This window comes from Gordonia sp. YY1, from assembly GCF_009872315.1.
Classification (GTDB): Bacteria; Actinomycetota; Actinomycetes; order Mycobacteriales; family Mycobacteriaceae; genus Gordonia; species Gordonia amicalis.
Genome location: NZ_WXYI01000004.1, coordinates 191,287 through 306,629, shown reverse-complemented (window position 1 = coordinate 306,629; position 115,343 = coordinate 191,287). Strand labels below are relative to the sequence as shown.

Genomic DNA, 115,343 nt, shown 5'->3' with positions numbered 1-115,343 from the left:
TCGCGCATCGTGGTGAGGTCGACGATGCAGGGAACGCCGGTGAAGTCCTGCATGATCACGCGGGCCGGCGTGAACTGGATCTCGACGCTGGGCTCGGCGTTCGGATCCCAGTTGGCCAGGGCCTCGATGTGCTCGGCGGTGATGTTCGCGCCGTCCTCGGTACGAAGGAGGTTCTCGGTCAGCACTTTGAGGGCGTAGGGGAGCTTCTCGGCGCCCTTGACGGCATTCAGGCGGTAGATCTCGTAGCTGTTGTCGCCGACGTCCAGCGTGCCGCGGGCGCCGAAGGAATTGATACTCACTTCTAAATCCACTCTCCTCGTGTGCCGACGGGCCGCGTCGGCGATGCTCGATGAATTGTTGAACCGGCGGGCTGCACCGGTGCCATCGGGTGTCCGCGAGACGACCCGCGACAACTTCGTCCAGCCTAACAGTACGAGCGTACTGTCCCAGCGGGGTGGCGACGACACGCCGTCGAGGCCGCACGCGTAGGCGAATACCCGGACGACTCCATTGTGTCGTACGGTGCAGGGCGAAGTCCGGTGAGCGTCCGCTTTGCTCGCCGCGGGGGTTACCGACAGACAGGGGTGAGGCCGTATGGGTCCCGAGCCGACGATGCTGATGCTGGCCGCTCCCGCGGAGAACAGCGAACTCACCGGGCTGGTCGGGGTCGACATGGCGGAGCTCTCGCGCGACATCGCCGACGACGGCGTCGCGGGTGCCACCCCCGAGCAGGTGCCCGCGATGCGCGAGGTCATCGAGTACGCCAAGAGCAAGGGGCACGACGTCAGCTTCGTGGTCATCGAGCAGACGCAGCCGCGGTTCACCCTGTACCGCGACATCGCCAATCAGCTGCAGGAGCAGGTCGGTGGCACCGTCATCGTGCTCGGTCCCAACTCCGTCGGCAGCTCGTCGCCGGACTTCAGCCGGGTGATCCAGGAACAGGCGACCCAGAACCTGGCGCTCACCGACCCGCCCGGGGCAGCCCGGCAGATGATCGACTCGATGACGGAACCGCACGTCGACTGGACCCTCGTCGGCCTGGTCCTCATCCTCGTCGTCGTCCTCGGTGCGGTGGGCGCGCGATTTCGTACCCGACGCGCCCGCGCAGCGGCGGCGGGCGGCCCCCTCGGTCCGGTGAACCCGACCGGTGCGCACACGTCGTCGGTCGACGACCCGGACGCGTCTCGCGACGGGGCGACTGCCGACTCCTCGACGTCTTCCTGACGCCCGGTCTTCACTTTCGTCTGCGTCACTGACGACCGCTCGTCGCGGTCCGGTGGCGCCGGTGGCGTCGTGCTCGCCCCCGAATCGGTTCGTCCACCGGTTTGTTGCGAATTCGAGACCTGAGCCGCACTGGTGAACTATCTGCAGTTCACAGCATTTTCCCAGGTAATCACGTCTTTGTAATTCATTTCGTTAGGTTTTCTCGTGTGGTTGATGTGACGTACGGTTCTGATGTCGCATGTGTGACCTGTGTTCCCTATAGGGGCATCTGCGACCCATGTGCAGTGTGTGGTCGGGGCACAGTGGCCGTTCGATCAACATCCGGGATCGGGCACGTCCCCGGAAGAACCGCGAGGAGTTCAGGTGAGGCGAGGAAGAACAGGTGCGTCCTGGCCGGCGCGCGTCACGGCGGCCATGGCTGCCGTTCTCATCTGTGCGGTCGGCGCCGGTCATGCGGTCGCCACCCCGAAGAAGGCGCCCGAGTCGCCGGTGTCCGGGCTGATCAACGAGATCGCGGCGGTCAACCAGGACATCGTCGACCTCGACCAGGCCCTGGCGATGCGGCAGGAGAACGTCAACCGCGCGATCGTCGACTTCCAGAACTCACTCGCCCAGCGGCGACTGGCCACGGTCGCCGCGCGCGGTGCGCGCACCGAACTCGACCGGGCCGGCCAGGCCGTCGTCGAGGCGCAGAAGGCCTTCGACGGGTTCGTCCGCCTCGCCTACCAGCAGGGCGCCGAGCAGGGTTCGATGTCCAACTACGTGGCCTCTCCGGACCCGCAGGCGGTCCTGGACCGGATGAAGCTGCTCGACCAGGTCGGCAAGAAGCAGCAGGAGACCATCCGTCGACTGCAGGTCGCCCGCAACCAGAAGGCCAATCGCCTCGCCGCGGTCGAGGCGACCCGCCGGCAGGCGTCGTTCGCCGCCAAGAGCGCCGAACAGCGCAAGCGCGACGCGCTGGCCGCGGTCGCCGAGGCCCGGACCGCCGTCACCGAGCAGCAGCAGCGCAAGGCGACCCTGGTCGCCAAGCGGGACCGCGTGCAGAAGAAGATCGACTCGATCCGCGGCTACGTCCCGAAGAAGAACGCCGCCGGGCCGTCCACCCGTGAACTGCTGTCCGACCTCTTTCCGTCGGCCCCGGCCGCCCTCCCGGATCTGCCGACCACCAACGTCTCCGACAACGAGCTGCTCGCGATCGCCGCGCGTGCCGCCGCGAAGATCGCGGTGGAGGTGGGATCGGCGGCTCTCGGCGTCGGCCTCGACATGGGTTCGCAGATGCTCTCGGGCATCATCGGGGAGCAGCGGCTCCCGCAGTCCGAACTCCTCAACGAGCTCGGCCTCGGTGGCGTGGACCTCACCGGCAGCAGCGGCAACGACAGCCTGAGCTCACGGCTGGGTTCGGGCAGCCTGGGCTCCCTGTTCGGCGGTTCCGGTGGCGGCGGCGGATCGGGCGGCATGGTGCGCCCGGGCCTGCGCGGCCCGCAGGCGGTGGAGATCGTCGTCAACCGTGCCCTGTCGCAGCTGGGTGTCACCTACGCCTGGGGCGGTGGCGACGCCAACGGTCCGACGCAGGGCATCCGCGACGGCGGTGTCGCCGACAGCTACGGCGACTACCGCAAGGTCGGTTTCGACTGCTCGGGCCTGATGATGTACGCCTTCGGCGGCGTGGGCATCGAACTGCCGCACTACACGGGCTACCAGTACACCTCGGGTCCGCACTTCCCGCTCTCGCAGATGCGTCGCGGCGACATGATCTTCTACGGTCCCAACGCGAGTCAGCACGTCGCGCTCTACCTGGGCGACAACAAGATGGTCGAGGCCCCGCAGTCCGGTGATGTGGTGAAGGTGTCGCCGCTGCGCACCAGCGGTGCGATGCCGAACGTGGTCCGCCTGCTCTGAATGCGTCTGACCGACGAGCCGTGGATCTTCTTGGCAGCTTTTCAGTTCGCACGGCTAGGCTGGCACAAACACGCGGGGGTGCCTTCGGTCCCGGCGTGTCCTCACCAGCGAGCAGCAGAGTTCAGATGAACAGGAGCACGGGTTGACCGAATCGCACTCCCTCGACAAGGCGGCCACGGGGGACCCGGCCGCGGCAGGCGCCGATTCGTCGGTGCTGAGCGACGCCGACGTCGCCCTGCTCGAGCGGGCCATCTACGAGGTCAAGCGCGTCATCGTCGGTCAGGACCAGCTCGTCGAGCGAATCCTCGTGGGTCTGCTCGCCCGCGGGCACATCCTCCTCGAAGGTGTTCCCGGCGTCGCCAAGACGCTCGCGGTCGAGACCTTCGCCAAGGTCGTCGGCGGGTCTTTCTCCCGGGTGCAGTTCACGCCCGACCTGGTGCCGACCGACCTCATCGGTACGCGGATCTACCGCCAGGGCCGCGAGGAGTTCGACACCGAGCTCGGTCCGGTGGTGGCGAACTTCCTCCTCGCCGACGAGATCAACCGTGCGCCCGCCAAGGTGCAGTCCGCGCTGCTCGAGGTCATGGCCGAACGGCACGTGTCGATCGGCGGAAAGACCTATCCGATGCCCGACCCGTTCCTCGTGATGGCGACGCAGAACCCCATCGAGAACGAGGGTGTCTACCCCCTGCCGGAGGCACAGCGCGACCGCTTCCTGTTCAAGGTGCTCGTCGACTACCCGTCGGTGGAGGAGGAGCGCGAGATCGTCTACCGGATGGGCAATGTCCCGCCGACGGCCTCGCAGGTCCTCGACCCCGCCGCGATGCTGCGGCTGCAGAAGACCGCCGCGAACGTCTTCGTCCACCACGCGCTCGTCGACTACGTCGTCCGCGTCATCAACGCGACGCGCCGCCCGGCGGAGCTCGGTCTGAGCGACGTCGCATCGTGGCTGTCCTACGGTGCCTCGCCCCGCGCGACCCTGGGTATCGTCGCCGCCGCTCGCGCGCTCGCGTTGGTCCGCGGCCGCGACTACGTCATCCCGCAGGACATCGTCGAGATCATGCCCGACGTCCTCCGTCACCGTCTGGTGTTGTCATACGACGCCCTGGCCGACGAGATCGACGCCGACCAGGTCATCACCCGGGTCTTGCAGACCGTGGGACTCCCGCAGGTCGGCGCGCAGCCGGTGGCGCAGAACTCGTACCAGTCGGGTCCGGGCCCGCAGGGCCACGCCGCCGGCGTGCCGCAGGGTGCCAACGGCTATGCCGCGCAACAGGTTCCGCAGGGTTCCGGTCCGGTGAACCCGAGTTCGCGGTATGGCGGCTAATCGGGACCTGCCGAGCCTCGGTGCCGGGTTGCTCGAGGAGCCCCAGCTCACCGCGGCTCTGAAGATGTTGGAGCTCACGGTTCGCCGCAAGCTCGACGGTGTGCTGCAGGGCGAGCACCTCGGACTCATCCCCGGACCGGGTTCGGAGCCGGGCGAGGCGCGCGCCTACCAGCCGGGGGACGACGTCCGTCGCATGGAGTGGTCGGTCACCGCGCGGACCACCCAACCGCACGTGCGCCAGATGATCGCCGACCGCGAGCTCGAGACCTGGCTCGTGGTCGACGCGTCGGCGAGCCTCGACTTCGGCACCGTCGGCTGCACCAAACGAGACCTCGCGGTGGCCGCGGCAGCCGCGATCGTGCACCTGACCACCGGCGGCGGTAACCGTCACGGCGCCCTCGTCGTGACCGGCGACGACCTCGTGCGGGTACCGGCGCGGGCCGGTCGCGCCCATGCACAGAACCTGCTCAAGGCGATTGCGACGACGCACCGGAGTGCTCCCGGTGTCCGCGGAGACCTCAAGGCCGGCATCGAGGCACTGCGGCGGCCGCAGCGCCGTCGGGGTCTCGCGGTCGTGATCAGCGACTTCCTCGGGCCGATCGACTGGGAACGATCGCTGCGCGCGATCGGCGCCCACCACGAGCTGCTCGCGGTCGAGGTCCTCGACCCGCGCGACCTCGAACTGCCGCCGATCGGCGAGGTCACCCTCGCCGACGCCGAATCGGGGGAGATCCACGACGTGACGGTCACCGAGGACCTCCGACGCGACTTCGCCGCGGCCGCGCGGGCGCATCAGCAGCGCGTGCACCGGACGCTGCGCAGCTGCGGTGGCGCCACGCTGACGCTGCGCACCGACCGCGAGTGGATCGCCGACACCGTGAAGTTCATCGCCCAGCGACGTCGCGGCCTCGCCGCCGGGGTGGGGTAGACCATGCTGTCCAGTCCCTGGTGGTTGTTGCTGCTGCTCGTCGTGGCGCTGCTCGGCGCAGCGTACGTGTACATGCTGCGTCGTCGTCGGAAGCGGGCGCTGACCTTCGCGAACCTCGATCTCCTGAAATCCGTCGCACCCGCCGACCGTAACCGGTTCCGCCATGTGCCGATCGCGTTGCTGATCATCTCGCTGATCTTGCTGACGGTCGCGCTGTCGGGTCCGCAGGCCGACCGCAAGGTCCCGCGCAACAAGGCGACGGTGATCCTCGTGATGGACGTGTCCCGGTCGATGAACGCGACCGACGTGGCGCCGTCGCGCATCAGGGCCGCCCAGCAGTCGGCGAAGAAGTTCGCCGACGAGTTGACCGAGGGCATCAACCTCGGGCTGATCTCCTTCGCCGGGACCGCGGCGAGTCTGGTGTCGCCGACCCCCGACCACAACGCGACAAAGGTCGCCGTCGACAAACTGAGACTCGACGACAAGACGGCGACCGGCGAGGGCATTTTCGCGGCACTGCAGCAGATCAGCACGCTCAACGCCGTCCTCGGCGGTGGTGAGGCGGCCCCGCCGGCGCGGATCGTGCTCCTGTCGGACGGCAAGGAGACCGTGCCCGACGATCCCGACGACCCCCGCGGCGCCTTCACGGCGGCCCGCAAGGCCAAGGAGGAGAAGATCCCGGTCTCCACCATCTCCTTCGGAACCCGGACGGGCACCGTCGAACTCGAGGGCGACCGGGTGCCGGTCCCCGTCGACGACGATTCGCTCCGCAAGATCGCGAACCTGTCCGGCGGCGACTTCTTCACCGCGGCGAGCCTCGACGAGCTCAACAAGGTGTACGAGAAGCTGCAGAACGAGATCGGCTACGAGACCCGGCGGGGGGACAATTCGAAGCCGTGGCTCATCGCAGGTACGTTGTTCGCGCTGGTCTCGGCGTTCGCAGCCCTGGCGATCAATCGCCGGCTGCCCTGACCTGAACCCACTGGTCCGACCCATTGGCGTGCCACGTCCGCCGACCACCGCGACGCCGCCCCCAACAGAACGGATAGGTTAGACACCCATGACGGCATCCAGCAGCGAAGCGCAGAATCCTTCCCGGTCGGTCCTGGTCACCGGCGGCAACCGCGGGATCGGCCTGGCCGTGGCCCAGCGCCTGGCCGCCGACGGCCACAAGGTCGCGGTCACCCACCGCGGGTCGGGTGCGCCCGAGGGGCTGTTCGGCGTGAAGTGCGATGTGACCGACTCGGAGTCCGTCGACGCGGCTTTCGCCGAGGTCGAGGCCCACCAGGGCCCGGTGGAGGTCCTCGTCGCCAATGCAGGGATCACCGACAACATGCTGCTCATGCGCCTGTCCGAGGAGTCCTTCGAGAAGGTCCTCGACGCCAACCTCACCGGCGCCTTCCGTTGTGCGAAGCGCGCCACCAAGGGCATGCAGCGCGCGAAGTGGGGCCGCATGATCTTCCTCGGCTCGGTGGTTGCCATGTCGGGTATCCCCGGCCAGGTCAACTACGCGGCGTCCAAGGCCGGCCTGATCGGTATGGCACGTTCGATCGCCCGCGAGATCGGGTCCCGCAACATCACCTCCAACGTCGTCGCACCGGGATTCATCGAGACCGACATGACCGCGGCGATGGAGGATCGCTACATCGAGATGGCCAAGCAGGCCATCCCGCTGGGCCGTACGGGCAAGCCCGAAGACGTCGCCGCCGCCATCAGCTTCCTGGCCTCCGACGAAGGCGGCTACATCTCCGGCGCGGTCATCCCGGTCGACGGCGGCATGGGCATGGGCCACTGACCCACCCGGGTCAGACCCGCCACCGGCCACACCACATCTCAATCAACGTCGATCTCAGGAGCACATCTTCGTGAGCGGAATCCTGGACGGGAAGACCGTCCTCATCACGGGCATCATCACCGATGCGTCGATCGCCTTCCACGCCGCCGCCATGGCGCAGGAACAGGGCGCGACGGTGATCATCACCGGCATCCCCGAGCGGCTACGGCTGATCGACCGGATCGCGAAGCGGCTGCCCAAGGAGGTGCCGCCGGCCATCGGCCTCGACGTGACCAACGAGGAGGACCTCGAGGCGCTCGCCGGCAAGATCCGCGAGATCGCCCCGCAGGGCGTCGACGGAGTCATGCACTCGATCGCGTTCGCGCCGCGCACCCTGATGGGTCCGGACGCCAAGCCGTTCCTCGAGGGGCCCGGCCCCGACGCCGCGAAGGCCTTCGAGATCTCGGCCTGGAGCTATGCGTCGCTGGCCCGCGCCGTGCTGCCCGTCATGAACGAGGGCGGCTCCATCGTCGGCATGGACTTCGATCCGCGCACCGCCATGCCGTTCTACAACTGGATGGGCGTCGCGAAGGCCGCCCTCGAGTCGGTGAACCGCTACGTGGCGCGAGAGGTGGGCAACGCCAAGAACGTTCGCTCCAACCTGGTCGCCGCCGGCCCCATCAAGACCCTCGCGGCCAAGGCCATCGCCGGCACCGCGACCGATGATGCCAAGCAGCTCAACATGCTCAACGAGTACTGGGACGGTGCCTCGCCGATCGGCTGGGACGTCGACGATCCGACCGTGGTCGCGAAGTCGGTCTGTGCGTTGCTGAGCGACTGGCTGCCGGGCACCACCGGCTCCATCGTCTATGTCGACGGCGGCGCCAGCCACAACACCTGGTTCCCGGAGGGCATGACCTCCGGGTCGTGAGCCCGGGGAGACACGCAGTGGAGACCGCTTTCGATTCCGTCCTGTTCCTGTCCTTCGGTGGCCCCGGGGGGCCCGAGGAGGTGATGCCCTTCCTGGAGAACGTGACCAGGGGCCGGGGGATACCACGGGAGCGACTGGAGTCGGTCGCCGAGCACTACCTGCATTTCGGCGGGGTGTCGCCGATCAACCGGCTCAACCTGGACATGATCGACGGCCTGCGCGCCGAACTGGCACGCCGCGGTCTCGACCTGCCGGTCTACTTCGGCAACCGCAACTGGCACCCGATGGCCGAGGACACCCTCGTCGAGATGTACCGGGCCGGGCATCGCCGGATCCTCGTCTTCCCGACGTCCGCATGGGGCGGCTACTCGGGATGCCGTCAGTATCACGAGGACATCGACCGCTCGCTGACGGCGCTCGCCGAACGCGAACCCGCGAGCACCACAGGCGAGGGCGCTGTGGTGCTGCGCAAGCTGCCGCAGTACTGGTCGCATCCCGCATTCACCGCAGCGGGTGCAGATGCCGTTCGTCGGGGGATCGAGGCGCTCGGTGAGTCCACCGACCCGGTGCGCCTGGTCTTCACCGCGCACTCCGTCCCGAACTCGGCCGACGCCGCCTCCGGGCCGGCCGCCGAGGGTGGCGGTCTGTACTCCCGCCAGGTGCTGGCGGCGTCGCGGGCCGTCGCCGACGCGCTCGGCATCGACGACTTCGACCAGGTCTGGCAGTCACGGTCGGGACCCCCGCAGATCCCGTGGCTCGAGCCGGACATCTGTGACCACCTGGAAGATCTTGCGGCACAGAGCGTCCGACGGGTCGTGGTCTATCCCGTCGGATTCATCTCCGATCACCTCGAGGTGATCTGGGACCTCGACAACGAGGCCGCCGAGACCGCGCAACGACTCGGCATGCAGTACGTCCGCGCCGACACCGTCGGTACGGACCCGCGGTTCGTCGAGATGATCGGCGAGCTCGTGGAGAACTATGCCACCGGCGGTGGCGACCTGGCCGCCATGGGCTGCGGCGACAACGGTCGGGTGTGCCGGGACCGGTGCTGTGTTCCGGCCCGACCGTCTCGGCCTCGGCCCGCAGACGCCTGACCGCTCGCGGGCGTCGAATCGACGTCGCGAGCACGTGCGCCGTTTTCTCGGAATAGTCGTGTGGGTCGTTCGACCAATTCTGGTCGACTACAGAAAACGCACCGGGACGATTTCTTGGTTCTATCCCAAATCGATCTCGGTAAACATTACTTGGTCGTCCGACCCATTGTTAGCCGGTTAAATCGAAATATAACAAAAGCGTAACGTAATAGCCGATGTGTGCCCTGCGTCACGATTCCAGTGGAAGCCTGCATATGCGCACGTCCAGTCCGGGGCGGCGACTGTAGGAGAGGAAACACCATGGCAGAAGGACCAATTCGTCTCGAGATCGATGTGCTGGGTCCGATTCTCGAATCGATCTTCGGTGGCTCGAGCGGCGGTAGCAGCGACGAGCCGACGACGCCGACCCTGCCGGTATAGAGCGATCTCACGGTGGGCCGTGTCGACGACGCGGCCCACCTACGCGCGCCTATTCCTTAGTTGCTCCCATGGGATTACCGAGTTGAACCAGACGCTTGTCCTGACCGGCGACGATCTCGAGCCGGCCATCGAATTGCTCGCCACATGCATCGGGGAGATCCCGCTGTACAGCTGGCTGCTCGGAGAGCGCATCACTGATACCGACCTGCGCAGATGGCTCGCGGAGATCCTCGTGCGGCCGATGCTCGACGCGGGCTGTGTCATCGGCTCCCGCCACGACGGGCAGCTCGTCGGGATGGTGATCTGGCAGCCTCACGACGTGGATCTCTCCCCGGACGGGACCCCGCCGCTGACGCCGGCCGATTTCACCCGGCTTGCGACCGTTCCCGGGGTGCGGGAGCGGATGGTCGAACTGCTCACCGGTCCTCAGTTGCCCCGTCCGGCAGCTGACGCGGTGGACCTCCGCATCGCGGCGGTCTCAGCCGCGGCCCGCGGAAGCCGGGCGATGACCGATATGATGCGCGAGGTCGAGAAGTTCTGTGTGACGACCTCCCGCCCGTACTATGCCTGGACCGGTTCGCCCCGACTGCGCGACTGGTACTCGCAGGCATGGGGAGCCTCCGTGTTCGCCGTCGAGGAGTGGAACGGAATCACCATGTACGGCCTTGTGTCCGAGCGTCCACCCCGGCCCCGACCGGAATCGGCGCGGTACCGCGAGATCTCGAGCCCTCAGCGCCGCAGCAGTTCGCCGATCGTGTGATTGACGGCCGCGGCTCGTGCGGTGCGCGTCAGCGTCTGTAACCCGCGCAGGGCGGAGTCACCCGAATCCCATTGGCCCGCACTGTCCCCGATCTCCACCCGGCGGGCGCCGGCCAGGTCGACGATCGCCTCGACCTGGGCGGCGGTGTCGATCAGGCGGGTCGAGCGGGCGTCGAGCGCATGCGGCGGCAGGGCGACGCGATGTCGGGCGGTGAGGATCGCGAGCTCCTTGCGGAGGTCGCCCGCGTCGAGCGATCGGCGTCCGCCGAGGCCGCCGATGATCATGGCCGCATCGCGGACTGCTTGCCGCAGATCGTATTCCAGGTCACCCGCAGACGGTCCGGACGACACCAGATGGTCGAGGTCCAGCCGATCCGCATACCGGAAGACCGTCCAGCGGCACGTCACGTACGGGGGATCGATGCCGAGGGTGGAGAACTCGGGGACGAGTGCGAGGGTGCCGGCCGTGTCCGAGTCGTCGACCAGGAGAACCTCGCCGGTGATCAGTGCCTTCGAGGTCGCGGGACCCGGTGGCAGTCCCTGCGGATCGCCGGTGGACGGCAGGCGCACGGCCAACCGTCGGGCTGACTTCAGCAAGCCCAGCAGGTCGAGTACGCCGCTGCCGTTGTGCATGTTGCTGCCGGATTCCGTTGCGGACGTGGACTGTTCGCTCTGCACCTCGTGCCGGTCGGCGGATTCGGCCAGTGCCTCGATCACGTCGTCGGGGGAGCAGCGTCCGGTCAGCCACGCAGCCGCCCAGGCGCCGAGGGCGCAGGTCGGCCACGCGACGATGTGAGGGAGGATGTCGCTGCGATTCATCAGGAGACAACGATACCGCCGTCCCCCTCCCGGTCGCCGGGCGTGGCAACCCGCTGCCGGTGTCCCGGGCGCATACGGTGTTGGACGCAGATGTCCAGGGACCGGAGAGGTGGAACGCGATGGATGACCGGTACGGACGCGATGTGCTGTCCCAGCCACGCCGGGCCAAGCCGCGTCCGGTGGAGGTCGCCGCCGACCGGGACCTCGTGGTCGAGGACGCCGCCACCGGATTCTGCGGTGCCGTCGTCGGTCTCGAGAAGAGTTACGCCGGCGACCTCGTCCGCCTCGAGGACCGGCACGGCCGGACCCGGGTGTTCCTCATGAACCCCGGCGCATTCCTCATCGACGGCCGTACCGTGACCCTCGTGCGCCCGCGCACGCGCGGCCCCCAGAAGCCCGCGACGACGGCGTCGGGTTCGCGCGCCGCACCCCGCACCCGCGCCCGCACCGCGCGGGCGAGCCGGATCTTCGTCGAAGGCGTGCACGACGCGACCCTGCTCGAACGAGTGTGGGGCGACGACCTGCGGGCCGAGGGCGTGGTGGTCGTCAGCCTCGACGGCCTCGACAACCTCGAAGAGGCGCTCGCCGAGTTCCAGCCCGCCCCGCACCGGCGCGCGGGGGTACTCGTCGACCATCTCGTCGCCGGTTCGAAGGAAGCCCATCTCACCGCCGAGGTCGGCGAGCACGTGCTGGTGTGCGGCCATCCCTTCATCGACGTGTGGGAGGCGGTGAAGCCCGCGTCGGTGAACATCACGGCCTGGCCGAAGATCCCGCGCGGCACCGACTGGAAGACCGGCGTGTGCGCCGAGCTGGGCTGGGGTGACCCCCGAGACGGATGGCGCCGGGTGCTCGGCGGAGTGAGTAGTTTCCGCGACCTCGAGGTGGATCTGCTGCGGTCCGTCGAGGAACTCATCGACTTCGTGACGGCCGCGGAAGAGGCCGGCTAGAGCATTCCGCATGCTCGCGCGTCCGAGGACCGGAGGGCCCCCGACAACTCTGGCAGACTGGACACATGAGCGCCCTGCTGTGGTTGGCGGCCGCGATCGTCCTGGTGGTCGCGGAGATGTTCGGTGGCGAACTGGTGCTGCTCATGCTGGCCGGTGGTGCTTTTGCCGCGGCCGGTGTCGATTTCGTCTGGGAACCGCCCCTGTGGGTCGAGGGTCTGGTCTTCGCCGTCGTGTCGGTGCTGCTGCTCGTCGCGGTCCGTCCGGTTGCCAAACGCCACATGCTCAACCGTCCCGCCGTGCTCATGAACACCGAGGCCCTCGAGGGGCGAGCGGCGATCGTCACCGAGAAGGTGGACCAGCACGACGGCCGGGTCAAGATCGGGGGCGACATCTGGTCCGCTCGGACGATGGATCCCGCAGAGGTCATCGAACCCGGAACCCATGTGACCGTCGTGCAGATCGACGGTGCGACCGCGGTGGTGTGGCGCCCCTGATCCCTCGACCCTGACCTGCTCGACGTTTCGCGAGGAAGGTGAATGATGGACGATTATCAGATCTTCGGCCTGGTCGTGGTCGTACTGCTGGTTCTGCTCGTGGTGGTGGTGCTGGTCAAATCGGTGGCCCTGATCCCGCAGGCGGAAGCCGCGGTGATCGAACGGCTCGGCCGCTACACCCGCACCGCGTCGGGACAGCTCACCCTGCTGTTGCCGTTCATCGACCGGATTCGGGCGCGCGTCGACATCCGTGAGCGGGTCGTGTCCTTTCCGCCGCAGCCGGTGATCACCGAGGACAACCTCACCCTGTCCATCGACACCGTCGTCTACTTCCAGGTGACCAACCCGCGTTCGGCGGTCTACGAGATCGACGATTACATCGCCGGCGTCGAGCAGCTCACCATCACCTTTACGTTGGAGTACGTCCGGGGCGGTCGCCTCGGACGTTCGTCCGCGGTTCGGGGCGTGGCTCGACAATCACCTGTTGTCGCTGGTGGCTTGGCGTGGAAGGTCACCCCGGACCGTGACGGGTCGTTTCGGCCGCTGATTGAGATGTGTTCGCGAACTTGTCGCTGTGTAAAGGTGTGCCGGCGAAACCACCCTGACGAGCCAACCGCACACGGAAGGACAGTATGGACGAAAAGATCTGGGTAGGAATTGATGTCGGTCGGCATGCGCATCACGCCGCCGCGGTCGATGAGGCGGGAACGGTGCTGTGGTCTCGGCGGCTTCCCAACGATCAACCGGCGATCGAAGCGCTCATGGACCGGGTCGCCGACATGAAATTCGTGGTGTGGGCGATCGACATGACCGCACCGGAATCGGCGCTGCTGAGGGGTGTGCTGGCTGCGCGGCGCCAGCAGATCCGCTACGTGCCCGGCCGGGTCGTGCACAGCATGACCGGTGCGTTCGCGGGTGAGGGCAAGACCGATGCCCGCGATGCGGTCGTGATCGCCCAGACAGCCCGCCTACGTGGCGATCTCGCCACCGTCTCGGCGCCCGACGACGTCGCGATCGAACTCGACCTGCTGACCGGACATCGCAACGACCTCGTCGCTGAACGTACGCGAGGCATCAACCGCCTGCGCGGCCTGCTGACCCGCATCTTCCCTGCACTAGAACGGTGTTTCGACTACTCGACACTGACCGGTCTAACGTTCCTCACCCGCTTCGCCACGCCATCTGCGATCGCTGCGGTCTCTGACGACGAGATCTACGACCACCTGCGCAGTCACGGCGTCCGCCGACCCACGATCCCGAAGATGATCGACAAAGCCCGTGCCGCGGCGGCCGCGCAGACCGTCACCCTGCCTGGCGAGGCGACCACAGCCCTACTGGTGCAACACGCGGCTACCTCGTTGGTCATGCTGACCCGTCAGATCGCCGACCTGGATAAGCAGATCACCGAGGTGTTCCGCCGCCACCGTCACGCACGGATTCTCGAATCCGTGCCAGGCATCGGCACCCGAAGCGGCGCTGAGCTCGTCGCGATCACCGGCGGCGACCTCACTTCGTTCGGCTCGCCCGCCAGACTCGCCGCCTACGCCGGTCTTGCTCCGGTACCGCACGACTCCGGTAACCGCCGGGGAGCCTTGCGTAGACCCCAGCGTTACCACAGAGGACTTCGCAAGGTGTTCTACATGGCCGCACTCAACAGCTCGCAACGCGACGGCCCGTCCCGCGAGTTCTACCAGCGCAAACGACGCGAGAAGCGTTCCCACGTCCACGCTCTCATCGCTCTCGCTAGACGTCTGGTTGACGTGGTCTGGGCACTGATCCGCGACGGTAGGGTGTGGTTGCCGCGGCCGACCGTCGAGCGGGTGTCAGTCGATGAGGTGGGCGCGATGGCTGGATGACTGGCGGGGCCGGTCAGATCTCGGCACGTGCGTGCGTACTAGCGGGACACTGGATGCGTGTCGGTTCGGGTACTCGGCCACCAGCTTGCTCTGCCGACAAGTGTGGCGATGGTCGGCACAACGATGGTGCGGACGATGAAGGTGTCGAGCAGCAGGCCGATGCCGATGATGAGTCCGACCTGGGTCATGATCGAGATGGATCCGGCCATGAGTCCGAACATGCTGGCAGCGAAGATGAGGCCGGCCGAGGTGATGACTGATCCGGTGTTGGTGACGGTTCTCAGGACGCCGATGCGGATGTTGTTTTGGGATTCTTCGCGTAGGCGAGAGATAAGAAGCATGTTGTAGTCGGCGCCGACCGCGACGAGGACTATGAAGGCCAGTAGTGGTACGGGCCAGGCGATATCGGTTTTGAGGATGTGTTGAAAGATCAGGACACCGATACCCAGTGCCGCGGTGTAGTTGAGTATGACGGTGCCCAGAAGGTATAGCGGCGCGATGAGTGCTCGGAGTAGGAGTATCAGGATCAGGCCGACGATGGTGAGGGTGGCCAACGCTAGGAGTCGGAAGTCTTCGGTGAGTAGACGTTGCAGATCGGCGTTGATGGCGGGGAACCCGGCTATCGCGATGTTGGAGTCCTGCAGGGTTGTGTTCGGTCTGGCGGCGAGTGCGACATCGGTGATTGTGTCGGCCAGTTGCATGGCCTCGGTGCTGTAGGGGTCGAAGCTGGTTTGTATTGCGTAGCGCACGGTATGGCCGTCGGGCGAGACGAACTGGCGAGCGACGTCGACGAAACGGCGGTCTGCGTTGGCCTGAGGTGGGAGGTAGAAGCCGGTTGCTGAGTTTGTTCCGGCGGTCTCGCGGGCGGAGGTTTGTAGTTGTGTGGCTAGCGCGGCCATCCCGGCGAGTTGTTGAAGGTTGCTGTCGATCAGCGCGGATACACCGGCGGCGAGTTGGCGTGATCCCGCCGCGAGTTGACTGATACCTGTTTGCAGTTGGGTGAGCTTGCCGGGAAGGTCTTGGCTGCTGATGCTTCCCAGCGTGGAGCCCAGTGAGTTGACGGTGGAAGTGAGTTGGTCGGTGACTGTTGAGATCGGTGTATCCAGCTGCGCGAGTTGTGTTGACAGCGTGGCGATCTGGTCGAGGGTCCCGTTGCTCAGTAGGGCGTCGAGATTGCGGGTCTGCGCGCGCAGAGCTGCGCACTGCGGGACTTGGGTGCACCAGGGCGCATTATCGAGGATGGGCAGGATCGAGGTCACTGTTGCCAGGGCTGCAGATGTTTGGCGGGTGAGCGCGGCCAGCTGTGGGGCATTCTGAGAAGCGCGATCGAGCGCTGGTGCAGATGCGGCGAGTTGGCGGAGTATCGGCTGGTACTGCTGAATTTGCTGCCCTGCTGTGCTTGCCTGATCGAGGATGCCGGCCAGGGGGGCCAAGTTGGTGCGTACCTGGGTGTCGAGCTGAGTAAGCCCGTCGGCGAGTTGGAATGCGCCGGTACGGAGCTGTTCGAGGTCACCTCGGCGGTTCTGGCCATCGTCGACCGCACCCGCCAGCCGGTCCCCGATCTGACCGTTCTGCCAGGACAGCTCGGCTTGCTCGAGCTTGTCCCCGGTGGGACGGGTAACACCGATGACTCGAGTCACTCCGGGGATCTGGGATACACGTGAGGCCATTTGCTCAAGATCGGCCAGCCCGCTGGCAGTACGGAGATCGATCGGTGCATCTACAACGAGGAACTCAGTGATAGTGACGTCTTGAGGGAAATGACGGTCGAGCAACGCGTAGCCTTCGTTGCTGTCGGTTGTCGCGGGCTGCCCCTCACGATCGTCGAAGGTGATCTGGATGCCCATCGCGAAGACGCTAAGCACGATTAGCCCGACCAGGGTTAGTGCCAGCAGAGGCACAGGACGCCGCACGACGAGCACGGCGACGCGATTCCAGTACTTTCGGGTCAGATCTCGTCTGGGTGCGCCCCAGCCGAATCGCGCCGCCCACAGCAACACCGGTGGTAGCAGGGTGACCGTGGCGAGGAATCCGATGAGGATGGCGATCGCGCATGCCGGACCCAAGGTGGAGAACACGCTCAGCTGACCAAACACCATCGCCAAAAAGGCCAGCGCCACCGTGGCAGCTGAAGCCAGGATGACCCGTCCGATAGTTGCTGTCGCGTCCACGAGCGCAACCTCAGTGGTAGCGTCCTGGCGTAGCCGTTCGTGATAGCGACTGATGAAAAAGACTGAGTAGTCGACCCCGGCTCCGAGCAGGATGACGGTCATGAACGCGACGGTGAACTGCGATACCGGCATACCGAGTTCGCCGAGTGCGGACAAGACCCCGCGGCCCACGCCGAGGCTGACACCGATCACCAACAACGGCACCAGCGCGGTGAACAGCGATCGGTAAACGATCAACAGAATGATCGCGATAAGCGCCACCGTCGCCACAGTGATCACGACTAAATCGCTTTCAGCACTGACGATCTGGTCACTGAAAGTGGCCGTCGGCCCGGTGACATGGACAGTGGTGTCCGTACCGTCAAACACGCGCTGCGCGGTTTGGCGCACGGTCTCCACAGCATGCGTGGCCGTTGGCCCTCCCAAAGTTCCGGTGACCCCGACAGGCAAGTACCAGGCTTGCCCGTCCTCACTCAAGGCCTGGCCGGCCGTCGTCGGATCGGAGAGCAAATCCCGCACTGACTGCACATCGTCGAAATTTTCGCGCAACTGCAGAACGAGCATGTCGTAGCGTTCCCGCGCCACGTCGGTGAACCCGTTCGGGTTCTCCATGGTCACGAAAACAGTGGTCTTGGCGCCCTTCTCACCGAACGCACCACCCATCTGATCGAGTGCTTGAAACGATGGAACCCCAGCAGGGATCGGATCAACAGACTGCTGCCGCACCACCGTCTCCAGCTGGGGAAACAGTATCGCCAAGACGATACCCACAGCCACCCACGCCCCGATGACGAGGAATCTGTGCGCCAAGGTGAACCGTGCCAACCGCCCCAATGTCGTGCTGTACTCGCTGCGTTCCGCCAACCGGCGCGCCGCCAAGCGCCCACCACTTGGACGTTGGACCACCATACGCAGCACCTCACCCTCGACCCAGCCCGTCTACGAAACCGACGGTATCGTTACGGTACTAGCAGTACCGTAGATGGGGAAGGAGGTCAGGAGGTTTGGTGTCGCCGGTGGGCCATGAGGAAATCGTCGACAAGCTGTTCGAGATCGCCAACGGTCATCGACCGAATGCCCGTGAGCTTGGCAAAGACAAGGGGGCCCGCCAGTTGAGTGACTGCCATGGTCAAATCGAGGTCGCCGAGCTCCGCCGTGGCCACGTCACTCGTCAAAACTCGATCGAATGGTTCTCGATACTGCTCGACGACTCGACGACGCAGTGGCGCGAGCGCGTTCTGATCCCCGTCGGATTGCCCGGATTGCCGGGGCTGCTCGGGAAGCATTGCCAACCATGCCAGCGTCGTCAACTGCAGCGGTGCCTGCTCAATAAGCTCAGCCTGCCGCTGCATCAGCTTCAGCAGGTCATCACGGATCGACGTCGTCGTCTCGGGGGTCTCGGCCTGAGGCAACAATCGCTCGAAGGCAGCCGCCACCAGATCTGTGGAGCTCTCGAAGTGACGATACAAGGTGGTGCGAGCAACACGAGACAGTCGAGTGACCGCCTCCACGGTAACGGCTTCGACCCCGCCACTGTTCAGCAAGGTCACCGCAGCATCCAACAAACGCTGACGCGACCGAACCCGCCTCGGGTCAACATCGTCGGAATCGATGGTTTCCACCTGGCCACTCCCTATATAGCCAAAATCACGAACCCCTGACTGCACAACAATACCGTCGGTAACAGAGCGAAACTGCCAGTGGCGGTACCGATTGAAGGCTCAGAAAGGTCACTTATGAGGGGCGACAAACCACTACCAGCACACGCACCATGGTGCATGGGATGCGGCGAAGACAACCCCAATGGCCTGCACCTCGAGGTACACCTGCACGGCGACCACGTCTACGCCGACCTGCAATTCGACGAGCGCCACTCAGGAGCCCCGGGACTCGCCCACGGCGGAGCCATCTCAGCGGCATGCGATGACATCATGGGTTTCACCCTGTGGATCGCCGAGACACCCGCAGTCACCCGAACCCTCACCGTGGAGTATCGACGCCCGGTCCCACTGCACACCCCCGTGCACATCACCGCCTCCCTCGTCGACGAAACCGACCGCGCGCTCTTCATCGAAGCCAACGGTACTGTCGGCGACACAACCTATTTCGCCGCAGAAGCGGTCTTCGTAAAGGTCGACTTGAGTCATTTTCTTCGTCACGGAGACTGGGGCGCCACAGCAGACCTCATCACCAGATTCTTTCAGGCCGACTAGCGACCGCCAGGCACGCCACCAAGCAGAAGAGTCGCCCCGCATCCACCAGCTGGCCCATCCTTGCGCACCCGCATTGAGATCCACGCTGCGCAACGTGGTCGGCGGCATGACCCTCGAGGAGACCCTCACCTCGCGCGATTCCATCAACGGGCAGCTGCGCGGAGTGCTCGACGAGGCAACCGGCCGGTGGGGTCTGCGCGTCGCCCGCGTCGAACTCAAGTCGATCATGCCGCCGCCGTCGATCCAGGAGTCGATGGAGAAGCAGATGAAGGCCGACCGCGAGAAGCGCGCGACGATCCTGGCCGCGGAAGGACAGCGGGAGTCGGCGATCAAGACGGCCGAGGGCAACAAGCAGTCGCAGATCCTCGCGGCCGAGGGCGCCAAGCAGGCTGCGATCCTCGCCGCCGAGGCGGACCGGCAGTCGCGCATCCTACGCGCGCAGGGTGATCGCGCGGCGTACTACCTGAACGCGCAGGGCGAGGCGAAGGCCATCGAGAAGACCTTCGCGGCGATCAAGGCCGCCAAGCCCACCCCGGAACTGCTTGCCTACCAATATCTCCAGCAGCTGCCGGAGATGGCGAAGGGCGAGGGCAGCAAGGTCTGGGTCGTGCCGTCCGACTTCGGTTCGGCACTGCAGGGTTTCGCGAAGTCCTTCGGCGTCCAGGGCGACGACGGTGTGTTCCGGTACGAGCCGACCGACTCGCCGCCCTCGCAGATCGACGAGTCGGAGACCGAGGACTGGTTCTCGCTGGCCTCCGACCCCAAGGTTGCGCAGGCCGTCGCCGAGGCCGAGGCGGTGGCCCGCAAACCCGTCGCCCCGGAGATCGGTACCGGGATGGGCCGGTCGTCACGGCACCCGTCGCTCGATGCCGCGATCGAGGAGACCGGTACCACCCCCGGCACTTCCGGCTAGGTCACGACAGCTGGGACCGGACGCGCGTATCAGGTCGTGATGAGGTGTTCGATGCCCGCGAGTCCGATCGCCCACAACACCGATGCGAAGGTGCCCATGATGAACTGCTCCGAGGCCTGCGGGGCAAGTAGTTCGGGATAGCGCGCGAGGCTCTTCACGGCGAGGATGATCGCGAGTCCCTCCGGCCATCCGACCATCAGCGTCGTGACGACCGCGAGTCGCTCGAGGTAGCCGATCACGCGTCCACCGCGGAGCGGGCCGACCTCCGTCGGGTCGGACGGTTCCGTCTCGGTGGTGTCGTCGGTGTCAGGGTCGTGCGGTGGCGTCGGACCCGCCCGGACGCCGCCGAGTTGCAGTACCGCGCGCACCACCGGACCGCCACCGGTGATGGCCGCGATCGCCGCGATCACCGGAGCCGCCGCGGCGGCGAATCCGGCGGCGGGTCCGGCCGTCGCCGCGACGATTGCGGTCGCGGCCGCGAGGCCCAGCAGGACGATCAGGCCGATGGTGTGGATGATCGCCGCCGAACGCGGCACGGCCAGTCCATCCCGGGCACGTCCGCGCATCCAGTGTTCGACACCGAGCCAGAGCACGGGCGCGACGACGGTCAGCACGAGGAGGACGAGTGCGGTGCCGGTCATCGCGCGAGCTCCGCGTCCGAGGCATGACGATCGGCCTCGGCGAGCGCGTCGGCGAGGAGGTCGAGCGCATCCGGTTCCAGATCCCAACCGGCGGCGCGGAGCCGTTGGCTCATGGCCTGCGGCGTGATGTCGAGGGCGCCCGCGGCGTCGGCCTGGGTGAGTCCCCGCCGCATGAGTGCCACCGCCTCGATCCCGGCGGCACTCCGGGTGGCGACGATGTCGCTGATCAGGCGTCCGGCGGTCTGTGCGTGACGGCACCATCGGGCGTCGGGTCCGCGCACGCACAGCGGTATCCGCTGTCGTTTGGCCGCCTCGACCGCGTCTCGGGCGTAGAGGAAGGCGGTTCCGCGGCCGGCGCGGGTGGAGGAGGGCAGCGGCTGTTCCACGCCGCCGGTGCCGATGCCGACACTCCAGTGGCCGTCGGCGGTCAGTTCCACGGCGAGATGTGCCAGGGTCATCGGATCGTCGAGAACACCCTGGATCTCGTCGCCGGCGGTGCGCTCGAAGGAGCGCACCGTGTCGACGTCGCCCAGGCGGGTGAGCACAGCGTCGACGCGATCGATGTCGGTGCGGCTTCCCCGCTGATCGACGGTCATGACGAACATCACACAAGCCTACGAGCTTGATCGAGCACGATCAAGTCCTAGGACTAGATGGATCAAGTGAGGGAGCTTGATGATCCCTTCTCAAGCCTGGGTGCTTGAGGGCTATCGGACGCGACCGGCAACCGGGCGTCGAGGATCAATCCCGCGATCCCGACCGCGAAGAGTGCGCCGCTGACCAGTAGCTGCAGCGGATCGGTCTCGCCGGTCAGCGAATCGCCGAGCATCACCACGGCCGCGGTGCCCGGAGCCATGCCGATGATGCTCGCCACCGTGAACGGCACCGGTCGTACCGAGGACAACGCCGAGCAGTAGTTCGCGACCGAGAACGGGCAGGCCGCGATCAGGCGGAGGGAACCGACGGCCAGCCAGCCGCGACGTTCCAGGCGGTACTCGACGGCCTTGACGACCGGCTTCTTGAGGAACGGCCGCACCCGGTCGCGTCCGAGTGCCCGCACGAGACCGAAGGCCGCGACCGCCGCGATCGACGACGCGATCATCGCCCCCACGAAGCCGACGACCGGACCGAAGAAGATCCCGGACATGACGGTGAAGGTCGAGCGGGGGATGGGGGCGATCGTGACGACCGCATATGCCGCGAAGAACAGCCACGGAAAAGCCGGCCCGAGGTCGTCGCCCCAGGCGCGGACGCTGCCGATAGAGGGCAGTGGGATGAAGTAGGACCCGAGCAGGACCAGTGCCACGAGAGCGGCGGCGGCGAGTGCGCGCCGCACGACCCGACGGTCGAAGACGACGCGCCGTCGGCTGCCCGCCGCGTCGGGGGTCACCTCGGTGACGGGGGCTGGCTCGGGCACCCGGACACTCTACTCTGGATCCCACGAGACCCCTCGACCCTGCGACCTGCACGCACCCCGCTGGGTGGCATAGCTCACGCCGACCTTGTTGATGGGCCGAGCGAGCGATCGGCTAAGGTCGTGTACGCGCTCGCACAGAGCACTCACGGAGGTGTGCTTCCCCACATGCCACAGCAAACTGACCAGCCCAAACCCGAGTCAGATCTCGACGGCGCCTACCAGGCGTGGTCGAAGGCCGCCGCGGCCGTTCTGGCGAAATCGCGTCGGGTCGACGTCGACGAGCTCCCGGATACTCCGGAAGCCCTGCTCTCGACCGACACCGCCGACGGGCTGACCATCCGGCCGCTGTACACACGTCGCGACGAGACGACCGAACCAGGCCTGCCGGGCCGGTTCCCGTTCGTCCGTGGCGCCGATCCCGCTCGTGACGTCACCACCGGGTGGCGCGTCACCGAGCGGTTCGGCGACGACGCGACCCAGGCCGAGGACGTCAACGAACTCGTTCTCGAGGCGATGGCCAACGGCACCAGTGGACTCTGGCTGTCCGTCGGCAAGCCCGGTGGCGGTCTCGGTGTCGCCGACCTCGCCACTGTCCTGCGCGGCGTCTACCTCGACCTCGTGCCGGTGACGCTCGACGCCGGTACCGAGGGCATCGCCGCCGCCCGGGAACTGTTGTCGCTCAAGGAGAAGGCGCAGGCCGCCCCGGTCGCCGCACCTCCCACCGCGGCGACCACGCACTCCTTCGGACTCTCGCCGCTGACCGCGGCGTTCTCCGGTCGTGCCACCGTTGACGCCGACGAGGCCACCGCGCTCGCCGCGTCGAACCTCCCCGCCGGGGTCCGGACCTTCCGCGTCGACGGCAGTGACTTCGCGACGGCCGGCGCCGACAACGGCCTCGAACTCGCCCTCGTGGCGGCCGCCGCGGTCGCGCATCTGCGTGACCTGACCGCCGCCGGTCTGTCCGCCGAGGCGGCACTGAACCAGATCACCTTCGGTGTCTCGGCCGACGACGACCAGTTCGCGACGATCGCCAAGTTCCGTGCGCTGCGCAAGATCTGGGCCCGGGTGGCCGAGGTCGTCGGTGCGCCCGACGCCGGTGGTGCACTGACCCACGGCGTGACGGACCTGTCGATGTACTCCCAGCGTGACCCGTGGGTCAACATGCTGCGCAGCACCATCGCCGCATTCGGCGCGGGTGTCGGCGGCGCCGACCAGCTGACCGTTCTGGCGTACGACGCGACGATCCCGGCCGCCAAGCGCACCTCGAGTGCGTCCTTCTCGCGCCGCATCGCCCGCAACACCCAGCTGTTGCTGCTCGAGGAGTCCAACATCGGACGTGTCCTCGACCCGGCCGGCGGTTCGTGGTTCGTCGAGTCGCTGACCGACGACCTCGCCGCCAACGCCTGGGCCGTCTTCACCGAGGTCGAGGCCGCCGGTGGCTACCGCGCAGCTCTCGACAGCGGCTGGATCGCCGAGAAGGTCGAGGCCTCGCTGGCCCGACGCGACGCCGAGGTCGCACACCGACGCATCTCGGTCACCGGCGTCAACGAGTTCCCGAACATCGACGAGCGGGCCCTCTCCGATGCCCAGGGCGTCTCGGTGTCGGGCGTGACCGACGTGGTCACCGGAACCCCGAAGCTGGCCCGTGTCGGCCGTGCCTTCGAGGCGCTGCGCGATCGCTCCGACGTGGTGCTCGCCGAGCAGGGTGCGCGCCCGTCGATCCTGCTCATTCCGCTGGGCAGCGTCGCCGAACACAACGGACGCACCACCTTCGTGGCCAACCTGCTGGGTGCCGGCGGCATCACCGTGGTCAACCCGGGCCCGCTGACCGCCGACAAGATCGGCGACGCGGTGGCCGGCTCGAAGGCCACGATCGCGGTCATCTGCGGTACCAAGGCGCGCTATGCCGAGGAAGGTCCGGCGGCGCTCGCGGCCGCACGTGCGGCCGGTCTCTCCAAGGTCCTGCTCGCCGGCCCGGACAAGGAATGGCCCGAATCCGATGATCGTCCCGACGGTTCGCTGCGTGTCGGTATCGACGCGGTGAGCACCCTCGGGGATCTCCTCGATCAGCTTCTCTCTACTTCGGGAGCGACGGCATGACCCAGACCGAACCCAACCTGTCACAGTCCGATTCGGCCCAGTCGATCCCGAGCTTCGCCGGGGTTGAGCTCACCGGGGGACCGGCCACGACAGTCGCCGGACCCGGTGCGCCGGTCACCGAGGAACTGGCCTCCGCACACGGCTACTCGGTCGACCAGGTCACCTGGAACACGCCCGAGCAGATCGACGTTGTGCCGGTGTACACCCGCACCGATCGCAACGAGATCCTCGACGACGCCGAGCATCCGTACCCGCTCGACTCGGTTCCCGGAGAGGCCCCGTTCATCCGTGGCCCGTACCCGACGATGTACGTGAACCAGCCGTGGACGATCCGGCAGTACGCGGGTTTCTCGACCGCCGCCGAGTCCAATGCCTTCTACCGCCGTAACCTCGCGGCCGGTCAGAAGGGTCTGTCGGTGGCCTTCGACCTCGCGACCCACCGGGGGTACGACTCCGACCACCCGCGCGTCGCCGGAGACGTCGGCATGGCCGGTGTGGCGATCGACTCGATCCTCGACATGCGTCAGCTCTTCGACGGCATCGACCTGGGCAACGTCTCGGTGTCGATGACGATGAACGGTGCGGTGCTGCCGATCCTGGCGCTCTACGTCGTGGCGGCCGAGGAGCAGGGTGTGCCGCCGGAGAAGCTGGCGGGGACCATCCAGAACGACATCCTCAAAGAGTTCATGGTCCGCAACACCTACATCTATCCGCCGAAGCCGTCGATGCGGATCATCTCGAACATCTTCGAGTACACCAGCCAGAAGATGCCGAAGTTCAACTCCATCTCGATCTCCGGCTACCACATCCAGGAAGCCGGTGCGACCGCTGACCTGGAGCTCGCCTACACGCTGGCCGACGGCGTCGAGTACATCCGTGCGGGCCTCGAGGCCGGTCTGGACATCGACAAGTTCGCGCCGCGTCTGTCCTTCTTCTGGGGCATCGGCATGAACTTCTTCATGGAGGTCGCCAAGCTGCGCGCGGCGCGTCTCCTGTGGAGCGAGCTCGTCGCCGAGTTCGATCCGAAGAACGCGAAATCGCTGTCGCTGCGGACACATTCGCAGACGTCGGGCTGGTCGTTGACCGCGCAGGACGTGTTCAACAACGTGGCACGCACCTGTGTGGAGGCGATGGCGGCGACGCAGGGGCACACCCAGTCGCTGCACACCAACGCGCTCGACGAGGCGATCGCCCTGCCGACCGACTTCTCGGCCCGCATCGCGCGTAACACCCAGCTGCTGCTGCAGCAGGAGTCCGGCACGACCCGTCCGATCGATCCGTGGGCCGGTTCGAACTATGTCGAGTCGCTCACCCACCAGCTGGCGCAGAAGGCGCGCAAGCACATTCGCGAGGTCGAAGAGGCCGGCGGCATGACACAGGCCATCAACGAGGGTCTGCCGAAGCTGCGCATCGAGGAGGCCGCGGCCCGCACGCAGGCCCGCATCGACTCGGGGCAGCAGCCGCTGATCGGTGTGAACAAGTACCAGGTGGCCGACGACGAGGAGATCGAGGTCCTCAAGGTCGAGAACTCCAAGGTGCGCGCCGAGCAGCTCGAGAAGCTCAGCGCCCTTCGCGCACAGCGGGATTCCGCCGCGGTCGAGGCGGCACTGGCCGACCTGACCCGCGCCGCGGCGTCGTCGGAGGGTGGCATGGAGAACAACCTGATGGCCCTGGCCATCGAGGCCGCGCGTCATCAGGCGACGGTCGGGGAGATCTCCGAGGCGCTGGAGAAGGTCTACGGTCGTCATCAGGCGGAGATCAAGACGATCAGCGGGGTGTATCGACATGAGGCAGGCGAGGTGAGCAACATCGACGCGGCGATCGAGGCGGTACGCCAGTTCGCCGAGGCCGAGGGCCGCCAGCCGCGCGTGCTGGTCGCCAAGATGGGCCAGGACGGTCACGACCGCGGCCAGAAGGTCATCGCGACCGCCTTCGCCGACCTCGGCTTCGACGTCGACGTGGGCCCGCTGTTCGCCACGCCGGAGGAGGTGGCCGCCCAGGCCGCCGACAACGACGTGCACGTGGTGGGTGTGTCGTCGCTGGCCGCCGGTCACCTCACCCTGGTTCCCGCCCTGCGGGAGGCGCTCAAGGAAGTCGGGCGCGAGGACATCATGATCGTCGTCGGCGGCGTCATCCCGCCGGGTGACTTCGCCGAGCTGTACGAAGCGGGCGCCGCCGCGATCTTCCCGCCCGGATCGGTCATCGCCGACTCGGCCGTGGAGCTCATCGGCAAGCTCGCCGACACCCTCGGCCTGGAACTGCCCGGGGTGGCCGCGAACTGATGGCGGACAGTCCTCGGCGTCGCGTCGACGTCGACGCGCTGGCCGATGCCGTGCTGGCCGATCGCCGCGCCGACCTGGCGCGTGCGATCACCCTGGTGGAGTCCAGGCGCCCCGATCATCGGGCGGCCGCGCAGGAGTTGCTGCTCAAGCTGACCCCGCACGCGGGCAACTCGTTCCGGGTCGGCATCACCGGTGTTCCGGGCGTGGGTAAGTCGACGACCATCGAGGCGCTCGGCATGCACCTGGTCGAGTTGGGGCACAAGGTGGCGGTTCTCGCCGTCGACCCCAGTTCGACGCGCACCCGCGGCTCCATCCTGGGCGACAAGACCCGCATGGGCAGGTTGTCGACGGAGAAGAACGCGTACATCCGTCCGTCACCGACCTCGGGCACGCTCGGGGGTGTGGCGAAGGCCACCCGTGAGTCGATCGTGCTCGTGGAGGCCGCGGGATTCGACGTCGTCCTCGTGGAGACCGTCGGCGTCGGGCAGTCCGAGGTCACCGTGGCCAACATGGTCGACACCTTCACCTTCCTGACGCTGGCCCGCACCGGGGATTCGTTGCAGGGCATCAAGAAGGGTGTCCTGGAACTCGCCGACGTGGTGGTGGTGAACAAGGCCGACGGCAAACACCTCAACGAGGCGAAGGGTGCGGCTCGCGAACTGCGGAACGCCCTGGGACTGATCTACCCGCACGACGCCCTCTGGACACCGCCGGTGCTGACGATGAGCGCGATCGAGAAGACCGGCATCGACGAGTTCTGGGCCACCGTCGTCAAACACAACCAGACCCTCAGGGAGGCAGGCGAATTCACTGCCCGCCGCAACCGGCAGCAGATCGACTGGATGTGGTCGATGGTCCACGACATCGTGCTCAGCCGGCTCGCGGAGTCGCCCGGCGTCCGCGACATCCGCGGCACCGTCGAGGAGGAGCTGCGCGAAGGTGTGCTCACGCCGGCGCTCGCCGCCCAGCGCATCGTCGACGCCTTCGACAATCGCTGAGCGGCGCGCCGACCCGGCTCAACCGATCAGCGGCGCGAGCGTCTCACCCAGCAGGGAAACCCGTCCCGGCACATGGCCGTTGGCGGCTGCATTGACCGTGAAACCGTCGACGCCGGCGGCGAGGATGTCGGCGTAGCGGGCACCGACCTCGTCCGGATCACCGATGATCGTCATCCCGCGACGCGCCTCGGCCGCCGGCGTGCGGCGCACATAGGCCTCGTAGTCGGCGACCGCCTCCTCATGGGTGGGTGCCATGCAGGTGTAGGTCTGCACGGTCACCGTGATCTCCGCCCGGTCGCGTCCGAGGCGCTCGCAGTGTTCGGCGAGGGCCTCGAGCTTGCGGGGTATGTGGGACGGCGGGCACAGCTCGGCGTACTGCGCGACCATTCGCAGCGTCTTGCGTTCACCGCCACCGCCGATCATCACCGGGATCGTCGACAGCGGTGCAGGGACGTTCAGGGCATCGGTGACGCGGTACCGCTTGCCGTCGAGGCTGGGGCGTTCCCCGGCGAGCATGCCGCGGATGATCTGCAGGGCCTCCTCGAGCTTCTCGAACCGGTCGCTGAAGGTACCGAACTCGAAGCCGAGTGAATCATGTTCGAGCTCATACCATCCCGCGCCGATCCCGAGCTGTGCGCGGCCGCCGGACACGACGTCGAGTGCGGTCACGGTCTTCGCCAGCAACGCGGGGTTGCGGTAGGTGTTTCCGGTGACCAGGGACGAGAGTCGCACCCGGGAGGTGTGCTGGGCGAGCGCGGACAGCAGCGTGTAGCACTCGATCATCGGATCGTCGGGTTCACCGAGCATGGGCAACTGATAGAAGTGGTCCATCACGAAGACGGTGTCGAAACCGGAGTCCTCGGCCTCCCGCGCCTGCGCGACGACGGTGGGGAAGAGCCGTTCGGCGGGAACGTCCGGGTAGGTGAAGTTGGCGATCTGATAACCGAGTCGAGTCACCGGTCAACCGTAGGTGCCGATGGGCCGTCGCGCTCGCTTCTCTGACACCTCAGACGGCGGTGGGGGTCTCAGATCCGGACCAGTGCGCGAGCGTAGGTCCCGATCGTCTCGATGAGATCGTCGAACACGGCGTCGAGGTCGGTGGCCGTGGCGATGCGGGCGTTGGGTCCCAGCGGCGACATCCAGCGTTCGTCGGCGACCGTCATCCCGCGCGTCAGGGTTCCGGTGAGCTCGACGCCCACGCGCGCCGGAATGGTGGCCACGAGGTCGGGGTTCAGCGCGACCATCGCCGCGAACGGGTCATGGAGATGGGCGATGTAGCCCTCGTCGTGGTCGTGATGGAACTCGAAGTAGAAGCGCAGGGCATCGGTGAGGTGCCGGATGATCTCGTTGTCGGCAACCGAACGCAGACCCCGTTCGTCGCCGGGGTCCGGGCATTCGAGCGGTGTGCTTCCCGACGCGGCGGCCAGGCGCACCACGTGGTCCGGGGTCATCACGACCTGCTCGGTGAGATCCAGCGCGCACACGATGGGCTCCGGTGCGCCTGCCGTACCGAACGCCGCGAAGACCTCCGCGGCGGCCTCCGGGTCGACGGCGACATTCCACTCCGAGGTCGGCGTCGTGTTGCCGTGGGTGTGGAACGCGCCGCCCATGATCACCAGCCGGCGCATGCGGGAGGGCAGTGCCGGATCTCGGCGGACCGCGGTCGCCAGCGAGGTCAGCGGCCCGGTCACCAGCCCGACGAGTTCGCCGTCGTGAGCTCGCGACGCCTCGATCCAGGCGTCCGCGGCGTCGACGTGGCTCGCCGTGATGGTCGGGGTGGGCAGTTCGGCATGGCCGACGCCCAGTGGACCGTGGGTGTCCTCGGTCGTCATCAGGTCGGCGACGAGGGGAGTGGCCGACCCGACGTGGACGGGAATCTCTGCACGGCCGCAGAGTTCGAGCCAGGACAGGTTGTTCGTCGTGACCACGTCCACGGGGACGTTGCCGGCCGTCGAGGCGATCCCGAGGAGGTCGACATCGGCGCGGGCCAGCAGATAGAGCAGTGCCACCGAATCATCGATACCGGTGTCGCAGTCGAAGAACAGGCGCTGGTTCACGTCACAATTGTGCCCGGTCTGCGGTGACCGCGCCCGCGCCGCCCCGGCGTTCCCTAGTATCCCTGCCGATGCCGGACGGACCGCCGTCGGCGCGACGGCCGCAGAGGAACGCGATGCACCCACAACGACTCTCATCGACAGTTCTCGGCCTGTGTGCCGCGCTCGTCCTGGCCGGCTGCGGCGGTGCCGACGATTCCCGTGATGGTACGGAAGTACCGGTTCCCGCCGAACCCGTCGTCACCCCGGTGGGTGGGGTCGGTGATGTTCGCGCCCACGCCGTTCGCCGGATCGGACGGTTCCGACCATCTCGTCTACGAGGTGTCGCTGACGAACTACCTGCGCACCCCGGTCACGATCACCGGGGTCGAGGTGTTCGACGCCGACACCGAAGGCAGCCCTGCACTGATCGGCCTCGACCAGGCCGGTGTCGCGGGACGGCTCAAGCCCACCGGGGCGCCTTCGGTCCAGCCGAGACCAGGTGCGCCCGACGGGTATTCCGAGGTGCTCGCACCGGGGCAGAACGGCGTGTTGTTCCTCCACCTGCGATTCGCGGGTGGCGCACCGAAGAAGCTGATCCACGAGATCTCGGTCCGCGCCGACGAGGCGCCACCCGAGATGCGCGAGACCACCGAGAGGATCGCGGCGGTCGACGTGAACGACGGCGTGGTACCGGTCCTGGGTCCGCCGCTCGCCGGTGAGCACTACATCGCCGCCGACGCCTGCTGCGACGCGGTCCGGCACACCCGGGCCCTGTTGCCACTCGATGGCACGCCCGTCCTCGCGCAGCGCTACGCCGTCGACTGGGAGCAGGCCGGACCCGACGGGAAGATCTTCGTCGGCGACGCCAGGGATCCGGCCGGCTACCGGATCTTCGGCGACGACGCGCTCGCCGTCGCCGACGGGACGGTCGTCGCCAGCCGCAACGACTTGCCGGAGCAGGTGCCGGGTGAGTACCCGGCGAATCTGCCGATCGCCGATGCCGACGGCAACAACCTCGTCCTCGACATCGGCGACGGCTTCTACGTGAACTACGCCCACATGCAACCCGGCTCGGTGCGATTCAAGCCGGGGGACCGTGTGCGTCGGGGTGAGGTCATCGGCAAGGTGGGCAACAGCGGCAACTCGGTCGCGCCGCACCTGCACGTCCACGTGATGAACGGTCCGTCGTTCCTGGTGTCGCAAGGCGTGCCGAGTGTGACCGATCTCTTCACCATCACCGGCCGGGTGGCCGACACCGCGGCCTTCGACGCCTCGGAGGGGACCGGCGTCCCCCTGGTCCTGGCACCCGATGTGGCCGTCGCCACACAGGAGGACCGGATGATCCTCGATCAGAACATCGTCACGTTCCGCGCAGGCTGACAACGGTTTTCGGGTCCGACGACGCCGGCCTGCGAACGATCACGACTGGACAACGATCTCATCGTCCGTACGGTCGGGGTCATGACCATTCAGAACCTGGCCTTCGAATGGACCGACACGAATCGTGAATGGCTGATCGAGAATCCGATCCGCATCGCGGCCTACATCCTGCTCGCGCTGGTCGTGCGCTACGCCATCCATCGCGTCATCGACCGGGCAACCCGGCCCCGCTCCCGGGACGGCGGGAGAACGCGGGGCGCGTCTCTCATCCGTGGTTTCCGGTCCAAGACGCCGACGACCGAACGCAGCGCCCAGATCGCCGCCCGGCGCGCCCAGCGGGCCGCGACCATCGGCTCGGTGCTGAAGTCCACCGTGTCGATCGTGCTGCTCGTCTGGGTGGTGCTGTCGGTGCTGAGCGTCCTCGGGGTGAACATCGCACCGTTCATCGCCTCGGCCGGCATCGTGGGTCTCGCGATCGGCTTCGGCGCCCAGAACCTGGTCCGCGACTTCGTCTCCGGGGTGTTCATGCTCCTCGAGGACCAGTACGGGGTCGGTGACATCGTCGACCTCGGCGAGGCGATCGGCGAGGTGGAGACCGTGGGTCTGCGCGTCACCACGCTCCGCGACATCGACGGCACCCTCTGGTATGTCCGCAACGGCGAGATCGCCCGCGTCGGCAACATGAGCCAGGAGTTCGCGGTGGCACGCGTCGACGTGCCGGTCGCGCCGGGCGCCGACATCGACAAGGCGCAGCGGGTGGCCGCCGAGGCGGCGCGGCTCGCCGTCGAACAGGACGACACCGACATCCTCGGCGCGATCGAGATGCTCGGCGTGCAGGAGGTCTCCTCCGAGAAGGTCGTCCTGCGCCTGACGGTCAAGACCATGCCGAACGGCCAGTGGGCGGTCCAGCGGCGGCTGCGTCGCGTCATCCTGCAGGCCTTCGTGGAGAACTCGATCGACCTGCCGTACTCGCGCGCCTGGGCGGGGTTCATGGAGCCCGTCGGGAGCTGACCCTGCCGCGTCCGCGCGGTAGCGCCTCCAACGAGAAGAACCCCGGCCGGAGCCGGGGTTCTTCTGTGATCTGTGGTGTCCGAGGGGGGACTTGAACCCCCACGTCCGTTAATAGGACACTAGCACCTCAAGCTAGCGCGTCTGCCATTCCGCCACTCGGACTTGCTCTGCTGCGTTGCTCCGGCGGTGATTTCTCCCCGCCGTCTCTCGGCAGCGGGATAACACTAACCGAGGTTGCCCGTGTATCCCAAATCCCGTAGGAGTGAGGGGTGTCTTTCCAGTCTGCGACCACTGAAGTAGTCGATCTCGTCAGCCGTTTGATCCGGTTCGACACCTCCAACACGGGGGAGCCGGAGACCACGAAAGGCGAGGAAGAGTGTGCCAAGTGGGTGGCGCAGCAACTCGAGGAAGTGGGATACACCACACAGTATGTCGAGTCGGGCCGTCCGGGACGCGGCAACGTCTTCGCGCGCCTCGCGGGACCGCCCGACTCCGACCGCGGCGCCCTCCTGATCCACGCTCATCTCGACGTGGTGCCGGCCGAGCCGGCCGACTGGAGTGTCCACCCGTTCTCCGGCACGGTGAAGGACGGCTACATCTGGGGACGCGGTGCGGTCGACATGAAGGACATGGCCGGGATGGCGCTCGCGCTGGCCCGCCAGTTCAAACGCGACGGCACCGTCCCGCCGCGGGAGATCGTGTTCGCCTTCCTCGCCGACGAGGAGGCCGGCGGGACGTGGGGCGCCCACTGGCTGGTCGAGAACCGGCCGGATCTCTTCGAGGGGATCACCGAGGCGGTGGGTGAGGTCGGCGGTTTCTCGCTGACCGTCGATCGACCCGACGGCACCCAGAAACGCCTGTATCTCGTCGAGACGGCCGAGAAGGGTCTGGGCTGGATGCGTCTCACCGCGGAGGCGCGGGCGGGTCACGGCTCGTTCCTGCACGCCGACAACGCGGTCACCGAGGTGGCCGAAGCCGTGGCGCGGATCGGCCGGCACACCTTCCCGCTCGTCATGACGGAGTCGGTGAGCCAGTTCCTCGCCGAGGTCAGCGCCGAGACCGGACTGGACTTCAGCCCCGACGCGCCCGACCTGGAGACATCGCTGTTCAAGCTCGGCAATCTCGCCCGCATCATCGGCGCCACGCTGCGCGACACCGCCAACCCGACGATGCTGAAAGCCGGCTACAAGGCCAACGTCATCCCGCAGAAGGCCGAAGCCGTCATCGACTGCCGCGTACTGCCGGGGCGTCAGGCGGCCTTCGAGAAGGAGATCGACGAACTCATCGGGCCGAACGTCACCCGGGAATGGATCACGCACCTCGATTCGTACGAGACGACGTTCGACGGCGACCTCGTCGACGCCATGAACAACGCCATTCTCGCTCACGACGAGCAGGGAAAGACGGTGCCCTACATGCTCTCCGGCGGCACCGACGCCAAGGCGTTCGCCAAGTTGGGCATCCGCTGCTTCGGGTTCGCGCCGCTGCAGCTGCCGCCCGAGCTCGACTTCGCGGCGTTGTTCCACGGCGTCGACGAGCGGGTGCCGGTCGACGCGGTTCTGTTCGGCACCAAGGTCTTCGAACACTTCCTGCTCCACAGCTGAGCCCTCACATAGAGTGGTGGGCAGATCGATCCGATGCGCGAAACGTCAGAAAGGTGAACACATGTCGTCCTTCGACCCGTACTCCCCGCTACCGAGTCTGCCGGGTTTCACGCTCACCTCGGAGAGCCTCACCGACGGCTCGCCGCTGGCCAGCGGTCAGGTCAGCGGAATCATGGGCGCGGGTGGAGATGACCTGTCACCGCAGCTGACCTGGTCCGGATTCCCCGCGGAGACGAAGTCTTTCGCGGTCACCGTCTACGACCCCGACGCACCGACCGCGTCGGGGTTCTGGCACTGGGCCGTCGCCGACATCCCCGCGTCCGTCACGAGCCTGCCCGAGGGGGCCGGTGACGACGAGGGATCGGGTCTGCCCGATGGCGCCGTGACGCTCACCAACGACGCCTCGCTGCGCCGCTACATCGGTGCCGCCCCGCCGCCCGGACACGGACCGCATCGCTACTTCGTCGCCGTGCACGCGGTCGACACCGAGTCGCTGAACCTGCCCGAGGGAGCCACCCCGGCCTACCTCGGCTTCAACCTCTTCTCGCACGCGATCGCCCGCGCAGTCCTGGTGGGCACCTACGAACAGCCCGGCGAGAACGTCTGAGACGCAACGACAACCAGGCGTCCTGATCGCTCGTCGAGCGGTCGGGACGCCTTCTTTGCGACGTCGTCGGCGTCGGAGCGTCCGGTCAGGGCTGCGCGGTCGCGGCGCTGCCCACCGCATCGGCGACCGACGCGAAACCGCCCGCCCGCACACGCTCGGCGAGACCGGCGTGCAATTCGTACAGCCACAGCGGTCCGCCGTAGATGAACCCGGTGTAGACCTGCAGCAGATCGGCGCCGGCACAGATGCGTTCCCACGCCTGATCGACGGTCTCGATGCCGCCGACACTCACGATCGCGATGTTCCCGCCTACGCGGTTGTAGAGCCGTTTCAGGACGGACAGCGACCGGTCGGCCACCGGTGCTCCAGACAGACCACCCGCGCCGATCTCGCGCACGTCGGCGTCCGGGGTGCGCAGACCCTCGCGGCCGATGGTGGTGTTGGTGGCGACGATGCCGGCGAGACCGAGCTCGACGGCGAGGTCGGCGACCGCGTCGATGTCGTCGTCGACGAGGTCGGGAGCGATCTTCACCAGGACCGGGACGTGGACCTCGGACTGGACCGCGGCGAGGATCGGCCGCAACGAGTCGACGGCCTGGAGATCGCGTAGCCCGGGAGTGTTGGGAGAACTCACGTTGACGACGACGAAGTCGGCGAGGGGGCCGAGCAGGCTCGCCGAGAGGCGGTAGTCGTCGATGGCCTCGTCGAGCGGGACCACCTTGGTCTTGCCGATGTTCGCGCCGATCGGCACCGACACCGGGCCGCGCCGGACCTCGGTGAGGTGTTCGGCGGCGACGTGCGCCCCCGGATTGTTGAAGCCCATCCGGTTGATGAGGGCCCGGTCGGCGGGTAGCCGGAACAGGCGCGGCTGCGGGTTGCCGGGCTGTCCCCGGCCGGTGATGGTGCCGATCTCGGCGAAGCCGAAACCGATCTGACCCCAGGTGTTGACGGCACCCGCGGTCTTGTCGAATCCGGCCGCCAGCCCGATGGGCGCCGGGAAGTCGACGCCGAACACACGGCTTCGCAGGACCGGGTCGTGGTGGGCGAGCAGCTTGGCCACCGGGACGGAGAGCAGCGAGAACCGGCCCACCGCACGCAGCAGCACGAAGACGATGTGATGAATGCGTTCCGGCGGCAGCAGGAACATCGCCTTGAGCAGCAGGGGATAGCACCACCGGTTGAGTGCGATCAGCACCCTGGTGGCGGTTCGTGCGGTCAGCATGCCTGGGCGCTCCGGGGATCGTGGTCGGTGGAACGGTCCTCGTCGAGTTCGCGGGCGCCGCGCGGCGGTCGCCGGCGCTTGAGCAGGACCTTGCGCGTGCCGTCGGAGTAGAGGCGGACCCGGGACAGCTCCCAGCCGCCGAACTCGGCCTGGAGTGCCAGTCGCATCGACGCGGTCACCCGGGTGACGTCCGGCGGCAACTTCAGCAGGATGCACTCGACGTCCTCGGACGTGACCTCCCAGCCGGTGGGGTAGCGCGACCCCAGGCGGGCGGAGGTCCGCGCGTGCCGGGTGTGGGGTCGTCGATCAGCAGTCACAGGTCACCGGCCCGGCTCGACCGCCGCGACACCGAGAGGAGTGCCGGGCGGGGGTACGACCTGGAGTCGGCCGTCGCGTGCCGACAGGACGTAGACGGTGCCGGCATCGTCGACGGTGAGGGCGTCGGGCTGGACGACAGACGCGAACCGCTGCTTCTCGGTCGGCTCGCCGTCGGCCAGGTCATACGCCACCACCTCGTTGTTCGCGGTTGTCGACACCCAGAGCAGGTTGCGGGTGTCGTCGTAGTCTACGGCGTACGGGCCATCGGCCACCGGATAGCGGAACCGCATGACCAGCGGTGAACCGTAGAAGCCGAGTATCTCGCCGTCGCGGGTATTGGCGACCAGGATGCGTCCGAAACGGTCGACCGTCGAGGTCGTGGCGCCGTTGCCGGCCCGCAACGCGGGCCCGGGTTCGCCGGATTCGGGGTCGATCGGGGTCACCGACGACTGCGCGCGGTCCAGGACGACGATCTGGCCGTCGAGGCCCTCGGCCGCGGCCGGAGCCGCGGTGAGTGAATCCACCCGGACGAACTCGCGCAGATCGTGCCTCATGCGGAGTTGCCCGTTCTCGAAGTCGCCGTCGTAGATCAGCACCCGGCCGTCGGCGGTGCCGACCACGATCTCGCCGGACGCGGCGCGCACGACCGCGGTCGGGGAGTCGGTGTCGAGTCCGGCGGTGCGCGCGGCGCCCTGGGCGTCGACGACGACCAGCGCACCCGGCCCCACCCCGAGATAGCCGCCGTCGGTGTCCGGGGCGAGCGCGGTCAGGCCGGGTACCTCGACCGATGTGGGTGGCGCGGTCATCCTCGCGGCGTCGAAGCGGAGCAGTTGCCTGCCGTCCGGCGAGACGACGGCGACCGTGCGGCCGGACGAGGCGAGCGCTCGGGAACCGGCGGGTACGGGGACGGTGAGTCCGGCAGGTTGGGAGGTCGCGGGCGCCTCGGCCGCGGTCGCCGGGGTGACGGTCGGGACGTCCGGGGTGCCGGAGTCGTCGGACCCGCACGCCGTGATCATCGCCACACCCACGGCGAGCGTCGCAGCTGCGGCGACCGGACGCCGCAACCGTGCGAGACCGCTCGGGGGCTGGTGACGGGGGCGCGGTCGTCGAGACGAGTACATGAACCCATCTTGCGTGACCCGTCGCGTCCGGGTCTCAGGCGGGTCGGCGCGTGTCGCCGAGCGCGGTCGGCGGGCGGGCCTCCGCGTAGCATCGGGCGCCGTGACCGACACCATGACCTGGACCCAGTCGATCGTCCTCGGGACGTTGCAGGGCCTCACCGAGTTCCTGCCGATCTCGTCGTCCGGGCACCTACGTATCGCCTCGGAACTCATGTTCGGCGAGGACGCCGGGGCGTCGTTCACCGCGGTCACCCAGCTCGGTACCGAGGCAGCCGTGCTGCTGTTCTTCGCCCGCGACATCTTCCGCATCATCGGGGCGTGGTTCCGCGGCCTGTTCCACGCGGAGGAGCGCAACCTCGACTACCGCATCGGCTGGTATGTGATCCTCGCGACCATCCCCATCGGGCTCATCGGTTACCTCGCCAAGGACCAGATCCGTACCACCGGCCGCAACCTGTGGCTCGTCGCGATCATGCTGATCGTCTTCGCGGGTGTGTTCTGGCTGGCCGAGCGATACGGGACGAAGCAGCGTCCGCTCGAGAAGCTGACGCTGCGCGACGGGCTGGTCATGGGCGGCGCACAGTGCCTCGCGCTGGTCCCCGGCGTCTCCCGGTCGGGTGCGACGGCGAGCGCCGGGCTGTTCCTCGGGCTCGAACGCGAGGCCGCGTTCCGGTTCTCGTTCCTGCTGGCCATCCCGGCGGTGACCGCGTCGGGCCTGTTCAGCCTGCCGGACGCGTTCAACCCGAGCGGTGAGGGCATGGAGGCGACCGGGCCGCAGCTGCTGGTGGCGACGATCGTCGCGTTCATCGTGGGATATGCGGCCATCGCCTGGCTGCTGAAGTTCGTCAGCGGGCACTCGATGAACTGGTTCGGCGCCTACCGCGTGATCCTGGGCGTCACGCTCATCGTCCTGCTGTCCACCGGCACGATCTCCGCGACCTGACGTCTGAGGCGTCCTCGCCGCGTCCTCGCCGCGTGCGGGCCGCATGCGCGCATGCCTATGGTTGTGGGATGACCGTGATCCTTCTCCGGCACGGCCGTTCGACGGCGAACACCTCGGGTGTGCTCGCGGGTCGTAGCCCCGGAGTCCACCTCGACGACCGGGGCCGCGAACAGGCCGACGCACTCGTGAGCCGTTTGGGCGAGCACCTCGGCGCGATCAGGGCTGTGGTCCGTTCACCGCTCGATCGCTGCGCGGAGACCGTCGCACCGCTGCTCGCCGCCCTCGGCACCAACGGGGAGCGTCCTCCGGAGGTCGTCGTCGACGACCTCGCCGAGGTCGACTACGGCGGCTGGACCGGACGCCCCATCTCCGAGCTGCTCTCCGAGCCGCTCTGGAAGGTCGTGCAGCAGCAGCCGTCGGCCGCGGTCTTCCCTGACGGGGAGGGCCTCGCCGACGTCCAGGCCCGTGCGGTACGTGCCATCCGCGAACTCGACCGCGTCTACGGCGGCTCCGACGGGGCCGGTGTCTGGATCGCCTGCTCGCACGGTGACGTCATCAAGTCGATCATCGCCGACGCGATGGGCAGTCATCTCGACGCGTTCCAGCGCATCGTCGTCGAACCCGCGTCGATCAGCGTCGTCCGTTACTCCTCGTCGAGGCCGTACGTGCACACGGTCAACAACACGCAGAAGCTCTCGGTACCGACACCGCGTCCGGCCACCGGTGACGACCAGCAGGCGTCCGATGACGCCGTCGTGGGCGGGGACACCGGTGCCGCTGCGACGATCCCGGCGACATCGGGATAATGAACACAACAATGAAGGAGGTGTGATGTCCCGAGCGATACACGTGTTCCGCAGCCCGGACCGGTTCGTCGCCGGCACGATCGGACAACCCGGCGACCGCACGTTCTACCTCCAGGCCGTCCACGAGACACGCATCATCAGCGTGATGCTCGAAAAGCAGCAGGTCCAGATCCTCGCGGACCGGATCGGCGCACTGCTCGACGAGATCCACCGCCGCTTCGGCACCCCGATCCCGCCGGCGACCGATCGGGTCGGCGACCTGAGCCCGCTGGTCATGCCCGTCGACGCCGAGTTCCGCGTCGGCACCATGGGGCTGGGCTGGGACGCCGAATCCGAGGCCGTCGTCGTGGAGTTGCTGGCCATCACCGAGGGGGAGTTCGACGAGAGCGTCGTGCTCGACGACACCGACGAGGGACCCGACGCGGTGCGCGTGTTCCTCACCACTGCCGCGGCACGCGAATTCGCGGCACGGTCGTCGAAGGTCATCTCCGCCGGCCGCCAGCCGTGCCCACTCTGCAGCGAGCCGCTCGACCCCGACGGCCACCTGTGCGTGCGCACCAACGGCTACAAGCGTGACGCGCAGTTGAGCAAGTCGATCGACTTCATCGATCCCGAGGTGTTCAACAGCCTTGCCGCGCAAACCGATCCGAGCTTCCTCGTCGACGAGGACGACGACGACGATCCGGACGACCCCGACGACGAAGACCCGGGCACACCCGGACCCTCTTCCCAGGCGTGAGCGAGTCCCGACGGTGAGACAGGGGCGCGGCCGTTGACACCGGAAGCCGCGAGTCCGCACCAGCCGGAGTCCTCGGACCCCGTTCCGGCTGAGGTGTCACCGCTCGAGATCCTCCGCGACGGGGAGCTGACGATCCTCGGGCGGATCCCGTCGGCCAGCAACGCCACCCTGGTGTGCGACGCCGTGCTCGAGGAACAGTCGATGCGCTGCGTGTACAAGCCGATCCGTGGCGAGGTCCCGCTGTGGGACTTCCCCGACGGCACCCTGGCCGGACGCGAGGTCGCGTCGTATCTGATCTCGGAGGCCCTCGGGTGGGGTGCGATCCCGACGACGATCCACCGTGACGGACCAGTCGGTCCGGGCATGGTGCAGCGCTGGATCGAGACGCCGGACAACTCCGAGCACCCGCCCGTCGAGGCGCAGCCGCGGATCGATCTGGTCGATCTGTGCCCGGTCGACCGGGTGCCGACCGGATTCTTCGCCGTCCTGCAGGCCTACGACCCGTATGGCGAACCCGTCGTGCTCGTCCACGCCGACGACCCGCGTCTCCAGCGACTCGCAGTGCTCGACGTCGTGCTGAACAACGCCGACCGCAAGGGCGGCCACGTGCTCGAGGGCCTCGACGGCGGTGTCTACGGCATCGATCACGGCATCTGCCTGCACACCGAGGACAAGCTCCGGACCGTTCTGTGGGGCTGGGCGGGGGAGAAGGTGCCCGGACATCTGGTCGCCGACGTGGCCGAGCTCGCCGAGCACCTGGAGACCGACGCCTCGGCCTTGCGCCGCGATCTGCTGCGCCACATCACCGCTGACGAGGTCGACGCGCTCACGGTGCGGGCGATCGTTCTCGCCGAGAGCGAGACCATGCCGCTGCCGCCGGGCCATCGGCCCATTCCGTGGCCCCCGTTCTGATCGACACCGGCGGGATCGACGATCCCATCGGCTCCGGGTGATCACGATCGCAGCGGACGGGCCGTGAACACGTCGCGGTCCGTGGGCAATACAGTGGACGCCATGCAGTCGTGGCCCGATGTGGAACTTCCGGCGGTACCCGGCGAAGGACCAGCCCTCCGCCTCTATGACACCGCCGACCGTGCTGTCCGTCCGGTGAGCCCGGGACCGACCGCCACCATGTACGTCTGCGGGATCACCCCGTACGACGCGACCCACCTCGGCCATGCCGCGACGTACGTGACCTTCGATCAGGTGAACCGCGTCCTGCGGGACCAGGGTCATGACGTCCACTACGTGCAGAACGTGACCGACGTCGACGACCCGCTGTTCGAACGTGCCGACCGTGACGGCGTCGACTGGCGTGACCTCGGTGCGCGCGAGACCCAGCTCTTCCGCGATGACATGACCGCCCTCCGGGTGCTGCCGCCGCGCGACTACATCGGTGCCGTCGAGTCGATCGGCGAGGTCATCGAGGTGGTCGAGAAACTACTCGCCTCGGGTGCCGCCTACACCGTCGACGACGCGGAGTATCCCGACGTCTACTTCCGGACCGACGCCACCGAACAGTTCGGATACGAGTCCGGCTACGACCGCGAGACGATGGCGCGGTTCTTCGCCGAGCGTGGCGGCGACCCCGACCGGGCGGGCAAGCGTGACCCGCTCGACGCCCTGTTGTGGCGCGCCAAGCGTCCCGGCGAGCCGTCCTGGGACTCGCCGTTCGGTCCCGGACGCCCGGGCTGGCACATCGAGTGCTCGGCGATCGCTCTGAACCGGCTCGGGATCGAGTTCGACATCCAAGGCGGCGGCAATGACCTGATCTTCCCGCACCACGAGTTCTCGGCCGCCCACGGTGAGGCGCTGACCGATTCGCGACGGTTCGCGCGCCACTACGTGCACACCGGCATGGTCGGTCTCGACGGCGAGAAGATGTCGAAGAGCCGCGGCAACCTGGTGTTCGTGTCGGTGCTTCGCCGCGAGGACGTCGACCCGGCCGCGATCCGGCTCGCACTGCTCGCCGACCACTACCGCGGCGACCGCATGTGGACCCAGTCGATCCTCGACACCGCCGTCGAACGTCTCGACCGGTGGCGGACGGCATTCGCCGCACCCGCCGGACCCGATGCGTCCGATGTGATCGCACGCGTCCGCCAGCACCTCGCCGACGACCTCGACACCCCGAAAGCGCTTGCCGCAGTGGACGCCTGGTGCGCCGACGTGAGGGCCGGCATCGGGTCGTCGGCGGAGTCGCCCGCGGCACTCGCCGCGGCGGTCGACGCCCTGCTCGGCATCCCGGCGACCCGGCAGGACTGATCGGGCCGCGTGCGGCGCCGGAGGTGGGGCCGGACGTCGTTTGGGCTGCACGGGCCGAACAGTGCGCGATGGCTCTGGGTACAGTGCTCTCGTGGCGCGTGTGCAAGAGATCAGACCCGACACCGACTCCGGGGTGTTCACCGTGGTCACCCGGACATCCACCTACCTGCTGGACTTCGAGGAGATGACGCTCCTGCGCGCTCCCGGCGTCGGCGGCACCGACAGCGAGGACTGGACCGTCAGTCGGCTGCGCCGTGACTCGGAGGACATCCCGCTGCTCGGGGTGAAGTCCTGCCGGCTCGGCGAATCGGCTCAGTTCTGGGTGCGAGCGGCCGACGATCCCGACGTCCGTACGTGGCGCATCACCACGCCGGTCGTCTCCATCGAGAGGATCGGCTGAGCGCTGCCCGCTCGGTCGTCACCGGTGAATCCGCCCGGGCAGGGCGTTGATCGAGTCGACGAACAACGCCGGACGCTGGCGATGGATGTCGTGCCCGGCCGGGATGTGGTCGACGAGTAGGCAATCCCGCATCAGGACGTGGGCCCGGCGTGCGTCGTCGTCGGTCATCGCACCCAGCAGGACACCGTCCTGTTCGTGCACGGTGGCGTGCAGCAGGGTCACCGGCACGCGGACTCTCGCGAGGGTCTCGGCCTGGTCGAATCCCTCGAACCACGTGCCGTCGTAGAACATCTCGCCGTAGCAGAGGTCGTAGTCGCCGGTGCCGTCCTGCAGGCATGCCGTGAGGTCGAGGGCGCGGTTCATCGTGGGCGGCAGCCACCAGAGTCGTGGGATGCGGCGCGGATCGCGGTCGAGCCGGCGTTCGACCGGATCGCGGACCAGTCGCGTCCAGCCCTTGTCGCCGAACAGCGCACGCAGGTGGCTGTGGCGCACCCAGTGGCGCGTCCAGGTCATCTCGGCTTCCCGCGGTGCGGTCAGGAAGTCGTGCATGGGCCGGAAGCCGTCCCGCCACGCGAACGTGGCGGGGGCGCGGTCGGGTTCGGTCGCGAAGAACGGCGCGTCCTCGATGAGGACGGCGCGGACGAGGGCGGGGCAGTCGGCTGCAAGACGTGCGGCGAGCAGCCCGCCCGACGAATGCCCGGCAACCACTGCGGACGAGCCGATCACCGTGTCGACGAACCAGCCGAGTGCGGCGGTCTGTCGGAGCGCCGGATACCACGCCGGATCCTTGGCGGAGCCGCCGTGGCCGAAACAGTCCACGGCGAAGACATGCCAGTCCTCCGACAGTGCGCCGAGCACGGCCGCGTAGTCGCTCCACGAGACCTGCTGTCCGGGGATCAGGAGCAGCGGCTCGCCGCCCGGTGGGCCCTCGCCGTAGCTGATCACCGCGCCGCCGGGCATGGTGACCGACCGTGGGATCACACCGCTGGATGCGAGGAGGGCCGACTCTCGCCGGTCGTAGGTGAGATTTCGGGTGACGTACCCGGCGACGGCCGCCGCCGTGACACCCAGACCGACCGCGCCCGCGACACCGGCACGACGCGCCGCTGCCGTTCGGTGGGTGTTCACCCGCCGAACGGCCCCTGTCCGCGTCGCTTGAGATAGCGCTCGAACTCGGCGGCGAGCGCGTCGCCGTCGATCTTCGCCATCACCTCGTCGGGATCCATCTCGGCGTCGCCGCGTTCCTCGAGCCCCCGGACGTAGTCGGCGATCTCCTCGTCGTCCTCGGTCATCTCGGTGACCGCCCGTTCCCATTCCTCGGCCTGCTCGGGCAGCGTGCCGAGCGGGACCTCGATGTCGAGGACCTCCTCGACACGCGTGAGGAGCGCCACGGTGGCCTTCGGGTTGGGCGGGGTCGACACGTAGTGCGGCACCGCGGCCCAGAAGGACACGGCGGGCAGGCCCGCCTGCACGAAGAGGTCTTGAAGCACGCCGGTGATGCCGGTGGGGCCCTCGTATCGGCTCTCGGTGAGGTTGTACCGGGCCGCCGACTCGCTGCTGTAGGCAGTTCCGGTGACGGGCACCGGGCGGGTGTGCGGGGTGTCGGCGAGCAGCGCGCCCAGCATGACGGTGGTCTCGACCTCGAGCTCCTGGGCGAGTTCGACGATCTCGGCGCAGAACGCACGCCACCGCATGTTCGGTTCGATGCCGCGGACCAGCACGATGTCGCGGTCGGCACCGCGCGGGCTGCAGTACGAGATCGACGTCGTGGGCCATTCGATGCGCCGCGTCACACCGTCGATCTGCTTGACAGTGGGACGGTTGACCTGGAAGTCGTAGTATTCGTCAGAGTCGATGTCGACGAGCGGACGAGCATCCCACTCAAGGGCGAGATGCTCGACGGCACTGCTGGCGGCGTCCCCGGCGTCGTTCCAGCCCTCGAAGGCTGCGAGCAGAATGGGTCTGCGCAGCTGGGGAAGGTTCGACATCTGCTCAGCGTTCACCGAACCAGCCTACGACCGAACACGCAGAGAGGGCGAACTACGCTGTCAACCATGTCCTTCGAATATCCCGGTGATCGCGGCCACAAACCGCGCGACTTCGACACGACCTTCCTGTCGGCGATGTCGCGGCGGGTGCTGATCGGCGACGGGGCGATGGGCACGATGCTCCAGGCCGCGGATCTCACCCTCGACGACTTCCGCAATCTCGAAGGTTGCAACGAGATCCTCAACGACACGCGGCCCGACATCCTCGAAGGAATCCATCGCGCCTACTTCGAGGCCGGCGCCGACGCCGTCGAGACCAACACCTTCGGTTGCAACCTCTCGAACCTCGGTGACTACGACATCGCCGACCGCATCCGCGAGCTGGCCTACAAGGGCACCGCGATCGCGCGTGGGGTGGCCGACGAGATGGGGCCGTCCGCCGACGGCACCGGACGGTACGTGCTCGGCTCGATGGGTCCCGGGACCAAGTTGCCGAGCCTCGGGCACACGACGTTCGCGGTGATCCGCGACGCCTACCAGGAATGTGTCATCGGCATGCTCGAGGGCGGCGCCGACGCGGTGCTCATCGAGACCTCTCAAGACCTGCTGCAGGTGAAGGCCGCCGTGATCGCGGCCCAGCGGGCCATGGATCAGGTGGGTCGCCGGATCCCGATCATCAGCCACGTCACGGTCGAGACCACCGGCACGATGCTGCTCGGTTCGGAGATCGGTGCCGCGCTGGCGGCCATCGAGCCGCTCGGCGTCGACCTCATCGGCCTGAACTGTGCCACCGGTCCGGCCGAGATGAGCGAGCACCTGCGCTACCTGTCGAAGCATGCGCGCATCCCGGTGTCGGTGATGCCGAACGCCGGTCTGCCCGTACTCGGCGCCAACGGTGCCGAGTACCCGCTGACACCGGAGGAGCTGGCCGAGTCGATGGCCCAGTTCGTCGGCGAGTTCGGTCTGTCCTTCGTCGGCGGCTGCTGCGGTACGACGCCGGAGCACATCCGCCAGGTCGCCGCGGCCGTGGCGCAGGTCACCCCCGCGACCCGCACCCCGGAGCACGAGTCGGAGACGTCGTCGCTGTACACCGCGGTGCCCTTCGACCAGGACGCAAGCTTCCTGGTCATCGGCGAGCGCACGAACACGAACGGCTCCAAGGCATTCCGCGAGGCGATGATCGCCGAGGACTACCAGAAGTGCCTCGACATCGCCAAGGACCAGACGCGCGACGGTGCGCACATGCTGGACCTCAACGTCGACTACGTGGGTCGTGACGGTGCTGCGGACATGACTGCACTGGCGAGCCGCTTCGCGACATCGTCGACGTTGCCGATCATGCTCGACTCGACCGAGCCGGAGGTCATCCGCGCCGGACTCGAGGCCCTCGGTGGCCGTTGCGCGGTGAACTCGGTGAACTACGAGGACGGCGACGGACCGGACTCGCGCTTCAACAAGATCATGCGGCTCGTCGTCGAGCACGGTGCGGCCGTCGTCGCGCTGACCATCGACGAGGAGGGTCAGGCACGTACCGCGGACTGGAAGGTCCGTGTCGCCGAGCGTCTCATCGACGACATCACCGGCAACTGGGGCCTGGCCGAAGAAGACATCATCATCGACGCCCTGACCTTCCCGATCTCCACGGGTCAGGAAGAGGTCCGACGCGACGGCATCGAGACCATCGAGGCCATCCGCCGGCTGCACGAGTCGCACCCGGATGTGCACTTCACGCTGGGCATCTCGAACATCTCGTTCGGTCTGAACCCGGCCGCTCGGCAGGTGCTGAACTCGGTGTTCCTGCACGAGTGCGTGCAGGCCGGCCTCGACACCGCCATCGTGCACGCGTCGAAGATCCTGCCGATGGCGCGTATCCCGGAGGAGCATCGTCAGATCGCGCTGGATCTGGTCTACGACCGCCGACGCGAGGGCTATGACCCGTTGCAGAAGCTGATGGAGCTCTTCGAGGGTGTGTCGGCCGCATCGGCTCGGGAGTCGCGTGCCCAGGAGCTCGCGAAGCTGCCGCTGTTCGAGCGGCTGGAACGGCGCATCGTCGACGGTGAGCGCAACGGGCTGACCGACGATCTCGACGAGGCGATGACCCAGGTCCCGCCGCTGTCGATCATCAACGACACGCTGCTGTCGGGCATGAAGACCGTCGGCGAACTGTTCGGCTCGGGCCAGATGCAGCTGCCGTTCGTGCTGCAGTCCGCCGAGGTCATGAAAGCCGCTGTGGCACACCTCGAACCGCACATGGAGTCGACGGGTGAGGACGGCAAGGGCCGCATCGTGCTGGCGACCGTCAAGGGCGACGTGCACGACATCGGCAAGAACCTGGTCGACATCATCCTGTCCAACAACGGATACGAGGTCGTCAACATCGGCATCAAACAGCCGATCGCGACGATCCTCGAGGTCGCCTCCGACAAGAAGGTCGACGTCATCGGCATGTCGGGTCTGCTCGTGAAGTCGACCGTGGTCATGAAGGAGAACCTCGAGGAGATCAACACCCGGGGTCTCGCCGACGAGTACCCGGTGCTGCTCGGGGGTGCGGCGCTGACGCGTTCGTACGTCGAGAACGACCTGTCGGATGTCTACGAGGGTGACGTGCACTATGCGCGTGACGCGTTCGAGGGTCTGCGACTGATGGACGACATCATGGCCCGCAAGCGCGGCGGGGGCCCGGACCCGGACAGCGACGAGGCGAAGGCCGAGGCGGCCAAGACCGCCGAGCGCAAAGCCCGCCACGAACGGTCCAAGCGCATCGCCGCGAAGCGCAAGGCGGCCGAGGTGCCGGTCGAGGTGCCGGCACGTTCGGATGTGGCTTCCGACAACGAGATCCCCACCCCGCCGTTCTGGGGTTCGCGCATCGTCAAGGGGGTGCCGATCGCCGACTATCTGCAGTTGCTCGACGAGCGCGCGCTGTTCCTCGGCCAGTGGGGTCTGCGCGGTGCCCGCGGTGGCGACGGCCCGTCGTATGAGGAGCTCGTCGAGACCGAGGGACGTCCGCGTCTGCGCTACTGGATCGACCGGCTCTCGACCGAGAACATCCTGCAGCACGCAGCGGTTGTGTACGGCTACTATCCGGCGGTCAGCGAGGGCGACACGGTGCACGTGCTCACCGAGCCGGACCCCGACGCGCCGGTGCGGTTCAGCTTCTCGTTCCCGCGCCAGCAGCGGTCGAGGTTCCTGTGCATCGCCGACTTCATCCAGTCACGCGAGGCCGCGAAGGCCGCGGGCCGGGTCGACGTCATGCCGTTCCAGCTCGTCACGATGGGGCAGCCGATCGCGGACTTCGCGAACAAGCTGTTCGCCGAGGACGCCTACCGCGACTACCTCGAGGTGCACGGCATCGGTGTGCAGCTGACCGAGGCGTTGGCCGAGTACTGGCATCAGCGTGTGCGCAGCGAGCTGAAGTTCGGTGACCGGTCGATGGACAGCGAGGATCCCGAGCACGCTCAGGGCTTCTTCGACCTCGAATACCGCGGTGCGCGTTTCTCCTTCGGTTACGGCGCCTGCCCGGATCTCGAGGACCGTGCGAAGATGATCGAGCTGCTCGAGCCCGAGCGGATCGGCGTTCAGCTGTCGGAGGAGCTGCAGCTCCATCCGGAGCAGTCCACCGACGCGTTCGTGCTGCATCATCCGGAAGCCAAGTACTTCAATACCTGAGTCTTCAACACCTGACGGGACGGTGGTCATGGGCGAGTCGGGAGTGATCGAACGGTCGCAGGGGCCGGTCCGGATCATCGGGATCGATCGCCCCGACCGCCGTAACGCCGTCGACCGCGCGACCGCCGACGCCCTGGCCGACGCATTCCGGCGGTTCGACGCCGACGACGCGGTGTCGGTGGCGGTACTCCACGGCGAAGGCGGGACCTTCTGTGCGGGCGCCGATCTCAAGGCCATCGCCGACGGCACGCCCAACCGGGTGGAGTTCGACGGTGATGGTCCGATGGGGCCGACCCGGTTGCGGTTGTCCAAGCCGGTGATCGCGGCGATCTCCGGTCACGCCGTGGCCGGTGGTCTCGAACTCGCAGTGTGGGCCGATCTGCGTGTCGTCGAGGAGGATGCCGTGTTCGGCGTCTTCTGCCGTCGCTGGGGCGTCCCGCTGATAGACGGTGGGACGGTGCGGCTTCCGCGGTTGATCGGGGAGAGCCGGGCGATGGACCTGATCCTCACCGGGCGCCCGGTGGCCGCCGACGAGGCCCTGCAGATGGGACTCGCGAATCGCGTGGTCCCGTCGGGTACCGCTCTCGACGCCGCCGTCGAGCTCGCGACCCAGATCGCCGGGTTCCCGCAGACGTGCCTGCGTCATGACCGGATGTCCGTGCTCGAGCAGAACGGCCTGGACAACGACGCCGCGTTGATGAACGAACTGCAACACGGCATGGTGTCCCTGGCAGCCGACACCGTCGCCGGCGCAACCCGATTCGCCGGTGGAGCGGGCCGTCACGGTGAGGGTGTCGGGAACTGAGAACTGAGTGTTGTACCGGGCCTATCCGGCCAACTCCTCCGTCAACTGCGGCACGATCTGCTTCTTACGCGACACGATGCCCTTGCCGAAGGCGTGTCCGTCGGCGACGGTGATTCCGAGGGCGCGCTCGACGGCCTCCACCGGTTCGCCGATCACCAGAAGGTCTGAGTCGCAGGCGATCACGTCGGTGATCAGCAGTAGGAAGAGGTCGTAGCCGGCAGTCTTCTTCTCGGCAGTCATGGCCTCGAAGAACTCGTCTCGGCGGGCGAGGACGGCGTCGGAGTCGACGGTCGTCAGCTGCGTGACGCGAACACTGCTGGATCCCATCGAAAAGGTCTTGGCGTCGAGGCCGATGATCGTCGACGCCGGTTTGTCGCCCACTTCTGTTCCCGCACGGAGCAATTGGTTTCCGTATTCGTCGAGATCGACGCCGGCGATGGTGGCGAGTTCCTCGGCGGCGATGCGGTCGGAGTCGGTGGTGGTGGGGGAGTTGAGCAGCAGGGTGTCGGAGATGATCGCCGACAACATGATCCCGGCGGTGTCGGCGGGGATCTCGACCTCGCTCTCGGCGTACATGCGCGTCAGGATCGAACACGTGCAACCCACCGGCTCCACCCGCATGTAGAGCGGCGCGGCGGTCTCGAAGTTGGCGATGCGGTGATGGTCGATCACTTTCCGGACCGTCACGTCGGCGATGTCGGCGACACTCTGCTGGTGTTCGTTGTGGTCGACGAGCATCACGTTGTGGGGGCTCGCGTGGTCGATGACGCGCGGCGCGTCCAGGCCGAAGTGGTCGAGGGCGAAGGCCGTCTCCGGACCGGGTGCGCCGAGGGCGACGGCTTCCGCATCGACGCCGAGCGCCTGTTCGAGGCGCGCCAGCCCGATTGCGGAGCCGATCGCGTCCGTGTCGGGATTGCGGTGTCCGAACACGAGGATCTTCGACATGGCGACTCAGCTTTCGCTCGACGATGCTGCGTCCCAGCCTACGGCGGAGACCTGTAGCTCACTGATTGCCCGAAGATAGTTGTAAAACTACAATCGTTTTATGTCGACGACCGAAGCGGGCGCGCAGACCGCGACCGAGATCTGGTTCACGATGAACAGTCTCGTGCGTGACCAGGCCAAACAGTCGCGCGCCCGGATCAGCGAGGTCATCGACATCCCGTTCAGCCGGTTCCGGGCACTCCGCCGCGTCGCGCTGCGGCCGATGACGCAGCGGGACCTCGCCGAACGGATGGGTGTCGACGCGTCCGCGATGAGCGGGATCGTCAACGACCTCGTCGGCCGGGGACTCGTGACCCGGGAGGCCGACGCCGACGACGGCCGGTGCAAGCGCGTCACGATCACCGACGCCGGACGGCGAGTGGTGGACGAGGTGACCGAGAACCCGGCCACTGCTCCCGACATGTTCGCCGCGCTCGACGACGAGCAGCTCCGGCGACTGGGGGAACTGCTCGACCTCCTCCGTGAGGCGGCCGAGTCGTGAACGCCGCACGGGCCGCCCTGCGCGCCCGCTCGGCCGACGGTGCCCTCACACGGCGGGACCGGCTCGTCATCCTCGCCACCTGCTGCTTGAGCCTGTTCATCGTCGGATTGGACGTCTCGGCGGTGAACGTCGCCCTGCCGTCGATCAGCTCGGACCTCGGTGCCACACCGTCGCAGTTGCAGTGGGTCCTCGACGCGTATGCACTGGTGATCGCCAGCCTGCTGATCTTCGGCGGATCGCTCGGAGATCGCCTGGGTCGCAGGCGGATCTTCCAGGTGGGATTGGTGACCTTCGGTGTCGCCTCCGTGCTGTGCTCGCTGGCGCCCACCCCCGAGGCCCTCATCGGGGCGCGCATGCTGCAGGCCGTCGGCGGGGCGATGCTCAACCCGGTTGCGCTGTCGATCGTCACCAATGTCTTCGTCGACCCACGCGAACGCGCTCAGGCAATCGGATTGTGGGGCACCGCATTCGGATTGAGCTTGGCGTTCGGTCCGGTCGTCGGCGGGGCGCTCGTCTCCGGGATCGGCTGGGAGGCGATCTTCTGGCTCAACGTTCCGGTATGCCTACTCGCCCTTGCGCTGACGATGCGTTTCGTCCCGGAGTCGAAGGCCGAGCGCTCTCGTCGCGCCGACCCGGTCGGTCAGGTCCTGATCCTGGCCTTCCTGGCCACCCTCACGTTCGCGATCATCGAGGGTCGTCCCCAGGGCTGGACCTCACCGGGCGTCCTCGCATGTTTCGTCATCTCCGCCGGTGCGCTCGTCGCGATGATCGCGTACGAGAGTCGCCGCGCGGAGCCCCTTCTGGACCCACGGTTCTTCCGGAGCGTGCCCTTCTCGAGTGCGGTGGGATGTGCGGTCATCGCCTTCGCCGCCACCGGTGGCTTCCTGTTCCTCAACACCCTGTATCTGCAAGAGGTTCGCGGGATGTCGCCGCTCGAGGCGGGACTGATGACCTTGCCGATGGCGGCCGCCTCGGTGGTCTGCGCGCCGATCGCCGGTCGGCTCGTGGGCGATCGGGGAGCCCGGCCGCCGATGGTGATCGGGGGAGCGGCGATGGTGGCGGGCGCCCTGATGCTCACCGGCCTCGGCAACGACACCGCCCTCGTCTACGTGGGCGCGGCATACCTGGTCTTCGGACTGGGATTCGGGTTCCTCAACGCACCGATCACCAACGGGGCGGTGTCGGGGATGCCCCGCACCCAGGCGGGTCTGGCGTCGGCGATGGCGTCGACCGGTCGTCAGGTGGGTACCGCGCTCGGTGTGGCGGTGTTCGGTGCGGTGGCGTTCGCGGGGATCGAGGGGACGGTTGCCGATGGGCTCGCCGTCGCCGCCCGTCCGGTCTGGCTGATCATGGCGGTGTGTGGTGCCGCCGTCCTCGTTCTCGCCTTCGTGTCGACCGGTGCCTGGGCCCGCGGCACGGCTGCTCGCACGCGGGAACGGATCGAGTCCACGTCGGGGACCTGGGTGCCCTGAGTCACCTCGGCCGGTGCTGGGTTCCGGATTCGATGGCTGCCGGCCCAACAGTGGCCTGCGAGTCCCACCACTCGGCGATCCGCTGCGCGACGGTGTCGGGGGTGCGGACCCAGCCGACGTGCGTCGTGTTCCCGCCCGCCGGGCAGTGCCCGTCGTCGTAGCGCCAGTGGGAGATCGCCTCCGGTGCGAACGCGGCATCGAACGCCGATGCCGCGCCGTCGGTGACGATCTCGTCGCCGTCGAGCCTGATCGCCAGGGTCGGTGTCTGGATCGACCGGTCGACGGCGAACGGCGCCTGACCGGTGAGGACCATACGTGCCCACTGCCGCATCAATGTTCGGGCGGCCGGACCGCCGAAACCCGGTCGCGGCCAATGGCCGACGATCGCCGACACCGGCGTGACGGCTCCCGCGATCGCGCTCAGGGCCACACCGCGGAGGCCGTAGTGGCGAACCGCAGGCACCGACGCCCCGACCGCGACGATTCCGTCAGGCGCGTGATCGGAGGACTGGGCCACCATCGCCGCCAGCTGAGCGCCGAGACTGTGACCGATCACGACCACCCGCGTGCCCGGGACATCGGCGCGCGCGCCGGCGATCGCGTCGGCGAGGTCGGCGGCTTCGTCCTCGTAGGACCAGTCCGCGGTGCGGGAGGGCGGTGCCGAACCTTCTTCGACGCCGCGACGCGCGACGACGCGGACCTCGAGGCCGTATCCGGCGAGCGCCTCCGCCAGTCGTCGGTAGACGCGGGACGGTACTGCCATCGCCGGGGAGATGAGGACGGTGGTGGGCGCAGCGGTGCCGGTCTGGGTCATGACCCAAGACTGACGTCGGGTCGTCGCTGACACCACTACCTACCAGGTAGTGGTCTGACCAGGTCGTGGTTTGACGCGGGCCCGATCCGGATACCGTCCGGGGTGCTGTGATCTGACCACCGACCGAGAGGCGAGTGACCGATGTCCGACGTGACCGATTTCTCCGAGACCTGCGCGCGACTGGCCGAGGCGATCGTGGAGAAGGGTGTGCACGTCGCCGTCGCCGAGTCGCTGACCGGCGGCAACCTTGCCAGTGAGCTGAGCAAGGCGCCGCAGGCCGGGGACTGGTTCCGGGGCGGCGTCATCGCCTACCACGAGGACGTCAAGTACGGTCTGCTCGAGGTGCCCGAGGGTCCGGTCGTCAGCGAGACGGCGGCACGCGCGATGGTGGCCACCACCGCGCGGCTCTTCGACGCCGAGATCGTCGTCGCGGTGACCGGTGAGGCGGGTCCGGAACCCGACGAGGCCGCGCCCGGAACCGTCTGGTTCGGCCTCGATCATCGTGGCCGGGTCTCGGCGATCCGCAAGGAGTTCGACGGCGGGCCCGAAGACGTTCTCGCCCAGACCATCGCGTACTCGCTCGAACTGATCGAGAGCTGTCTACGATGACCCCATGACCGTCGAGGTGGGAACCCTGCTGCAGCAGTGGCGGTCTCGTCGGTCCATCAGTCAGCTCGACCTCGCCTACGAGGTCGGGGTCTCACCCAAACACCTCAGTTTCGTGGAGACGGGTAAGTCCCGCCCGAGTCCGACGCTCCTCCATGCGCTGTCCGAGCGTCTCGACATCCCTCTGCGAGAACGCAATTCGCTTCTACTCGCGGCGGGACACGCTCCTCGCTACAGTGAGGAACCCCTCGATTCGGAGACCATGACCCGCGTGCGTGCCGAGGTCAGACGGTTGCTCGACGCCCACAACCCCAACATGGGGATGGCCTTGGACCGTGCCTGGAACGTGGTGCTGGCCAACGACACCGCGATGCTGCTCCTGGAGATGCTTCCGGCGGAGCTCCAGACCGGGCCGGTCAACCTGTTCCGGGTGTCGCTCCATCCCGACGGTTTCGCGCGGATGACGCGCAACTTCGACGAGTGGGCGGCCTACCTGCTCGACCTGCTCCGTCGGATGGTGCGGATCACCGGTGACGAACGACTCGCCGAACTCGAGCGCGAGGTGTCGTCCTATCCGACGGTCGCCGGCCTGACCGGGGACGCCGTGTCCCACAGATCGGGGGAGGCGGGCTCGTTGCTCGTCCCGCTCGAGCTCGCGGTCGGCGACCAGATGCTGTCCTTCTTCAGTACGTTGACCACGTTCGGGTCACCTCGGGACGTGACGCTTGAGGAGCTGACCATCGAGCTGTTCTATCCGGCCGATGAGCCGACCGAGAAGTGGGTTGCGATGATGCAGGGGTGACCGACACCGCTGATTCCGCACTCCGAGCCGACCCCGCCCTCCGACTCCCGGCCGCCGTCCTCTGGGATATGGACGGCACGTTGCTGGACTCCGAGCCGATCTGGGAGATCGCGATGACCGGCCTGGCGGCACGTCACGGCATGGCGATGACGCCGCAACTGCGGGAATCGACGCTGGGGAATTCGCTGCCCGACGCGTTGGCGAAGCTGCACGACGCCGCCGGGATCCCGCCCGAGGACCGCGACCCCGACGCCGACGGTCGGTGGACGCTCGATCGGGTGACCGAACTCTTCGACGAAGGACTTCCCTGGCGACCCGGCGCTCTCGAGGCGCTCGACCTCGTCGCCGGCGCCGGTATCCCCATGGCGCTGGTGACCAACACGGTGCGCGAGGCGGCCGAGGTGGCGCTGGAGACGATCGGGCGGCATCGTTTCGCCACCACGGTCTGCGGCGACGAGGTGGCCGTCGGCAAACCCGCACCCGATCCGTACCTCCGCGCCGCGGAACTACTGGGTTTCTCGACCGCGCAGTGCTTGGCGGTCGAGGATTCTCCGACCGGTGCCGCGGCTGCCACCGCGGCCGGATGTCCCACGCTCGTCGTGCCTTCGGCCGCCGCCGTACCCACGGGCGCGCTGCGCACCTTCCGCACGTCGTTGGTCGATCTGGCACGGGACGACCTCGCGAGTGCCTGGGCGGGGCTCCGCGGCGCTGTCCGGATGGCCTGACCCCCGGGCAGGGACGTCCCGCTCACGTGCAAAAATGTCGGGGTGAAGACCTTCGAGGAGCTGTTCGCCGAACTCAGCGACAAGGCCGAGAACCGCCCCGAGGGGTCGGGCACGGTCGCCGCGCTCGACTCGGGTGTGCACACCCTGGGCAAGAAGATCATCGAGGAGGCGGGCGAGGTGTGGCTCGCCGCCGAACACGAGTCCGACGAATCGCTCGGTGAGGAGATCTCCCAGCTCGTCTACTGGCTGCAGGTGATGATGATCAAGCGGGGACTGAAATTGGAGGACGTGTACCGACATCTGTGACCGGACGACCCGGCTTCACAGACCACCACCTCCTGCTCAGCTGAGCGCAACCCCACGAAAAGGACATCGAGATGCTGCGAGTGGCCGTACCCAACAAGGGTGCGCTCTCCGAATCCGCGTCGGCCATCCTCGCCGAGGCCGGCTACCGCAAACGAAGTGACTCCAAGGACCTGACGGTTCTCGACAACAACAACGACGTCGAGTTCTTCTTCCTGCGTCCCAAGGACATCGCCATCTACGTCGGGTCGGGGCGCCTCGACCTCGGCATCACCGGACGCGACCTCGCCCGCGACTCGGGGGCCCAGGTCCACGAGCAGCTCGCGATGGGCTTCGGCTCGTCGACCTTCCGCTACGCGGCACCCGCCGACCAGGAGTGGAATGTCACCGACCTCGCCGGCAAGCGCGTCGCGACCTCGTACCCCAACCTGGTGCGCGACGACCTCGCCGGCCGCGGCATCACCGCCGACATCATCCGGCTCGACGGCGCGGTCGAGATCTCCATCCAACTCGGTGTGGCCGACGCCATCGCCGACGTCGTCGGTTCCGGACGGACCCTGCGCCAGCACGGTCTGGCCGCCTTCGGCGAGTCGCTGTGCGACTCCGAGGCCGTCCTGATCTCCCGTCGCGACGCGGAGCTCACCAAGGCCGAGAAGCAGTTCGTCGCCCGCGTCCAGGGCGTCGTCTTCGGTCAGCAGTACGTGATGATCGACTACGACTGCCCCAAGACGCTTCTCGATCAGGCGTCGGCGATCACCCCGGGTCTCGAGTCCCCGACGGTGGCCCCGATGGCCGACCCCGACTGGGTCGCCGTGCGCGCGATGGTCCCGCGCAAGGATCACCAGAACCTGATGGACGAGCTCTCCGAGCTCGGCGCCAAGGCGATCCTCGCCACCGACATCCGTTCCTGCCGCTTCTAGGCGTTTGCGGGTCAGCCCACGGCGTTGAGCATCACTGTCTGCGCCGATCGGCCGATGTAGCCGGACGTGTCGTAGAGGTCGGCGAAGGTGCCGCCGAAGCCGTCCGGACCGGCGACCATGTGCGCGTCGATACCGACCCACGGTCCACTCGGCACTCGGGTCAGATGCACGGTCGTGTCCGTGTTCATCCAGGACCAGCGGTCCGGTCGGAGCTGGGTGCCCAGCCCGTTCGCGACGTCGATGACCGTGAAGATCGACTCCAGATCGGAGGTCTTCTCACCCTCGACCAGCGGGATGGCCGGTCGTAGCCAAACCGCGGGCGTCGAGCCGTTCCGGCCCGTGGTCCGCGCCGACTCGACGGTGCCGATGAATCCGAGAGTGCCCCAGTCCACCGCCTCGCCGCTGTCGTCGGGGAATCCGATCTGGGTGGGCAGCTCGTCGGGCAGCGGAGACAGGGGAACGGGACCGTTGGCGATCTCACCGGTGTCCGCGGCGCGGATGCGCCAGCCGACGGAACGGGCTGCCGTCCGGAACGATCCGTCTGGCTGCTGCACGTCGAGTTCGGTCTCGACGAGGCTGATCTGCCGGCCGGGGCGGATCACCCGAGCGTGAATCCGGTTGATGCCCAGCCCTATCGGACCCAGGATCTCGGTCGTGACCCGCGTGAAGTGCTGCGCGGGATCCGGATCGCACCGCAGCAGCGAGCGCATCATCAGCGCCGACGGCGGGCCGCCGTGCTGCATCGTCGGTGACCACACGCTCAGGGTGGCGTCGGTCGGCCGGAAGTATTCATGACGCGCCGACGGGTCGGCGGCCGGGCTGCTGCCGTCCGACGCCGGGGCGTCGACGGGTACGTAGTACGAACTCTCCACGCTTCCAGCCTATGTCTGTCGACATAGTCGAGCATTCCGGGGTGTGGTTCAGGACACGAACCCCAGCGGCGGACCCGGGTAGGGCGGGATCTCGCCGCCGAACTCCGGACACCGCGCCTGATGCTCGCAGAACCTGCACAGGCGCGACTTTCGCGGCCGGAAGTCCCCGGAGGCGACGGCGGTGCGGATGGCCTGCCAGATCGCGCGCAACGTCCGCTCGAAGCGGAGGAGCTCGTCATGATCGGGGTGATAGATCAGCTGCTGGCCGTCGGACAGGTACATCAGTTGCAGACGGTTCGGCACGGCGCCCCGCGTCCGCAGGATCGCCAGTGCGTAGAACTTCATCTGGAACAGGGCCTTGGCCTCATAGGCCTCGCCCGGGGAGCGTCCGGTCTTGTAGTCGACGACGCGGATCTCACCGGTCGGTGCGACGTCGATGCGGTCGATGAACCCGCGCATCAGCATGTCGTCGGCCTCGATCTCGACGTGCTCCTCCACCGCGTCGGCGTCGAAGGCGGTCGGGTTCTCCATCGTGTAGTACGTCGCGATGAGCTTGTGCGCGCCGGCGATGAACGCCTCCTGACCGCCCTCGCCGATCACCCGCGCGAGCTGTGGGTCTTCTTCGCACAGGGCCGCCCAGGCGCCCTCGACGAGCAGTTCCGCGGAATCCTGGGTCCGGAGTTCGGCCGGCATGTCGAAGAGATTCTCGAGCGCGGCGTGTACGACGGTGCCCCGCGTCTGTGCGGCGGTGGGAGTCTCCGGGAAGCGGTCGATGGCACGGAAGCGGTACAGCAGCGGACACTGTTTGAAGTCCGCCGCCCGCGACGGAGACAACGCGAGCCGGCGTCCGACGATCCCGCGCGTGCTGTCCGACGGGGGCGGTTCCGGCGCGGGGGCCGCGCTCGTCGAGGTGTCGCCGGTGCCGGTCATCGTGCTCACATCTCGCAGGGTAGGCCGCGGCCCCGACACTCTGCCGATCCGACACCCATCTGCGGTCGGGTATCGTCCTCACGGCCCACCGGACTCCCGACCACCACAGTTTCCGCGTACCGCGGGAGGTCGGAGTCGTCCCGTTCACGAGAGGAAGCACCAGTGCCCACCACCGGACCGTTCGCCGTAGGCGACCGGGTTCAGCTGACCGATGCCAAGGGCCGAAAGTTCACGGTGCACCTCGAAGAGGGCAAGCTGTTCCACACCCACCGCGGCGCCATCGCGCACGACGACCTCATCGGCTCGCCCGAAGGCAGCGTCGTCTCGGCCACCAGCGGGACCCAGTACCTCGCACTGCGGCCACTGCTCGTCGACTACGTGCTCTCCATGCCGCGCGGTGCGCAGGTCATCTACCCCAAGGACGCCGCCCAGATCGTCCTCGAAGGCGACATCTTCCCGGGCGCCCGCGTCCTGGAGGCCGGTGCCGGTTCGGGTGCGCTGACATGTTCGCTGCTGCGGGCCGTCGGCGCCGACGGCGAGCTGGTCTCCTACGAGATCCGCGACGACCACGCCGAACATGCGATCCGCAATGTCGAGACCTTCTTCGGCGGCCGCCCGGCCAACTGGAACATCGTCGTCGACGACCTCGCCAATGTCGGCCAGGACGAGCGCTTCGACCGCATCATCCTCGACATGCTCGCGCCCTGGGAGCCCCTCGACGTCGTGCGGACCATATTGAAACCAGGCGGAGTCCTGACCATCTATGTGGCGACCGTCACCCAGCTGTCGCGGGTCATCGAGGCGTTGCGGGAGCAGGAGTGCTGGACCGAACCGCGTGCCTGGGAAACCCTGCTACGGGAATGGTCGGCCGTCGGTCTGGCCGTGCGCCCCGAGCACAAGATGCAAGGCCACACCGCGTTTCTGATCACCGCCCGCCGACTCGCCGACGGCACGACCACGTTGCGACCGCAACGTCGTCCGACGAAGGGCTGAGTTCGGCTCGTCCCGAGCGGGAGTGAAGATCGCGAACACGTTGCGAAGACGCACATTTAACACACCGTCAACACTGCCGATCGCGGGGTGAAGGGCGATTCTGCGTCCGTGCCGGTAGCGTAGGGATACGGCGCGAGCATTCCGATCGTGGGATCGGGTGATTGCCGGGGAGAGGAGTCAGCAATGACCGAATCTGACCGCCATGACGCCACCGGGGACCGTGCGGTCCCCGAGAGCGCGAGTGCACCCGACGAGGGCTTCACCCCTGCCTATACCCCGCCTCTCGCGAGGAGTGGGTCCGAACGCCCGTCGTTCGGACGCCAGGCAGACAACACAGACCTCCAGGAACGCGTCGACAGCCTGACGGCGCGCAACGCGAAGTTGCTCGACACGCTCAAAGAAGCGCGTCAGCAACTCGTCGCCCTGCGCGAGGAGGTCGACCGCCTGGGTCAGCCGCCGAGCGGCTACGGAGTCCTGCTCGACGTCTATCCGGACGCCACCGTCGACGTGTTCACCTCCGGTCGCAAGATGCGGCTCACCTGCTCGCCGAACATCGACACCGAAACCCTCACCAAGGGTCAGACGCTGCGTCTCAACGAGGCCCTGACCATCGTGGAGGCCTGCGAGTTCGACACGGTCGGCGAGATCAGCACCCTGCGCGAGGTTCTCGGGGACGGCAGGCGGGCACTGGTCGTCGGTCACGCCGACGAAGAACGAGTCGTGTGGCTGGCCGAGCCGCTGCTGGGCGAGGTCGACGCCGAGGACGGCAAGCGTCGCAAGTTGCGTCCGGGTGACTCGCTGCTCATCGACACCAAGGCCGGTTTCGCGTTCGAGCGGGTCCCCAAGGCAGAGGTCGAGGACCTGGTCCTCGAAGAGGTGCCCGACGTCGGTTACGAGGACATCGGCGGCCTGGGCCGGCAGATCGAGCAGATCCGCGACGCCGTGGAACTGCCGTTCCTGCACAAGGACCTGTTCCGCGACTACCAGCTGCGTCCGCCGAAGGGTGTCCTGCTCTACGGCCCGCCCGGTTGCGGTAAGACGCTCATCGCCAAGGCGGTCGCCAACTCACTGGCCAAGAAGATCGCGCTGGCCCGTGGCGACGACGCCAAGGAGGCGAAGTCCTACTTCCTGAACATCAAGGGCCCTGAGCTGCTCAACAAGTTCGTCGGTGAGACCGAACGTCACATCCGGCTGATCTTCCAGCGCGCCCGGGAGAAGGCATCCGAGGGCACCCCGGTCATCGTGTTCTTCGACGAGATGGACTCGATCTTCCGCACCCGCGGATCCGGTGTCTCCTCGGACGTGGAGACCACGGTCGTGCCGCAGCTCCTCAGCGAGATCGACGGTGTGGAAGGCCTCGAGAACGTCATCGTGATCGGCGCGTCGAACCGCGAGGACATGATCGACCCCGCGATCCTGCGTCCCGGCCGACTCGACGTGAAGATCAAGATCGAGCGTCCCGACGCCGAGTCGGCGATCGACATCTTCTCGAAGTACCTCACCGAGGAGTTGCCGATCCACGCCGACGACATCGGCGAGTTCGGCGGCGATCGCACGGCATGCATCAAGGCGATGATCGAGAAGGTCGTCGAGCGGATGTACGCCGAGAGCGAGGACAACCGGTTCCTGGAGGTCACCTACGCCAACGGCGACAAAGAGATCATGTACTTCAAGGACTTCAACTCGGGCGCGATGATCCAGAATGTCGTCGACCGGGCGAAGAAGTACGCGATCAAGTCGCAGCTCGACACCGGTGCCCCCGGTCTGCGTGTGCAGCACCTCTTCGATTCGATCCTCGACGAGTTCGCCGAGAACGAGGATCTGCCCAACACCACCAACCCGGACGACTGGGCTCGCATCTCGGGCAAGAAGGGCGAGCGCATCGTCTACATCCGGACCCTGGTCACCGGCAAGTCCTCCGGGGCGAGCCGCGCCATCGACACCGAGACGAACACCGGGCAGTACCTGTAACACGAGCCCTGTCCAGCAGACGGCCGACTCCCCAGGGGGTCGGCCGTCTGCTCGACAGAACGGCGTGAAAACCGTCGTCAAGCACTAAAGTTGGCGGCGATGAACAGTACATCGATGGCGCGCGGGCGGGTGATCGTCGACGGTGGGGCGCCGCATCCGTTGGGCGAGTCCCCACGTATCACCCTGGGCCGCGAACCCGACAACGACATCGTGATCAACCATCCGATGGTGTCGCGTCGGCATCTCGCCATCGAATGGCGCGGAGCTGCCTGGTACCTCGTCGACATCGGTAGCACCAACGGCTTTTTCGCCGGTGGCCGGCGTATGGCGGAGCTCATGGTCGCCGGACCGACGCAGGTCCGGCTCGGGGACGTGAGCACCGGTCCGGTCGTCGACCTGGTGATCGACCCGGCCGCGTACCCGCCGCCGCCCGGCGGCCCGATGCCGTCACCCGGCCGGTCCGGTGCCTTCCCTCCAAGTCCGCGGTCGGCGGGCTTCGCCGCTCGCAGCCATCCGGGACCGAACATGCCGCCCTCGGGCCGCGTTCCGTCACGACCGCCGAGCGGCCCGTCTCGACCGGGCACGCCGGAGCCGATGCCCGCCGAGCTGCGCAACGCCCCGCATCTGCAGGCCCTGCAGCAGAACGTGTCCGCGGTCTACCGGCTGCCGGGCGCGCCCACTCCACCCGAGCGCGAATCGATCTCACTGCGCGGTGTACAGCGGATCGGCCGTACCCCGGACAACGACATCGTCGTCAGTGACGTCCTCGCCTCGCGTCACCACGCCCAGGTGTCCAGCCGCGGCGGGGTCCTGGTCATCGAGGACCTGGGCAGCGTCAACGGCACCTTCGTCAACGGCCGGCGAGTGAGCACAGCGCCGCTGTCCGACGGCGACGTGGTGACGATCGGCAACAGCGACTTCGTGGTGTCCGGCGGCACCCTCATGCGCGGCCAGGAGAGCGCCGCGGTCGCCGACGGTCTCCACGTGCACGGTGTGAGCCTCGTCGTCGACGGTGGCAAGCGACTCCTGGCCGACGTCGATTTCAGCGCCAGCCCCGGTACGCTCACCGCCGTGATCGGCCCGTCCGGCGCCGGCAAGTCGACCGTGTCGAAGATCGCCGCCGGCCTGAACTCGCCGACGAGTGGCCTCGTCACCTTCGAGAGCCGCAACGTCCACGCCGAATACGACGCGCTCCGTACCCGTATCGGCATGGTCCCGCAGAAAGACGTGCTCCACCACAAGCTCACCCTCCGGCAGGCGCTGCGCTACGCGGCCGAGCTGCGACTGCCGCCCGACCTGTCGAAGGACGACCGCGACCGGGTCATCGACGGCGTTCTGCACGAACTTCAGCTGACCGAACACGTCGACACCCGGGTGGAGAAGCTGTCCGGCGGACAGCAGAAGCGTGCATCGGTGGCGATGGAGCTGCTCACGGGCCCGTCGTTGCTGATCCTCGACGAGCCGACCTCGGGCCTCGACCCGGCCCTCGACCGCCAGGTGATGGCGACCCTACGACGCCTCGCCGACGCCGGCCGCGTCGTCCTCGTGGTCACCCACTCGCTCACGTACCTCTCGATGTGCGACCAGGTGCTGCTGCTCGCCCCGGGCGGCAAGACATCGTTCTGCGGTGCGCCCGCCCAGGTCGAGCAGGAGATGGGCACCTCCGACTGGGCGGAGATCTTCGCCTACGTCGCCGACCAGCCGGACGCCGCGCACACGCGCTACCTCGAACGGCATCGGCGCGCACCGAATCCACCACCGCCGCAACGTCCTCCCGGACCGCCGATACCGGTGCCGCACACCAGCTTCACCAGACAGGCGTCGACCATCGCCCGACGCCAGGTGCGGCTGATCTTCGCCGACATCGGCTACCTGGTGTTCCTCGTGCTGCTCCCGGTGGTCCTCGGTCTGCTGACGCTGGTCATCCCGGGGTCGAGCGGGTTCGCCCGGCTCGAGGTCATACCCAACGCGCCGCCGCCCAAGGACGGCGCCGAGGCCATTCAGATCCTGGTCGTCCTCGTCGTCGGTGCGGCATTCATGGGTGCGGCCCTGACGGTGCGCGACCTCGTCGGGGAACGCGACATCTTCGAACGGGAGAGAGCGGTCGGATTGCGTCCCGGCGCATACCTGTTCGCGAAGATCGTCGTCTTCTTCAACGCCGCGATCCTGCAGACGATCATCATGGTCGGCATCACGTTCGCCGGTCGCGGACTACCCGATCTCGGCGGACCGATCCTGCCGCCGCCGCTGGCCCTGCTGGTCGCGATCGCCGTATTGGCTTGTGTGAGCACACTTGTCGGACTCGCCATCTCCTCGGCGGTCAAGTCCAACGAGCAGGTGATGCCGCCACTGGTCATCGTGGTGATGGTGCAGCTGGTCTTCTGTGGCGGTCTGTTCAAGTTGGACGGGGCCGGCCTGCAGCAGCTCTCGTGGATCTTCCCGTCGTTCTGGGGATACGTCACCGCTGCCGGCAGCGTCGACCTCTACAACATCAACGTCGCCGCACCCCAGCGGATCACGCTGTGGGAGACGTCGATCGCCCACAGCGCGATCGCCTACGCCGTGCTTGCCTTCATCAGCATCCTGCTGCTGGCGTTCACCTACTCGCGGTTGCGTCTGAAGAAGCGCTGACGCACGACCCCACTGCTGCCTGAGGTGCGAGGAGCGCAAGCGAGGACTTCACTGCTGCCTGAGGTGCGAGGAGCGCAAGCGACGAGCCTCGAAGGCCCGGTGAGACGACGTCGAAACTCCTATCCGCCCGCCACCGGATACCGGACGAGACCGAGTTCGGCGTCGTGCGAGAGCTGTTCGTGGTGGGGGAGGACCCGCACCGTGTACCCGAGGTGACCCGACGCGGGCGGGGTGGCCAGATCCGAGAAGACCACGCGGCCCGACGGATCCCGGTCGCCCTCCGACTTCATGTCGATGATCGCGGGATCGACGATCTCACCGTCGTCGGTCACCCGGCCGAGCACCAGCTGGACCCGAAGGTGCTCGGGTGCGATCTCGCCGACCGCGACATGGGCGGACACACGCAGCAGCCCGTCCTCGTGTTCCTCGTCCACGCCCGCGACGACGACCGAGCCCCACCCGGTTTCCACCTCGCGGCGGTACTCCGCGAGATCGCGTGCTCCCGCATGGTCGTCGGCACAGGCCGCGACGTAGGCGGTCGCGGCCGGGCAGTACAGCTCGGTGGTGTAGTCCCGGACCATGCGTGAGGCCAGGACCTGCGGTCCCAGACGAGTGAGCGTGTGGCGCATCATCTCCACCCACCGCGTCGGCAGCCCGTTCTCGTCCCGCCGATAGAACAGCGGGATCACCGTGTCCTCGAGAAGTGCGTAGAGCGCCTCGGCCTCGAGGTCGTCGCGCCGGTTCTCGTCCTCGACGCCTTCGGCCGACGGGATGGCCCACCCGTTGTCGTCGTCGGCCATCTCGTCCCACCAGCCGTCGAGGATGGACAGGTTGAGTCCGCCGTTGAGCGCCGACTTCATCCCCGACGTCCCGCATGCCTCCATCGGCCGCACCGGGTTGTTGAGCCACACGTCGCAGCCGGCGTAGATGTGCCGGGCCATCGAGATGTCGTAGTCGGGCAAGAAGACGATGCGGTCGCGCAGTTGCGGATCCTCGGCGAAGCGCACCACCTCTTGGATGAGCGACTTGCCGCCGTCGTCGGCCGGGTGCGCCTTGCCCGCGATCACGAGCTGCACGGGCCGGTCGGGGTCGGTGAGGATACGGCGCATCCGTTCCGGATCGCGCAGCATCAGCGTGAGGCGCTTGTAGGTGGCTGCGCGGCGCGCGAAGCCGATGGTCAGCACACCGGGATCGAAGAGGTCGGCGGTCCAGGTGAGTTCGGCGTCGGTGAACCCGCGTTCGCGTCCACTGGCGTGCGCCCGGCGCCGCACCTCGGCGACGAGCTCGGCCCGCAACGATTCGTGGGTGGACCAGATGGTCTCCGACGGCAGTCCGGCATAGACCTCGGGCGCCGAATCCTCGTCACCGGCCGCGAAGTCGCGCCACACCCGCGACACCCAGGTGGGTCCGTGAACGCCGTTGGTGACGGCACCGATCGGCACATCCGCGACGTCGAACCCGGGCCACAGGTCGGCGAACATCTCCCGGCTCACCGCGCCATGCAGCTGTGAGACGCCGTTGCTGCGCTGGCCGAGCCGAAAGCCCATGTGCGCCATGTTGAACACGCCGGGGTCGGCTTCGTCGCCGAGCTCGGTGATCGTCGACGCGGGCAACCCGGGCAGCAGGCGCGAGATCCCGGAGTCGTCGGCGTCGAGATAGCGGTTCACCAGATCGGTGGGGAAGCGGTCGATCCCGGCCGGCACCGGGGTGTGCGTGGTGAAGATGTTCGATGCCCGGACGACGGCCTCGGCGGTGTCGAAGTCGAGTCCGGCGGCCACGTACTCCCGGATGCGTTCGGTGCCCAGGAATCCGGCGTGACCCTCGTTCATGTGGAACACGGTCGGCTCGTCCCGACCGGTGATCCGGATGTAGGCGCGCAGCGCACGTACACCGCCGATGCCGAGCAGGATCTCCTGCAGGATGCGGTGTTCCTGGTCGCCGCCGTAGAGCCGATCCGTGACGCCGCGGAGCTGGTCGTCGGTGTTGGCGGCGATGTCGGAGTCGAGGAGCAGCAACGGGATCCGGCCGACGTTCGCCACCCACACCTGGGCCGACAGCGTGCGTCCGCCGGGCATCGCGATCTCGATGACGACGGGTGCGTCCCCGTCGGTGAGGAGAGTGAGCGGTAGATCCCGCGGGTCGTTGACCGGGTAACGCTCCACCTGCCAGCCCTCGTGGTCGAGGCTCTGACGAAAGTAGCCGGACCGGTAGAACAGCCCGACGCCGATCAGGGGGAGGCCGAGATCCGAGGCGGCCTTCAGATGGTCACCCGCGAGGATCCCGAGTCCGCCGGAGTAGATGGGCAGCACCTCGGAGACACCGAACTCCATGGAGAAGTACGCGATCCCGGGCGGCACCGGATGGGTCTGCGCGTATCCGCCGAACCACTGCGGCGCGTCGAGGTACTCCTCGAGGTCCGCGTGGACCGCCGACACCCGCGCGCGGAAGTCCTCGTCGGCCGCCAGTTCGGTGAGCCGGGCCGGATCGACGTCGGCGAGCACCCGGAGCGGGTCGCCGGTCGCCTCCCACCGCTCGGCGTCGATCGTGGCGAACAACTCCTGGGTCGGCGGGTTCCACACCCAGCGCAGGTTGTGCGACAGGGGGCCCAGAGCGGCGAGTTCGGTGGGCAGCGGCACCCGAACGGTGAACCGGCGGAAAGCTTTCACGGCGACGACGGTACTGCCACCGGGCCCGCCCTGCGAGCGGGACGCTGTGGGCGTCTCCGCATCACCCTCTACCCTCGAAGCATGCAGCGAATCATCGGTACCGAGGTCGAGTACGGAATCTCCGCCCCCGGCGACCCGACCGCGAATCCGATCATGACCTCCACCCAGGCTGTTCTCGCCTATGCGGCGGCCGCCGGGGTGCCCCGGGCCAAGCGCACGCGCTGGGACTACGAGGTCGAATCCCCGCTTCGCGACGCCCGCGGCTTCGACCTCGGTCGCGGGTCCGGGCCGGCCCCGATCATCGACGCCGACGAGATCGGCGCTGCCAACATGATCCTCACCAACGGCGCCCGCCTGTACGTCGACCACGCCCATCCCGAGTACTCCGCACCCGAGGTGACCGACCCGCTCGACGCCGTGATCTGGGACAAGGCGGGCGAACGCGTCATGGAGGCCGCCGCGCGTCACGTGGCGAGCGTGCCGGGCGCCCCGAAACTCCAGCTCTACAAGAACAACATCGACGGCAAGGGCGCCTCCTACGGCACCCACGAGAACTACCTCATGGCCCGCGAGACACCGTTCACCGCGGTCATCGCCGGTCTGACCACGTTCTTCGCCTCGCGCCAGGTCATCACCGGCTCGGGCCGCGTGGGCATCGGGCAGTCCGGCGACGAGTCGGGCTACCAGCTGTCCCAGCGCTCCGACTACATCGAGGTCGAGGTCGGACTCGAGACCACCCTCAAACGCGGCATCATCAACACCCGCGACGAGCCGCACGCCGACCCGGAGCGCTACCGCCGGCTGCACGTCATCATCGGCGACGCCAACCTGGCCGAGACCGCCACCTACCTCAAGGTCGGGACCACCGCGCTGGTCCTCGACCTCATCGAGGCGGGCGTCGACTTCTCCGACATCGAGCTCGCCCGCCCGGTCCAGGCCGTGCACACCATCAGTCACGACCCGACCCTGACCGCCACGGTGGCGCTCACCGACGGTCGCGAGCTGACCGGTCTGGCCCTGCAGCGGGAGTACCTGGAACGCTGCATGAAGTTCCACGAGCAGGAGCACTCCGACGACGAGCGCGCCAAACACGTCCTCGAGACCTGGGCGGATGTGCTCGACCGCCTCGAACGCGACCCCATGGAGTGCGCCGACATCCTCGACTGGCCCGCCAAGCTGCGGATCCTGGAGGGCTTCCGCCAGCGTGAGGGCCTGTCGTGGTCGGCGCCGCGGCTGCACCTCATCGACCTGCAGTACTCCGATGTCCGACTCGACAAGGGGCTCTACAATCGCCTCGTCGCGCGCGGCTCGATGAAGCGCCTCGTCGACGAGAACGACGTGCTCGCCGCCATCCACGAACCGCCGCGCAACACCCGCGCCTATTTCCGCGGGGAGTGTCTGCGTCGTTTCGGAGCCGATGTCGCCGCGGCCAGCTGGGATTCGGTCATCTTCGACCTCGGTGGGGACTCGCTCGTCCGCATCCCGACCCTCGAGCCGCTCCGCGGGACGCAGGCCCACGTGGGCAAGCTTCTCGATTCGGTCAACTCCGCCGCCGAATTGGTCGACCAGCTGACGACCTGACACGCGCGTGGCATGTGCTTCGTTTCGCCCGAGTTGTCGCCGCCACAGGTAGTGTGGGACCACACGATTCCGAGGCCGATTCACCAGGGATCACCGCCCGGCGTAAGCCGGTGAGATCCCAGGGTCTTCAGACCCGATGGTGGTCGGTCGCGGGTAGCCCGCCAAGGGGCGATCGGTTTCAAGGAGGCAGCAGATGGCGCAGGAACAGACCAAGCGTGGTGGCGGCGGCGACGATGAGGGCGTTGGCCCCGATTCCGGTGCCGGACAGGAACGTCGCGAGAAGCTGGCCGAGGACACCGACGACCTGCTCGACGAGATCGATGACGTGCTCGAGGAGAACGCCGAGGACTTCGTGCGTGCTTACGTGCAGAAGGGCGGCCAGTGAACGACGGGTTCGGATCACTGCCCCCTTTCTCACAACTTCGTACGGGTTCCGCTGCCCTCAGATCCTCTCTGAGTGCGGACATCTCGTCGTTCACCGAATTCCTGCGGATGCACGCGCCCGAGCAGCTTCCGCAGGCTCAGGTTGATCGCGTGGGGTCCTTCGCGGGCGGCGCGGACGGCGCCGGAGACATCCCGCACGGCACGACGATCGTCGCCGTGTCGTATCCGGGCGGGGTGGTGCTCGCCGGTGATCGTCGCGCCACGATGGGCAACCTGATCGCGACGCGAGACGTCAAGAAGGTCTATATCACCGACGAGTACTCGGCGGCCGGCATCGCCGGCACCGCGGGTATCGCGATCGAGATGGTGCGGCTCTTCGCCGTCGAACTCGAGCACTACGAGAAGATCGAGGGCGTCCCGCTCACCCTCGACGGCAAGGTCAGCCGGCTCGCGACCATGGTTCGCGGCAACCTCGGGGCGGCCCTGCAGGGTCTCGCCGCCATCCCGCTGCTCGTCGGCTACGACATCGACCACGAGGATCCGACCGAGCGTGGCCGGATCTTCAGCTTCGACGTCGCAGGTGACCGGCACGAGGAGTTCGGCGGCTACACCGCGATCGGTTCCGGATCGGTGTTCGCGAAGTCCTCGCTGAAGAAGCTCTACCGCTCCGATCTGACCGCCGGCGAGGCGCTCGCGATCGCGGTCGAGTCGCTCTACGACGCCGCCGACGACGATTCGGCGACCGGCGGACCCGACCTGGTGCGCAAGATCTTCCCGATGGCCGCCGTCGTCGACGCCGAGGGCGCGCGGGAGGTGGACGCGACCGAGATCGAGAATGCGGCGCGGGCCGTCGTCGAACGCCGGACCGCCGAGCACGAGGGAGGTGCCCGATGACCTTCCCGTACTACGCCAGTGCCGAGCAGATCATGCGCGATCGCTCGGAGCTCGCGCGCAAGGGCATCGCGCGGGGCCGTTCGGTCGTCATCCTGACCTACGCCGACGGCGTGCTGTTCGTCGCGGAGAACCCGTCGAACACCCTGCGCAAGACCAGCGAGATCTACGACCGCATCGGCTTCGCCGCGGTGGGCAAGTACAACGAGTTCGAGAGTCTGCGCAAGGCGGGCATCCAGCTCGCCGACATGCGCGGCTACAGCTACGACCGCGCCGACGTGTCCGGTCTGTCGCTGGCGAACACCTACGCCAACGCATTGGGCAGCGTCTTCACCGAACAGCCCAAGCCGTTCGAGGTCGAGCTCTGCGTGGCCGAGGTCGGCCGGGCGGGCAAGCCGAAACAGTCTCAGCTGTACCGCATCTCCTACGACGGGTCGATCACCGACGAGACCCGGTTCCTGGTGATGGGCGGCGCGACCGAACCGATCGCGGCGGCTCTCAAGGAGAGTTACGCGCCCGACATGCCGCTCGCCGAGGCGATCGGGGTCGCGGTCCGGGCACTCGCCACGCCGGCCGACTCCGGAAACGGCGCCCCGGCGTCGCCGCGGGAGCTGACCGCCGGTGACCTCGAGGTCGCGATTCTCGATCGCAACCGGCCGCGACGGGCGTTCAAACGCCTGACCTCCGCCGCGGTCGAGGAACTCCTGCCGACGGCCGAGACCCCCGCCGCCGATGCGTCGGCGCAGGATGCCCCGGCGGACGACACCACTTCCGGCGGGGACACTTCCGACGGATCGAATTAGAACGCGACGAAACGCGGTCGGCCTGGCTGTTATGGCCGGTCGACCGCGGGTCCCGCGAGTAGGGTTGATCAAGTGCAGCGACGAATCATGGGCATCGAGACCGAGTTCGGTGTCACGTGCACCTTCCACGGTCATCGGCGGCTGAGTCCTGACGAGGTCGCCCGGTATCTGTTCCGCCGGGTCGTGTCGTGGGGCCGCTCCTCGAACGTCTTCCTGCAGAACGGCGCACGGCTGTATCTCGACGTCGGGTCGCATCCCGAGTACGCGACTGCCGAGTGCGACAGCCTCATCCAGTTGATCAACCACGACCGCGCCGGCGAACTCGTCCTGGAGGATCTGCTCGTCGACGCCGAGCAGCGTCTCGCCGACGAGGGCATCGGTGGCGACATCTACCTGTTCAAGAACAACACCGACTCCGCGGGCAACTCCTACGGCTGCCACGAGAACTACCTCGTCGTGCGGGCGGGGGAGTTCTCCCGGATCTCCGACGTGCTCCTGCCGTTCTTGGTGACCCGACAGCTGATCTGCGGCGCCGGCAAGGTGCTGCAGACCCCGAAGGCCGCCACCTTCTGCCTGTCCCAGCGCGCCGAGCACATCTGGGAGGGCGTCTCCTCGGCGACGACCCGGTCGCGTCCGATCATCAACACGCGCGACGAGCCGCATGCCGACGCCGAGAAGTACCGACGCCTGCACGTCATCGTCGGCGATTCGAACATGTCCGAGATGACGACGCTGCTCAAGGTCGGATCGGCGGCACTGGTGCTCGAGATGATCGAGGCCGGCGTGGCGTTCCGGGATTTCGCCCTGGACAACCCGATCCGCGCCATCCGCGAGGTCAGCCACGACCCCACCGGCCGGCGTCCCGTCCGTCTCGCGGGCGGACGCCAGGCCAGCGCTCTCGACATCCAGCGCGAGTACCACGCACGTGCCGTCGAGCACCTCACCAACCGTCGTCCCGATCCCGAGATGGACATGGTCGTCGACCTGTGGGGTCGCATGCTCGACGCGGTCGAGGCCGACGACTTCGCCAAGGTCGACACCGAGATCGACTGGGTCATCAAGCGCAAGCTGTTCCAGCGCTATCAGGACAAGTACTCGATGGAGCTGTCGGATCCGAAGATCGCCCAGCTCGACCTCGCCTTTCACGACATCAAGCGCGGACGCGGTGTGTTCGACGTCTTGATGCGCAAGGGACTCGTGGCCCGCGCGACCACCGACGAGGCCATCAAGACAGCGGTCAACGAGCCGCCGCAGACGACCCGCGCCAAGCTGCGTGGTGACTTCATCTCGGCGGCGCAGAAGGCCGGCCGCGACTTCACCGTCGACTGGGTGCACCTCAAGCTGAACGACCAGGCCCAGCGCACCGTGCTGTGCAAGGACCCGTTCCGCAGCGTCGACGAGCGGGTCGACCGGCTGATCGCATCCATGTGAGCGTGCCTCCGCACGGCCCGATCGGCGACGATCTAACCTGACGCAGTGGCCACTCCCAAAGTCGAGCGACTGCTCAATCTGGTGATCTGTCTGTTGTGGACGCGGCAGTACGTCACCGCCGAGTACATCCGACGCAATGTCGCCGGCTACCAGGACGGCGACAAGTCCGACGAGGCGTTCAACCGGATGTTCGAGCGCGACAAGAACGAACTGCGCGACCTCGGTATCCCGCTGGTCACCGGCCGTTCGCCGATGGCGGCGGGCGCCGAGGGATACCGCATCGACCGGGACACCTACGAGCTGCCCGACATCTCCCTGGACTCCGACGAGGCGGCCGCGATCGCGATGGCCGCCGCACTGTGGGACACCCCCGAGGTGTCCACGCTGTCGCAGACCGCGATCCTCAAACTCCGCGCCGCCGGCCTCGACGTCCGCTCCGAGGACGACCTCGGCATCACCGCGGGCGGCTCGTCGCGCTCGATGGGTTCCGAACAGGTCATCGCCGGACTGCTGGCCGCGATCCAGGCCAGACGGGCCGTCGAGTTCACCCACCGGTCGTCGGCGACGGCAACCCCCGCGGCCCGTCGAGTCGAGCCGTGGGGAGTGGTGTCGCACCGGGGTCGCTGGTACGTCGTCGGTCACGACCTCGATCGCGCCGCCACCCGTACTTTCCGGTTGTCGCGGATCTCGTCGGTGACCCCGGTCGGCCCGGCCGACGCCGTCGTGGTGCCCGTCGGCACCGACCTCCAGCAGATCGTGTCCGCGGCGGTCGACTCCGCGGCGGGCACCGATGGACGTACCGCCGGTATCTGGGTGGCCGCGGGCCGTGCCGCGGGTCTGCGCCGGGCCGCGACGTCGTCGGAGCCCGGTGACCTCGATGGTGAGCCAGGCGACGTGTTGACCGTCGACATCCACTCACTGTCCGCGGTGGCGCGCATGGTGCTGGGTGTGGGTCGGGACGCGGTCGTCCTCGACCCGCCGGAACTGCGCGACCTCGTCATCGCCGGCCTGGACCGGCTGGCGGGGGTGAACGCCTGATGGCCGGTGCACAGCCGTCGCGCCTCAACCGGCTGCTGGCGATGGTCCCGTATTTCCAGGCTCGACGCGGCATCTCGATCGAGCAGGCCGCGCGTGAACTCGGCGTCACACAGACGCAGCTCACCAAGGATCTCGAACTGCTCTTCGTGTGTGGGCTCCCCGGCTATTACCCCGACGACCTGATCGAGCTCGAGTTCAGCGAGGGCTTCGTCAACGTGGGGTTCACCGCGGGTATGGACCGGCCGCTCCGACTCACCACCGTCGAGGCCAGCACGCTGCTCGTGGCACTTCGTGCCCTCGTGGAGACGCCCGGTGTCGTCGACGTGGCCGCCGCGCGGCGTGCGATCGCCAAGATCGAGGAGGCGGTGGGTGCCACCGCCGTGCCCGGCCTGTCCGGCGCCGGCCCGGAATCGGAGTCGGCGCCGGGGGAGAACCCGACCTTCACGACCGTCCGTGAGGCCGTGCGGCGGGCACGCGCGCTCCGGCTGAATTACTACTCGGCGAGCCGGGACAGCGTCACCGAACGCGTCGTCGACCCGATTCGCCTGCAGGTGATGGATCAGCACACCTACCTCGAGGCGTGGTGCCGGATGGCCGAAGGCGTGCGGCTGTTCCGCTTCGACCGCATCGACACCGCCGTCGCCCTCGACGAACCGAGCAACCCGCCGGCCGAGGCCGAGTCGTCGTCGCAGTCGGTGCTGGTCCCGGAGAATCCGGATCTACCCGCGGTCGAACTCGACATCGACCCCGATCACCTGTGGATCCTCGACTACTACCCGGTCGAGCCGGTCACCTCGATCTCCGACCGCGATCCACAGGCACCGGTTCGGGCCCGCATGGTCTACGGTTCGCCGGAATGGCTCACCCGCCTCCTGCTCGGGTTCGGCGGAGCGGTCCGCGTCGTCGACGACCCCGGGGTCGCGGCGGCGGTCGTCGAATCGGCGGCGAGCGCTCGCGAACGCTACCGCTGACCGGCGGTCCACCCCGCGCGGGCAACTCGGGTAGCATTGGCCTCGGTCTGGATCCGATCTGAAGGGTGATCTCATGGGCTTCACTTCGTGGTGGCACTGGGCGATCGTCGCCGTCGTGCTGCTGATCCTGTTCGGCTCGAAGAAGCTGCCGGACGCCGCCCGAGGTCTCGGACAGTCGTTGCGCATCTTCAAGAGTGAGGTCAAGGAGATGCAGAAGGACGACAAGCCGACCGATACGACGGCTAACCCCGACGCTACGCAGCGTGAGCTGCCGCCGGCCGACACGACTCAGCCGGGCACGCCGTCGAACTCCGACGTCAAGAAATCGGCTTAGGGGCGCGTCGGAGAATCCGAGTGCGCATTCCCTTCGACCCCCGCAAACGCAAACGCAAACTCAATCCCGACGGCACGATGTCGTTGGTCGAGCACCTCTATGAGTTGCGTACGCGTGTGGTCATCTCGCTGCTGGCGATCGTGGCCACCACCATCGTCGGCTTCATCTGGTACAGCCACGGCTTCCTGGGTGTTCCGTCGCTCGGCGACATGCTGCGCGGGCCCTACTGTGACCTGCCGCCCTCGTCGCGAGCGACCCTGACCGCCGACGACTCGTGCAGGCTCCTCGCGACCGGTCCGTTCGATCAGTTCATGCTTCGGCTCAAGGTCGCGCTCACCGCCGGCGTCGTCCTTGCCTGCCCCGTGTGGATCTACCAGGTCTGGCAGTTCATCACGCCCGGTCTCCACGACAACGAACGCCGCTACGGACTCGTTTTCGTCACCCTGGCGACGTCTCTCTTCGTCGCCGGCGCCGTGCTGGCCTATCTGGTGGTCGCCAAGGCGTTCCACTTCCTGCTGACGGTCGGCAACGAGGTCCAGGTCACCGCCCTGGCGGGTGATCAGTACTTCGGCTTCATGATCAATGTGCTCGTCATCTTCGGCGTGAGCTTCGAGTTGCCGTTGCTGATCGTGGCGCTCAACGGCGTGGGAGTCCTCACCTACGCCCGGTTGAAGCAGTGGCGCCGTGGACTCATCTTCGCCGTCTTCGTCTTCGCGGCGGTGGTGACCCCGGGCCAGGATCCGTTCACCATGCTCGCGCTGGCAGTGGCGCTGACGGTGTTGATGGAGTTCGCGATCCAGTTCGCCCGCATCGTCGACCGGCGTCGTGGCAAGCGGGCGCCGAGCTGGGCCGGACTCTCCGACGACGAGGCGAGCCCCCTGCCGCCGACCCGCCCGGTCTCGCCGCCGTCGCCGGTCGCGACCTCGGCCGCCGGAAACCCGAACGCCACTCGCACGTCGACACGGGCACACGAGACATTCGACGACGTCCTGTGAGTCAACTCGACGCGTTCACGTCGCGGCTGGAATTCGGACTCGACCCCTTCCAACGGCGGGCCTGCGAGGCTCTCGAAGCCGGGCACGGTGTTCTCGTCTGTGCGCCGACCGGCGCGGGCAAGACGATCGTCGGCGAATTCGCGGTCCATCTCGCGCTCGCCGGGGGCACCAAGTGCTTCTACACCACCCCGATCAAGGCGCTGAGCAATCAGAAATACGCCGACCTCGCCGCGGTGCACGGGCACGAGTCGGTCGGTCTGCTCACCGGTGACAGTTCCATCAACCCCGACGCGCCGATCGTCGTGATGACGACCGAGGTCGTGCGGAACATGATCTACGCCGAATCCCGCGCCCTCGACGGCCTCTCGCATGTGGTGATGGACGAGGTGCACTTCCTCGCCGACCGCTTCCGCGGTGCGGTCTGGGAAGAGGTGATCCTGCACCTCGAACCGTCCGTGCGCGTGGTGAGCCTGTCCGCGACCGTCAGCAACGCCGAGGAGTTCGGCGACTGGATCCAGACGGTCCGCGGCGACACCTCCGTCATCGTCGACGAGCACCGGCCGGTCCCGCTGTCGCAGCACATGCTGGTCGGACAGCGGATGTTCGACCTCTTCGACCCGGCCGACCGCGATCCGGCGCATCGCAAGGGATCGCGTCCGCGGGTGAACCCGGAACTCAAACGGCACATCCGCCATCGCATCCTGCTCGCCGACGACGAACGGGAATCGTCCCGGGGCCGAGGTCGCCGAGGCGGCGGGGAAGTCTCACGCCGCCGTGACGGACGAGGTCCGCTGCTCTCACGGCCCAACCTCGTCGCCCGCCTCGACCGTGAGGGGCTGCTGCCCGCGATCGGGTTCATCTTCTCCCGGGCGGGCTGCGATGCCGCTCTGGCGCAGTGTTTGCGGTCGGGAATCGCGCTGCTGACACCCGAGGAGGTCGCCGAGGTCGACGCCGTCGTCGACCGGCGCCTCACCGAACTCTCACCGAGCGATGCCGACGTGCTGGGTGTCCAGGAGTGGCGTGAGGGTCTCCGCCGCGGCCTCGCATCGCACCACGCCGGAATGCTCCCGACCTTCCGGCACGCGGTCGAAGAACTCTTCGTCCGGGGACTCGTGCGCATGGTGTTCGCCACGGAGACACTGGCGCTCGGGATCAACATGCCGGCCCGGTCCGTTGTCCTCGAGCGGCTCGTCAAATACAACGGTGAGTCGCATGTCGACCTCACCCCCGGCGAGTTCACCCAGCTGACCGGCCGCGCCGGACGCCGCGGGATCGACATCGAGGGTCACGCCGTCGTGGTGTGGACACCCGAAGTCGTCCCCGAGGAGGTCGCCGGCCTCGCGGGTGCCCGCACCTTCCCGCTGCGCAGCTCGTTCTCGCCCGAGTACAACATGGCGGTCAACCTGCTCGGCCGTCTCGGTCTCGACGGTGCCCGCGAACTCCTGCACCGCTCGTTCGCGCAGTTCCAGGCCGACCGATCGGTGGTCGGACAGGCCCGCAAGCTCCACGAGTCCCAGCGTGCACTGCGCAAACTCGACGGCGAGCTGGCCCGCGCCGCGGAGGCACGAGGGCTGGAACCGGGCGGAGCGGACGCCACCGGCGAGCCCGCGGCAGGCGACTCCGAGGCGTATGCGGGGTTCCTCGGTTATGTCACGCTTCGCGAGGACATCCGTCGCCGCGAGCGAGACCTGAAGTACCGCAGGCGGATCGACACCGAGGACACGATCGTCGCCGATCTCGCCGCTCTCAAGCGCGGCCACGTCATCGGCGTACCGCTCGGACGCCACCGCGGTCTCGCGGTGATCGTCGAACCGGCCACCCAAGCGGCCGATCCCAAGCCGCTGGTGCTCACCGAGGATGCCTGGTGCGGGCGGATCGGGCTGCGTGACTTCGTCAATCCGCCGGAGGTCCTCGGCAATATGCGGTTGCCGAAGAACGCCGACCGCCGGACGGGTCGCGGACGCCGTGACCTCGCGTCGGCGTTGCGGTCCACCGGGATCGAGATGCCCCGCGGTCGATCGAAGAAACGCGCCGACGCCGCCGACGACACCGAACTGGCCCAGATGCGCCGCGCCCTGCGTGCCCATCCCGCGCACCAGATCCCGAACGGCGACGAGCTGTTCCGCCTCGCCGAGAAACGCAACCGTCTGCTCCGCGACATCGTCAACGCCGAGCGCAGCATCGGCGAACGCACCTCGACACTCGGCGTCACCTTCGATCACATCGTCGGTGTCCTCAGCGAGCTCGGGTACCTCGAACGAGTTCGCGAGGCGTCCGAATCGACCGGGCACACCATGCGGGTGACCGACTCGGGCAAACTGCTGGCCCGCATCTACAGCGAGAGCGATCTCGTGGTGACCGAGTGCATCCGTGCCGGCGTCTGGGATGACCTGTCACCCGCCGACCTGGCCGCGGTCGTCGCGGCCCTGGTCTACGAGAGCCGCCGCGACAGCTACGGCGGTGTGGATGCCCTCCCGGGTAGCACCTCGCTGCGTACGGCGATGGCCGCGACCGTCGACATCTGGTCGAAGGTGACTGCGGTCGAGTCGCGTCACCGCGTCAGTCCCACCCGGGAACCGGACACCGGTTTCTCGCTCGCGGTGGCGACGTGGGCGTCGGGCCGCACGCTCAGCGAAGCCCTTCTCCTCGCGGGCGAACGGGGCCAACTGCTCTCGCCGGGCGACTTCGTCCGGTGGAACCGCCAGGTCATCGACCTTCTCGAACAGATCCGGCTCTGCGTCGGAACAGACACTCGTCTCGGTGGGACCGCGCGGTCCGCGGTCCGGGCGATCCGCCGGGGTGTGGTGGCAGCGGAGCTCGGCTGAGCCCGTCGGTCCACCAGACGACGCCCGGGAGCGCCCCGTGCAAGGTTGACTGATAGTCGTCTGTGCCTGAGGTAACGTTCATCCCGCATTCGGTGTCGGGGTGCGATTTGCCGGCACTGCGCGTGACGTCACAAGTTCGCCGACGCCTCGTCGAGGTGGGTGGCCCAGTGGGAGGGGACTCATGACCGACCCGTACAACCCGAATCCGTCCCAACCCCAGCAGGGTCAGCCCGATGCCGGTGACAAGACCGAGATCGTGAACACGGGCGGTTCCCCGCAGGGTGGTTCGCAGGCCGACCCCACGACGATGGCGCCCAACCCCGGCTACGGTCAGCCCGCGGATCCATACCAGCCTGATCCCTACCAGGCGAATCCCTACCAGCAGAACCCTTACCAGCAGACGCCGGGCTACGGCGCCGGAGGTCAGGCACCCGGCCAGCCGCCTCAGAACCAGCCGACGCAGGTCGGGTACCCGGGGGCACAGCCCGGCCAGTACGGCCAACCGGGCGGTCAGCCCGGATACGGCGGCCCGTGGCAGTACGGACAGCAGCCCTACGGCCAGCCCGACGCCGGTCAGTACGGCGCCGGTCAATACGGCGCGCCGGGCCAGTACGGTCAGCAACCGTACGGCCAGCCGCAGCAGGCCCCCGGCCTCTACGGCCAGAACCAGGTCGGCGGACCCGACCAGTTCAGCGGGATGGCGACGCCCAAGTCGAACAAGACGCTCCGGACGCTGCTGTTCGCCGGTGGCGGTGCGTTGATCGTGATCGCCGCGATCGTCCTGATCACCGCATTCGTCGCGCCCGGATGGGCGCCGAAGAATCTCGACCAGCAGGCGGCCCAGGACGGCGTGCAGAAGATCCTGACAGAGGACTACCAGGCCAGCGATGTCAGCAACGTGAAGTGCCCGTCCGGCCAGCGCGTCAAGGAGGGCTCGTCGTTCACCTGCTCGGTGACCGTCGGCGGACAGGACCAGCAGGTGACCGTCACCTTCATCGACGACGAAGGTCGTTACGAGGTCTCGCGCCCCAGCTGAGTTTCTGCTGGTCGAGTAGGTCCGAGGCGCTGGCCGAGGACCATATCGACGCCATCGTCGGTGCAACTCACCAGCCGAGGGCCTTCGCCAGCCGGCCCACCGACGCGCCGATGCCCAGCTCGTCGACGAGCGCGGCGAGTGCCTCGGGGTCGGCGGGCTCCGACGGCAGCAGGTCAGGTCCGCTGTCGATGGTCTCGGCGTCCGTGCGCACGAACACCACCGTGCGTGCCGCGTCGAGATAATCGGTGGCCGCGAGCAGCGCCTTGCGTGCCCGCGTCGGAACCGTCGACGACGAATCCCGCGCGGCCGCCTCGAGCGCGTCCAGGCTGCCGAACTCGCTGATCAGTTTCGCCGCGGTCTTCTCACCGATGCCCGGCACACCGGGCAGGCCGTCCGACGCGTCGCCGCGCAGCATCGACATCTCCGCGTAGCCGATCCCGGCGCGATCGGCGGGCACGCCGTACTTCTCGCCGACCTCCGCCGGCCCCATCATCTCGGCCTTCGCCAGCCCGCGCCCCACGTAGAGCACCCGCACCGGCACCGGGTCGTCGGAGACCACCTGCAACAGGTCGCGATCACCGCTGACGACGATCACCGGATCCTGTGCCTCCTCCCAGGCCAGCGTCCCGATGACATCGTCGGCCTCGCAGCCGACCGCGCCGGAGGTCGCGATCCCGGCGGCGGCGAGGACGTCCATGATCATGTCGACCTGCGGTGTCAGGGTGTCTGGGACTTCTTCGACGTCGATGGTCAGTGTTCCGGTGGCATCAGTGGCGCCGTCTTCGACCGCGACCCGATGTGCCTTGTAGGTCGGGATGAGGGCGGTGCGGAACTCGGGACGCCAGTCGAGGTCGAGGCAGACGACGAGGCGCGTCGGGTGTTCGCGCGTCACAAGATACGCGATCGTGTCGATGAATCCCCGTACCGCGTTGACCGGTCGCCCGTCGGGACTGGTCATCTTCTCGGGTAGGGCGTAGAACGACCGGAACCACAGGCTCGCACCGTCGAGCAGCATCAACGAATCCGTCACCTCCACACTTTCGCATTGACGGTGTCGCCGCGTCACCACGACCCGCGCTACCGGCGGTAGTCTTCGACCATGGCAGCCACTTCGACCACCGCCGGCTCGGCGGCCCCGCTGTTCGGTGCCCCGCTGTTCGGTTCCGACGTGTACCGCGAACGCATGCGGCGTGCCGCGGAACTCACTCGCGAAGCGGGCCTCGACGCACTGGTGGTGGCCCCCGGTCCCGACCTCCGTTACCTGGTGGGCTCGCGCGCCGAGACCTTCGAACGCCTCACCGCGCTCGTCATCCCCGCGGCAGGTGACCCCAAGCTGGTCATCGCGCGACTCGAGGTGCCGTCGCTGTCTGCTTCGGCTGTAGGGGATCTCGGCATCGAGGTCGCCGACTGGGTCGACGGCGACGACGCGCACGGCCTCGCACTCGCCGGTCTGTCGCCGAATCCGGCCATCGCGGTGTCGGATTCGATGCCCGCTCTACACGTGATCCCGCTCGCCCGACACACCGGCGCCACACCGCAACTCGCGACGGCCGTGCTGCGCGAGCTCCGGATGATCAAGGACGACGCGGAGATCGAGGCCCTGCGTCGTGCCGGCGCGGCCATCGACCGCGTCCACGCCCGAATGGGCGAGTGGCTGCAGCCCGGACGCACCGAGCGTGAGGTCTCCGACGACATCGCGGCCGCGATCCTCGAGGAGGGACACACCGAGGCGGCGTTCATCATCGTCGGCTCCGGCCCCAACGGAGCCGATCCCCATCACGAGTTCTCCGACCGTGTCATCGCACGTTCCGACATCGTCGTCATCGACATCGGCGGGCCGGTGGAACCCGGCTACAACTCCGACTCCACCCGAACCTATTGCTTCGAGACGCCGGCCGCCGACATCGCCGACGCCTACGCGGCGCTCCACGAGGCACAGCGGGCCGCGGTCGCTGCCGTCCGACCCGGGGTCACCGCGGCCTCGATCGACGCGGCCGCCCGCGACCTGCTTCGCGAACGCGGTCTCGCCGACCAGTTCATCCACCGCACCGGACACGGCATCGGCCTCTCGGTTCACGAAGAGCCCTACATCGTGAACGGCAACGACATCGTGCTGCGCCGCGGCATGGCGTTCAGCGTGGAACCCGGGGTGTACTTCTCCGGCCACTGGGGTGCCCGCATCGAGGACATCGTCGTGGTCACCGAGGACGGCTGCGAATCCGTCAACAATCGCCCGCACGAGCTGGTGCAGCTGTAGGCGACCCGCTCCCGCCGCCAATCGGCCGGCTCAGAGACCAGGCAACCCCATGCGGGTTGAGCCGACACCGAGCGTAGCGAGGCGTCGCGTCGAAATCCGTCTGCGAGCAGGCCTTGGCGGCTGGTTTGATCAGGATGGATGCGAGGTTTCGACGCGGTGGCTCGCTTCGCACGCTACCGGCTCAACCAGCAATGCCCGGTGCGCGCCCTCTTCTGCCGGCTCGGTGTCGGGGTTGATGAGCCCGGGCACGAGATTTTCCGACCAGCAACCCCATGCGGGTTGAGCCGACACCGTGCGCAGCGAGGACGCCGACTTGCTCTGCTGGCCGAGTAGCGACGACCGAGCGCAGCGAGGACGCCGCGTATCGAGGTCACCCGAACAGCGAGGCCGGCCCGAGCACCTTCGCCACGCTGATCTCGATGACGACCCGTCGCGGGTTCGGCTTGGGCTGCCGGTACCGCTGCGCGTAGCGCTGTTCCGCCTCGCGGACGCGTTCGGGTTCGCGGCTGACCCGCGCCGGACCCTCCAGGGTCAGCCAGCGCGGGCCGTCGACATTCGTCACCGCCGCATAGCCACCGCGTTCGACGTTGCGTACCTTCTGACTGCCGTCGAAGGTGATGACCCGCGCCAGTCGGGCTTCGGGATCCCAGGTGAAGCCCACCGCGACCGAATGCGGTGTCCCGTCGGTGCGCACCGTCGTGAGGGTGCCGAGATGGCGTTCGGTCAGGAACTCGACAGCGGCAGGGCCGACGTCGGCAGCGGTACGTGACATGGCTGCCACGCTAGCGCCGGTGGGGTGGCCGGGGCGGGCCGGGGCTGGTGCGATACTGCTGTGCATGGCGTCTGACACATCTCCGGGTTCGCTCGTCCTGTTCGGCGGACGGAGTGAGATCGGTGTGGCCACGGCGCAACGCCTGGCCGAAGGCAGGACGGTCGTGCTCGCCGCGCGCCGGCCCGACGACCTCGCCCGACAGACCGCGCTGCTGCTCGACGCGGGCGCGACGGCCGTCCACACCGTGGCCTTCGACGCCGACGACACCGACAGTCATCCCGGCCTCATCGCCTCCCTGGTCGAGGAGTTCGGACCGATCGGGATCGCGATCATCGCGTTCGGGATTCTCGGCGATCAGGCACGCGCGGAAGCCGATGTCGCGCATGCCCTGCAGATCGCGCACACGGATTACTACGCACACGTCAGTGTGCTGATCCCGCTCGCCGCCGCGCTGCGCGAACAGGGCTCGGGCACGATCATCGTCTTCTCCTCGGTCGCCGGAATCCGGGTGCGCCGAGCCAATTATGTGTACGGCTCCACCAAGGCCGGGCTCGACGGTTTCGCCAGTGGCATGGCGGATTCGTTGCACGGCACCGGCGTCCGAATGCTGATCGCCCGGCCCGGCTTCGTGATCGGCGCGATGACGAAGGAGCTGATGGAGTCCGGGGTGAAACCCGCACCCATGTCGAAGACCCCCGACCAGGTCGCCGACGCGGTCGCCCGCGCGTATCGCCGGGGCCGCGGTGAGGTCTGGATCCCGGCGGCGTTGCGGCCGATCTTCTTCGGCATGCGTCTGCTGCCACGCGCGGTCTGGCGGAGACTCCCGCGATGAGATCCATACCGGCCGACTCGGCCGCCGCAGCGCGGTTCGTCATCGTCGGCATCGGTGCCGACGGGTGGCGCGGACTGCCCGACATCGCACGCGACGAACTCCGCGGCGCCGAGGTGATCTACGGTGCGCCAAGGCAACTCGCACTTCTCGACGACGGGGCGAACGAGCTCACCGGCGCGCGGGAGCCGTGGCGGTCGCCGATGTCGGAACACCTCACCGAAGTGCTCGCGAACAGCACGGGACGCACCCACATCCTGGCCAGCGGCGATCCGATGTTCCATGGAGTCGGTGCGAGCGTCGTCGCCCGTGTGGGGGCCGATCGAGTGCAGGTGTTCCCGGCGGTGTCGAGCGCGAGTCTGGCGTGCGCGCGTCTCGGGTGGGACCTTGCCACGACGCGGATCGTCAGTGCCGTGACCGCCGATCCCGAGGTGGTTCTCACCGAGGCCACCGGCGGAGGGCGTCTCCTCGTCCTCAGCCGGGACGCCACGACCCCGGCGGCCGTGGCGGACCTCCTCGTGCACAACGGATTCGGCGCCTCGACGCTGACCGTGCTCGAACAACTCGGCGGACCGGACGAGCGTATCCATTCCTCGTCCGCCGAATCCTGGGGGCGTCCCGCTGTGGACCCGCTCAACATCGTGGCGGTCGAGTGCGTCGGACCGCGTCGCAGCCGGATGCCCGGTCGCGAGGACGACACCTACGCCCACGACGGTCAGATCACCAAGTCCACCATCCGGGCGGTCACCGTGGCGGCGCTCGAACCCGCAGGGCCGCAACTCCTCTGGGACATCGGCTCTGGGTCCGGAAGCGTGGCCATCGAATGGTTGCTCGCCGACGAACGAGGTCGGGCGATCTCCTTCGAACAGAACGCGGACCGCGCCGAACGGCTGACCGGCAACGCGCGCCGGCACGGCGTCGGTCATCGCCTGTCGCTTCGAGGCGCCGCGCCCCACGCGCTCGCCGACGCGTCGTCTCCCGATGCGGTGTTCATCGGCGGTGGCCTCGACGACGAGGTCCTGACCGCCGCCTGGAACGCACTGCGACCGTCGGGACGGATCGTGGTGAACGCCGTCACCGTGGAGAACCAGGAGATCCTGGTCCGGTGGCACGCCGAACGCGGCGGCACCTTGCGGCGTCTGTCCGTGGAGACCGTCGCACCCCTCGGGACCATGACCACCTGGCGGCCGGCACTGCCGATCATCCAGTGGGCCGCAACCAAAGACGGCCCAGCGCAAGAAACGGGGCTCACGTCGTGACCGTCTTCTTCATCGGCGCCGGACCCGGTGCGCCCGACCTCATCACGCTGCGCGGCGCGCGGTTGCTGGGGGAGTGCCGCACCTGTCTGTACGCGGGGTCGCTGGTACCCGACGAGTTGCTGGAATTGTGTCCCGGCGATGCCGTCCTCGTCGACACCGCGCGGATGCCGCTGTCCGACATCGTCGATCACATCGTCGCCGCCCACGAGCGCGGGCACGACGTCGCCCGCCTGCATTCCGGCGACCTGTCGATCTATTCGGCGCTGGCCGAACAGCAACGAGAACTCCGCGCCCGGGGTATTCCGTACGAGATCGTGCCAGGGGTTCCTGCCTTCGCCGCGGCCGCCGCTGCGCTCGACATCGAACTCACCGTCCCGGGAGTGGGACAGAGTCTGCTCATCACCCGGGTGTCGACGCTGTCGACCGACATGCCCGCCGGCGAGGACCTCGCGAGTCTCGCCGCCACCGGCGTGACGCTCGCCCTGCATCTCGCCGCGCACCGGGCCGAACAGATCGTCGATGCGCTGACACCGCACTACGGGGCGGAATGTCCCACGGCGACCGTCGCCTTCGCGAGCCGCCCGAACCAGCAGGTGGTGCGTTGCCCGCTGAATCGACTGCCGGAGACCCTCCAGGCCGCCGACATCCGCAAGACCGCGGTCATCTTCGTCGGCCGGGTCCTGGACGCGGCGGCACATCCCGAGGTCACCGACAGCTACCTGTACTCCCACGCCCGGATGGCCAAACTCCGCGAGACGCCGCACCGATGACCGACGAACAGATCCTCATCCTCGGCGGCACCGGCGAGGCCCGGGCGCTGGCGGCGTCCCTGACCGAGGCGGGGTGGTCCGTCATCAGCTCACTCGCCGGGCGCGTCGCCCATCCGCGACTGCCGGTCGGTCCGGTCCGGATCGGCGGGTTCGGCGGTGTCGAAGGATTGCGAGAATGGCTGCGCAGCAATGGTATTCATGCTGTCGTCGACGCCACCCACCCCTTCGCGGCCACCATCACCCGCAACGCTGCGCAGGCCGCGTCCGACCTCGGCGTGCCGCTGCTCCGCCTGCGTCGTGAACCCTGGGTCCCGGCCGAATCCGACCACTGGGTACAGGTACCGGATCTCGCCGCCGCCGCCGACGAGGTACGACGCCGCGGCACGCGGGTTCTTCTGACCACGGGACGCCAGGACGTCGGCGTGTTCGCCGATGTCGACGATGTGTGGTTCCTGATCCGGGTGGTCGATCCGCCGACCGCGGAACTCCCTGCGCGCAACGAGATCCTGTGTTCGCGCGGGCCCTACGACTACGACTCCGAACTGGCCCTGCTCCGGGAGCACCGGATCGACCTGCTCGTCACCAAGAACAGCGGCGGATCACTCACGAAGGCGAAACTCGATGCCGCCGCAACCCTGGGCATCGAGGTCATCGTCGTCGACCGGCCGACCGAACCCGACGTCCCGGCGGTCTCAGACGTCGCTGCCGCCCAGGCTTGGCTCGAGCGGCTGCTCGCCTGAAACCTGTTCCGGCTCATCGGCCGGAGTGTGCCGTCGGGGCGTGAACACCAGGGGACCCGCGGCCCGGGACACCACCCGGGTCGCCGAGGAGCCGATGAGGAGCAGTGTCCGCATGTCGACGACGTCCGGGTCGAGGTCGGCGACCGTGGTCGTAACCAGCGTCTGCTCGGGACCGCCCACGTCGCGACCGAGGACGACGACGCGGTCGGGCGAAACCGTCTGCAACAGGGTGTGTTTGAGGGCGCCGACCTGCCATGCCCGGCTCGCCGATCCGGGGTTGTAGATGGCGATGACCAGGTCGGCGGCCAGGGCGGCACGGATGCGACGGTCGATCACCGACCACGGCTTGAGCCGGTCGGACAGCGAGATCACCGCGAAGTCGTGGCCCAGGGGTGCCCCGACGGCAGCGGCCACCGCGGTGGCGGCTGTGACACCGGGAACCACCCGCACCGGGACGTCGTGCCACTGCGGTTCGGCGGCCACCTCGGCCACCGCGGCCGCCATCGCGAACACGCCGGGATCACCCGACGACACGACCGCCACGCGCGCACCCCGTCGGGCGAGATCGAGTGCGAACTCGGCACGTTCGGACTCGACCCGGTTGTCACTCGCGTGGACGCGCTGACCGGGCCGTGGCGTCACCCGCTTGAGATAGGTCGTATAGCCGACGAGGTCGGTGGCCGTGGCCAGTTCGGTGCGCACCTCCGGCGTGGTCCAACTGTCGTGACCGGGCCCGAGGCCGACGACCACGAGTTCACCCGGTACCGGTTCCGCCTCGAAGCGTGGATTGTTCCGTCGCCCGGGAATCACGAGGATCGAGAAGTACGGCACCTCAGCCGGATTCACCTCCGATGCGGGAAGCACTCGCTCGACGGTGGTCGAGGCCCGTTCGACATAGAACGCCTCGTCGAGCCGTCCCGCCTCCCGCAATGCCTCTCGCACCCGTTCGAAGGTGCGGCCCAGTTTCATCACCACGACGGCATCGGCCGACCGGAAACGGAAGAGCAGCTCCTCGGTCGACGCCGTGCCCGGCACCACCGTGAGTGTCTCGTCGCCCTCGACGAGCGGCACGCCGGTGGCCGCCGACGCCGCGCTGACCGAGGTCACCCCGGGCACGATCTCCGCATCGAAGTGCGGCGAGAGTCGTTTGTGCATGTGCATGTAGGAGCTGTAGAAGAGCGGATCACCCTCGGCGAGCAGGACCACGTCCCGACCGGCGCGCAGATGGACGGCCAGCCGTTCCGCGCTGTCGGCGTAGAAGTCGTCGAGCGCTCCCTGATAGCCACCGGGATGGTCGGTGGTCTCGGTGGTGACCGGGTACATGAGCCGCTCTTCGGTCTGCCCGTCGCGCAGGTACGGTTCGGCGACCGAGCGCGCGATGCTGTTGCCGTGGCGCGCACAGTGATACGCGACCACGTCGGCCGTGCTGATCACTCGCGCGGCCTTGACGGTCATCAGCTCGCTGTCGCCGGGGCCCAGACCGATTCCCCAGAGCTTGCCCGGAGTTGTTTCGTTCACGACTGCAGGCACATTCACTCCTGGGGGGTGGCGAGCGCGTTGACGGCGGCGGCGGTGATCGCCGACCCGCCCCGGCGGCCGGTGACCGTGATGAACTCGAGGTCGGTGCGGGCGGCGAGGGCTTCGCAGGACTCCGCGGCACCGACGAAGCCGACGGGTGCGCCGACGATCGCCGCCGGGCGGGGTGCGCCCTCGTCGATCATGTCGAGCAGCGCGAACAGTGCCGTCGGGGCATTGCCGATCGCGACGACCGCGCCGTCGAGGCGAGGCAACCAGAACTGCAGGGCGGCAGCGGTTCTCGTCGTCCCCATTCTCTCGGCCAGAGCGGGGAGGGTGGGTTCGGAGAGGTGGCAGAGCACCTCGTTGTCGGCGGGCAGCCGCTTGCGGGTGATCCCGGAGGCCACCATCGACGCGTCGCAGAGGATCGGCGCCCCGGCTTCGAGCGCCCCGCGGGCCGCCCGGACGATCCCGGGGGTCGCGACGACGTCGCGCGTGAGGTCGGTCTGTCCGCAGGCGTGGATCATCCGTACGACCACGGTCGCCACGTCAGGGGCGAAGGCGGACAGATCCGACTCCTCCCGGATCGTCGCAAAGGACTGGCGATAGATCGCGGCGCCGTCGCGCAAGTACTCGGTCATGGTGCGCACGAGCCTAGCGGCGATGTCGGTCGTAACCGCCGTCGGGCGTGGCCTGCACCGACAGGTGCGGGCCGGCGGGGGAGCCACAGCGCCGCTCACAACCGACCCAGTGCTCGCGATCGCCCACCGGAAGTCCTGCCTCGACATGCACGAGCAGGTCCTCGCGCACCGGGGCCTGGGCCGATGCACAGCCGGGGGCGCCGACGCAGCAGCTGACCCTCGCCCACGGCGAGTTCGCGTCGAAGATCAGTCCTATCGGCGCGAGAACCCGCACCACGGTCTCGGCGACACCCTCGCCCAGGTCGCAGATGAGGATCTCCCGGTCCGGGGTGAACACGACCGGCGACTCGACCGCGGCGATGAACTCGGCCAGGCGTGCGGGCAGGCGTCCGAGTTCCACGACCGATCCGAGCAACACCGACCCGTCGTCCTGGTCGAACCAGCCGACGATCGGCTCGGTCGGATTCGGTACGGCGTCGTCGTCGGACCCGACAAGCGGTGCCAGGTTCGCCGCGACGAGCCGCTCCAGCCGACCCCGGTCCTCGGCGCCCAGGTCACCGATGCGCCACGCGCCCGGAGCCACCTCGTTCAGGCCCGCCGCCACCCCGATCATCGCGTCGACGATCCTGTCGACGCCGTCGACGGATCCGACCGCGACCCCGCCGACGAGGATGTCGGCGACCACGGGCTCCGCCGCGCGCACCACCGCACACGCGTCGGCGCCGCGGTGCCGGATGTCACCTCGGCCGTCGTCGAACCCGAACAGAAAGCGTCCCGAGAGCGAGGTCGCCGCGGGATCGGCACGCAGGGCATCGTCGAGAGCGGCCGCCAGCGGACCGGCGTCGGCGAGGCCGCCGATGCGCCCGGTCAGGGGGCTCACCTCGATGTTCCGCACCTTGTCGTGTGACGAGCTCGGTGCGAGTCCGGCGGTCACCACGGCGTCGGCCACGGCGCCGACGTCGGTGATTCCGCGCAACTGGAGATTCCCGCGGGCGGTCAGCTCCAGGAACCCGTCGGCGTGGGCGGCCGACGCCTGGGCCAGGGTGGCGAGCTGATCGGACCGGATCCGGCCTCCGGGAAGCCGGATCCGGGCCAGCGCACCGTCCTGCGCCGCGTGGGTGCTGAACACGCCGGGACAGCGGTCCGTGGACTCTCGGATCGCTGTCTCGGGGGCGGGGTCCGGCGCCTCGGTCATCTCACAAGCCTACGACCGGCCCAGGTGAGGGGTTCCCCGACGGGCCGCCGTAGGCTGAGACCCAACCGCGAGCGGGCTGAAGCCGGTGAGAATCCGGCGCGGTCGCGCCACTGTGATGGGTTCCGGTGCTGCCGGGTGCCCCAGCCAGACCAGTCCCTCGCCCACACCTGACACTCCGGGCGCGACAACCCGGCGAGGAGAAACGATGATCCTGCTGCTCTCGACCTCGGACACCGATCTGCTGACCGCGGCGGCCGCGAGCGATGCGAACTCCGAGGTGAGCGTCCGCGGCGCCAATCCTTCGAGGATCCTCGTCGAGGAGATCCCGGCGCTCGCCGCAGATGCGGACCTGATCGTGGTCCGCATCCTGGGCGGTACCCGCGCCTGGGAGGAGGGACTCGCGTCGGTCGAGGCGACCGGTAAGCCGGTCGTGGTCTGTTCGGGCGAACAGCAGCCGGACCCGGACCTGATGGCGCATTCGACGGTGCCGGCCGGTGTCGTCGCCCAGGCCCACGACTATCTCGCCGCCGGCGGCGTCGCGAACATGGTCAACCTGCACCACTTCCTCTCCGACACCGTGCTCTTCACCGGTCACGGGTTCGAACCACCGCAACAGACGCCCGCCTGGGGAATCCTGGAGCGTGGCGCGATCGAAGAGGTGGCCCCCGCGCTCCCTGAGGTGCGAGGAGCGCAAGCGACGAGCCTCGAAGGGCCGACCATCGCGGTGCTCTACTACCGGGCCCAGCACCTGGCCGGCAATACCCGCTACATCGACGCCCTCTGTCGCGCCATCGAGGACCGCGGCGCCCGGCCGTTGCCGGTGTTCTGTGCGTCGTTGCGGACGGCACCCGACGACCTCATCGAGTTGCTCGGCACGGCCGACGCCCTCGTGGTCACCGTCCTGGCCGCCGGGGGAGCGACCCCGGCGACCGCGTCGGCCGGCGGCGACGACGAGGCGTGGAACATCGAACGGCTCGGGGCCCTCGACATCCCGATCCTGCAGGGCCTCTGCCTCACCGGTTCGCGCGCGGACTGGGAGGCGAGCGACGACGGTCTCTCACCGCTCGATGTCGCGACGCAGGTCGCGGTGCCGGAGTTCGACGGCCGGATCATCACGGTCCCGTTCTCCTTCAAGGAGTTCGACGACGACGGCCTGCCGTGGTACCAGCCGGATCCCGAACGCTGTGCCCGGGTGGCGGGTATCGCGGTGTCGCACGCACGGCTGCGCCGGATTCCCGTCGCGGACAAGCGTATCGCCATCATGCTGTCGGCGTACCCGACGAAGCACGCCCGCATCGGCAACGCCGTCGGCCTCGACACCCCGCGCAGCCTGCTCCGGCTTCTCGCCGCGCTGCGTGCGGCCGGCTACGACCTCGGACCGGAATCGGGTCCGGATGCGATACCCGGCCTGGCCGAAGACGATTCGGATGCGCTGATCCACGAGATCATCGCCACCGGCGGACAGGACCCGGACTGGCTGACCGAGGAGACCCTCGCCGCCAATCCGATCCGGCTGCCCGCCGCGGAGTACCGCGCGTGGTTCGACACGCTGCCGGAGGACCTGCGCGGCGCGGTCGTCGAACACTGGGGTGCGGCGCCGGGCGAGCTGTTCGTCGACCGGTCGGCCAACCCTGACGGCGACATCGTCGTCGCCGCACTGACTTTCGGCAACATCGCCATCATGGTGCAGCCGCCGCGCGGTTTCGGAGAGAATCCGGTCGCGATCTACCACGATCCGGATCTGCCCCCGTCGCATCACTATCTGGCGTCGTATCGGTGGATCGCCGCCCAGCAGTCCGACGGACACCTGGCCGGTTTCGGAGCCGACGCGATCGTGCACGTCGGCAAACACGGCAACCTCGAATGGTTGCCGGGCAAGAACCTCGGCATGTCGGCCAACTGCGGAACCGACGCCGCGCTCGGCGACCTCCCGCTCATCTACCCGTTCCTCGTCAACGACCCGGGGGAGGGGACTCAGGCCAAGCGTCGAGCCCACGCGGTGCTCGTCGACCATCTGATCCCGCCGATGGCGCGTGCCGAGTCCTACGGCGACATCGCCCGGCTCGAACAGCTGCTCGACGAACACGCGAACATCTCCGCCCTCGACCCGGCGAAGCTGCCCGCGATCCGCCAGCAGATCTGGACGCTGCTCACCGCCGCGAAGATGGACCACGACCTCGGGCTCACCGAACGTCCCGACGAAGAGGTCTTCGACGACATGCTGCTGCATGTCGACGGCTGGCTGTGCGAGATCAAGGACGTCCAGATCCGCGACGGTCTGCACGTTCTCGGCGAGGCGCCGCGCGACGACGCCGAGGTCGACCTCGTCCTGGCGATGCTGCGCGCCCGGCAGCTGTGGGGCGGCACGTCCGCGCTCCCCGGACTCCGTGAGGCGCTCGGCCTGGTCGAGGACGGGACCGCCGAACGCGGGACCGTGGATGCCGTCGAGGCGCAGGCCCGCGATCTCGTCGCCGCGTGCGCGAAGGACGACTGGTCGCCGGCCGCCGTCGCCGAGGCCACCGCCGGACTGCCCGACGCGGTCGGTGACGTCCTGCGATTCGCGGCCACCGAGGTGGTTCCTCGCCTGCGGCAGACCACCGGCGAGGTGCCTCGCGTACTGCACGCCCTCGACGGCGGCTTCATCCCCGCCGGCCCCAGCGGATCCCCGCTGCGCGGACTGATCAACGTCCTGCCGACCGGCCGCAACTTCTACTCGGTCGACCCGAAGGCCGTGCCCTCGCGGCTGGCGTGGGAGACCGGCCGCGCGATGGCCGACTCGCTGCTGGAGCGCTACGTCGCCGACCACGGTCATCACCCGGCGTCGGTCGGGCTGTCGGTGTGGGGGACGAGTGCGATGCGTACGTCCGGCGACGACGTCGCCGAGGTCCTCGCCCTGCTCGGCGTGATGCCGGTTTGGGATGAGATGTCGCGCCGCGTCGTCGATCTCGAACTGATCGACCTCGCCGAACTCGGGCGCCCGCGCATCGATGTCACGGTCCGCATCTCCGGGTTCTTCCGGGACGCCTTCCCTCATGTGGTGGCGATGCTCGACGACGCGGTCGCGCTTGCCGCCGCGGCCGACGAACCCGACGAGCAGAACTTCGTCGCCGCCCACGTCCGTGCGTCGATGGCCGAACACGGCGACCGCCGACGCGCCGTCACCCGGGTCTTCGGTTCCAAGCCCGGAACGTACGGTGCCGGGATTCTGCAGCTCATCGATTCCCGCGACTGGCGCAGCGACGAGGACCTGGCGCGTGTCTACACGGAGTGGGGCGGCTATGCCTACGGGCGCGGTCTCGACGGTGTGCCCGCGGTCGACGACATGCGCGCCGCGTACAGACGGATCGCGGTGGCCGCCAAGAACACCGACACCCGGGAACACGACATCGCCGACTCCGACGACTACTTCCAGTATCACGGCGGCATGGTCGCGACCGTGCGCGCGCTGACCGGTACCTCGCCGGAGGCCTACATCGGGGACAGCACCCGGCCCGATTCCGTGCGTACCCGCACGCTGTCCGAGGAGACCGCCCGCGTCTTCCGGGCCCGCGTCGTCAATCCGCGCTGGATCTCGGCGATGCAGCGCCACGGGTACAAGGGCGCCTTCGAGATGGCCGCGACCGTCGACTATCTCTTCGGCTACGACGCCACCACCGACGTCGTCGCCGACTGGATGTACGAGAAACTCACCGAGTCCTACGTCCTGGACGAGACCAACCAGGAATTCATGCAGCAGTCGAACCCGTGGGCGCTGCACGGGATCGCCGAACGGCTGCTCGAGGCCGTCGAACGCGACATGTGGCGCGAACCACCCGCGGAACTCCTCGACGCGCTGCGCAACGTCTACCTGCAGACCGAGGGCGACATCGAGGCCCGGGGCGAGACCCCTGCCGGTTGACCCCCTCTGCTGGTTGAGCGCCCCTCTGCTGGTTGAGCGCCCCCCTCTGCTGGTTTCAGTGTCAGGGTTGTCTAGCCCCGCCCGCCGAGTAGCGGCACGCCTCTCGCTGCGGGGTGCCGTTTTGTTCCGCCCGCCGAGTAGCGACGACCGAGCGGAGCGAGGACGCCGCGTATCGAGGTGCCCGGGAGAAAAATCGCCGCCTCGTTCGTTACACCGCCAGACCCTGACACCGAGGGTGCCCACAAGGCACCGAAAGACAGGTGAGACGACCATGGCACTCCGCTACTTCGCCGTGTATGCGCTGCTGGAGATCGCCGCCTTCGTGGCGATGGCGGTGACACTCGGGTTCGGCTGCGCCGTGCTGATCAGCATCGCGGCCGGCGTCCTCGGGTTCCTGACGCTGCGCTGGCAGGGCCGCAAGGTCTTCGGTGAGCTCCGGCGGGCGGCCAACAACGAGGTCGACGCCCGTGCTCCGCTGGCCGACACCGCACTCGTCGCCACGTCGACGATCCTGCTCGTCATCCCCGGGGTCGTGTCGACCGTCGCAGGCATCCTGCTGCTGTTCCCGCCGACCCGCAAAGTGTTGCGTCCGGTCGTCGTGGCCGTGGGAGCGCGGCGGATGGCAACGGCGATGGACCGCGCAGGCCTGTACGCCACCGGCATCTACGGCGGTGGAATCCGCGGGGGCCGCGTCCCCGGTGGCGGAACTGTCGTCGATGGCACGGTTGTGGAGTCGGACACGCCCGGATCGGGCTTCGGCCCGGCTTCGCCACCGATGACCACCACCCCGCAGCTCCCACCCACTCGTTGACCTGGGACCGTCCGCCCTACCCCTCTCGGCCACATTCACTCACGGCAAGGCAGACTGAACGATCGTGGCAACCCAACTGCTTCTCGGCGGTGCCGTGTACTCGGCGGCCGCCCCCGACGCGACCGCGATGGCCATCACCGATGGGGTGGTGGTGTGGGTCGGGACCGATGACGTCGGCCGTGCTCTCCATCCGGATGCGGAGATCGTCGACCTGAACGGGCTGTTCGTCAGCCCGGGTTTTGTCGACTCACACGTGCATCTCACCTCGACGGGGCTCTCGCTGGACGGTCTCACCCTGAACGAGGCGACCAGCCGGACGCATTGCCTGCGGCTCGTCGAGAAGACCGTCGCCGACGATGCGGCAGCCGGCCACGACGAGGGTGACCTCCTCTGGGGTCTCGGTTGGGACGACTCGACCTGGGCGGGTCCCGAACCCGAGGACGGCCGGTTCCCGACGACCAGCGAACTCGACGTCGTGGTCGGTGGACGCCCGGTGTACCTGGCTCGCGTCGACGAACACTCTGCCGTTGCGTCGACAGCCTTGCGTCGTCTCGTTCCGGAACTCGCGGAGGCCGTCGGCTATCACCCGGAGGAGCCGCTCGTCGCCGAGGCGCATCATCTCGTCCGGGGTGCGGCTCGCCTCCTGGTGACGGCCGCCCATCGGGAGCGTGCGCAGCGTCGGGCGCTCGACGTCGCCGCGGCTCACGGCGTCGTCGCCGTCCACGAGAACGGCGGACCCGACATCAGCGGCCTGGACGACTTCCTCGCCCTCGCCGACCTCGACCATCCCGTCGAGATCCGCCGTTACTGGGGACAGACCGTCACCGACGCCGACCACGCGGCCGAGTTGCTGGCCATCACCCGCGCCGACGCACTCGGTGGTGACCTCTTCATCGACGGCGCGATCGGCTCGCACACCGCCTGGCTCAACGAGCCCTACACCGACGACCCGAGCACCAGCGGCATCAGCTACCTCGACGCCGACACGATTCGCGATCACCTCCGGGGTTGCACGCTCGCCGGTATCCAGTCCGGCCTCCACGTCATCGGCGACGCCGCCACCGGTGCCGTCGTCGCCGCGCTCACCGAACTCGCCGACGAGCTGGGCACCCCGGCGCTCGCTCGCTGCGCCCATCGGCTCGAGCACGCGGAGATGGTCACCGCCCGCGACGCGGAGGTCCTCGCGCGCTGCGGCGTCATCGCCAGCATGCAGCCGCATTTCGACGCCGAATGGGGCGGCGAGGGCGACCTCTACGACGCCCGACTCGGCAAGACCCGCGCCGCCACCCTCAACGACTTCGCCATGCTTGCGAAAACCGGTGTGGCGCTGTCGTTCTCCTCGGACGCGCCGGTGACGCCCATCGACCCCTGGTCGACGATCCGGGCCGCTGTCCACCATCACCAGCCGACCAATGCCATCTCGGCGCGCGGCGCCTTCGCGGCGGCGACCCGCGGTGGGTGGCGTGCCGGCGGCATCAACGACGGTCTCACCGGCACCCTGACCCCTGGCGCACCGGCGAGCTATGCGGTGTGGGAGGTCGACGACCTCGTCGTCGCGGGCTCCCACGAGAAGGTGCAGCGCTGGTCCACCGACCCGCGGTCCCGCGTACCCGCGCTACCGGACGTGTCGCCCGGCGCCGAGCTGCCGCGGTGCGTGCGGACCGTGCATCGCGGACAGGTTCTCTACGACCGGGACGCCGGGTGAACGCCGCAGACACGGCAACGCTTCGCGAGGAGAAACCGGCACGGGGCCGCCGCTTCACCCTGACCTGGGATTGGGGTCTTCGGACAGTGGCCGCGATCGTCGCCGGCGTGGCGATGTGGGCGGCCTTCCCGCCCCGTAACTGGTGGTTCCTCGCGGTCATCGGACTCGGCGTGCTCTTCACCGCGCTGTACGTGCGCCGCCCCCGGGTACGTACCGGGGCGTGGATCGGCTTCGTCTTCGGACTCGCCTTCTTCATCCCGCTGCTGCCGTGGATCGGGGTCTACGTCGGTCCCTTGCCGTGGATCGCGTTGTCGGTGGTGCTGTCCGGATACCTGGCCCTGTTCGGCGCGATCGCGACCCTGACCATGCGACTGCCGGTCCCACCGATCTGGTTCACGCTCTCCTGGGTGCTGATCGAGGCTCTGCGCTCGGCCTTTCCGTTCGGCGGGTTCCCGTGGGGGAGAGCCGCCTTCAGTCAGGTGGACGGGCCGCTGCTGCCGCTGGCCTCGGTACTCGGGGCACCAGGGCTCTCCGCCGGGGTCGCGCTGTTCGGTGCGGCGGTCGCCTGGCTGCTGACCATCCTCGCCTCCGCGTATCGCCGGTCCGCCCGATCGGCGACCGCACCGCTCGGCGGTGACCAGCCCTCGGGGATCGTGCGCGTCGCGACCCTCGCGGTCGCCATCGCGTTGCTCGCACCGGTCGCGGCGATCGCCCTGACACCGGCCACCATCGATCGCACCATCTCGCCGAAGTCCGTGCACATCGGGGCGGTCCAGGGCAACGTGCCGCGCCTCGGTCTGGACTTCAACGCGCAGCGCCGCGCCGTGCTCGACAACCACGTACGCACCACCATGGGCTACGCCCAGGCGATCGACGGCGGCCTCGCCGCCCATCCCGATTTCGTGCTGTGGCCGGAGAACGCATCGGACATCTCGCCGCTCGACAACGAGGACGCCGCCGCCGAGATCACCGCCGCCTCCGAGGCGGTCCGTGCGCCGATCCTCGTCGGCACGCTGCTGCGCAACTCCGACGGCCGTCCCACGAACTCGGTGCTCGTCTGGGACGAGGCGAGGGGGCCGGTCGACCGCTACGACAAGCACATCGTGCAGCCGTTCGGCGAATACCTGCCCTGGCGGCCGTTCTTCCGTCTCTTCTCGTCGTATGCGGACATGGCCGGCAACTTCAAGCCCGGCAGCGGCCCGACGGTGGTGGACGTGCCCGGTCGCTCGGGTGAGGTCACCGTGGGCGTGGCCACCTGCTGGGAGGTCGCCTTCGACCGCGCCGCCCGACAGTCGATCCGCGACGGCGCGCAGATGCTCTACGTCCCGACCAACAATGCGACGTTCGGCCGCACCGAGATGACCTATCAGCAGCTCGCCATGTCGCAGGTGCGTGCCGTCGAGCACGGACGTGCCGTGGTCGTCGCCGCGACCAGCGGTGTGAGCGCGATCATCGACGCCGACGGCTCGATCACCGAGCAGTCCGGCGTCTTCGCCTCGGACGTGCTGACCAGCACCCTGCCGCTGCACGACGACACCACTCTCGCGACCCGCCTCGGGGCGTGGCCGCAGGCACTCGCGATCGTCGTGGCCATGGGCGGCCTTTTGTTTGCACTGGCCTCGCGTACTAGGTTCACACTCAAGCCACGCAGGGACGCCGCACGGGTGTCCGGTGACATTTAAGGAGCTCGATGGCATCGGGGATTGACGCCTCGGCAGGACAACGGCAGTCAGGCGACGTGCCGCAGCCGGTGGTCGGCGCCGACGGAGCGGGCGCACTGGTCGTCGTGCCGACGTTCAACGAGCGCGACAACCTGCCGGTGATCGTCGAACGCCTCCAGGCCGCTCTGCCCGGCGTGCACCTGCTCGTGGTCGACGACTCGAGTCCGGACGGCACCGGCGACGTCGCCGACGAGCTGGCCCGCAAGGACGAGCCGGCCGGCCGCGTGCACGTGATGCATCGCCAGGAGAAGGACGGCCTCGGCAAGGCCTACCTTGCCGGCTTCGCCTGGGGCCTGGGTCGCGACTACCCGGTCATCGTCGAGATGGACGCGGACGGCAGCCACGCCCCCGAGCAGCTGCACCGGCTCTTCGATGCGATCAACGCAGGCGCCGACCTCGTGATCGGGTCCCGGTACGTCTCCGGTGGCAAACTCGTCAACTGGCCCAAGCACCGCGAGTTCCTCTCCCGCGGGGCCAACACCTACGCGCGACTCGCGCTCGGCGCGAAGGTCCATGACATCACTGCCGGGTTCCGCGCCTACCGACGCTCGGTGCTGGAGAAGATCCAGCTCGATACCGTGGAGTCCGCGGGTTACTGCTTCCAGATCGATCTGGCCTGGCGGACCGTCCAGGCAGGTTTCGACGTCCGCGAGGTGCCGATCACGTTCACCGAACGCGAGCTCGGGGTCTCCAAGATGAGTGGCGGTGTCATGTCGGAGGCCTTCACGATGGTGGCCCGATGGGGCATTCAGAGCCGTCTCGAGCGCCTGGGCATCCTGAAGAACTCCTAGGCCCAACCGGAATACAGCGGACACACAGATCGGCCCGGCAGGTTTTCCTGCCGGGCCGATCTGTGTGCGTCAGCTGTTCGGGATCAGTGCGAGATGCCCTTGCGGCGCTGCTTCAGCAGGTCGAGGCGCTCGTTGAGGAGCACCTCGAGCTCTTCCTCGCTACGACGTTCGAGCAGCATGTCCCAGTGGGTGCGCGGCGGCTTCGTCTTCTTCTCCTCGGGCTCGGCGCCCTCGAGGATCGTGCCTTCCATACCGTTCTTGCACGGCCACTTCGACGGCACCTCCGCGTCGTCGGCGAAGGGGACGTCGAAGATCTCACCGTTGTCGGTGCGGTACTGGACGATGCGACGCGGCGCGAGGTCGTGGTCGCGATCGGTCTCGTAGCTCACCGCGCCGAGGCGGCTACCCCGAAGTACTCGATCTGCCATGAAGGGTTCCTCTCAAAGCTTCGTCAGATTTCTCAGTTTTGCCGGATCTATCAGCTGTGTTCACGCGGCGTTCACCATCGAACGCAGCCAACTGAGTCGTCAACAGGAACATTCTACGCGCAATCTCGTCGGCGCCTTGCCACCGCCGACGACCCGTGTTGACCGGTGGCGGCCACCCGAGGTGCCGTGCCGGTTTCGGGCCGTCTCATCGGGGTACGGTCTCCGGTGTGGAACTGGCCTCCCATACCCGACGCCGCCCGTACAACTGTGCGTGGTGCGGGTCGATGATGGTGGACTCCGAACTCGGGCGGCGTCGCAAGTACTGCAAGCGCTCCTGCAGGCAGCGCGCCTATGAGCAGAGAACGCTTCTCGAGGGCACGTCCATTCCCGCCGACGCCGTGATCCTGTCGGCCGCCGAGGCCGCCGACTTCGGTGACCGGATGTTCGCCCTGCGATGCGCCGCCGAGGATCTGGGCACCGCCGTCGCCGAACGCGCGGACCACGTGGTCCTCGCCGAGCTGACCGACACCCTGCTCGAGCTGGCGAGGGAAGCCGAGAAGCTGCGGTGACCGTCCGCATCTTCGGCCTCTCGGCCGGCGTGTCCATGGTGGCGCTGGCCGTCGCCTACTTCTACATGGGGTGGACCGGGCTGGCTTTGTGCGCAATCCTCGGTGTGCTCGAGGTGTCGCTGTCCTTCGACAACGCCGTCATCAACGCGACGATCCTGGAGCGGATGTCGGAATTCTGGCAGCGGATGTTCCTCACCGTGGGTGTGCTCATCGCGGTCTTCGGGATGCGGCTGCTCTTCCCGTTGCTGATCGTCTGGATCACCGGTGGTCTGAACCCGGCAGAGGCTCTACGGCTGGCCACCAATCCGCCGCCGGAGGGACAGACCCACTTCGCCGACGGACACCCGAGCTACGAGACCATCCTGACCGAGGCCCATCCGCAGATCGCGGCGTTCGGTGGGATGTTCCTGTTGCTGCTGTTCCTCAACTTCGTGCTGACCGACCGTGAGCGCACGTGGCTCACCTGGCTCGAGCGCCCACTGGCCAAGATCGGCAAGCTCGACCAGCTGCCGGTGGTGCTGGCGGCCATCGGCCTCGTCCTGACCGCCGAGTTCCTCGCCGACGACGAGATCCGGGCGACCGTGCTGATCGCCGGCATCCTCGGCTTGGTCACCTACATCACCGTCGACGGACTCAGCTCACTGTTCATGTCCGACGGTCCCGAACAGAACGAGCCGGGTCCGACCCCGGCGACCAAGGCGACCGGTAAGGCCGCGTTCTTCCTGTTCCTCTACCTCGAGGTGCTCGACGCATCCTTCTCGTTCGACGGCGTGATCGGTGCGTTCGCGATCACCTCGGACCCGATCATCATCGCGCTCGGACTCGGCTTCATCGGTGCGATGTTCGTCCGTTCGATCACGATCTACCTGGTGCGACAGGGCACGCTGGGGGAGTACCGCTACCTCGAACACGGGGCACACTGGGCGATCGGTGCGCTCGCCGTCATCCTCCTGTTGGGGGTCGAATACCATATCGACGAGCTCGTCACGGGACTCGTCGGCGTGGCGTTCATCGGTGCCTCGCTCGCCAGCAGTATCCGCGCCAACCGTCGTGAGTCGCGACGCGGCGCCGCGCCCTCCTCGGTGAACGCCTGACCCCGCCGCGGCATCGGTTGGCGGGGTCTTCATGACCATCCGATGAATGTTCTGAGACACATTCGAATCACCTTGGGCAGGCTGCTGCAATCTGTCGGGTGACAGGTGTACAAAGGACGGCGTCGGTGACGTGCGTCACGCAGAGTTTCACGATTCCGGTGCCCGTGGCAGAAGGTCACGGGCGCGATGTTCAACAGCAGATCTGGTGGTGGGAATGAACGACAGGCAGCAGCAGATGATCCAGTTCGAGAGGGATTGGGCCCCGCTGGGCGGGGGCTCGTCGCAGCAGATCATCGAGGAATTCGGCCTGTCGGATCGGGACTTCTTCGCCGAGCTCAACCGGATCGTCGACGCCGATCCGCCGGAGGCGCTCAGCGCATCCGAACTCCGGCGTATGCGTGAGGTCATCCGCCGTCGACTGTGGATGGCTCGCTGACCGACGCCGGACGCGGTTCTGCCGAGTATCCGCGTTGAGGGGATAATCGACCCCGTGCCCTTCTCTGACGACGATCTCGAATCGTTCTACCGCGAGATCGAGGCACGCACGGCTTTCCACGCGCTGATGCATCAACGCCCAACTCCACGACCGGAGCGTCGCATCGAGACGGTGGAGTGTCCGACGCCGGACAAGCTTCCCTTCTCGTCTCCCGCGGACGCGCTCGACGGCATCGACCGCATCAAGCGGCGAGCGGTCGGAGCCCTGTCGCTTCGCTATTACGAGTGCATGTGCGGCGCCTGGCACATCACCAGTTCGGCCCGGCTGACATATCGACCCATCCCGTCGGCACCCCGCAGGCGAAAGGGTAAGAAGAAGCGGTGATCCCGCCGAACCCGCCTCCGACCGCGATCGTGGAACTCAGCTGCACCGACCCGGAGCTCGCCGGGCGGACACACGAAACACTCCTCGGCCTGACCGGTACGTCGGGCGGCGTGGGCCATCCGGAGGCTCTCGCGATCGGCAACACCCGACTCCGGTTGCGCCAGGCGTCCGCCGTCGACGATGGCCCGGACGCCGGCCATCGGGTGTACTTCACCGTCGACGACGTGCCCGCGATGCAGCGTCTGCTGACCCGGCGTGGTTTCCCGGTCGTCGAGTCAGCGGTCGGTGTCATCGGGGAGACGACCCCACTCGGCGTCGCCGCACGTGAGCCCGCGGCGGAGTCCGGTCCGGCCGGTGATGTGACGGGGATGGACCATCTCGTGTTCACCTGCGACAACCGCGATCGCGCGGTGGCGTTGTTCGGCGGGGTCTTCGACCTCGATTTCCGGCTCGACCAGCCGATCGGCGACAACGCCCGGCAGTTGTTCTTCCGCGCCGGCGACCTCATCGTCGAGGTCGTCACGGCAGTCGCGTCGACGGAGCCGCCGACACCCGCGGTGACCTCGCTGTGGGGTGTCGCCTGGCGCTCCATCGATGTCGAGGCCACGCATGCGCGCCTGTCCGCGGCGGGGCTGGATCTCAGCGAGATCCGCACCGGCCGCAAGAGGGGCACCAGCATTTTCACCGTCCGGGAACGCGCCCTCGGCACCCGCACGGTGATCATCGGCCCTGCCTGAAGCGTCCATCTCGCCGGTCGAGCCGGCCTTCCTGCCGGTTGAGTAGGCGAGGAGCGTAGCGACGAGCCGTATCGAAACCCCCGAATGGTGGGTTTTCGACGCTTCCTGCGGTAATCTGACTACGAACGTTGTCGAAATCCATGCTTTGGAGAATCAGGTTGGGGGCACCATGACCGCGGTACACGACGAACCGACGACCGCCGCACTCGAGGACACTGGTCGGCTGATCAACCACCGTGACGACGAGATCGAGCTGATCCCGCCGGACTCACTCACCGCGCAGCTCACCGGTCTGTACACCTTCCTGCCGATCAACGGCGCGGCGTTCGTGATGCAGGTGATGCACCCGGTGATCGGCGACGTCGTCGACAAGTACTCGGTGTTCCGTACCGACCCGCTCGGGCGTGCCATTCGTTCTGCGGACTCGGTTCTGCGCTGGACCTACGGCGGTCAGGAGGCCCTCGAAGAGGGCAAGCGCCTGCGGAAGCTGCACCAGCCCCTGCAGACGCGGAATGCGGAGGGCAAGCACATCAGTGCACTGAACCCGGAGGCCTATGCGTGGGTCATCGCGACCGCGTTCCCGACGATGAACACGGCGGCACCGCTCGTCCTGGGTCGTGAGTTCACGCTCGAGGAGCGCAAGGAACTGCTCCGCGACAACCGCCGCATCGCCAAGATCGTCCAGGTTCCCATGAAGGGCTACCCGGAGACCCTCGAGGAGTTCGAGGAGTACTTCGACGACTTCGTCGAGAACAAGCTGGTCCGCCATCCCGTGGCCGTCGAACTCATCGAGCAGATGCGTGCCGCCCCGCCGGTGCCGAAGACAGTGCCCAAGGCGTTGCGTCCGGTCGTCAAGAAGGTCGCCGCCACCGCGTCGGTGCCGTTCCAGGACTTCAACTACCTGACAACGGTGGGCGTCATGGATCCGCGCGTGCGCGAGATCCTCGGCCTGACGTGGACCAACGAGGAGCAGCGTCACCTCGAGAAGATCCACCGCCGCCTGCGGTTCGCCTACCGCACCCTGCCCGAGCGTGCGATCTACTTCCCCCTCGCCTACCACGCCCGTCGCCACAACGACGCCATCCAGGCCATGAAGAGGCGCGAAAAGCAGAGTGCGGCTTACAAATACGCAGCCAAGTGAGCTGGGCTGGGCCGACGCGCGGTCGGGGCGCGTCGGTTCGGTCTACTCGCTGACTTGCACGCGATCCCGCTCTCGAATTCCGTTGCCGCTCACACGCGGAAAACGTGCGCCGGAACGGAAGCGGTGCGCGGGACACGAGTCAGTTACCCATCAACCCGACGACGTGTTCGGCGATCGCCAGGCATGAGGTGATGCCGGGTGACTCGATGCCGAACAGGTTCACCAACCCGGCGACGCCGTGCATGGCGGGTCCGTGGATGACGAAATCCGCGGCCGCCTCGCCGGGTCCGCTAGTCTTGGGCCTGATGCCGGCATAGGCGGGAGTCAGTGTGCCGGAAGGCAACCCGGGCCAGTAGCGGCGTATCGAATCCTCGAAGCCGGTGAGGCGTGCGTCGTCGACCGAGTAGTCCAGGTCCTTGTCGTGGAGATCGCCGGCAGGCTCGTCCAGCCACTCGACATCCGGGCCGAACCGGGCCGCGCCGGCCAGGTCCATCGTGAAGTGCACCCCCAGGCCGCCGTCGACCGGCACCGGGTACACCAGGTGATCGAATGGTGCTCGTGCACCGGACAATCCGAAGTAGTTGCCCTTCGCGAGATGTCGCGGCGGAATCGGCCCGTCGAAGCCGTCGAGCGAGCTCGCCACCTGCCATGCGCCCAGCCCGGCACAGTTGACGAGCATGTGCGCCGACGCCGATCCGCCCTCGGCGGTGTCGACGGTGACACCGCCCGATTCGATGCGTCCGCCGATCACTCTGCTGCGCAATGCCACCGCGCCACCCAGCGACTCGAGGTCACGGCGCAGGGCACGGACCATCCCGTCGACGTCGACGATCCCGGTCGACGGGGACAACAGCGCCGCCACGCCGCGCACCTCGGGCTCCAGTTCGTGGAGTTCGTCGCCGTCGATTCGTCGTAGGTTGTCGACACCGTTCGCGATGCCGTGCCGGAACAGCACGTCGAGTCGGTCGAGCTGGGTGTCGTCGGTGGCCACGATCAGCTTCCCGGGGCGGCTCCACGAGACGCCCCGCCCGTCGCAGTATCGGGTGAGGAGCTCGCGACCCTGCACGCACAGCCGCGCCTTCAGACTGCCCTCGGGGTAGTAGATGCCGGCATGGATGACCTCCGAACTCCGTGACGTCGTCTGCGCACCCACCGCATCGGCGGCCTCCAGGACGATCACCTCGCGCCCGGTCGTCGCGAGCGCACGGGCCACCGCCAGACCGATGATGCCGCCGCCCACCACCAGGCAGTCCGTCCGTTCCACCGTTCCTCCAACTTTGTTGCGTGCCCAGGACCTCGCCGTGCCGTGAGGAAACCATCCCGGGTCTCGACGCGCCTGTCGGGCACACTGGGCTGATGCGGCACTCTGATGTTCTCGCGATCGTGCAAGCCGGTGGACGTGGTTCCCGAATGGAGGTGCTGACCGATCGGCGGGCCAAGCCGGCGTTGCCGTTCGCCGGAAACTACCAGCTCATCGACTTCCCGCTCTCGAACTTGCACCACAGTCACATCGACGACGTCTGGCTGTGCGTGCAGTACCAGGCCGAGAGTCTCACGCAACTGGTCGCGGGCGGGCGCCCGTGGGACCTCGACCGCACCAGCGGCGGGCTGCGGATCGTGATGCCCGAACAGACCGACGCCCCGGAGACCGAGGACGGCTTCGCCACGGGCAACGCCGATCTGCTGTACCGGATGCGCGACCGGATCGCTCAGCACGGACCGGCCGAGGTGATCGTGATGAGTGCCGACCACGTCTACGACTTCGACTTCCGGGATGCGCTCGACACCCATCGACGGCATGGTGCGGAGTGCACGGTCGTCACCACGACGTGTTCGCTCGAGGAAGCGTCTCAGCACGCCACGGTCAGTTCCCGACGCGACGGCGCGGTGCGTGAGTTCCGCTACAAACCCGACCGTGCGACGACCCGCACGATCGCCACCGAGATCTTCATCTACGACCCCCGCGTGCTCATCGAGGGTCTGGAACTCCTGGCCCGGGAGACCGCCGTCGGTTCGGCCTCCGGCGACACCGGTCTCGGTGACTTCGGCGAACATCTGCTGCCGTGGTTCGTCGGTCGTGGCAAGACGGTCGCGCATGCGATGTCGGGGTACTGGATCGACGCCGGCCGTCCGGAAACGTACCTGCAGGCCCATCGCGACCTGATCGGCGGCAAGCTCGACGTCTTCCGGGCCGACCGTCCGATCCTGACCAATCAGCCGCAGCGAACCGCAGCGCGCATCGAGGCCGGGGCGATCGTCGAGGACAGTCTCGTCAGCAGCGGCGCCCACGTGAGTGGGACCGTGCGCCGCAGCGTGCTCGGACCGGGCGTGGTCGTGGAGAAGGGTGCCACCGTCGTGGACTCGGTCGTGTTCAGCGACTCCGTCATCGGCGCCGGCGCGTCGGTCGCCTGGTCCATCCTCGACGAGCGGGTCCGGGTCGGGCCCAACGCGACCGTCGGTGGCCATCCCCGGACCCGTCCGGTCCCCACCGACAAGATCACCCTCATCGGCATGGACACCCAGATTCTCCGCGGGGCACGGGTCGCCCTCGGTGACCGCATCGAATGCAACCGCCGGATCCGCTGACTGATAGCGTCGCGCGGATGATCGAGACCGCGCGTACCTGGCGAGACCACGACCCGGACCCCGCGACCCGCGCCGAACTGACACGCCTGATCGAGGCGGCCGACACCGGCGATCCCGCGGCGGTCGCCGACCTCGACTCACGCTTCCGCGGCCCGCTCACGTTCGGCACGGCGGGACTTCGCGGCGAGGTGGGAGCGGGGGAGACGCGGATGAATGTCGCGGTGGTCCTCCGCGCGACCCACGGCCTCGCCCGCCACCTGATCGACACGGTCGGATCGGATGCGCGTGTCGTCGTCGGCTGCGACGCCCGGCACGGATCGGATGACTTCCTCGACGCCACCGCCGAAGTCCTTGCCGCGCAGGGTCTTACCGTGATGACCCTCCCGCGCCGGCTGCCCACGCCGGTCACCGCGTACGCCACCCGGGCGCTCGACTGCGATGCCGGGGTGATGATCACCGCGTCGCACAATCCGTCCGCCGACAACGGATACAAGGTGTACCTCGGTGGTCGCGCCACCGACTCCACAGGCCGAGGCGTCCAGATCGTCCCGCCCGCCGACGAGCAGATCGCCACCTTCATCGACGCCGCGCCGCCGGCAGACCAGATCGCCCGCGATCCTGCGGCGGTCATGGCGCTCGACGAGACGATCCTCGACGCCTACATCGCCCGGACCGCATCACTTCGGCCCGGCGGCGAACCGAGTACGGTTCGGGTCGTTTTCACCCCCATGCATGGTGTCGGCGGCACAACTGCCCTCGCCGTGTTGCGCGCCGCGGGTGTCGGCGACGTGCATGTCGTCGACGTGCAATCCGCGCCCGATCCCGATTTCCCGACCGTCGCCTTCCCGAACCCCGAGGAACCCGGGGCCCTCGACCGTGCGCTCGAACTCGCCCGCGATGTCGACGCGCACGTGGTGGTCGCGCTGGATCCGGATGCCGACCGCTGCTCGGTGGCCACCCCGACCGAAGATGGCTGGCGCCAGCTCACCGGCGACGAGATCGGTTGGCTGCTGGGCGAACAGGCCGCCCGCGACCCGGGTCGGGGCGGGGACACGCTGGCCTGCTCGATCGTGTCGAGCCGGCTGCTCGCGAAAATCGCGGCCCAACACGGTCTTCGATCCGCCGTAACGCTCACCGGTTTCAAATGGATCGCCCGGACGCCGGATCTGCGGTTCGGCTACGAGGAGGCCATCGGTTACTGCACCGACCCGGATGCCGTGCGCGACAAGGATGGGATCTCCGCGATGGTCCGCGTGGTCAGCCTCGTCGAGGAGCTCGCCGCCGACGGCCGCACCCTCGTCGACCTCCTCGACGACCTCGCACGTCGCCACGGTCTGCATGCGACCGCGCCGCTGACGATCCGCGTCGACGACCTCGCCGAGCTCGGGCAGATGATGGACCGGCTGCGTTCGACGCCGATCGACGCACTGGCCGGTTCGGCGATCGTCGAGGTCCTCGACCTCGCCGGGGGATCCGGCGACCTGCCCCCGACCGACGCACTCGTGCTGCGCACGGCGGCCGACGATCGGGTCATCGTGCGTCCGTCGGGTACCGAACCGAAGCTGAAGTGCTACCTCGAGGTCGTTCTCGATTGTGCGGGCGGCGAGATCCCGCACGCACGTGCCGCGCAACGGCTTCAGGCGATCAGCGCGGACGTCGCCGCGCTTCTCCGGGGCTGACGCCTCTCGTTGTCTGAGACTCACGCCCGTCGCCTCCCACATCCCGAAACCGAAGCCTACGATCAACTCCGTGGCCCGATCCGATTCCGATCAGCGATTGCGCGACCTGACCCTTCTCCGGCAGGTCCGTGATCGGATCGATCGCGAGTACGCGCAGCCGCTCGACGTCGAGGCGCTGGCCCGGGGCGTGAACATGTCGGCCGGGCATCTGAGCCGAAAGTTCCGCCAGACCTACGGTGAGTCGCCGTACTCGTATCTGATGACACGTCGCATCGAACGGGCGATGACCCTGCTGCGTCGTGGCGATCTCAGCGTCACCGAGGTGTGTTTCGAGGTCGGCTGCTCGTCGCTGGGCACATTCAGCACGCGATTCACCGAACTGGTCGGGGTGCCGCCGACGGTCTATCGCGAGCAGTCCGCCGACGCCACCGACGGGATTCCCGCGTGTCTGGCGAAGAACATCACGAGACCGATCAGGAATCGAGAAGCGCAGCGGGGGTGATGGTGCCTAGCCTGACATCCATGAACATCACCATCCAGTACACCTTCCTCCCGCATACCGATGGCGAAGCCGCCCTCGCCTTCTACCGCGACCTGCTCGGTTTCGAGGTCCGCAAGGACGTCGGCTACGACGGCATGCGCTGGCTCACGGTCGGGCCGCCGAATCAGCCCGGCACCTCGATCGTCCTTCATCCGCCGGCTGCCGATCCGGGCATCACCGATGCCGAACGTCAGACGATCCTCGAGCTGATCGCCAAGGGCAGTTACGGCGCACTCACCCTCGCGACCGAGGACCTCGACGGACTGTTCGAGAAGCTGCAGGCCAATGGGGTGGACATCATCCAGGAGCCGATGGACCAGCCTTACGGCGTCCGCGACGCCGCGGTGCGTGATCCTTCCGGCAACCTGATCCGTATCGACCAGGCGGTGTGAGAGGTGTGCGGACCCGGCCGATTGCCGCCACCCGAGGCGGTGCGCACCGGAGTTGCTGAGTTTCCGATGACTCAGCTGGTTGGATCGGGTCAGACCTGTACGACAACCGAACCGTTTCACGATCCCGAAGACGGCTGCGTCCCACTGGGCGCCGCCCTGATGGAGAGATGATGAGTCCAGCCACGCGCACCAAACAGGCACCCCAGAGCACGACCGACGGCACATCCCCCGAGTACGACACCGTTCATCCCGCCGACACCCATGACCGCATCCGGGTGCTCGGGGCCCGCGAGAACAACCTCAAGAACATCGACGTCGAGCTGCCCAAACGCCGCCTGACGGTGTTCACCGGTGTGTCGGGTTCGGGTAAGAGCTCACTGGTCTTCAGCACGATCGCCGCCGAATCCCAGCGACTCATCAACGAGACCTACAGCTCGTTCGTCCAGGGCTTCATGCCGTCGATGGCACGACCCGACGTCGACGTCCTCGAAGGACTCACGACGGCGATCATCGTCGACCAGGAACGGATGGGTGCCAACGTGCGCTCGACGGTGGGCACCGCCACCGATGCCAACGCCATGCTGCGAATCCTGTTCAGCCGGTTGGGCACACCGCACATCGGGTCACCACAAGCGTTCTCCTTCAACGTGGCCTCGATCAGCGGTGCGGGCGCGGTCACCGTCGAGAAGGGCGGCCGGAAGGTCAAGGAGCGTCGCACTTTCTCGATGATGGGCGGGATGTGTCCGCGATGCGAGGGGCGCGGCGACGTATCCGACTTCGACCTCACCGCGCTCTACGACGCGTCGAAGTCGCTCAACGAGGGCGCGCTGACCGTCCCTGGCTACACGATGGACGGTTGGTACGGGCGGATCTACCGCGGCTGCGGCTTCTTCGACCCCGACAAGCCGATCGCCAAGTACACGAAGAAGCAGCTCGACGACCTGCTCTACAAGGAGCCGACCCGGATCAAGGTCGAGGGCATCAACGTCACCTTCGAGGGTCTGATCCCGAAGATCCAGAAGTCCATGCTGAGCAAGGACCGCGAGGCGATGCAGCCGCACATCCGCGCCTTCGTCGACCGCGCCATCACCTTCCAGACCTGCCCGGACTGCGAGGGCACACGTCTGACCGCCGAGGCCCGGTCGTCGAAGATCAAGGGCATCAGCATCGCCGACGCGTGCGCGATGCAGATCAGCGACCTGGCGCAGTGGATCGCCGACCTCGACGAGCCGTCGGCGGCGCCCCTGATCAAGTCGCTGCGCGAACATCTCGACGCCTTCGTCGACATCGGTCTCGGCTACCTGTCCCTCGACCGTCCGGCCGGCACGTTGTCCGGCGGTGAAGCCCAGCGCACAAAGCTGATCCGACACCTCGGGTCGTCGCTCACCGACGTCACCTACGTCTTCGACGAGCCGTCGATCGGCCTGCACCCCCACGACATCCAGCGCATGAACGACCTGCTCCGCGCCCTGCGGGACAAGGGCAACACGGTGCTGGTCGTCGAACACAAGCCCGAGGTCATCGCCATCGCCGATCGCGTCGTCGACCTCGGTCCGCGGGCCGGCACCGACGGCGGCGAGATCGTGTTCGAGGGCACGGTCGAGGAACTCCGTGCCGCCGACACCCTCACCGGTCGCCATCTCGAGGATCGCGCGGCGGTGAAACCCGAAGTCCGCGCGCCCAGTGGTGCTCTCGAGATCCGCGGCGCGACCATGCACAACCTGCAGAACGTCGACGTCGACATCCCGCTCGGCGTCCTGGTCGTGCTCACCGGTGTCGCCGGGTCGGGCAAGTCGTCCCTGATCAGTTCGTCGGTCGCCGGACTCGACGGTGTGGTCTCGATCGACCAGACGGCGATCAAGGGTTCACGACGCTCCAATCCGGCGACCTACACCGGACTCCTCGAACCGATCCGGAAGGCCTTCGCCAAGGCCAACGGCGTCAAACCTGCGCTGTTCAGTGCCAATTCGGAAGGTGCGTGCCCGAACTGCAACGGTGCGGGCGTCGTGTACTCCGACCTCGCGATGATGGCCGGTGTGGCCGCTCCGTGTGAGGTGTGTGAGGGCAAGCGTTTCCTGGCCGAGGTCCTCGAGTACACCCTGGGCGGCCGCAACATCAGCGAGGTCCTCGAGATGTCGGTGGCGCAGGCCGAGGCGTTCTTCGCCGACGGCGACGCCAAACTTCCTGCAGCACACAAGATCCTCCACCGTATGGCCGACGTCGGCCTGGGCTACATCAAGGTCGGCCAACCGCTGACGACTCTGTCCGGCGGCGAGCGTCAGCGGTTGAAGCTGGCAACACACATGGGGGAGAAGGGCGACGTCTACATCCTCGACGAACCCACGACCGGCCTGCACCTCGCCGACGTTGAACAACTCCTCGGGTTGCTCGACCGACTCGTCGACTCGGGCAAGTCGGTGATCGTCATCGAGCACCACCAGGCCGTGATGGCGCACGCGGACTGGATCATCGACCTCGGCCCGGGTGCCGGACACGACGGCGGTCGGATCGTCTTCGAGGGAACTCCTGCGGAGATCGTCGCCGATCGTTCGACGCTCACCGGACAGCATCTGGCCGAGTACGTCGGCGCCTGATCGTGCCCGGCGTTCCGTCCTGCTCAGCACCTCTGCTGAGCAGGACGGAACCCGTCGGCTCGCGGCGTGTTCACACTGTGGAATTGTCAAAGATCACGTTCGACCCGGGGGTCGTCCAGCTAGCTGTTGAGCAGCGACGCGCCGTGTCGCGCGCTGGTTGAGTAGGTGAGGAGCGTCAGCGACGAACCGTTTCGAAACCTAGGCGGCGTCGTCGAGACGCATGGTGCGGCGGTTGTATGCAGGGCGGGGTCGACGCTGCGGATCGATCTCGATGGGTGGGACCAGCCACGGATGCCGATCGAACCCCATCACGATGTCCCAGCCGTGGTGGTGGACTTGGGTGTGGCAGCGTTGGCAGAGCAGGCAGCCGTTGTCGAGGTCGGTGTTCCCGTCGTCGGACCAGTGCAGGATGTGGTGGACCTGGGTGTGTGAGGGCGGTGCACCGCATTTGATACAGGTCTGGTCGCGGATGATGATCGCTTTGCGCAGATGTGGTGGGAACAGGCGCTTTTCGTGTCCCATTTGAAGGGGCACGGTCTCGCCGTCGATGATGATTTCGGTCAGTGTTCCGTCGCACGACAACCGCCGTGCGGTGGCTTGGGTGACCGGCCCCGTCCACGGCAGGTGGGCGGGGTCGCCGCCGTCGGCGGGAATGGTCAGCAATGTTTGGGTTCGCGGTGTGCCGACGGTGTCCATGGCGGCTCCGACGGCGGCTTGATCCAAGAGTGTTTCGAGGGCGTCGGCGCGTCGTTGATCGGCGGAGCGTCGGTCGGCGGCGCCGTCGGGTTCGGGACGAGGTATGGAGCGCTCGTCGATCATCGCGATGAATTTCTCCCCGACTGCCTGGTTGATGTTCGCGCGAATGTCGACGCGGGAGTCGTCGGTGAGGTGGTGCGACAGGGTGTCGAGGGTGCGGTCGTCGCAGGCAGGGATACAGTCCTGGTCGTCGGCGAGGGTATTGCCGATCGTCTGGGCGTGTCTCTGTATGTCGGTGGGTGTGGCGCCGGACAGGGCCTGGGTGAGCAGTTCGGTTTGATAGATGATGCGGTCGTCGTCGGGTAGTGCTGTGGGGCAGCGTTTCTCGATCACAGCGATACCGCGGACGATGGCGTCGACGATTTCGCCGGAGAGTCGACCGTCAGCGGCGCAGGCCTCGACCTTGCTCAGTGTGCCGAGAGCTTCGGCGATCCGTGTGGTGCGGGTGGCTGCTGCGGGCGGGAACCCCATCTCGACCAGGAGCTTCTTGGTGGTCGAACCCGCCTTCTCCGCGACGCCGAGAGCGTCGAGCTGTGCTGCGTGCGTGGCGATCTGGTGATCGGCCAGGTTGCGGATCAACCGCCAATACTCCAACTGTTCGTACGTCAGACGGCCGGTGGAATCGTCGGCGGGTGGGGTGATCTCGCCGAGTCGGTCGAGGACCGCGTCGAGTGAAGTGGTGTCAGTGTCGATCATGATGGCAGCCATCCCTCTTCTGAGGTATACGTGCGGTGGTGTGAAACCGTCGTTGACTACTGCTCTGTCATGAATTCTCGTGTGTGGTCAGTTCTATATCGGGAGTCTGACAAGAACTGCGTGCCGACAGCCCGGACCCTTCTGGTCGAGGAGTGGGGTGAGCTCTGGCATGAGTCCACAGTACCCGAACATGCGTTCGAGTGCGAGAGTTTTCCACAGTTTGGGATCCGGAGGATTCGCTGAACCAGCGAGATCTTCCGTGCTGGTCGACCACACGCCGGAACTGGTTTACACCAGTCACATTCGTGACGGATCACGGACAGAGGTGGTGGGTTTTCGAGCCCGGATTGATGCCTTCTTCAGTCGGTGGGGTCGACGACAAACACCACGAGGACGTCGCCGGCCACGTCGTCGGTCGGGGTATCGGCTGGAACGGACACCGGTACGACCATCGAGACAGGTCCGGCCGGCTCGAGCCGGCCCAGCTGTCGCACTACTCCGGTGACGGTCCCGGTCGGTGCGGAATCCGACCCCGAGATGGTGAGGCGGTCGTCGTCGAGATCGATCCGGATGCGTTCCCCCTCGTACGGGACGACCGTTCCCAGACATGGTGCGGGACCCACGATCGTGAGCGTCCGACGTCCTTCATCTGCAGCGCCTCGGGCTCGGGCCGCGTCCGCCGCGGTCGGCACGACCAGCACCAACTCGTCGAGAACGACTTCCACTCCGCCGGGAACCAGCACGGTCCCATTGTCCTGGAGCAGGTCGGCGGGAAACTTCTCGACTGCACTCACGGGCTGTCTGAGCACGTCGCGTGGTTGCTCGGAGTCGGGAGCGGGCTCGTAGAAGAGCTGATGAACCGACGAGACAACCCCGGTCGCCTCGACCCCGCCAGGGGTGTCGATGTGCCACGACAGAGCCAGCACGATCGGTTGGCTGAGCGGATCGCCGTACGCCGCGTCCCATCGAGCGGAGATGCCACCCACGACGACGATGTCACGCTCACGATCCCAATCAGTGGCGACGGATTGACCTTCCGATGCGGGGTACGCCGACAATCGCCCGGTCACTGATTCTCCGACGCTGGGAGGTGTTCGGCAACAGCCATACTCAAAGGCATCGATGCGGATGGGGGTGCGCAGTCGGTCTGCGCGGGAAACAGGCTTCAACGTAGTCATCGGAAGATCGACGGTCCGTAGCGCGAAGGCAATGGGTTCCGATGCACCTGATGGCAGAGCTTACTGCCAGTTGCCGGTGACTGTGAACCGTGCACAACATCTCACACACCCGACTGCCCGGTGTGAGATCACCGTTACCCAGCCCTTGCGGCATGACAGTCCGCACGCAACGCAGCGGCGGCAGGGTCTGTGCATGGACAAACAACTGTTGGAAGAAAGCCTGACCCTCGTCGACCTACCCGATTCCGGCCTCACCGTCCGGTTTTACGACATCCTCTTCGAGCGCTATCCCGGTGTGAAGCCGATGTTCCAGCGGGACACCCGCGTTCAGGCCGAAATGCTGCGGACCGCCGTCGTCTCGGTTCTCGACCACCTCGAGGATGCGGAGTGGCTCACCACCAACCTGCACGCTCTCGGCAAGCGTCACGCGAGCCTCGGCGTCACCCGGCCGATGTACACCGCGGTTGCCGAATGCATGATCGCCGCGATGAGCGAGATCGGCGGCGAGGCGTGGACGCCGGCGATGACCACCGCGTGGGAGGAGGCCCTGGGTGCGGTCGCCACGATCATGCTCGACGGCTATCCGGAGGAAGCCGCATCAGAGGCCACCGCCGAAGAGTCCGGCGCAGCCTGAGCCCGAACACACGAGTTCCACAGCGGGGTCACCGCCGCCCCCGCTGACGTTCGCGTCCGCCGCGATACGATCCCGCTCGGAAGAGAGGGCTCGTGACTGTTGTGGACATTCCCCGGTTGGGGATCGATCGTTACCTCCATTCGGCATGGGCGCGCTGGCTGACGCTCCTCGCCTTCATCCTCAGTGCGGCGATCGCGATATTCGTTCTCCCGAACCATCCGCCGGCGCCCTATCGCATCGATTTCGATGTCTACCGCATGGGCGGCCGCGTCTTCCTCGACGGCGGCGACCTCTACGGCACGCTCCCGACACTCGGTGGAGGCTCGTATCTGCCGTTCACCTATCCGCCGTTGGCCGCGGCTCTCTTCTCGGTGTTCACCGTCGTCCCTCTGGGGCTGGGGCAGGGGTTGTTCACCGCCGTGTCCATCGCGTGCCTGCTGGTGGTCTGCCGAATCGTGGTGGCTCACCTGACCGATCGACCGTCGACGGACCTCTGGTGGCTCGCGACGGCCGCGACCACCGTCGGCCTCTGGCTCGAACCGGTCCGCGACACCCTGAACTTCGGGCAGATCAACGTCGTCTTGATGGCGCTCGTCGTCGCCGACGCGCTCCTCGGTCGCGGCCGGTGGTGGCGCGGCCTGCTGGTCGGTCTCGCGATCTCGATCAAACTCACCCCAGCGGTCTTCCTGCTGCTATTCCTTCTCCGACGGGACTGGCGCGCGCTCGTGGTGAGCGCGGTGTCGGCCGTCGCCTACGCCGGCCTCGGATACCTGCTGGCATCCGACGACTCGATCACCTACTGGACGTCGACGCTGTTCGACACCGAGCGGATCGGTAGTCCGCAGTTCGCCAACAACCAATCGGTCAAGGGTGAACTGGCGCGGCTCGGCATCGAGTCGGAGATCGCCTGGCTCGGCGTGGCTCTCGTGATCGGACTGCTCATCGCGTGGTCGGCGTGGCGCCTGCTGTCGGCGTCGGAAGCCGCCGAGAACGGTCGCGACCAGACGATCGAGGTGGCCGCACTGCTGACGGTCGCCTTCGCCTGGCTGTTCTGTTCGCCCGTCGCCTGGGACCACAGCTGGGTGTGGGTCGTGCCGCTTCTCATGGTGCTGGTCGCACTCGCTGCACGACGCGGGGCGTCGCAGATCTGGTGGTGGCTGGCCGGTACGGGGCTGGTCATCTTCGCGTATGCGCCCCACCAGCACGTCCCGCAGCGCTACGACGCCGAGCTGTCGTGGGCCTGGTGGCAGCACGTCGTCGGGTCGTCGTACCTGCTCTGGGGTCTGATCGTGATCATCTCCCTCGGCGTTCTCGCTCCGCGGCTGACCTGCGCGGAGGCCGTCGAATCCGTGCCGAATCAGGCGGGCTGAACGACCTCCCGAAACACGCCTCTTGAAACAACCGCTAGAATCCGTTCCAATGATGCATAGTGATGTAACGCACATCGGATCAACGGGGAGTGGCAAGTACATGTCTAAGCGGAAGAAGCAGATCCAGGGCGCGCTCGGCAAGGTGAGCAGCATGTACCCGAGCAAGGAGCGTCCGCTGGCCGTGCCGCCCGCCGGCTCCGACCTCAAGCCCGTCATGGGGGACCCCGGCATCCCGTACCTGGGCAACACCCTCGAGGCGCTCGCGGACCCGTTGAGGTCGGCGATGAAGCGCTTCGACCGCTACGGCCAGGTGTCCTGGTCGGGTGCGCTCGGCATGAACATGGTGACCCTCATCGGACCCGACGCGATCGAGGCCGTCTGGATGAACCGCAACAAGGCGTTCTCCAGCGAGCTCGGCTGGGAACCGATGATCGGCCCGTTCTTCCGTCGTGGCGTCATGCTCATGGACTTCGACGAGCACATGCAGCATCGCCGCATCATGCAGCAGGCGTTCAGCCGTCCCCGCCTGAATGGCTACCTGGACATCATGACGCCGCACATCGAGAAGACCCTCGCCAACTGGCAGGTGGGCAAGGGCTTCCACATGTACTCCAACACCAAGGACCTGACGCTGTCGCTGGCCACCGAGGTCTTCATGGGTGCGCACGTGAGCGAGGCCGAGGCGCACCGCCTCGAGCGCGCCTTCGAGGCCGCGGTCCGCGGCGGTCAGGCCATCGTCCGCAAGGACGTCGGCAACTGGACCTGGGCGCAGGGACTCCGCGGCCGTGAGGTTCTGCAGGAGTACTTCCGCTCCGAGATCCCGTTGCGTCGCGGCAATGACCGCGACGACCTGTTCAGCGTCCTCTGCAACAGTGAGAGCGACGAGGGTGAGTCCTTCACCGACGAGGACATCGTCAACCACATGATCTTCGTGATGATGGCCGCGCACGACACGTCCACCATCGCGCTGTCGATGATGACCTACTTCCTCGGCCGCCACCCCGAGTGGCAGCAGCGTCTGCGCGAGGAGTCGCTGGCGCTCAACAAGCCGACCATCGACTACGACGACATCGACAAGCTCCCGAGCATGGAACTCGCCTTCAAGGAGACCTTGCGCCTCAACGCCCCTGTCGGCATGCTGTTCCGCATGGCGATCGAGGACACCGAGATCTGCGGGCACTTCATCCCGAAGGGCACCCTGCTGGCGATCCACCCGTGGGCGACCATGCTGCGCAAGGAATGGTGGCCGAACCCGACCCACTTCGACCCCGAGCGCTTCTCCGCGGAGCGTCGCGAGGACAAGGTCCACCGCTTCGCGTGGGCCCCGTTCGGCGGCGGCGCGCACAAGTGCATCGGCCTGTACTTCGGTGGCATGGAAGTGAAGTCGATCCTGCACCAGATGCTGCAGCGCTTCGAGTGGACGGTCCCCGCCGGCTACAAGCCGGTTCTCACCTACGGCACCGGCCCGACCCCGGCCGACGGTCTCCCGATCGACATCCGGCACCGCACGCTGTAACGGGGCATCCGCGCTGTGTGAGGTGCCATCTCCGCTGGTGAGGTGCCGCCTCCGCTCGTGGGGTGCCGCCTCCGCTCGTGGGGTGCCGCCTCCGCTCGTGGGGTGCC

General features: G+C 67.8%; 101 protein-coding genes, 1 tRNA gene and 2 pseudogenes (1 of these 104 running past the window's edge). 75 read left to right on the top strand and 29 right to left on the bottom strand.

Annotation, left to right across the window (positions count from 1 at the left end):
- Positions 1-299, bottom strand: partial view of an aconitate hydratase gene (locus tag BPODLACK_RS08420; RefSeq protein ID WP_024498153.1) — the start only. It extends 2,503 nt beyond the left edge of the window; the window shows 299 of its 2,802 coding nt (coding positions 1-299); it begins with the start codon at positions 297-299; the stop codon falls past the left edge of the window.
- Between the two features lie 295 nt (positions 300-594).
- Between BPODLACK_RS08420 and BPODLACK_RS08415 the strand changes: the two genes are divergently transcribed.
- The 9 genes from BPODLACK_RS08415 (at position 595) to BPODLACK_RS08375 (ending at position 10,360) form a co-directional block, all read left to right on the top strand.
- Positions 595-1,224 (top strand): Rv1476 family membrane protein, encoded by a 630-nt coding sequence (locus BPODLACK_RS08415; protein ID WP_024498154.1) that lies wholly within the window; start codon positions 595-597, stop codon positions 1,222-1,224.
- A gap of 363 nt (positions 1,225-1,587) precedes the next feature.
- The gene (locus tag BPODLACK_RS08410) at positions 1,588-3,123 is read left to right on the top strand and encodes an NlpC/P60 family protein (RefSeq protein WP_035760326.1); all 1,536 of its coding nucleotides are present in this window, start codon (positions 1,588-1,590) and stop codon (positions 3,121-3,123) included.
- A 142-nt stretch (positions 3,124-3,265) separates the two neighbouring features.
- The gene (locus tag BPODLACK_RS08405) at positions 3,266-4,450 is read left to right on the top strand and encodes an AAA family ATPase (RefSeq protein WP_024498156.1); all 1,185 of its coding nucleotides are present in this window, start codon (positions 3,266-3,268) and stop codon (positions 4,448-4,450) included.
- Positions 4,440-5,378 (top strand): DUF58 domain-containing protein, encoded by a 939-nt coding sequence (locus BPODLACK_RS08400; protein ID WP_006436238.1) that lies wholly within the window; start codon positions 4,440-4,442, stop codon positions 5,376-5,378. The genes BPODLACK_RS08405 and BPODLACK_RS08400 overlap by 11 nt, the downstream gene beginning before the upstream one ends.
- 3 nt (positions 5,379-5,381) lie before the next feature.
- The gene (locus BPODLACK_RS08395) at positions 5,382-6,350 is read left to right on the top strand and encodes a VWA domain-containing protein (protein WP_159405074.1); all 969 of its coding nucleotides are present in this window, start codon (positions 5,382-5,384) and stop codon (positions 6,348-6,350) included.
- A gap of 88 nt (positions 6,351-6,438) precedes the next feature.
- The gene (gene fabG1, locus BPODLACK_RS08390; RefSeq protein WP_159405073.1) at positions 6,439-7,173 is read left to right on the top strand and encodes a 3-oxoacyl-ACP reductase FabG1; all 735 of its coding nucleotides are present in this window, start codon (positions 6,439-6,441) and stop codon (positions 7,171-7,173) included.
- 70 nt (positions 7,174-7,243) lie between these two features.
- Positions 7,244-8,083, top strand: a complete 840-nt coding sequence (gene inhA / locus BPODLACK_RS08385; RefSeq protein ID WP_159405072.1) for an NADH-dependent enoyl-ACP reductase InhA — start codon at positions 7,244-7,246, stop codon at positions 8,081-8,083.
- Positions 8,084-8,100: 17 nt separating this feature from the next.
- Complete coding sequence (locus BPODLACK_RS08380) at positions 8,101-9,180, top strand: ferrochelatase (protein ID WP_159405071.1); 1,080 nt, start codon at positions 8,101-8,103, stop codon at positions 9,178-9,180.
- A gap of 502 nt (positions 9,181-9,682) precedes the next feature.
- Positions 9,683-10,360 (top strand): hypothetical protein, encoded by a 678-nt coding sequence (locus BPODLACK_RS08375; protein ID WP_159405070.1) that lies wholly within the window; start codon positions 9,683-9,685, stop codon positions 10,358-10,360.
- On the opposite strand, the gene BPODLACK_RS08370 is transcribed toward BPODLACK_RS08375, so the two are convergent.
- On the bottom strand, positions 10,330-11,178 hold the full coding sequence (locus tag BPODLACK_RS08370) for a serine/threonine protein kinase (RefSeq protein ID WP_159405069.1): 849 nt from the start codon (positions 11,176-11,178) through the stop codon (positions 10,330-10,332). The genes BPODLACK_RS08375 and BPODLACK_RS08370 overlap by 31 nt on opposite strands.
- Before the next feature lie 119 nt (positions 11,179-11,297).
- On the opposite strand from BPODLACK_RS08370, the gene BPODLACK_RS08365 reads away from it, so the two are divergent.
- The 4 genes and pseudogenes from BPODLACK_RS08365 to BPODLACK_RS08350 all read left to right on the top strand — a co-directional run bounded on the left by BPODLACK_RS08365 (position 11,298) and on the right by BPODLACK_RS08350 (position 14,475).
- The gene (locus BPODLACK_RS08365) at positions 11,298-12,125 is read left to right on the top strand and encodes a DUF3097 domain-containing protein (protein ID WP_159405068.1); all 828 of its coding nucleotides are present in this window, start codon (positions 11,298-11,300) and stop codon (positions 12,123-12,125) included.
- A gap of 65 nt (positions 12,126-12,190) precedes the next feature.
- On the top strand, positions 12,191-12,619 hold the full coding sequence (locus BPODLACK_RS08360) for an NfeD family protein (protein WP_024498098.1): 429 nt from the start codon (positions 12,191-12,193) through the stop codon (positions 12,617-12,619).
- Positions 12,620-12,664: 45 nt separating this feature from the next.
- Positions 12,665-13,054: pseudogene (locus BPODLACK_RS08355) on the top strand (SPFH domain-containing protein); the annotation flags it as partial.
- A 197-nt stretch (positions 13,055-13,251) separates the two neighbouring features.
- Entirely contained in the window at positions 13,252-14,475 is a 1,224-nt protein-coding gene (locus BPODLACK_RS08350) for an IS110 family transposase (RefSeq protein ID WP_006896189.1), read from the top strand.
- 38 nt (positions 14,476-14,513) lie between these two features.
- Here the strand turns inward: BPODLACK_RS08350 and BPODLACK_RS08345 are convergent, their stop codons facing one another.
- On the bottom strand, positions 14,514-17,555 hold the full coding sequence (locus BPODLACK_RS08345) for an MMPL/RND family transporter (protein ID WP_006896188.1): 3,042 nt from the start codon (positions 17,553-17,555) through the stop codon (positions 14,514-14,516).
- Between the two features lie 86 nt (positions 17,556-17,641).
- Entirely contained in the window at positions 17,642-18,268 is a 627-nt protein-coding gene (locus tag BPODLACK_RS08340; protein ID WP_006896187.1) for a TetR/AcrR family transcriptional regulator, read from the bottom strand.
- Between the two features lie 114 nt (positions 18,269-18,382).
- Between BPODLACK_RS08340 and BPODLACK_RS08335 the strand changes: the two genes are divergently transcribed.
- A complete protein-coding gene (locus BPODLACK_RS08335) occupies positions 18,383-18,859 on the top strand; it encodes a PaaI family thioesterase (RefSeq protein WP_006896186.1) in 477 nt (158 codons plus the stop codon).
- 79 nt (positions 18,860-18,938) lie between these two features.
- A pseudogene (locus BPODLACK_RS08330) lies at positions 18,939-19,772 on the top strand (SPFH domain-containing protein); the annotation flags it as partial.
- A gap of 29 nt (positions 19,773-19,801) precedes the next feature.
- On the opposite strand, the gene BPODLACK_RS08325 reads toward BPODLACK_RS08330, so the two are convergent.
- Genes BPODLACK_RS08325 through BPODLACK_RS08315 form a run of 3 tightly spaced genes read right to left on the bottom strand, consistent with a single transcriptional unit; the run spans position 19,802 to position 21,830 of the window.
- Entirely contained in the window at positions 19,802-20,413 is a 612-nt protein-coding gene (locus BPODLACK_RS08325; RefSeq protein ID WP_159405067.1) for a hypothetical protein, read from the bottom strand.
- Positions 20,410-21,018 (bottom strand): hypothetical protein, encoded by a 609-nt coding sequence (locus BPODLACK_RS08320; RefSeq protein WP_159405066.1) that lies wholly within the window; start codon positions 21,016-21,018, stop codon positions 20,410-20,412. Before BPODLACK_RS08320 ends, BPODLACK_RS08325 begins: the two co-directional genes overlap by 4 nt.
- Before the next feature lie 53 nt (positions 21,019-21,071).
- Entirely contained in the window at positions 21,072-21,830 is a 759-nt protein-coding gene (locus BPODLACK_RS08315) for a TVP38/TMEM64 family protein (protein ID WP_159405065.1), read from the bottom strand.
- 165 nt (positions 21,831-21,995) lie between these two features.
- On the opposite strand from BPODLACK_RS08315, the gene BPODLACK_RS08310 reads away from it, so the two are divergent.
- The 3 genes from BPODLACK_RS08310 to meaB are packed head-to-tail and all read left to right on the top strand — an operon-like array spanning position 21,996 to position 27,210.
- A complete protein-coding gene (locus BPODLACK_RS08310) occupies positions 21,996-23,930 on the top strand; it encodes a methylmalonyl-CoA mutase family protein (protein ID WP_024498093.1) in 1,935 nt (644 codons plus the stop codon).
- Complete coding sequence (scpA, locus tag BPODLACK_RS08305; protein ID WP_159405064.1) at positions 23,927-26,212, top strand: methylmalonyl-CoA mutase; 2,286 nt, start codon at positions 23,927-23,929, stop codon at positions 26,210-26,212. The genes BPODLACK_RS08310 and scpA overlap by 4 nt, the downstream gene beginning before the upstream one ends.
- Entirely contained in the window at positions 26,212-27,210 is a 999-nt protein-coding gene (meaB, locus tag BPODLACK_RS08300) for a methylmalonyl Co-A mutase-associated GTPase MeaB (protein WP_024498091.1), read from the top strand. The genes scpA and meaB overlap by 1 nt, the downstream gene beginning before the upstream one ends.
- A gap of 18 nt (positions 27,211-27,228) precedes the next feature.
- Here meaB and BPODLACK_RS08295 read toward each other — a convergent pair whose 3' ends face one another.
- Positions 27,229-28,167, bottom strand: coding sequence for an LLM class F420-dependent oxidoreductase (locus BPODLACK_RS08295; RefSeq protein WP_024498090.1), 939 nt, complete (start codon positions 28,165-28,167; stop codon positions 27,229-27,231).
- Between the two features lie 68 nt (positions 28,168-28,235).
- Positions 28,236-29,267, bottom strand: a complete 1,032-nt coding sequence (locus tag BPODLACK_RS08290) for a nucleoside hydrolase (protein ID WP_024498089.1) — start codon at positions 29,265-29,267, stop codon at positions 28,236-28,238.
- A gap of 201 nt (positions 29,268-29,468) precedes the next feature.
- Between BPODLACK_RS08290 and BPODLACK_RS08285 the strand changes: the two genes are divergently transcribed.
- Positions 29,469-30,626 (top strand): M23 family metallopeptidase, encoded by a 1,158-nt coding sequence (locus tag BPODLACK_RS08285; RefSeq protein ID WP_236577635.1) that lies wholly within the window; start codon positions 29,469-29,471, stop codon positions 30,624-30,626.
- A gap of 81 nt (positions 30,627-30,707) precedes the next feature.
- The gene (locus BPODLACK_RS08280; protein ID WP_024498088.1) at positions 30,708-31,637 is read left to right on the top strand and encodes a mechanosensitive ion channel family protein; all 930 of its coding nucleotides are present in this window, start codon (positions 30,708-30,710) and stop codon (positions 31,635-31,637) included.
- 73 nt (positions 31,638-31,710) lie between these two features.
- Here the strand turns inward: BPODLACK_RS08280 and BPODLACK_RS08275 are convergent.
- Positions 31,711-31,799, bottom strand: a tRNA-Leu gene (locus BPODLACK_RS08275).
- Between the two features lie 107 nt (positions 31,800-31,906).
- Between BPODLACK_RS08275 and BPODLACK_RS08270 the strand changes: the two genes are divergently transcribed.
- Both BPODLACK_RS08270 and BPODLACK_RS08265 read left to right on the top strand, forming a co-directional pair.
- Positions 31,907-33,241, top strand: coding sequence for a M20/M25/M40 family metallo-hydrolase (locus BPODLACK_RS08270; RefSeq protein ID WP_024498087.1), 1,335 nt, complete (start codon positions 31,907-31,909; stop codon positions 33,239-33,241).
- 61 nt (positions 33,242-33,302) lie between these two features.
- A complete protein-coding gene (locus tag BPODLACK_RS08265; RefSeq protein ID WP_024498086.1) occupies positions 33,303-33,848 on the top strand; it encodes a YbhB/YbcL family Raf kinase inhibitor-like protein in 546 nt (181 codons plus the stop codon).
- An 85-nt stretch (positions 33,849-33,933) separates the two neighbouring features.
- Here the strand turns inward: BPODLACK_RS08265 and BPODLACK_RS08260 are convergent, their stop codons facing one another.
- From BPODLACK_RS08260 to BPODLACK_RS08250, 3 genes are read right to left on the bottom strand one after another with little or no spacing between them, the layout of a single operon-like run.
- Positions 33,934-35,070, bottom strand: coding sequence for a quinone-dependent dihydroorotate dehydrogenase (locus BPODLACK_RS08260; protein WP_024498085.1), 1,137 nt, complete (start codon positions 35,068-35,070; stop codon positions 33,934-33,936).
- Positions 35,064-35,387 (bottom strand): DUF5703 family protein, encoded by a 324-nt coding sequence (locus tag BPODLACK_RS08255; RefSeq protein ID WP_006437976.1) that lies wholly within the window; start codon positions 35,385-35,387, stop codon positions 35,064-35,066. Before BPODLACK_RS08255 ends, BPODLACK_RS08260 begins: the two co-directional genes overlap by 7 nt.
- A gap of 3 nt (positions 35,388-35,390) precedes the next feature.
- Entirely contained in the window at positions 35,391-36,452 is a 1,062-nt protein-coding gene (locus BPODLACK_RS08250) for a hypothetical protein (protein WP_024498084.1), read from the bottom strand.
- A gap of 157 nt (positions 36,453-36,609) precedes the next feature.
- On the opposite strand from BPODLACK_RS08250, the gene BPODLACK_RS08245 reads away from it, so the two are divergent.
- The 6 genes from BPODLACK_RS08245 to BPODLACK_RS08220 all read left to right on the top strand — a co-directional run bounded on the left by BPODLACK_RS08245 (position 36,610) and on the right by BPODLACK_RS08220 (position 41,662).
- Entirely contained in the window at positions 36,610-37,452 is an 843-nt protein-coding gene (locus BPODLACK_RS08245) for an undecaprenyl-diphosphate phosphatase (protein WP_024498083.1), read from the top strand.
- 68 nt (positions 37,453-37,520) lie between these two features.
- Positions 37,521-38,258, top strand: a complete 738-nt coding sequence (locus tag BPODLACK_RS08240; RefSeq protein WP_024498082.1) for an MSMEG_4193 family putative phosphomutase — start codon at positions 37,521-37,523, stop codon at positions 38,256-38,258.
- Positions 38,259-38,283: 25 nt separating this feature from the next.
- Complete coding sequence (locus tag BPODLACK_RS08235) at positions 38,284-38,997, top strand: DUF3090 domain-containing protein (RefSeq protein WP_024498081.1); 714 nt, start codon at positions 38,284-38,286, stop codon at positions 38,995-38,997.
- A gap of 33 nt (positions 38,998-39,030) precedes the next feature.
- Entirely contained in the window at positions 39,031-39,909 is an 879-nt protein-coding gene (locus tag BPODLACK_RS08230) for an SCO1664 family protein (protein ID WP_024498080.1), read from the top strand.
- Positions 39,910-40,011: 102 nt separating this feature from the next.
- Positions 40,012-41,262, top strand: coding sequence for a cysteine--1-D-myo-inosityl 2-amino-2-deoxy-alpha-D-glucopyranoside ligase (gene mshC, locus BPODLACK_RS08225; RefSeq protein ID WP_024498079.1), 1,251 nt, complete (start codon positions 40,012-40,014; stop codon positions 41,260-41,262).
- Between the two features lie 91 nt (positions 41,263-41,353).
- The gene (locus BPODLACK_RS08220) at positions 41,354-41,662 is read left to right on the top strand and encodes a hypothetical protein (RefSeq protein ID WP_006437969.1); all 309 of its coding nucleotides are present in this window, start codon (positions 41,354-41,356) and stop codon (positions 41,660-41,662) included.
- Between the two features lie 18 nt (positions 41,663-41,680).
- Here BPODLACK_RS08220 and BPODLACK_RS08215 read toward each other — a convergent pair whose 3' ends face one another.
- Entirely contained in the window at positions 41,681-42,790 is a 1,110-nt protein-coding gene (locus BPODLACK_RS08215; RefSeq protein ID WP_024498078.1) for an alpha/beta fold hydrolase, read from the bottom strand.
- The gene (locus BPODLACK_RS08210; protein WP_024498077.1) at positions 42,787-43,665 is read right to left on the bottom strand and encodes a PAC2 family protein; all 879 of its coding nucleotides are present in this window, start codon (positions 43,663-43,665) and stop codon (positions 42,787-42,789) included. Before BPODLACK_RS08210 ends, BPODLACK_RS08215 begins: the two co-directional genes overlap by 4 nt.
- Before the next feature lie 51 nt (positions 43,666-43,716).
- Between BPODLACK_RS08210 and metH the strand changes: the two genes are divergently transcribed.
- Both metH and BPODLACK_RS08200 read left to right on the top strand, forming a co-directional pair.
- Complete coding sequence (gene metH, locus BPODLACK_RS08205; RefSeq protein ID WP_024498076.1) at positions 43,717-47,316, top strand: methionine synthase; 3,600 nt, start codon at positions 43,717-43,719, stop codon at positions 47,314-47,316.
- Positions 47,317-47,344: 28 nt separating this feature from the next.
- Positions 47,345-48,121, top strand: a complete 777-nt coding sequence (locus BPODLACK_RS08200) for a crotonase/enoyl-CoA hydratase family protein (protein ID WP_024498075.1) — start codon at positions 47,345-47,347, stop codon at positions 48,119-48,121.
- A gap of 21 nt (positions 48,122-48,142) precedes the next feature.
- On the opposite strand, the gene BPODLACK_RS08195 is transcribed toward BPODLACK_RS08200, so the two are convergent.
- The gene (locus BPODLACK_RS08195) at positions 48,143-49,066 is read right to left on the bottom strand and encodes a manganese-dependent inorganic pyrophosphatase (RefSeq protein ID WP_024498074.1); all 924 of its coding nucleotides are present in this window, start codon (positions 49,064-49,066) and stop codon (positions 48,143-48,145) included.
- Between the two features lie 100 nt (positions 49,067-49,166).
- Here BPODLACK_RS08195 and BPODLACK_RS08190 point away from each other — a divergent pair, with 100 nt between their 5' ends.
- Together BPODLACK_RS08190 and BPODLACK_RS08185 are read left to right on the top strand one after the other, a co-directional pair.
- Positions 49,167-49,607 carry a MarR family winged helix-turn-helix transcriptional regulator gene (locus BPODLACK_RS08190; RefSeq protein ID WP_024498073.1) on the top strand — a complete coding sequence of 147 codons (441 nt, stop codon included), beginning with the start codon at positions 49,167-49,169 and terminating at the stop codon, positions 49,605-49,607.
- Positions 49,604-51,079: an MFS transporter gene (locus BPODLACK_RS08185; protein ID WP_024498072.1), complete on the top strand. Its 1,476-nt coding sequence runs from the start codon at positions 49,604-49,606 to the stop codon at positions 51,077-51,079. Before BPODLACK_RS08190 ends, BPODLACK_RS08185 begins: the two co-directional genes overlap by 4 nt.
- A gap of 1 nt (position 51,080) precedes the next feature.
- Here BPODLACK_RS08185 and BPODLACK_RS08180 read toward each other — a convergent pair whose 3' ends face one another.
- Positions 51,081-51,893: an alpha/beta fold hydrolase gene (locus BPODLACK_RS08180; RefSeq protein ID WP_024498071.1), complete on the bottom strand. Its 813-nt coding sequence runs from the start codon at positions 51,891-51,893 to the stop codon at positions 51,081-51,083.
- 141 nt (positions 51,894-52,034) lie between these two features.
- Between BPODLACK_RS08180 and BPODLACK_RS08175 the strand changes: the two genes are divergently transcribed.
- The 5 genes from BPODLACK_RS08175 to hisG all read left to right on the top strand — a co-directional run bounded on the left by BPODLACK_RS08175 (position 52,035) and on the right by hisG (position 55,249).
- Positions 52,035-52,502, top strand: a complete 468-nt coding sequence (locus tag BPODLACK_RS08175) for a CinA family protein (RefSeq protein ID WP_024498070.1) — start codon at positions 52,035-52,037, stop codon at positions 52,500-52,502.
- 4 nt (positions 52,503-52,506) lie between these two features.
- Positions 52,507-53,301, top strand: coding sequence for a helix-turn-helix transcriptional regulator (locus tag BPODLACK_RS08170; RefSeq protein WP_024498069.1), 795 nt, complete (start codon positions 52,507-52,509; stop codon positions 53,299-53,301).
- Complete coding sequence (locus BPODLACK_RS08165) at positions 53,298-54,026, top strand: HAD family hydrolase (RefSeq protein WP_024498068.1); 729 nt, start codon at positions 53,298-53,300, stop codon at positions 54,024-54,026. The genes BPODLACK_RS08170 and BPODLACK_RS08165 overlap by 4 nt, the downstream gene beginning before the upstream one ends.
- A gap of 42 nt (positions 54,027-54,068) precedes the next feature.
- A complete protein-coding gene (locus BPODLACK_RS08160) occupies positions 54,069-54,332 on the top strand; it encodes a phosphoribosyl-ATP diphosphatase (protein WP_006437957.1) in 264 nt (87 codons plus the stop codon).
- Positions 54,333-54,403: 71 nt separating this feature from the next.
- Entirely contained in the window at positions 54,404-55,249 is an 846-nt protein-coding gene (hisG, locus tag BPODLACK_RS08155; RefSeq protein WP_006437956.1) for an ATP phosphoribosyltransferase, read from the top strand.
- An 11-nt stretch (positions 55,250-55,260) separates the two neighbouring features.
- Here hisG and BPODLACK_RS08150 read toward each other — a convergent pair whose 3' ends face one another.
- Together BPODLACK_RS08150 and BPODLACK_RS08145 are read right to left on the bottom strand one after the other, a co-directional pair.
- Complete coding sequence (locus BPODLACK_RS08150; RefSeq protein WP_024498067.1) at positions 55,261-56,121, bottom strand: thioesterase family protein; 861 nt, start codon at positions 56,119-56,121, stop codon at positions 55,261-55,263.
- 48 nt (positions 56,122-56,169) lie between these two features.
- Positions 56,170-57,051, bottom strand: a complete 882-nt coding sequence (locus tag BPODLACK_RS08145) for a RecB family exonuclease (RefSeq protein ID WP_024498066.1) — start codon at positions 57,049-57,051, stop codon at positions 56,170-56,172.
- A gap of 162 nt (positions 57,052-57,213) precedes the next feature.
- On the opposite strand from BPODLACK_RS08145, the gene BPODLACK_RS08140 reads away from it, so the two are divergent.
- The 3 genes from BPODLACK_RS08140 to BPODLACK_RS08130 all read left to right on the top strand — a co-directional run bounded on the left by BPODLACK_RS08140 (position 57,214) and on the right by BPODLACK_RS08130 (position 62,646).
- Positions 57,214-58,044 (top strand): tRNA (adenine-N1)-methyltransferase, encoded by an 831-nt coding sequence (locus tag BPODLACK_RS08140; protein WP_024498065.1) that lies wholly within the window; start codon positions 57,214-57,216, stop codon positions 58,042-58,044.
- A 183-nt stretch (positions 58,045-58,227) separates the two neighbouring features.
- Positions 58,228-60,015, top strand: coding sequence for a proteasome ATPase (gene arc / locus BPODLACK_RS08135; protein WP_024498064.1), 1,788 nt, complete (start codon positions 58,228-58,230; stop codon positions 60,013-60,015).
- A 114-nt stretch (positions 60,016-60,129) separates the two neighbouring features.
- Positions 60,130-62,646 (top strand): FHA domain-containing protein, encoded by a 2,517-nt coding sequence (locus BPODLACK_RS08130; RefSeq protein WP_024498063.1) that lies wholly within the window; start codon positions 60,130-60,132, stop codon positions 62,644-62,646.
- 119 nt (positions 62,647-62,765) lie between these two features.
- Here BPODLACK_RS08130 and glgP read toward each other — a convergent pair whose 3' ends face one another.
- Positions 62,766-65,312: an alpha-glucan family phosphorylase gene (gene glgP / locus BPODLACK_RS08125; protein WP_024498062.1), complete on the bottom strand. Its 2,547-nt coding sequence runs from the start codon at positions 65,310-65,312 to the stop codon at positions 62,766-62,768.
- A gap of 81 nt (positions 65,313-65,393) precedes the next feature.
- Here glgP and dop point away from each other — a divergent pair, with 81 nt between their 5' ends.
- The 11 genes from dop (at position 65,394) to BPODLACK_RS08070 (ending at position 77,601) form a co-directional block, all read left to right on the top strand.
- Entirely contained in the window at positions 65,394-66,893 is a 1,500-nt protein-coding gene (gene dop / locus BPODLACK_RS08120; protein ID WP_024498061.1) for a depupylase/deamidase Dop, read from the top strand.
- 193 nt (positions 66,894-67,086) lie between these two features.
- Positions 67,087-67,278 carry a ubiquitin-like protein Pup gene (locus tag BPODLACK_RS08115; protein WP_004019064.1) on the top strand — a complete coding sequence of 64 codons (192 nt, stop codon included), beginning with the start codon at positions 67,087-67,089 and terminating at the stop codon, positions 67,276-67,278.
- Complete coding sequence (prcB, locus tag BPODLACK_RS08110) at positions 67,275-68,171, top strand: proteasome subunit beta (protein ID WP_024498060.1); 897 nt, start codon at positions 67,275-67,277, stop codon at positions 68,169-68,171. Before BPODLACK_RS08115 ends, prcB begins: the two co-directional genes overlap by 4 nt.
- Entirely contained in the window at positions 68,168-68,971 is an 804-nt protein-coding gene (prcA, locus tag BPODLACK_RS08105) for a proteasome subunit alpha (RefSeq protein WP_024498059.1), read from the top strand. Before prcB ends, prcA begins: the two co-directional genes overlap by 4 nt.
- Before the next feature lie 72 nt (positions 68,972-69,043).
- On the top strand, positions 69,044-70,402 hold the full coding sequence (gene pafA, locus BPODLACK_RS08100; protein ID WP_005200010.1) for a Pup--protein ligase: 1,359 nt from the start codon (positions 69,044-69,046) through the stop codon (positions 70,400-70,402).
- A gap of 45 nt (positions 70,403-70,447) precedes the next feature.
- Positions 70,448-71,440 carry a helix-turn-helix transcriptional regulator gene (locus tag BPODLACK_RS08095; protein WP_024498058.1) on the top strand — a complete coding sequence of 331 codons (993 nt, stop codon included), beginning with the start codon at positions 70,448-70,450 and terminating at the stop codon, positions 71,438-71,440.
- Positions 71,440-72,411 carry a helix-turn-helix transcriptional regulator gene (locus BPODLACK_RS08090; RefSeq protein WP_024498057.1) on the top strand — a complete coding sequence of 324 codons (972 nt, stop codon included), beginning with the start codon at positions 71,440-71,442 and terminating at the stop codon, positions 72,409-72,411. The genes BPODLACK_RS08095 and BPODLACK_RS08090 overlap by 1 nt, the downstream gene beginning before the upstream one ends.
- Before the next feature lie 73 nt (positions 72,412-72,484).
- Positions 72,485-72,745, top strand: coding sequence for a Sec-independent protein translocase subunit TatA (gene tatA / locus BPODLACK_RS08085; protein ID WP_024498056.1), 261 nt, complete (start codon positions 72,485-72,487; stop codon positions 72,743-72,745).
- Positions 72,746-72,765: 20 nt separating this feature from the next.
- The gene (gene tatC / locus BPODLACK_RS08080; RefSeq protein WP_159405063.1) at positions 72,766-73,740 is read left to right on the top strand and encodes a twin-arginine translocase subunit TatC; all 975 of its coding nucleotides are present in this window, start codon (positions 72,766-72,768) and stop codon (positions 73,738-73,740) included.
- Positions 73,737-76,565, top strand: a complete 2,829-nt coding sequence (locus tag BPODLACK_RS08075) for a DEAD/DEAH box helicase (RefSeq protein WP_159405062.1) — start codon at positions 73,737-73,739, stop codon at positions 76,563-76,565. The genes tatC and BPODLACK_RS08075 overlap by 4 nt, the downstream gene beginning before the upstream one ends.
- A 181-nt stretch (positions 76,566-76,746) precedes the next feature.
- A complete protein-coding gene (locus BPODLACK_RS08070; protein ID WP_159405061.1) occupies positions 76,747-77,601 on the top strand; it encodes a DUF4333 domain-containing protein in 855 nt (284 codons plus the stop codon).
- Between the two features lie 67 nt (positions 77,602-77,668).
- Here BPODLACK_RS08070 and BPODLACK_RS08065 read toward each other — a convergent pair whose 3' ends face one another.
- Complete coding sequence (locus BPODLACK_RS08065) at positions 77,669-78,616, bottom strand: 5'-3' exonuclease (protein ID WP_006437939.1); 948 nt, start codon at positions 78,614-78,616, stop codon at positions 77,669-77,671.
- Between the two features lie 84 nt (positions 78,617-78,700).
- Between BPODLACK_RS08065 and BPODLACK_RS08060 the strand changes: the two genes are divergently transcribed.
- The gene (locus BPODLACK_RS08060; protein ID WP_006437938.1) at positions 78,701-79,858 is read left to right on the top strand and encodes a M24 family metallopeptidase; all 1,158 of its coding nucleotides are present in this window, start codon (positions 78,701-78,703) and stop codon (positions 79,856-79,858) included.
- A 370-nt stretch (positions 79,859-80,228) separates the two neighbouring features.
- Here the strand turns inward: BPODLACK_RS08060 and BPODLACK_RS08055 are convergent, their stop codons facing one another.
- Positions 80,229-80,630, bottom strand: coding sequence for a PPOX class F420-dependent oxidoreductase (locus BPODLACK_RS08055; RefSeq protein WP_006437937.1), 402 nt, complete (start codon positions 80,628-80,630; stop codon positions 80,229-80,231).
- 64 nt (positions 80,631-80,694) lie between these two features.
- Here BPODLACK_RS08055 and BPODLACK_RS08050 point away from each other — a divergent pair, with 64 nt between their 5' ends.
- Genes BPODLACK_RS08050 through BPODLACK_RS08035 form a run of 4 tightly spaced genes read left to right on the top strand, consistent with a single transcriptional unit; the run spans position 80,695 to position 84,228 of the window.
- Positions 80,695-81,462: an SDR family NAD(P)-dependent oxidoreductase gene (locus BPODLACK_RS08050; protein WP_159405060.1), complete on the top strand. Its 768-nt coding sequence runs from the start codon at positions 80,695-80,697 to the stop codon at positions 81,460-81,462.
- Positions 81,459-82,718, top strand: a complete 1,260-nt coding sequence (locus BPODLACK_RS08045) for a bifunctional cobalt-precorrin-7 (C(5))-methyltransferase/cobalt-precorrin-6B (C(15))-methyltransferase (RefSeq protein WP_006437934.1) — start codon at positions 81,459-81,461, stop codon at positions 82,716-82,718. The genes BPODLACK_RS08050 and BPODLACK_RS08045 overlap by 4 nt, the downstream gene beginning before the upstream one ends.
- On the top strand, positions 82,715-83,488 hold the full coding sequence (gene cobM / locus BPODLACK_RS08040; protein ID WP_006437932.1) for a precorrin-4 C(11)-methyltransferase: 774 nt from the start codon (positions 82,715-82,717) through the stop codon (positions 83,486-83,488). Before BPODLACK_RS08045 ends, cobM begins: the two co-directional genes overlap by 4 nt.
- Complete coding sequence (locus BPODLACK_RS08035) at positions 83,485-84,228, top strand: cobalt-precorrin-6A reductase (protein WP_006437931.1); 744 nt, start codon at positions 83,485-83,487, stop codon at positions 84,226-84,228. The genes cobM and BPODLACK_RS08035 overlap by 4 nt, the downstream gene beginning before the upstream one ends.
- Here the strand turns inward: BPODLACK_RS08035 and BPODLACK_RS08030 are convergent.
- Genes BPODLACK_RS08030 through BPODLACK_RS08020 form a run of 3 tightly spaced genes read right to left on the bottom strand, consistent with a single transcriptional unit; the run spans position 84,181 to position 87,579 of the window.
- The gene (locus BPODLACK_RS08030) at positions 84,181-85,758 is read right to left on the bottom strand and encodes a precorrin-2 C(20)-methyltransferase (RefSeq protein WP_159405059.1); all 1,578 of its coding nucleotides are present in this window, start codon (positions 85,756-85,758) and stop codon (positions 84,181-84,183) included. The two genes, BPODLACK_RS08035 and BPODLACK_RS08030, sit on opposite strands and share 48 nt — an antisense overlap.
- Before the next feature lie 2 nt (positions 85,759-85,760).
- Positions 85,761-86,384, bottom strand: coding sequence for a precorrin-8X methylmutase (locus BPODLACK_RS08025; protein ID WP_006437929.1), 624 nt, complete (start codon positions 86,382-86,384; stop codon positions 85,761-85,763).
- 13 nt (positions 86,385-86,397) lie between these two features.
- Positions 86,398-87,579 (bottom strand): nitrite/sulfite reductase, encoded by a 1,182-nt coding sequence (locus tag BPODLACK_RS08020; protein ID WP_159405058.1) that lies wholly within the window; start codon positions 87,577-87,579, stop codon positions 86,398-86,400.
- A gap of 205 nt (positions 87,580-87,784) precedes the next feature.
- Between BPODLACK_RS08020 and cobN the strand changes: the two genes are divergently transcribed.
- From cobN to BPODLACK_RS07995, 5 genes are all read left to right on the top strand, one after another.
- A complete protein-coding gene (cobN, locus tag BPODLACK_RS08015) occupies positions 87,785-91,477 on the top strand; it encodes a cobaltochelatase subunit CobN (protein ID WP_159405057.1) in 3,693 nt (1,230 codons plus the stop codon).
- A gap of 271 nt (positions 91,478-91,748) precedes the next feature.
- Positions 91,749-92,288 carry an FxsA family protein gene (locus tag BPODLACK_RS08010; protein ID WP_159405056.1) on the top strand — a complete coding sequence of 180 codons (540 nt, stop codon included), beginning with the start codon at positions 91,749-91,751 and terminating at the stop codon, positions 92,286-92,288.
- A 64-nt stretch (positions 92,289-92,352) separates the two neighbouring features.
- Positions 92,353-93,993, top strand: coding sequence for an amidohydrolase (locus BPODLACK_RS08005; RefSeq protein WP_159405055.1), 1,641 nt, complete (start codon positions 92,353-92,355; stop codon positions 93,991-93,993).
- On the top strand, positions 93,990-95,675 hold the full coding sequence (gene lnt, locus BPODLACK_RS08000; RefSeq protein WP_159405054.1) for an apolipoprotein N-acyltransferase: 1,686 nt from the start codon (positions 93,990-93,992) through the stop codon (positions 95,673-95,675). The genes BPODLACK_RS08005 and lnt overlap by 4 nt, the downstream gene beginning before the upstream one ends.
- Before the next feature lie 8 nt (positions 95,676-95,683).
- On the top strand, positions 95,684-96,505 hold the full coding sequence (locus tag BPODLACK_RS07995; RefSeq protein WP_006438401.1) for a polyprenol monophosphomannose synthase: 822 nt from the start codon (positions 95,684-95,686) through the stop codon (positions 96,503-96,505).
- A gap of 83 nt (positions 96,506-96,588) precedes the next feature.
- Here BPODLACK_RS07995 and BPODLACK_RS07990 read toward each other — a convergent pair whose 3' ends face one another.
- Positions 96,589-96,933 (bottom strand): RNA polymerase-binding protein RbpA, encoded by a 345-nt coding sequence (locus BPODLACK_RS07990; protein ID WP_006360373.1) that lies wholly within the window; start codon positions 96,931-96,933, stop codon positions 96,589-96,591.
- Between the two features lie 284 nt (positions 96,934-97,217).
- Between BPODLACK_RS07990 and BPODLACK_RS07985 the strand changes: the two genes are divergently transcribed.
- The 6 genes from BPODLACK_RS07985 (at position 97,218) to BPODLACK_RS07960 (ending at position 101,294) form a co-directional block, all read left to right on the top strand.
- Positions 97,218-97,502, top strand: coding sequence for a hypothetical protein (locus BPODLACK_RS07985; RefSeq protein ID WP_006438402.1), 285 nt, complete (start codon positions 97,218-97,220; stop codon positions 97,500-97,502).
- The gene (locus BPODLACK_RS07980) at positions 97,499-98,596 is read left to right on the top strand and encodes a DUF475 domain-containing protein (protein ID WP_159405053.1); all 1,098 of its coding nucleotides are present in this window, start codon (positions 97,499-97,501) and stop codon (positions 98,594-98,596) included. The genes BPODLACK_RS07985 and BPODLACK_RS07980 overlap by 4 nt, the downstream gene beginning before the upstream one ends.
- Before the next feature lie 214 nt (positions 98,597-98,810).
- Complete coding sequence (locus BPODLACK_RS07975; protein ID WP_006438404.1) at positions 98,811-99,032, top strand: DUF3263 domain-containing protein; 222 nt, start codon at positions 98,811-98,813, stop codon at positions 99,030-99,032.
- Between the two features lie 54 nt (positions 99,033-99,086).
- On the top strand, positions 99,087-99,416 hold the full coding sequence (locus tag BPODLACK_RS07970) for a hypothetical protein (protein WP_159405052.1): 330 nt from the start codon (positions 99,087-99,089) through the stop codon (positions 99,414-99,416).
- A complete protein-coding gene (locus BPODLACK_RS07965; protein WP_159405051.1) occupies positions 99,413-100,153 on the top strand; it encodes a VOC family protein in 741 nt (246 codons plus the stop codon). The genes BPODLACK_RS07970 and BPODLACK_RS07965 overlap by 4 nt, the downstream gene beginning before the upstream one ends.
- Before the next feature lie 169 nt (positions 100,154-100,322).
- Complete coding sequence (locus tag BPODLACK_RS07960; protein ID WP_159405050.1) at positions 100,323-101,294, top strand: oxygenase MpaB family protein; 972 nt, start codon at positions 100,323-100,325, stop codon at positions 101,292-101,294.
- Between the two features lie 139 nt (positions 101,295-101,433).
- On the opposite strand, the gene BPODLACK_RS07955 is transcribed toward BPODLACK_RS07960, so the two are convergent.
- The gene (locus BPODLACK_RS07955) at positions 101,434-102,558 is read right to left on the bottom strand and encodes an NAD(P)/FAD-dependent oxidoreductase (protein WP_024498033.1); all 1,125 of its coding nucleotides are present in this window, start codon (positions 102,556-102,558) and stop codon (positions 101,434-101,436) included.
- A 92-nt stretch (positions 102,559-102,650) separates the two neighbouring features.
- Here BPODLACK_RS07955 and BPODLACK_RS07950 point away from each other — a divergent pair, with 92 nt between their 5' ends.
- The 5 genes from BPODLACK_RS07950 (at position 102,651) to BPODLACK_RS07930 (ending at position 109,086) form a co-directional block, all read left to right on the top strand.
- A complete protein-coding gene (locus tag BPODLACK_RS07950) occupies positions 102,651-103,880 on the top strand; it encodes a glucose-1-phosphate adenylyltransferase family protein (RefSeq protein WP_024498032.1) in 1,230 nt (409 codons plus the stop codon).
- Positions 103,881-103,897: 17 nt separating this feature from the next.
- A complete protein-coding gene (locus tag BPODLACK_RS07945) occupies positions 103,898-105,559 on the top strand; it encodes a phospho-sugar mutase (protein ID WP_024498031.1) in 1,662 nt (553 codons plus the stop codon).
- 70 nt (positions 105,560-105,629) lie between these two features.
- Positions 105,630-106,061: a helix-turn-helix transcriptional regulator gene (locus tag BPODLACK_RS07940; protein ID WP_006438415.1), complete on the top strand. Its 432-nt coding sequence runs from the start codon at positions 105,630-105,632 to the stop codon at positions 106,059-106,061.
- Between the two features lie 20 nt (positions 106,062-106,081).
- Positions 106,082-106,492: a VOC family protein gene (locus BPODLACK_RS07935; protein ID WP_024498030.1), complete on the top strand. Its 411-nt coding sequence runs from the start codon at positions 106,082-106,084 to the stop codon at positions 106,490-106,492.
- A gap of 170 nt (positions 106,493-106,662) precedes the next feature.
- Positions 106,663-109,086: an ATP-binding cassette domain-containing protein gene (locus BPODLACK_RS07930; RefSeq protein WP_024498029.1), complete on the top strand. Its 2,424-nt coding sequence runs from the start codon at positions 106,663-106,665 to the stop codon at positions 109,084-109,086.
- Positions 109,087-109,284: 198 nt separating this feature from the next.
- On the opposite strand, the gene BPODLACK_RS07925 is transcribed toward BPODLACK_RS07930, so the two are convergent.
- Positions 109,285-110,538, bottom strand: coding sequence for an HNH endonuclease (locus BPODLACK_RS07925; RefSeq protein WP_035760316.1), 1,254 nt, complete (start codon positions 110,536-110,538; stop codon positions 109,285-109,287).
- A 359-nt stretch (positions 110,539-110,897) separates the two neighbouring features.
- Entirely contained in the window at positions 110,898-111,608 is a 711-nt protein-coding gene (locus tag BPODLACK_RS07920) for a hypothetical protein (RefSeq protein WP_024498027.1), read from the bottom strand.
- 301 nt (positions 111,609-111,909) lie between these two features.
- Here BPODLACK_RS07920 and BPODLACK_RS07915 point away from each other — a divergent pair, with 301 nt between their 5' ends.
- The 3 genes from BPODLACK_RS07915 to BPODLACK_RS07905 all read left to right on the top strand — a co-directional run bounded on the left by BPODLACK_RS07915 (position 111,910) and on the right by BPODLACK_RS07905 (position 115,236).
- The gene (locus BPODLACK_RS07915) at positions 111,910-112,350 is read left to right on the top strand and encodes a globin domain-containing protein (protein ID WP_159405049.1); all 441 of its coding nucleotides are present in this window, start codon (positions 111,910-111,912) and stop codon (positions 112,348-112,350) included.
- Between the two features lie 92 nt (positions 112,351-112,442).
- A complete protein-coding gene (locus BPODLACK_RS07910; RefSeq protein WP_024498025.1) occupies positions 112,443-113,720 on the top strand; it encodes a glycosyltransferase 87 family protein in 1,278 nt (425 codons plus the stop codon).
- A 100-nt stretch (positions 113,721-113,820) separates the two neighbouring features.
- Positions 113,821-115,236, top strand: coding sequence for a cytochrome P450 (locus BPODLACK_RS07905; RefSeq protein WP_024498024.1), 1,416 nt, complete (start codon positions 113,821-113,823; stop codon positions 115,234-115,236).
- Positions 115,237-115,343 lie beyond the last annotated feature (107 nt).

Coding starts and splice junctions, on each gene's coding strand:
- BPODLACK_RS08415 (WP_024498154.1), top strand. CDS start 595: ATGGGTCCCGAGCCGACGATGCTGATGCTGGCCGCTCCCGCGGAGAAC.
- BPODLACK_RS08400 (WP_006436238.1), top strand. CDS start 4,440: ATGGCGGCTAATCGGGACCTGCCGAGCCTCGGTGCCGGGTTGCTCGAG.
- BPODLACK_RS08395 (WP_159405074.1), top strand. CDS start 5,382: ATGCTGTCCAGTCCCTGGTGGTTGTTGCTGCTGCTCGTCGTGGCGCTG.
- fabG1 (WP_159405073.1), top strand. CDS start 6,439: ATGACGGCATCCAGCAGCGAAGCGCAGAATCCTTCCCGGTCGGTCCTG.
- BPODLACK_RS08370 (WP_159405069.1), bottom strand. CDS start 11,178: ATGAATCGCAGCGACATCCTCCCTCACATCGTCGCGTGGCCGACCTGC.
- BPODLACK_RS08365 (WP_159405068.1), top strand. CDS start 11,298: ATGGATGACCGGTACGGACGCGATGTGCTGTCCCAGCCACGCCGGGCC.
- BPODLACK_RS08360 (WP_024498098.1), top strand. CDS start 12,191: ATGAGCGCCCTGCTGTGGTTGGCGGCCGCGATCGTCCTGGTGGTCGCG.
- BPODLACK_RS08350 (WP_006896189.1), top strand. CDS start 13,252: ATGGACGAAAAGATCTGGGTAGGAATTGATGTCGGTCGGCATGCGCAT.
- BPODLACK_RS08345 (WP_006896188.1), bottom strand. CDS start 17,555: ATGGTGGTCCAACGTCCAAGTGGTGGGCGCTTGGCGGCGCGCCGGTTG.
- BPODLACK_RS08335 (WP_006896186.1), top strand. CDS start 18,383: ATGAGGGGCGACAAACCACTACCAGCACACGCACCATGGTGCATGGGA.
- BPODLACK_RS08325 (WP_159405067.1), bottom strand. CDS start 20,413: ATGACCGGCACCGCACTCGTCCTCCTCGTGCTGACCGTCGTCGCGCCC.
- BPODLACK_RS08320 (WP_159405066.1), bottom strand. CDS start 21,018: ATGTTCGTCATGACCGTCGATCAGCGGGGAAGCCGCACCGACATCGAT.
- BPODLACK_RS08310 (WP_024498093.1), top strand. CDS start 21,996: ATGCCACAGCAAACTGACCAGCCCAAACCCGAGTCAGATCTCGACGGC.
- scpA (WP_159405064.1), top strand. CDS start 23,927: ATGACCCAGACCGAACCCAACCTGTCACAGTCCGATTCGGCCCAGTCG.
- meaB (WP_024498091.1), top strand. CDS start 26,212: ATGGCGGACAGTCCTCGGCGTCGCGTCGACGTCGACGCGCTGGCCGAT.
- BPODLACK_RS08285 (WP_236577635.1), top strand. CDS start 29,469: ATGGTACGGAAGTACCGGTTCCCGCCGAACCCGTCGTCACCCCGGTGG.
- BPODLACK_RS08280 (WP_024498088.1), top strand. CDS start 30,708: ATGACCATTCAGAACCTGGCCTTCGAATGGACCGACACGAATCGTGAA.
- BPODLACK_RS08265 (WP_024498086.1), top strand. CDS start 33,303: ATGTCGTCCTTCGACCCGTACTCCCCGCTACCGAGTCTGCCGGGTTTC.
- BPODLACK_RS08260 (WP_024498085.1), bottom strand. CDS start 35,070: ATGCTGACCGCACGAACCGCCACCAGGGTGCTGATCGCACTCAACCGG.
- BPODLACK_RS08240 (WP_024498082.1), top strand. CDS start 37,521: ATGACCGTGATCCTTCTCCGGCACGGCCGTTCGACGGCGAACACCTCG.
- BPODLACK_RS08235 (WP_024498081.1), top strand. CDS start 38,284: ATGTCCCGAGCGATACACGTGTTCCGCAGCCCGGACCGGTTCGTCGCC.
- mshC (WP_024498079.1), top strand. CDS start 40,012: ATGCAGTCGTGGCCCGATGTGGAACTTCCGGCGGTACCCGGCGAAGGA.
- metH (WP_024498076.1), top strand. CDS start 43,717: ATGTCCTTCGAATATCCCGGTGATCGCGGCCACAAACCGCGCGACTTC.
- BPODLACK_RS08200 (WP_024498075.1), top strand. CDS start 47,345: ATGGGCGAGTCGGGAGTGATCGAACGGTCGCAGGGGCCGGTCCGGATC.
- BPODLACK_RS08195 (WP_024498074.1), bottom strand. CDS start 49,066: ATGTCGAAGATCCTCGTGTTCGGACACCGCAATCCCGACACGGACGCG.
- BPODLACK_RS08190 (WP_024498073.1), top strand. CDS start 49,167: ATGTCGACGACCGAAGCGGGCGCGCAGACCGCGACCGAGATCTGGTTC.
- BPODLACK_RS08180 (WP_024498071.1), bottom strand. CDS start 51,893: ATGACCCAGACCGGCACCGCTGCGCCCACCACCGTCCTCATCTCCCCG.
- BPODLACK_RS08175 (WP_024498070.1), top strand. CDS start 52,035: ATGTCCGACGTGACCGATTTCTCCGAGACCTGCGCGCGACTGGCCGAG.
- BPODLACK_RS08170 (WP_024498069.1), top strand. CDS start 52,507: ATGACCGTCGAGGTGGGAACCCTGCTGCAGCAGTGGCGGTCTCGTCGG.
- hisG (WP_006437956.1), top strand. CDS start 54,404: ATGCTGCGAGTGGCCGTACCCAACAAGGGTGCGCTCTCCGAATCCGCG.
- BPODLACK_RS08145 (WP_024498066.1), bottom strand. CDS start 57,051: ATGACCGGCACCGGCGACACCTCGACGAGCGCGGCCCCCGCGCCGGAA.
- arc (WP_024498064.1), top strand. CDS start 58,228: ATGACCGAATCTGACCGCCATGACGCCACCGGGGACCGTGCGGTCCCC.
- BPODLACK_RS08130 (WP_024498063.1), top strand. CDS start 60,130: ATGGCGCGCGGGCGGGTGATCGTCGACGGTGGGGCGCCGCATCCGTTG.
- dop (WP_024498061.1), top strand. CDS start 65,394: ATGCAGCGAATCATCGGTACCGAGGTCGAGTACGGAATCTCCGCCCCC.
- BPODLACK_RS08115 (WP_004019064.1), top strand. CDS start 67,087: ATGGCGCAGGAACAGACCAAGCGTGGTGGCGGCGGCGACGATGAGGGC.
- prcA (WP_024498059.1), top strand. CDS start 68,168: ATGACCTTCCCGTACTACGCCAGTGCCGAGCAGATCATGCGCGATCGC.
- BPODLACK_RS08090 (WP_024498057.1), top strand. CDS start 71,440: ATGGCCGGTGCACAGCCGTCGCGCCTCAACCGGCTGCTGGCGATGGTC.
- tatA (WP_024498056.1), top strand. CDS start 72,485: ATGGGCTTCACTTCGTGGTGGCACTGGGCGATCGTCGCCGTCGTGCTG.
- BPODLACK_RS08070 (WP_159405061.1), top strand. CDS start 76,747: ATGACCGACCCGTACAACCCGAATCCGTCCCAACCCCAGCAGGGTCAG.
- BPODLACK_RS08065 (WP_006437939.1), bottom strand. CDS start 78,616: ATGCTGCTCGACGGTGCGAGCCTGTGGTTCCGGTCGTTCTACGCCCTA.
- BPODLACK_RS08060 (WP_006437938.1), top strand. CDS start 78,701: ATGGCAGCCACTTCGACCACCGCCGGCTCGGCGGCCCCGCTGTTCGGT.
- BPODLACK_RS08055 (WP_006437937.1), bottom strand. CDS start 80,630: ATGTCACGTACCGCTGCCGACGTCGGCCCTGCCGCTGTCGAGTTCCTG.
- BPODLACK_RS08050 (WP_159405060.1), top strand. CDS start 80,695: ATGGCGTCTGACACATCTCCGGGTTCGCTCGTCCTGTTCGGCGGACGG.
- BPODLACK_RS08045 (WP_006437934.1), top strand. CDS start 81,459: ATGAGATCCATACCGGCCGACTCGGCCGCCGCAGCGCGGTTCGTCATC.
- BPODLACK_RS08035 (WP_006437931.1), top strand. CDS start 83,485: ATGACCGACGAACAGATCCTCATCCTCGGCGGCACCGGCGAGGCCCGG.
- BPODLACK_RS08025 (WP_006437929.1), bottom strand. CDS start 86,384: ATGACCGAGTACTTGCGCGACGGCGCCGCGATCTATCGCCAGTCCTTT.
- BPODLACK_RS08020 (WP_159405058.1), bottom strand. CDS start 87,579: ATGACCGAGGCGCCGGACCCCGCCCCCGAGACAGCGATCCGAGAGTCC.
- cobN (WP_159405057.1), top strand. CDS start 87,785: ATGATCCTGCTGCTCTCGACCTCGGACACCGATCTGCTGACCGCGGCG.
- BPODLACK_RS08010 (WP_159405056.1), top strand. CDS start 91,749: ATGGCACTCCGCTACTTCGCCGTGTATGCGCTGCTGGAGATCGCCGCC.
- BPODLACK_RS07995 (WP_006438401.1), top strand. CDS start 95,684: ATGGCATCGGGGATTGACGCCTCGGCAGGACAACGGCAGTCAGGCGAC.
- BPODLACK_RS07990 (WP_006360373.1), bottom strand. CDS start 96,933: ATGGCAGATCGAGTACTTCGGGGTAGCCGCCTCGGCGCGGTGAGCTAC.
- BPODLACK_RS07985 (WP_006438402.1), top strand. CDS start 97,218: ATGATGGTGGACTCCGAACTCGGGCGGCGTCGCAAGTACTGCAAGCGC.
- BPODLACK_RS07975 (WP_006438404.1), top strand. CDS start 98,811: ATGAACGACAGGCAGCAGCAGATGATCCAGTTCGAGAGGGATTGGGCC.
- BPODLACK_RS07960 (WP_159405050.1), top strand. CDS start 100,323: ATGACCGCGGTACACGACGAACCGACGACCGCCGCACTCGAGGACACT.
- BPODLACK_RS07950 (WP_024498032.1), top strand. CDS start 102,651: ATGCGGCACTCTGATGTTCTCGCGATCGTGCAAGCCGGTGGACGTGGT.
- BPODLACK_RS07945 (WP_024498031.1), top strand. CDS start 103,898: ATGATCGAGACCGCGCGTACCTGGCGAGACCACGACCCGGACCCCGCG.
- BPODLACK_RS07935 (WP_024498030.1), top strand. CDS start 106,082: ATGAACATCACCATCCAGTACACCTTCCTCCCGCATACCGATGGCGAA.
- BPODLACK_RS07930 (WP_024498029.1), top strand. CDS start 106,663: ATGAGTCCAGCCACGCGCACCAAACAGGCACCCCAGAGCACGACCGAC.
- BPODLACK_RS07925 (WP_035760316.1), bottom strand. CDS start 110,538: ATGATCGACACTGACACCACTTCACTCGACGCGGTCCTCGACCGACTC.
- BPODLACK_RS07915 (WP_159405049.1), top strand. CDS start 111,910: ATGGACAAACAACTGTTGGAAGAAAGCCTGACCCTCGTCGACCTACCC.
- BPODLACK_RS07905 (WP_024498024.1), top strand. CDS start 113,821: ATGTCTAAGCGGAAGAAGCAGATCCAGGGCGCGCTCGGCAAGGTGAGC.